102 protein-coding genes, 1 tRNA gene and 1 pseudogene (1 of these 104 running past the window's edge) are annotated in these 113,561 nt (G+C 71.1%); 36 read left to right on the plus strand and 68 right to left on the minus strand.

Going from position 1 to position 113,561, the window contains the following annotated elements:
• Window positions 1-164 precede the first annotated feature (164 nt).
• Window positions 165-1,100, plus strand: a complete 936-nt coding sequence (locus ACH34Q_RS03485) for a GNAT family N-acetyltransferase (protein ID WP_395981242.1) — start codon at window positions 165-167, stop codon at window positions 1,098-1,100.
• A 165-nt stretch (window positions 1,101-1,265) separates the two neighbouring features.
• Here ACH34Q_RS03485 and ACH34Q_RS03490 read toward each other — a convergent pair whose 3' ends face one another.
• The 5 genes from ACH34Q_RS03490 to ACH34Q_RS03510 form a co-directional block, all read right to left on the minus strand.
• Complete coding sequence (locus ACH34Q_RS03490) at window positions 1,266-3,104, minus strand: phosphoenolpyruvate carboxykinase (GTP) (protein WP_395981621.1); 1,839 nt, start codon at window positions 3,102-3,104, stop codon at window positions 1,266-1,268.
• Between the two features lie 171 nt (window positions 3,105-3,275).
• Window positions 3,276-4,346: an ABC transporter ATP-binding protein gene (locus ACH34Q_RS03495; protein WP_395981622.1), complete on the minus strand. Its 1,071-nt coding sequence runs from the start codon at window positions 4,344-4,346 to the stop codon at window positions 3,276-3,278.
• 95 nt (window positions 4,347-4,441) lie between these two features.
• Entirely contained in the window at window positions 4,442-5,284 is an 843-nt protein-coding gene (locus ACH34Q_RS03500) for an ABC transporter permease (protein ID WP_395981243.1), read from the minus strand.
• Window positions 5,285-5,288: 4 nt separating this feature from the next.
• The gene (gene modA / locus ACH34Q_RS03505; protein ID WP_395981623.1) at window positions 5,289-6,056 is read right to left on the minus strand and encodes a molybdate ABC transporter substrate-binding protein; all 768 of its coding nucleotides are present in this window, start codon (window positions 6,054-6,056) and stop codon (window positions 5,289-5,291) included.
• 68 nt (window positions 6,057-6,124) lie between these two features.
• Window positions 6,125-6,535: a molybdopterin-binding protein gene (locus ACH34Q_RS03510; protein WP_395981244.1), complete on the minus strand. Its 411-nt coding sequence runs from the start codon at window positions 6,533-6,535 to the stop codon at window positions 6,125-6,127.
• A gap of 203 nt (window positions 6,536-6,738) precedes the next feature.
• Here ACH34Q_RS03510 and ACH34Q_RS03515 point away from each other — a divergent pair, with 203 nt between their 5' ends.
• Together ACH34Q_RS03515 and ACH34Q_RS03520 are read left to right on the plus strand one after the other, a co-directional pair.
• Window positions 6,739-7,863: an alpha/beta hydrolase gene (locus ACH34Q_RS03515; protein WP_395981245.1), complete on the plus strand. Its 1,125-nt coding sequence runs from the start codon at window positions 6,739-6,741 to the stop codon at window positions 7,861-7,863.
• Window positions 7,864-8,120: 257 nt separating this feature from the next.
• Complete coding sequence (locus ACH34Q_RS03520; protein WP_395981246.1) at window positions 8,121-8,753, plus strand: hypothetical protein; 633 nt, start codon at window positions 8,121-8,123, stop codon at window positions 8,751-8,753.
• A 20-nt stretch (window positions 8,754-8,773) separates the two neighbouring features.
• Here the strand turns inward: ACH34Q_RS03520 and ACH34Q_RS03525 are convergent, their stop codons facing one another.
• The 13 genes from ACH34Q_RS03525 to ACH34Q_RS03585 form a co-directional block, all read right to left on the minus strand.
• Complete coding sequence (locus tag ACH34Q_RS03525) at window positions 8,774-8,977, minus strand: hypothetical protein (protein ID WP_395981247.1); 204 nt, start codon at window positions 8,975-8,977, stop codon at window positions 8,774-8,776.
• A gap of 265 nt (window positions 8,978-9,242) precedes the next feature.
• A complete protein-coding gene (der, locus tag ACH34Q_RS03530) occupies window positions 9,243-10,616 on the minus strand; it encodes a ribosome biogenesis GTPase Der (protein WP_395981248.1) in 1,374 nt (457 codons plus the stop codon).
• 212 nt (window positions 10,617-10,828) lie between these two features.
• Window positions 10,829-11,491, minus strand: coding sequence for a (d)CMP kinase (cmk, locus tag ACH34Q_RS03535; RefSeq protein WP_395981249.1), 663 nt, complete (start codon window positions 11,489-11,491; stop codon window positions 10,829-10,831).
• 193 nt (window positions 11,492-11,684) lie between these two features.
• A complete protein-coding gene (locus ACH34Q_RS03540; RefSeq protein WP_395981250.1) occupies window positions 11,685-12,776 on the minus strand; it encodes a prephenate dehydrogenase in 1,092 nt (363 codons plus the stop codon).
• 157 nt (window positions 12,777-12,933) lie between these two features.
• Window positions 12,934-13,296 carry a chorismate mutase gene (aroH, locus tag ACH34Q_RS03545; RefSeq protein WP_395981251.1) on the minus strand — a complete coding sequence of 121 codons (363 nt, stop codon included), beginning with the start codon at window positions 13,294-13,296 and terminating at the stop codon, window positions 12,934-12,936.
• A gap of 193 nt (window positions 13,297-13,489) precedes the next feature.
• On the minus strand, window positions 13,490-14,239 hold the full coding sequence (locus ACH34Q_RS03550) for a pseudouridine synthase (RefSeq protein WP_395981252.1): 750 nt from the start codon (window positions 14,237-14,239) through the stop codon (window positions 13,490-13,492).
• Entirely contained in the window at window positions 14,236-14,847 is a 612-nt protein-coding gene (gene scpB, locus ACH34Q_RS03555; protein ID WP_395981253.1) for an SMC-Scp complex subunit ScpB, read from the minus strand. Before scpB ends, ACH34Q_RS03550 begins: the two co-directional genes overlap by 4 nt.
• The gene (locus ACH34Q_RS03560) at window positions 14,840-15,694 is read right to left on the minus strand and encodes a segregation and condensation protein A (RefSeq protein ID WP_395981254.1); all 855 of its coding nucleotides are present in this window, start codon (window positions 15,692-15,694) and stop codon (window positions 14,840-14,842) included. Before ACH34Q_RS03560 ends, scpB begins: the two co-directional genes overlap by 8 nt.
• Window positions 15,695-15,882: 188 nt before the next feature.
• The gene (locus tag ACH34Q_RS03565; RefSeq protein ID WP_395981255.1) at window positions 15,883-16,812 is read right to left on the minus strand and encodes a ParA family protein; all 930 of its coding nucleotides are present in this window, start codon (window positions 16,810-16,812) and stop codon (window positions 15,883-15,885) included.
• 189 nt (window positions 16,813-17,001) lie between these two features.
• Window positions 17,002-17,922 carry a site-specific tyrosine recombinase XerD gene (locus ACH34Q_RS03570; protein ID WP_395981256.1) on the minus strand — a complete coding sequence of 307 codons (921 nt, stop codon included), beginning with the start codon at window positions 17,920-17,922 and terminating at the stop codon, window positions 17,002-17,004.
• Between the two features lie 241 nt (window positions 17,923-18,163).
• Entirely contained in the window at window positions 18,164-18,811 is a 648-nt protein-coding gene (locus ACH34Q_RS03575) for an NUDIX domain-containing protein (protein WP_395981257.1), read from the minus strand.
• Window positions 18,808-20,532, minus strand: coding sequence for a CTP synthase (locus tag ACH34Q_RS03580; RefSeq protein WP_395981258.1), 1,725 nt, complete (start codon window positions 20,530-20,532; stop codon window positions 18,808-18,810). Before ACH34Q_RS03580 ends, ACH34Q_RS03575 begins: the two co-directional genes overlap by 4 nt.
• A gap of 317 nt (window positions 20,533-20,849) precedes the next feature.
• Window positions 20,850-22,415 carry a hypothetical protein gene (locus ACH34Q_RS03585; protein ID WP_395981259.1) on the minus strand — a complete coding sequence of 522 codons (1,566 nt, stop codon included), beginning with the start codon at window positions 22,413-22,415 and terminating at the stop codon, window positions 20,850-20,852.
• Between the two features lie 375 nt (window positions 22,416-22,790).
• Between ACH34Q_RS03585 and pip the strand changes: the two genes are divergently transcribed.
• The 9 genes from pip (at window position 22,791) to ehuA (ending at window position 30,889) form a co-directional block, all read left to right on the plus strand.
• Window positions 22,791-23,765 carry a prolyl aminopeptidase gene (pip, locus tag ACH34Q_RS03590; RefSeq protein WP_395981260.1) on the plus strand — a complete coding sequence of 325 codons (975 nt, stop codon included), beginning with the start codon at window positions 22,791-22,793 and terminating at the stop codon, window positions 23,763-23,765.
• A 452-nt stretch (window positions 23,766-24,217) separates the two neighbouring features.
• A complete protein-coding gene (gene ectA, locus ACH34Q_RS03595; protein WP_395981261.1) occupies window positions 24,218-24,790 on the plus strand; it encodes a diaminobutyrate acetyltransferase in 573 nt (190 codons plus the stop codon).
• 94 nt (window positions 24,791-24,884) lie between these two features.
• On the plus strand, window positions 24,885-26,147 hold the full coding sequence (gene ectB, locus ACH34Q_RS03600; RefSeq protein ID WP_395981262.1) for a diaminobutyrate--2-oxoglutarate transaminase: 1,263 nt from the start codon (window positions 24,885-24,887) through the stop codon (window positions 26,145-26,147).
• A gap of 95 nt (window positions 26,148-26,242) precedes the next feature.
• On the plus strand, window positions 26,243-26,638 hold the full coding sequence (locus ACH34Q_RS03605; protein WP_395981263.1) for an ectoine synthase: 396 nt from the start codon (window positions 26,243-26,245) through the stop codon (window positions 26,636-26,638).
• Window positions 26,635-27,543 carry an ectoine hydroxylase gene (thpD, locus tag ACH34Q_RS03610; protein ID WP_395981264.1) on the plus strand — a complete coding sequence of 303 codons (909 nt, stop codon included), beginning with the start codon at window positions 26,635-26,637 and terminating at the stop codon, window positions 27,541-27,543. The genes ACH34Q_RS03605 and thpD overlap by 4 nt, the downstream gene beginning before the upstream one ends.
• Window positions 27,544-27,685: 142 nt before the next feature.
• On the plus strand, window positions 27,686-28,579 hold the full coding sequence (gene ehuB / locus ACH34Q_RS03615) for an ectoine/hydroxyectoine ABC transporter substrate-binding protein EhuB (RefSeq protein ID WP_395981265.1): 894 nt from the start codon (window positions 27,686-27,688) through the stop codon (window positions 28,577-28,579).
• A 3-nt stretch (window positions 28,580-28,582) separates the two neighbouring features.
• Complete coding sequence (ehuC, locus tag ACH34Q_RS03620) at window positions 28,583-29,299, plus strand: ectoine/hydroxyectoine ABC transporter permease subunit EhuC (RefSeq protein ID WP_395981266.1); 717 nt, start codon at window positions 28,583-28,585, stop codon at window positions 29,297-29,299.
• A complete protein-coding gene (ehuD, locus tag ACH34Q_RS03625; RefSeq protein ID WP_395981267.1) occupies window positions 29,296-29,949 on the plus strand; it encodes an ectoine/hydroxyectoine ABC transporter permease subunit EhuD in 654 nt (217 codons plus the stop codon). Before ehuC ends, ehuD begins: the two co-directional genes overlap by 4 nt.
• On the plus strand, window positions 29,936-30,889 hold the full coding sequence (ehuA, locus tag ACH34Q_RS03630) for an ectoine/hydroxyectoine ABC transporter ATP-binding protein EhuA (RefSeq protein WP_395981268.1): 954 nt from the start codon (window positions 29,936-29,938) through the stop codon (window positions 30,887-30,889). Before ehuD ends, ehuA begins: the two co-directional genes overlap by 14 nt.
• A 53-nt stretch (window positions 30,890-30,942) precedes the next feature.
• Here the strand turns inward: ehuA and ACH34Q_RS03635 are convergent, their stop codons facing one another.
• Window positions 30,943-32,307: an MFS transporter gene (locus ACH34Q_RS03635; RefSeq protein WP_395981269.1), complete on the minus strand. Its 1,365-nt coding sequence runs from the start codon at window positions 32,305-32,307 to the stop codon at window positions 30,943-30,945.
• A 154-nt stretch (window positions 32,308-32,461) separates the two neighbouring features.
• On the opposite strand from ACH34Q_RS03635, the gene ACH34Q_RS03640 reads away from it, so the two are divergent.
• The 3 genes from ACH34Q_RS03640 to ACH34Q_RS03650 all read left to right on the plus strand — a co-directional run bounded on the left by ACH34Q_RS03640 (window position 32,462) and on the right by ACH34Q_RS03650 (window position 35,376).
• Entirely contained in the window at window positions 32,462-33,640 is a 1,179-nt protein-coding gene (locus tag ACH34Q_RS03640; RefSeq protein WP_395981270.1) for a thiolase family protein, read from the plus strand.
• Window positions 33,641-33,642: 2 nt separating this feature from the next.
• A complete protein-coding gene (locus tag ACH34Q_RS03645) occupies window positions 33,643-34,125 on the plus strand; it encodes a Zn-ribbon domain-containing OB-fold protein (RefSeq protein WP_395981271.1) in 483 nt (160 codons plus the stop codon).
• Between the two features lie 93 nt (window positions 34,126-34,218).
• On the plus strand, window positions 34,219-35,376 hold the full coding sequence (locus ACH34Q_RS03650) for an NAD(P)H-dependent flavin oxidoreductase (RefSeq protein WP_395981272.1): 1,158 nt from the start codon (window positions 34,219-34,221) through the stop codon (window positions 35,374-35,376).
• A gap of 41 nt (window positions 35,377-35,417) precedes the next feature.
• Here the strand turns inward: ACH34Q_RS03650 and ACH34Q_RS03655 are convergent, their stop codons facing one another.
• Entirely contained in the window at window positions 35,418-36,437 is a 1,020-nt protein-coding gene (locus ACH34Q_RS03655; RefSeq protein ID WP_395981273.1) for an SGNH/GDSL hydrolase family protein, read from the minus strand.
• A gap of 174 nt (window positions 36,438-36,611) precedes the next feature.
• Between ACH34Q_RS03655 and ACH34Q_RS03660 the strand changes: the two genes are divergently transcribed.
• Window positions 36,612-37,190 (plus strand): DUF4126 domain-containing protein, encoded by a 579-nt coding sequence (locus ACH34Q_RS03660; protein WP_395981274.1) that lies wholly within the window; start codon window positions 36,612-36,614, stop codon window positions 37,188-37,190.
• On the opposite strand, the gene ACH34Q_RS03665 is transcribed toward ACH34Q_RS03660, so the two are convergent.
• The 4 genes from ACH34Q_RS03665 to ACH34Q_RS03680 form a co-directional block, all read right to left on the minus strand.
• On the minus strand, window positions 37,168-37,665 hold the full coding sequence (locus ACH34Q_RS03665; RefSeq protein WP_395981275.1) for a GNAT family N-acetyltransferase: 498 nt from the start codon (window positions 37,663-37,665) through the stop codon (window positions 37,168-37,170). The two genes, ACH34Q_RS03660 and ACH34Q_RS03665, sit on opposite strands and share 23 nt — an antisense overlap.
• Before the next feature lie 41 nt (window positions 37,666-37,706).
• Entirely contained in the window at window positions 37,707-38,021 is a 315-nt protein-coding gene (locus ACH34Q_RS03670) for a hypothetical protein (protein ID WP_395981276.1), read from the minus strand.
• A gap of 381 nt (window positions 38,022-38,402) precedes the next feature.
• Window positions 38,403-38,798 carry an ATP-binding protein gene (locus tag ACH34Q_RS03675; protein ID WP_395981277.1) on the minus strand — a complete coding sequence of 132 codons (396 nt, stop codon included), beginning with the start codon at window positions 38,796-38,798 and terminating at the stop codon, window positions 38,403-38,405.
• On the minus strand, window positions 38,795-39,052 hold the full coding sequence (locus tag ACH34Q_RS03680; RefSeq protein ID WP_395981278.1) for a hypothetical protein: 258 nt from the start codon (window positions 39,050-39,052) through the stop codon (window positions 38,795-38,797). The genes ACH34Q_RS03675 and ACH34Q_RS03680 overlap by 4 nt, the downstream gene beginning before the upstream one ends.
• 155 nt (window positions 39,053-39,207) lie before the next feature.
• Between ACH34Q_RS03680 and ACH34Q_RS03685 the strand changes: the two genes are divergently transcribed.
• A complete protein-coding gene (locus ACH34Q_RS03685; RefSeq protein ID WP_395981279.1) occupies window positions 39,208-40,062 on the plus strand; it encodes a helix-turn-helix domain-containing protein in 855 nt (284 codons plus the stop codon).
• Window positions 40,059-40,253 carry a DUF397 domain-containing protein gene (locus ACH34Q_RS03690; RefSeq protein ID WP_395981280.1) on the plus strand — a complete coding sequence of 65 codons (195 nt, stop codon included), beginning with the start codon at window positions 40,059-40,061 and terminating at the stop codon, window positions 40,251-40,253. The genes ACH34Q_RS03685 and ACH34Q_RS03690 overlap by 4 nt, the downstream gene beginning before the upstream one ends.
• On the opposite strand, the gene ACH34Q_RS03695 is transcribed toward ACH34Q_RS03690, so the two are convergent.
• Together ACH34Q_RS03695 and ACH34Q_RS03700 are read right to left on the minus strand one after the other, a co-directional pair.
• Window positions 40,240-41,004, minus strand: coding sequence for a DedA family protein (locus tag ACH34Q_RS03695; protein WP_395981281.1), 765 nt, complete (start codon window positions 41,002-41,004; stop codon window positions 40,240-40,242). The genes ACH34Q_RS03690 and ACH34Q_RS03695 overlap by 14 nt on opposite strands.
• Window positions 41,005-41,204: 200 nt before the next feature.
• The gene (locus ACH34Q_RS03700; protein WP_395981282.1) at window positions 41,205-41,699 is read right to left on the minus strand and encodes a hypothetical protein; all 495 of its coding nucleotides are present in this window, start codon (window positions 41,697-41,699) and stop codon (window positions 41,205-41,207) included.
• 305 nt (window positions 41,700-42,004) lie between these two features.
• Here ACH34Q_RS03700 and ACH34Q_RS03705 point away from each other — a divergent pair, with 305 nt between their 5' ends.
• Window positions 42,005-42,556: a hypothetical protein gene (locus ACH34Q_RS03705; RefSeq protein WP_395981283.1), complete on the plus strand. Its 552-nt coding sequence runs from the start codon at window positions 42,005-42,007 to the stop codon at window positions 42,554-42,556.
• 236 nt (window positions 42,557-42,792) lie between these two features.
• Here the strand turns inward: ACH34Q_RS03705 and ACH34Q_RS03710 are convergent, their stop codons facing one another.
• From ACH34Q_RS03710 to ACH34Q_RS03720, 3 genes are all read right to left on the minus strand, one after another.
• Window positions 42,793-43,509, minus strand: a complete 717-nt coding sequence (locus ACH34Q_RS03710) for a hypothetical protein (RefSeq protein WP_395981284.1) — start codon at window positions 43,507-43,509, stop codon at window positions 42,793-42,795.
• Between the two features lie 172 nt (window positions 43,510-43,681).
• The gene (uvrB, locus tag ACH34Q_RS03715) at window positions 43,682-45,799 is read right to left on the minus strand and encodes an excinuclease ABC subunit UvrB (protein WP_395981285.1); all 2,118 of its coding nucleotides are present in this window, start codon (window positions 45,797-45,799) and stop codon (window positions 43,682-43,684) included.
• A gap of 209 nt (window positions 45,800-46,008) precedes the next feature.
• Window positions 46,009-47,163 (minus strand): sensor histidine kinase, encoded by a 1,155-nt coding sequence (locus ACH34Q_RS03720; RefSeq protein ID WP_395981286.1) that lies wholly within the window; start codon window positions 47,161-47,163, stop codon window positions 46,009-46,011.
• Window positions 47,164-47,301: 138 nt separating this feature from the next.
• Between ACH34Q_RS03720 and ACH34Q_RS03725 the strand changes: the two genes are divergently transcribed.
• From ACH34Q_RS03725 to ACH34Q_RS03735, 3 genes are read left to right on the plus strand one after another with little or no spacing between them, the layout of a single operon-like run.
• Entirely contained in the window at window positions 47,302-48,327 is a 1,026-nt protein-coding gene (locus ACH34Q_RS03725; RefSeq protein WP_395981287.1) for a hypothetical protein, read from the plus strand.
• A complete protein-coding gene (locus tag ACH34Q_RS03730) occupies window positions 48,327-49,145 on the plus strand; it encodes a hypothetical protein (protein ID WP_395981288.1) in 819 nt (272 codons plus the stop codon). Before ACH34Q_RS03725 ends, ACH34Q_RS03730 begins: the two co-directional genes overlap by 1 nt.
• 29 nt (window positions 49,146-49,174) lie before the next feature.
• A complete protein-coding gene (locus tag ACH34Q_RS03735; protein ID WP_395981289.1) occupies window positions 49,175-50,116 on the plus strand; it encodes an inositol monophosphatase family protein in 942 nt (313 codons plus the stop codon).
• Between the two features lie 87 nt (window positions 50,117-50,203).
• Here the strand turns inward: ACH34Q_RS03735 and ACH34Q_RS03740 are convergent, their stop codons facing one another.
• Entirely contained in the window at window positions 50,204-51,415 is a 1,212-nt protein-coding gene (locus ACH34Q_RS03740) for an SLC13 family permease (RefSeq protein ID WP_395981291.1), read from the minus strand.
• A 70-nt stretch (window positions 51,416-51,485) separates the two neighbouring features.
• Here ACH34Q_RS03740 and ACH34Q_RS03745 point away from each other — a divergent pair, with 70 nt between their 5' ends.
• A complete protein-coding gene (locus tag ACH34Q_RS03745; protein ID WP_395981292.1) occupies window positions 51,486-57,419 on the plus strand; it encodes a TIR domain-containing protein in 5,934 nt (1,977 codons plus the stop codon).
• A 74-nt stretch (window positions 57,420-57,493) separates the two neighbouring features.
• Here the strand turns inward: ACH34Q_RS03745 and coaE are convergent, their stop codons facing one another.
• From coaE to polA, 6 genes are all read right to left on the minus strand, one after another.
• On the minus strand, window positions 57,494-58,087 hold the full coding sequence (gene coaE, locus ACH34Q_RS03750) for a dephospho-CoA kinase (protein WP_395981293.1): 594 nt from the start codon (window positions 58,085-58,087) through the stop codon (window positions 57,494-57,496).
• Between the two features lie 74 nt (window positions 58,088-58,161).
• Window positions 58,162-58,653: a GNAT family N-acetyltransferase gene (locus tag ACH34Q_RS03755; protein WP_395981294.1), complete on the minus strand. Its 492-nt coding sequence runs from the start codon at window positions 58,651-58,653 to the stop codon at window positions 58,162-58,164.
• 172 nt (window positions 58,654-58,825) lie between these two features.
• Window positions 58,826-60,778: an endonuclease/exonuclease/phosphatase family protein gene (locus ACH34Q_RS03760; protein WP_395981295.1), complete on the minus strand. Its 1,953-nt coding sequence runs from the start codon at window positions 60,776-60,778 to the stop codon at window positions 58,826-58,828.
• Window positions 60,779-61,124: 346 nt separating this feature from the next.
• A complete protein-coding gene (gene rpsA, locus ACH34Q_RS03765) occupies window positions 61,125-62,609 on the minus strand; it encodes a 30S ribosomal protein S1 (protein WP_395981296.1) in 1,485 nt (494 codons plus the stop codon).
• A 244-nt stretch (window positions 62,610-62,853) separates the two neighbouring features.
• Window positions 62,854-63,972: a polysaccharide deacetylase family protein gene (locus tag ACH34Q_RS03770; RefSeq protein ID WP_395981297.1), complete on the minus strand. Its 1,119-nt coding sequence runs from the start codon at window positions 63,970-63,972 to the stop codon at window positions 62,854-62,856.
• A 513-nt stretch (window positions 63,973-64,485) separates the two neighbouring features.
• Window positions 64,486-67,200, minus strand: coding sequence for a DNA polymerase I (gene polA / locus ACH34Q_RS03775; RefSeq protein ID WP_395981298.1), 2,715 nt, complete (start codon window positions 67,198-67,200; stop codon window positions 64,486-64,488).
• Window positions 67,201-67,244: 44 nt separating this feature from the next.
• Here polA and ACH34Q_RS03780 point away from each other — a divergent pair, with 44 nt between their 5' ends.
• Window positions 67,245-67,703 carry a PaaI family thioesterase gene (locus ACH34Q_RS03780; RefSeq protein WP_395981299.1) on the plus strand — a complete coding sequence of 153 codons (459 nt, stop codon included), beginning with the start codon at window positions 67,245-67,247 and terminating at the stop codon, window positions 67,701-67,703.
• 191 nt (window positions 67,704-67,894) lie between these two features.
• On the plus strand, window positions 67,895-68,461 hold the full coding sequence (locus tag ACH34Q_RS03785; RefSeq protein WP_395981300.1) for a DUF4352 domain-containing protein: 567 nt from the start codon (window positions 67,895-67,897) through the stop codon (window positions 68,459-68,461).
• A 271-nt stretch (window positions 68,462-68,732) separates the two neighbouring features.
• On the opposite strand, the pseudogene ACH34Q_RS03790 reads toward ACH34Q_RS03785, so the two are convergent.
• From ACH34Q_RS03790 to ACH34Q_RS03815, 6 genes and pseudogenes are all read right to left on the minus strand, one after another.
• A pseudogene (locus ACH34Q_RS03790) lies at window positions 68,733-69,434 on the minus strand (ABC transporter ATP-binding protein); the annotation flags it as partial.
• A complete protein-coding gene (locus ACH34Q_RS03795; protein WP_395981624.1) occupies window positions 69,424-70,164 on the minus strand; it encodes an ABC transporter ATP-binding protein in 741 nt (246 codons plus the stop codon). The gene ACH34Q_RS03795 and the pseudogene ACH34Q_RS03790, both read right to left, overlap by 11 nt.
• A gap of 95 nt (window positions 70,165-70,259) precedes the next feature.
• Window positions 70,260-71,459 (minus strand): branched-chain amino acid ABC transporter permease, encoded by a 1,200-nt coding sequence (locus tag ACH34Q_RS03800; protein WP_395981301.1) that lies wholly within the window; start codon window positions 71,457-71,459, stop codon window positions 70,260-70,262.
• The gene (locus ACH34Q_RS03805) at window positions 71,456-72,421 is read right to left on the minus strand and encodes a branched-chain amino acid ABC transporter permease (RefSeq protein WP_395981625.1); all 966 of its coding nucleotides are present in this window, start codon (window positions 72,419-72,421) and stop codon (window positions 71,456-71,458) included. The genes ACH34Q_RS03800 and ACH34Q_RS03805 overlap by 4 nt, the downstream gene beginning before the upstream one ends.
• A 150-nt stretch (window positions 72,422-72,571) precedes the next feature.
• Complete coding sequence (locus ACH34Q_RS03810) at window positions 72,572-73,744, minus strand: branched-chain amino acid ABC transporter substrate-binding protein (RefSeq protein ID WP_395981302.1); 1,173 nt, start codon at window positions 73,742-73,744, stop codon at window positions 72,572-72,574.
• Between the two features lie 339 nt (window positions 73,745-74,083).
• Window positions 74,084-74,674 carry an ANTAR domain-containing response regulator gene (locus tag ACH34Q_RS03815; RefSeq protein WP_395981303.1) on the minus strand — a complete coding sequence of 197 codons (591 nt, stop codon included), beginning with the start codon at window positions 74,672-74,674 and terminating at the stop codon, window positions 74,084-74,086.
• Window positions 74,675-74,790: 116 nt separating this feature from the next.
• Between ACH34Q_RS03815 and ACH34Q_RS03820 the strand changes: the two genes are divergently transcribed.
• Both ACH34Q_RS03820 and ACH34Q_RS03825 read left to right on the plus strand, forming a co-directional pair.
• A tRNA-Leu gene (locus ACH34Q_RS03820) sits at window positions 74,791-74,873 on the plus strand.
• Between the two features lie 50 nt (window positions 74,874-74,923).
• On the plus strand, window positions 74,924-75,538 hold the full coding sequence (locus tag ACH34Q_RS03825; protein WP_395981304.1) for a helix-turn-helix domain-containing protein: 615 nt from the start codon (window positions 74,924-74,926) through the stop codon (window positions 75,536-75,538).
• A 69-nt stretch (window positions 75,539-75,607) separates the two neighbouring features.
• On the opposite strand, the gene ACH34Q_RS03830 is transcribed toward ACH34Q_RS03825, so the two are convergent.
• The 3 genes from ACH34Q_RS03830 to ACH34Q_RS03840 all read right to left on the minus strand — a co-directional run bounded on the left by ACH34Q_RS03830 (window position 75,608) and on the right by ACH34Q_RS03840 (window position 79,518).
• Window positions 75,608-77,008 (minus strand): alanine/glycine:cation symporter family protein, encoded by a 1,401-nt coding sequence (locus ACH34Q_RS03830; protein WP_395981305.1) that lies wholly within the window; start codon window positions 77,006-77,008, stop codon window positions 75,608-75,610.
• Window positions 77,009-77,345: 337 nt separating this feature from the next.
• On the minus strand, window positions 77,346-78,782 hold the full coding sequence (gene pyk, locus ACH34Q_RS03835) for a pyruvate kinase (RefSeq protein WP_395981306.1): 1,437 nt from the start codon (window positions 78,780-78,782) through the stop codon (window positions 77,346-77,348).
• Between the two features lie 181 nt (window positions 78,783-78,963).
• Window positions 78,964-79,518 carry a type 1 glutamine amidotransferase domain-containing protein gene (locus tag ACH34Q_RS03840; RefSeq protein ID WP_395981307.1) on the minus strand — a complete coding sequence of 185 codons (555 nt, stop codon included), beginning with the start codon at window positions 79,516-79,518 and terminating at the stop codon, window positions 78,964-78,966.
• Between the two features lie 161 nt (window positions 79,519-79,679).
• Here ACH34Q_RS03840 and ACH34Q_RS03845 point away from each other — a divergent pair, with 161 nt between their 5' ends.
• Window positions 79,680-80,387 carry a helix-turn-helix domain-containing protein gene (locus ACH34Q_RS03845; protein ID WP_395981308.1) on the plus strand — a complete coding sequence of 236 codons (708 nt, stop codon included), beginning with the start codon at window positions 79,680-79,682 and terminating at the stop codon, window positions 80,385-80,387.
• A 43-nt stretch (window positions 80,388-80,430) separates the two neighbouring features.
• On the opposite strand, the gene ACH34Q_RS03850 is transcribed toward ACH34Q_RS03845, so the two are convergent.
• On the minus strand, window positions 80,431-81,309 hold the full coding sequence (locus tag ACH34Q_RS03850; protein WP_395981309.1) for a hypothetical protein: 879 nt from the start codon (window positions 81,307-81,309) through the stop codon (window positions 80,431-80,433).
• A 128-nt stretch (window positions 81,310-81,437) separates the two neighbouring features.
• Between ACH34Q_RS03850 and ACH34Q_RS03855 the strand changes: the two genes are divergently transcribed.
• On the plus strand, window positions 81,438-82,871 hold the full coding sequence (locus tag ACH34Q_RS03855; RefSeq protein ID WP_395981310.1) for a pyridoxal phosphate-dependent decarboxylase family protein: 1,434 nt from the start codon (window positions 81,438-81,440) through the stop codon (window positions 82,869-82,871).
• Between the two features lie 4 nt (window positions 82,872-82,875).
• Here ACH34Q_RS03855 and ACH34Q_RS03860 read toward each other — a convergent pair whose 3' ends face one another.
• The 20 genes from ACH34Q_RS03860 to ACH34Q_RS03955 all read right to left on the minus strand — a co-directional run bounded on the left by ACH34Q_RS03860 (window position 82,876) and on the right by ACH34Q_RS03955 (window position 104,024).
• Window positions 82,876-83,124: a hypothetical protein gene (locus ACH34Q_RS03860; protein WP_395981311.1), complete on the minus strand. Its 249-nt coding sequence runs from the start codon at window positions 83,122-83,124 to the stop codon at window positions 82,876-82,878.
• A gap of 59 nt (window positions 83,125-83,183) precedes the next feature.
• The gene (locus ACH34Q_RS03865; protein ID WP_395981312.1) at window positions 83,184-83,765 is read right to left on the minus strand and encodes a GNAT family N-acetyltransferase; all 582 of its coding nucleotides are present in this window, start codon (window positions 83,763-83,765) and stop codon (window positions 83,184-83,186) included.
• A gap of 181 nt (window positions 83,766-83,946) precedes the next feature.
• Window positions 83,947-85,410, minus strand: a complete 1,464-nt coding sequence (locus tag ACH34Q_RS03870; RefSeq protein ID WP_395981313.1) for a glutamate synthase subunit beta — start codon at window positions 85,408-85,410, stop codon at window positions 83,947-83,949.
• A gap of 17 nt (window positions 85,411-85,427) precedes the next feature.
• Window positions 85,428-89,984, minus strand: coding sequence for a glutamate synthase large subunit (gltB, locus tag ACH34Q_RS03875; RefSeq protein WP_395981314.1), 4,557 nt, complete (start codon window positions 89,982-89,984; stop codon window positions 85,428-85,430).
• Window positions 89,985-90,246: 262 nt separating this feature from the next.
• Window positions 90,247-91,179, minus strand: a complete 933-nt coding sequence (locus ACH34Q_RS03880; protein WP_395981315.1) for a hypothetical protein — start codon at window positions 91,177-91,179, stop codon at window positions 90,247-90,249.
• A gap of 651 nt (window positions 91,180-91,830) precedes the next feature.
• Window positions 91,831-92,637 (minus strand): hypothetical protein, encoded by an 807-nt coding sequence (locus ACH34Q_RS03885; protein WP_395981316.1) that lies wholly within the window; start codon window positions 92,635-92,637, stop codon window positions 91,831-91,833.
• 71 nt (window positions 92,638-92,708) lie between these two features.
• Complete coding sequence (locus ACH34Q_RS03890) at window positions 92,709-93,407, minus strand: VIT1/CCC1 transporter family protein (RefSeq protein WP_395981317.1); 699 nt, start codon at window positions 93,405-93,407, stop codon at window positions 92,709-92,711.
• Window positions 93,408-93,425: 18 nt separating this feature from the next.
• Window positions 93,426-94,754: a prolipoprotein diacylglyceryl transferase gene (gene lgt, locus ACH34Q_RS03895; RefSeq protein ID WP_395981318.1), complete on the minus strand. Its 1,329-nt coding sequence runs from the start codon at window positions 94,752-94,754 to the stop codon at window positions 93,426-93,428.
• 57 nt (window positions 94,755-94,811) lie between these two features.
• Entirely contained in the window at window positions 94,812-95,546 is a 735-nt protein-coding gene (locus ACH34Q_RS03900) for a DsbA family protein (RefSeq protein WP_395981319.1), read from the minus strand.
• A gap of 157 nt (window positions 95,547-95,703) precedes the next feature.
• Complete coding sequence (locus tag ACH34Q_RS03905; protein ID WP_395981320.1) at window positions 95,704-96,480, minus strand: DsbA family protein; 777 nt, start codon at window positions 96,478-96,480, stop codon at window positions 95,704-95,706.
• Between the two features lie 42 nt (window positions 96,481-96,522).
• A complete protein-coding gene (locus tag ACH34Q_RS03910; RefSeq protein WP_395981321.1) occupies window positions 96,523-97,011 on the minus strand; it encodes a vitamin K epoxide reductase family protein in 489 nt (162 codons plus the stop codon).
• Between the two features lie 183 nt (window positions 97,012-97,194).
• Window positions 97,195-98,010 (minus strand): tryptophan synthase subunit alpha, encoded by an 816-nt coding sequence (gene trpA / locus ACH34Q_RS03915; protein ID WP_395981322.1) that lies wholly within the window; start codon window positions 98,008-98,010, stop codon window positions 97,195-97,197.
• Window positions 98,007-99,212 (minus strand): tryptophan synthase subunit beta, encoded by a 1,206-nt coding sequence (gene trpB, locus ACH34Q_RS03920; protein ID WP_395981323.1) that lies wholly within the window; start codon window positions 99,210-99,212, stop codon window positions 98,007-98,009. The genes trpA and trpB overlap by 4 nt, the downstream gene beginning before the upstream one ends.
• Before the next feature lie 327 nt (window positions 99,213-99,539).
• Window positions 99,540-100,361: an indole-3-glycerol phosphate synthase TrpC gene (gene trpC, locus ACH34Q_RS03925; protein ID WP_395981324.1), complete on the minus strand. Its 822-nt coding sequence runs from the start codon at window positions 100,359-100,361 to the stop codon at window positions 99,540-99,542.
• A 127-nt stretch (window positions 100,362-100,488) separates the two neighbouring features.
• Window positions 100,489-100,860 carry a DUF2752 domain-containing protein gene (locus ACH34Q_RS03930; RefSeq protein WP_395981325.1) on the minus strand — a complete coding sequence of 124 codons (372 nt, stop codon included), beginning with the start codon at window positions 100,858-100,860 and terminating at the stop codon, window positions 100,489-100,491.
• A gap of 106 nt (window positions 100,861-100,966) precedes the next feature.
• Entirely contained in the window at window positions 100,967-101,635 is a 669-nt protein-coding gene (locus tag ACH34Q_RS03935) for a winged helix-turn-helix domain-containing protein (protein ID WP_395981326.1), read from the minus strand.
• Window positions 101,632-102,288, minus strand: coding sequence for a Trp biosynthesis-associated membrane protein (locus ACH34Q_RS03940; protein ID WP_395981327.1), 657 nt, complete (start codon window positions 102,286-102,288; stop codon window positions 101,632-101,634). The genes ACH34Q_RS03935 and ACH34Q_RS03940 overlap by 4 nt, the downstream gene beginning before the upstream one ends.
• On the minus strand, window positions 102,285-102,692 hold the full coding sequence (hisI, locus tag ACH34Q_RS03945; protein ID WP_395981328.1) for a phosphoribosyl-AMP cyclohydrolase: 408 nt from the start codon (window positions 102,690-102,692) through the stop codon (window positions 102,285-102,287). The genes ACH34Q_RS03940 and hisI overlap by 4 nt, the downstream gene beginning before the upstream one ends.
• 134 nt (window positions 102,693-102,826) lie before the next feature.
• Entirely contained in the window at window positions 102,827-103,033 is a 207-nt protein-coding gene (locus ACH34Q_RS03950) for a cold-shock protein (protein ID WP_018657218.1), read from the minus strand.
• A gap of 253 nt (window positions 103,034-103,286) precedes the next feature.
• Window positions 103,287-104,024 carry a TIGR03085 family metal-binding protein gene (locus ACH34Q_RS03955; protein ID WP_395981329.1) on the minus strand — a complete coding sequence of 246 codons (738 nt, stop codon included), beginning with the start codon at window positions 104,022-104,024 and terminating at the stop codon, window positions 103,287-103,289.
• Between the two features lie 128 nt (window positions 104,025-104,152).
• On the opposite strand from ACH34Q_RS03955, the gene ACH34Q_RS03960 reads away from it, so the two are divergent.
• From ACH34Q_RS03960 to ACH34Q_RS03990, 7 genes are all read left to right on the plus strand, one after another.
• Entirely contained in the window at window positions 104,153-106,051 is a 1,899-nt protein-coding gene (locus ACH34Q_RS03960; RefSeq protein WP_395981330.1) for an ABC transporter ATP-binding protein, read from the plus strand.
• Window positions 106,052-106,124: 73 nt separating this feature from the next.
• On the plus strand, window positions 106,125-107,906 hold the full coding sequence (locus ACH34Q_RS03965; protein ID WP_395981331.1) for an ABC transporter ATP-binding protein: 1,782 nt from the start codon (window positions 106,125-106,127) through the stop codon (window positions 107,904-107,906).
• Between the two features lie 105 nt (window positions 107,907-108,011).
• Window positions 108,012-109,298 carry a hypothetical protein gene (locus ACH34Q_RS03970; protein WP_395981332.1) on the plus strand — a complete coding sequence of 429 codons (1,287 nt, stop codon included), beginning with the start codon at window positions 108,012-108,014 and terminating at the stop codon, window positions 109,296-109,298.
• 100 nt (window positions 109,299-109,398) lie between these two features.
• Window positions 109,399-109,830 (plus strand): hypothetical protein, encoded by a 432-nt coding sequence (locus tag ACH34Q_RS03975; protein WP_395981333.1) that lies wholly within the window; start codon window positions 109,399-109,401, stop codon window positions 109,828-109,830.
• Window positions 109,831-109,966: 136 nt separating this feature from the next.
• The gene (locus ACH34Q_RS03980) at window positions 109,967-110,329 is read left to right on the plus strand and encodes a hypothetical protein (RefSeq protein ID WP_395981334.1); all 363 of its coding nucleotides are present in this window, start codon (window positions 109,967-109,969) and stop codon (window positions 110,327-110,329) included.
• Between the two features lie 178 nt (window positions 110,330-110,507).
• A complete protein-coding gene (locus ACH34Q_RS03985; RefSeq protein WP_395981335.1) occupies window positions 110,508-112,226 on the plus strand; it encodes a CocE/NonD family hydrolase in 1,719 nt (572 codons plus the stop codon).
• Between the two features lie 90 nt (window positions 112,227-112,316).
• Window positions 112,317-112,718, plus strand: coding sequence for a PPOX class F420-dependent oxidoreductase (locus ACH34Q_RS03990; RefSeq protein ID WP_395981336.1), 402 nt, complete (start codon window positions 112,317-112,319; stop codon window positions 112,716-112,718).
• 9 nt (window positions 112,719-112,727) lie between these two features.
• Here the strand turns inward: ACH34Q_RS03990 and hisF are convergent, their stop codons facing one another.
• A complete protein-coding gene (hisF, locus tag ACH34Q_RS03995) occupies window positions 112,728-113,504 on the minus strand; it encodes an imidazole glycerol phosphate synthase subunit HisF (protein WP_395981337.1) in 777 nt (258 codons plus the stop codon).
• Window positions 113,501-113,561: the end of a RidA family protein gene (locus ACH34Q_RS04000; RefSeq protein WP_395981338.1), read on the minus strand. Its footprint extends 326 nt past the window's final position; the window shows 61 of its 387 coding nt (coding positions 327-387); the start codon falls outside the window, past its right edge; its stop codon occupies window positions 113,501-113,503. Before ACH34Q_RS04000 ends, hisF begins: the two co-directional genes overlap by 4 nt.

Genomic DNA, 113,561 nt, shown 5'->3' on the forward strand with positions numbered 1-113,561 from the left:
CCTCAAGCAGGGTTGAGGTTACTGTCGGCGGGGGCACGAGTCGGGCTACACGAGTCGGGCGGCACTCGCCAGGCGGCACGAGTCGGGCTACACGAGCCAGGCTGCACGAGTCGGGACCGCCGGAATCGGGGGTGTTTCGGATGAAGATCAATTAACGTCCCCTCATGCGCCTCTACTCCGGAACGTCCGATCTGCGCGCGATGCAGGCCCTCACCCAGCGCCTCGGGCCCCGGGACGCGCGCTGGCATATCGGCGAGCTCGTCTGGTACCGCTACGCGACCCTCCCGCCGGCCGCTCCCGGCCGGGCTCCCGAGGATCTCGACCGCGATCCGTCACTGCCGACCGCCCTGTGGGAACGCGATGGCGAGATCGCCGCGTGGGCGTGGGTGGACCGCCCCGCCGAGCTCAGCCTGCATCACGATCCCGCCTACCCGGAACTGGTGGACGAGATCCTGCGGTGGTTCGACGAGACCGCCCAGGGCGACCGACGTACCGTCACGGTGCTGGACGCCGAGACGGATCTCATCGACGCGCTTCGGCGGCATGGCTACCGGGAGGAGACGGGGACGGGAGACGAGGAGGGGCACCACGACGAGGACCCGTTCTTCATCCATCTGCGCCGTGACCTGGCCGGGCTGCCGGAGCCTGTGGTGCCCGCCGGTTACACGCTGCGTCCCGTACGGGACGAGCGGGACGCGGCGGTCAGGGCGGCGGCGCACCGGGCGGCGTTCTCGCGCCCGGACGCGCCGTCCAAGGTCACCGAGGCGTCCTACGCGCGGATGATGGGCATCTGGCCGTACCGGACGGACCTGGACTGGCTGGTCGAGGCCTCCGACGGTACGCCGGTCGCGTTCTGTCTGGTGTGGCCGGACGAGCACAACCGCGAGGCAGTCCTGGAGCCGGTCGGGACCGATCCCGGCCACCGGCGGCTCGGCTTGGCCAGCGCCGCCATCCTCGGGGCTCTGCACACCGCCCGGGGGCTCGGCATGGAGACGGCGCGGGTCGCGGCCCGGGGAGACGAGGCCTACCCGTCGGCGCGCGCCACGTACCGTTCCCTGGGCTTCCGCCGTACGGGGCGCAACGTCGACTTCGTCCGGTGATCCTTGCCCGGAACGTGTGAGCGGGCCGCGACGACATTGGCGCGGCCCGCTTCAGGTGTTCAGACGTTCTTGCTGCCGTGTGCTCTCCGGCGGGGCTAGCCCGGTCTCAAAGTGGCTCGGCCACCGCGCGAGCGCGTTACCTGGGCCGGGTTTTTAAGAGCACGGCTAGTGGCCCAGGCGGTTCACCAGGGCGTTGTACTCGTCCCACAGCTCCTTGGGCAGGTGGTCGCCGAAGGTGTTGAAGTGCTCGGGCACCAGCGCCGCCTCCTGCTTCCAGACCTCGGTGTCGACCGTGAGCAGGGTCTCCAGGTCGGCGTCGGCGAGCTCCAGGCCGTCGGTGTCCAGGGCGTCCTTGGTCGGCAGGTGGCCGATCGGGGACTTGACGGCGTCGGCCTGCCCGTTGAGGCGCTCCACGATCCACTTGAGCACGCGGCTGTTCTCGCCGAAGCCGGGCCAGATGAACTTGCCGTCGGCGTTCTTGCGGAACCAGTTGACGTAGTAGATCCGGGGCAGCTTCTCGGCCTCGGTCGACTTGCCGATCTTCAGCCAGTGGCCGAAGTAGTCGCCCATGTTGTAGCCGCAGAACGGCAGCATGGCGAACGGGTCGCGGCGCAGCTCGCCGACCTTGCCCTCGGCCGCGGCGGTCTTCTCGGAGGCCACGTTGGCGCCGAGGAACACGCCCTGCTGCCAGTCGAAGGACTCGGTGACCAGCGGCACCGCGCTGGCCCGGCGGCCGCCGAACAGGATCGCCGAGATCGGGACGCCCTTGGGGTCCTCCCACTCGTCGGCGATGATCGGGCACTGGCCGGCCGGCGTGGTGAAGCGGGCGTTCGGGTGCGCGGCGGGGGTCTCGGACTGGGGCGTCCAGTCGTTGCCCTTCCAGTCGGTCAGGTGCGCCGGCGCCTCGTCCGTCAGCCCCTCCCACCACACGTCGCCATCGTCGGTGAGCGCGACGTTGGTGAAGATGCTGTTGCCCCACAGGGTCTTGACCGCGTTGGCGTTGGTGGAGTCACCGGTGCCGGGCGCGACGCCGAAGAACCCGGCCTCGGGGTTGATCGCGTAGAGCCGGCCGTCCTCGCCGAACCGCATCCAGGCGATGTCGTCGCCGATCGTCTCGACCTTCCAGCCGGGAATGGTCGGCTGGAGCATGGCGAGGTTGGTCTTGCCGCAGGCGGACGGGAACGCGGCGGCGACGTAGCGGGTCTCGCCGGTGGGCGGGGTGAGCTTGAGGACGAGCATGTGCTCGGCCATCCAGCCCTCGTCCCGGGCCATCGTGGAGGCGATCCGCAGCGCGTAGCACTTCTTGCCCAGCAGCGCGTTGCCGCCGTAGCCGGACCCGTACGACCAGATCTCGCGGGTCTCGGGGAAGTGCGTGATGTACTTGGTGGAGTTGCACGGCCACGGCACGTCGGCCTGGCCGGGCTCCAGCGGCGCGCCGACCGAGTGCACGGCCTTGACGAACGAGCCGCGCTCCTCGATGAGCCGCAGCGCCCCGGCGCCCATCCGCGTCATGATCTTCATCGAGACGGCGACGTAGGCCGAGTCGGTGATCTCCACGCCGAGCTGGGAGATGTTGCCGCCGAGCGGCCCCATGCAGAACGGCACCACGTACATGGTGCGGCCCTTCATGCACCCCTTGAAGAGCTTGCCGAGGGTCTCGTGCATCTCGGCGGGCGCGGTCCAGTGGTTAGTGGGACCGGCGTCCTCTTCCTTTTCGGAGCAGATGAACGTGCGGTCCTCTACTCGCGCGACGTCGGTGGGGTCGGACGCGGCGTAGAAGCTGTTGGGCCGTTTCTCGGGATTGAGGCGTTTCAGCGTGCCCTGCTCCACGAGGAGGCCGGTGAGGCGCTCCCATTCGGCCTCGGACCCGTCGCACCATTCGATTCGGTCCGGCTGGGTCAGCTCGGCGATCCCGCGCACCCAGTCAATCAGCGCGGTGTGACTGGTGGGGGCCTGGTCGCGGCCTGGGGCCGACGACGCAGTGACCTGGTTGGACACGGGCAACTCCTTCAGCTCTTCGCAGGATCTTTGCATCATGAACAAAAGGCGACGTCTTTGCCATTTGGTCTGGACCAATCGGCACGGCTTTTGGGGCCTGCGCTCCGCTTATGTGACTGACATCACGCCGACATACCTTGATCCGGGCGACCGGCCATGACTCCGGTATGACGAAGTTCACGCCGGGTATACATGAGTTTCGGTTGCCTTGACGGCTAGCCATACCCGGCTTCCTTCGACCAATTCGAGTTCCGCGACGGCGCCGGGGGTCACGTCCGCCGCCGCGGCGAGCGGCGGGCCGTCCAGACGGACCCGGACCCGGTCCCCCTGGCGCTCCACCGCCGCGACCCGGGCCGGCCACAGGTTGCGCGGGCTCCCGTCCGGCCGGGACCGGTAGATCGCCACCGCGGATGGCGCGAAGGCAACGAAAACCTCACCCTCGATGCGATCGATGGTGTCGAGGTGAATGGTGTCCGGGTGAGGAGTGTCCGGGTGAGGGGTGTCCGGGTGAGGGGTGTCCGGGTGAGGGGTGTCCGGGCGTCCGCTGGTGTCGCGGAGGGTGACCGTTCCGGCCGATGCGTGTCCCCGGTAGAGGTTCAGGCCGACCAGGCGCGCCACGTACCCGGTCCTGGGGCGGCGTGCCACTTCGGCGGGTTCGCCCTCCTGGACGACCCGGCCGCCTTCCAGCACCACCAGCCGGTCCGCGAGCACCATGGCGTCCAGGGGGTCGTGCGTGACCACGACGGCGGCGCCCTCGAAGCCGGCCAGATGGCGTCGCAGCGCCGCCCGGATCTCCAGCCGGGTGTGCGCGTCCAAGGCCGAGAGCGGCTCGTCCAGAAGCAGCAGGCCGGGACGTACCGCCAAGGCCCGTGCGAGCGCCACCCGCTGCGCCTGGCCGCCTGAGAGCGCCCTGGGACGGGTGGAGGCGTACTCGGCCAGCCCGACCCGTTCCAGCCATCCGGCCGCCTGGTGGCGGGCCTCGCGCCTGCTCGTCCCCTGGCAGCGCAGCCCGAACGCGACGTTCTCCAGAGCGCTCAGATGCGGGAACAGCAGGTAGTCCTGGAAGACCATGCCGATCCGGCGCCGCTCGGGCGGCAGCGCGTGGACGTCGGCCTCGTCCACCCGGATGTGTCCCGCGCCCGCGACCATCGGCGTCAGGCCGGCCAGCGCGCGCAGCGCGGTGCTCTTGCCCGCGCCGTTGGGTCCGAGCAGGGCCACGACCTCACCGGGCGCCACGGTCATCGCCATGTCCAGCTCGAACGACCCGCGCCGTACGACCAGCCGCGCGTCCAGCCCCTTCACGCCGTGCCCCTTCACGCCCTGCCCCTTCACGCCCTGCCCCTTCACGCGGTGCCTCCGGCGCCCGTCCACCTGTCGCGGAGGGCGACCAGCACCAGGACCGAGACCGCCAGCAGCACCAGGCTGAGCACGATCGCCGCCTGCGGATCGGACTCCAGTGCGAGGTAGACCGCCAGTGGCATGGTCTGCGTCCGGCCCGGGAAGTTGCCCGCGAACGTGATCGTCGCCCCGAACTCCCCCAGCGCCCGCGCCCAGCACAGCACCGCCCCGGCCGCGACGCCGGGCGCCACCAGCGGCAGCGTGACCCGGCGGAACGTGGTCCAGCGCGTGGCACCGAGCGTCGCGGCCGCCTCCTCGTACCGCAGATCGGCGGCCCGCAGGGCGCCCTCCACGCTGATCACCAGGAACGGCATCGCCACGAACGTCTCGGCCAGGACCACCCCGGCGGTCGTGAACGGCAGCGTGATCCCGAACGTGGCGTCCAGCCATTGCCCGACCAGCCCGCGCCGTCCCAGCACCAGCAGCAGCGCCACGCCGCCCACCACCGGCGGCAGCACGAGCGGGACGGTCACCAGCGCCCGCACCAGCCGGGCGCCGCGGAACGGGACGCGCGCCAGCAGCCAGGCCAGCGGCACACCGAACAGCAGGCACAGCACCGTGGCCAAGGTGGCGCTGACCAGCGACAACCGCAACGCTTCCAGCACCTGCGGCTCGGCCAGGCGGGTACCGAGCGTCGACCACGGCGCGCGGATCAGCAGCCCGGCCAGCGGCAGGACGAGGAAGGCCAGAGCCAGCAGCGCCGGCACCATCAAGATCAGGGGCGGCCGGCCGGGCGGGCTCTCGTTCACCGGCCCCTTGGCCCGCGCGCCCGTCAGTACGCGCCGCATGGCCTCACGGGGCCTCGAACCCCGCCCCCGTCAGCGTGGACCGGCCCTGACCGGACCGTACGAGCTGGACGAACTCCCGGGCGAGCGCCTGCTGGGGCGCCTTGTCCAGGACGGCGATCGGGTAGTCGTTGACGGCCTTGGCCGACTCGGGGAAGTCCACGCCCTGGACCTCGGACGCCGCCGATCTCACATCGGTGCGGTAGACCAGGCCCGCGTCGGCCTCCCCCATCCGGACCTTGGTCAGCACGGCCTTGACGTCCTGCTCCTGGGACACGGGACGTACCCGTACACCGGCCGCGTCAAGGGCCTTCCCGGCCGCGGCCCCGCACGGGACCTGCTCGGCGCAGAGCACGACCTTGAGCCCCGGCCGCGCCAGATCCCGCAGGCTCCGTACCCCTGTGGCCGCGCCGGCACCTGAGGAAGGGCCGGATCCGCCGTCCTTGGGCAGGGCGATCACGAGCCGGTTCCTGGCGAAGACCTGCGTCTGCCCGGCCTTCACCGCGCCGGCGTCGGTGGCCTTGTTCATCGTGGTGGTGTCGGCGGTGGCGAACACGTCCGCCGGGGCGCCCTCGACGATCTGCCGGGCCAGCGTGGAGCTACCGCCGAAGCTGAACCGGACCTTCACCCCCGGATGCGAGGCCTCGAAGGACCGACCCAGCGAGGTGAACGTCTCGGTGAGCGACGCCGCGGCGAACACCGTCAGCGTCCTGCCGTCGCTCCCGTCCCCCGACGCCCCGGTGTCGCCGCATCCGGCCAGGACCGCCGGCAGCATCGCGATCAGCCCCGCGGCGACGCCCCTGCGCAGGGAACCGCCCCTCACCCGGCCGTTCACCCCGGCGTTCACTCGGTCAGTTCCACTACGACGTTGGTGGACTTCACCACGGCCTCGGCGACCACCCCGATCTCCAGCCCGAGCTCGTCGGCGGCCTCGCGGCTCATCAGCGAGACCACCCGGAACGGGCCCGCCTGGATTTCGACCTGGGCCATCACCCCGTCGCGCCGGACGTCGGTGACGATGCCGCGCATCCGGTTGCGCGCCGACGAGAACCGGACGCCGTCCTCGGCCGACTGGGCGCCGCCTCCCCGCCGCGCGGTGTCGCGTACGAAGGCGGCCAGGTCGGCGGCCGGAACGATCCGGTGCCCGTGCTCGTCGCGGGACGCCGCCAGCCTGCCGCCGTCCACCCAGCGGCGGACCGTGTCCGGGCTCACCCCGAGCAGGGCGGCCGCCTCACTGATCCTGAACGTCGTCACCGGACCAGCCTAACCTGCCACACTCGTCGCACCTGCCAGGCCATAGGCCTCAGAAGGCCAGAACATGCAAGGGCAGCAAGCCCATCAGGTTGGTGGAAGCGGTATTCGGGGGTCCGCTTTCCGGTTGATCGACCGGGATGTCACCATTCACTTACATGTCAGGCCGGGGGCTGGAACGTGGAGGACTAGTGACTGGAGAACCGGTGACCGGCGGACAAGTGCCTGGAGAGCGGACGGCGAACGACCAGGCACCGGACGGTCGGGCGACCCACGATCAGGCACCGGACGGCCCGGCGACCGGCGCTCCGGCAACGGGGCCTCGGCCGACCACCCTGGTGATCGAGCGGCGCGGAACGGCCAGCCTGCGGTCGCGGGCGATCGCCGCCGGGGTACGCGGGCTCGTCCAACCGTATGTGGGCCGGATGGCACGCCGTCCCATGGATGAGAACGCGCTACGCCGCGCCGCCGCGTTCGACCGGATGGCGGCCCGGCGGCCCGCGCCCAAGGGGACCCGGTGCGAGCCGGTACGGTTCGACGGCTTCGGCGCCGAGTGGGTGCACGGCCGGGGCGTACCGGCCCGGCGCGACAAGGTCATCCTCTACCTGCACGGCGGCGGATGGGTCTCCTGCGGGCTCAACACCCACCGCCCGATGATCTCGTGGTTCAGCGCCGCCGCCGGTGTCCCGGCGCTGTCGGTGGACTACCGGATGATCCCGGACGTGCCGTTCGAGAAGGAGGTCGACGACTGCGTCACGGCCTACCGCTGGCTGCTGGAGGAGCGCGGCGTCCGGCCCGAGAACATCGTCATCATGGGCGACTCGGCGGGCGGCCACCTGACGTTCGCCACCGCGCTGCGCGCCCGCGACGCGGGGCTGCCGCGCCCGGCCGCGCTGGTGGCCATCTCCCCCATGCTCGACATGGACCTCTCCGGCAAGCTCGCCCACGCCAACATGAAGCTGGACCCCTCGGCGCCCGGGCTGCTCCTGGAGGCCCTCATCGAGGGCTTCCTCGGCCATCTGGACCTCGCCGACCCCGCTATCTCCCCCATCCGGGCCGACCTGACCGGCCTGCCTCCGGTCCTGCTCACCGCCGGCTCGACCGAACTGCTGTGCTGCGACTCCGAGATCATGGCCCGCCGGCTGGCCGAGGCCGGGGTACCGGCGACGCTGCAGATCTACGACCGGCAGATCCACGTGTTCCAACTCTTCGGCTCGTTCCTGCCCGAGTCGCGCGCGGCCATCGCGGCGCTGGGCGGATTCGTCCGCGACGCGTACGCGACCGCGGCCGACGCCGCTCGCGAGGCCGGTCCGGAACGCAGAACGGCCTAGCCCGATGCCATGAACCAGTGCCATGAATCCAGCGCCATGAACCCAGTGTCATGACCCCGTGCCGTGACCACTGCCATGGCCCGGCGCTCGGATGCGGAAGTCAGGGTTAGACGGAACTCAGGGGTAGTCGGAACTGAGGGGTAGACGCGGAACTCGCGGGTAAAGGGGCAGCCAAACGCACCACTTGGCCCGGCCAGGAGACCGGTCATACGGCAGGGCAGAGACCGGGCAGAGACCGGGCAGGAGGCAAGAGGGTCATGACTGGGACAATGCGGGTACCGCGCAGCCGTGGCGCCCTCAGCGGGACGCTGCTCGTCCTGCTCGGGTTGTGGGGCGGGCTGCTCCCCTTCGCCGGTCCGTACGCCGACTTCGGCTTCGCTCCGGACGAGCCCTGGGTCTACACCACCGACCGGCTGCAGCTGAGCGTGGCACCGGCAGCCGCCACCGTGCTCGGCGGGCTGATCGTGCTCGCGGTCGCCAACCGCGCGGTCGCGATGGCGGGTGCCTGGCTGGCCGCGCTGGGCGGCGCCTGGTTCGTGGTCGGCGCGCCGGTCGCCACGCTGTGGAACGTACCGGGAGTCGGCGCACCGCTGGGCACCGAGGAGGGACGCCGGCTGGCCGAGCAACTGGCCGGATTCACGGCTCTCGGGGTGATCGTGGTGTTCCTCGCCGCGTTCGCGCTGGGCCGCATGGCCGTGGTCGGTGTACGGGAGGCCGGAATGTACGGCGAGGAACCGGCGCCGGACACGAGCGGCACCACGCAGCCGATCGCGCCTGTCCAGGGGCGGTACGCCCGTTCTCCGGGCGACGGGCGCGGGCCGTTCGAGCCCAAGTCGCCGGACCCCTACGATCAGCGGGTCGCCGGCGAACGGACCGACCCGCGGCCCTAAGGCTCCAGCGGTTCTGGGGTCTAGCGGTTCTTGCCGCGCATGTTGCGGACGGAGCTGTGGGTCTCGTAGCTACCCTTCTCCTCGTCCAGGCGGACGTCGTCGCGGTCGGTGAACATGGCGACGAAGGCGATCAGCAGGCCGACGCCACCGATCCAGACCTCACCCCAGACGAAACTGAGCGCCACGCACCCCAGCGCGACCGTCATCAAAAGCAGCAGCTTCATTGCACCCCTCGACCGTGCGACCACGCCGTGCGACCAGCACACGGAACCAAGTAAGCGATAGATTACAACAGTTCCGTGGACAGCAGCGTGCCGCGGCCAGGTGACACGGCAGGCCGGCACTGCATGGTTACCAACGCTGCATGGTTACCGACCCTGCACGCTTACCGACTCTGCATGGGCACAGACACGGCATGGTTGCTGACACTGCAGGATGACATGGCACGGCCCGCCCGGGGAAGAGCCGGGCGGGCCGGAACGATCGGCGCTATTTGCGCTTACCGCGCTTCTCGCGAATCTTCATCGTGATGTCCAGCGGCGTACCGGGGAACCCGAACTCCTCGCGCAGCCGCCGCTCGATGAACCGCCGGTAGCCCTCCTCCAGGAACCCGGAGGTGAACAGCACGAACCGGGGCGGCCGTACCCCCGCCTGCGTGGCGAACAGGATCCGCGGCTGCTTGCCACCCCTGATCGGGTGCGGATGCGAGTTCACCAGATCGGCGAAGAACTGGTTGAGCTTGGACGTCGGCACCCGCATGCCCCAGCCCTCCAGCGCCGTCTCGATGCCCGGCACCAGCTTCTCCATGTGCCGGCCCGTACGGGCGGAGATGTTCACCCGGGGCGCCCAGCGCGCGTTGTGCAGCTGCCGGTCGATCTCGCGCTCCAGGTAGTGCCGGCGCTCCTCGTCCAGCAGGTCCCACTTGTTGTACGCGATCACCAGCGCGCGGCCCGAGTCGATCACCATCGAGATGATCCGCAGGTCCTGCTCGGCCAGCGGGTCGCTGGTGTCGATCAGCACGACCGCCACCTCGGCCCGCTCCAGCGCCGACTGGGTCCGCAGCGTGGCGTAGAAGTCGGCGCCCTGGTTCTCCCGGTGCCGCCGCCGGATCCCCGCGGTGTCGATGAACCGCCAGGTCTTGCCGCCCAGCTCGATCATCTCGTCCACCGGGTCACGGGTCGTGCCCGCGACCGCGTCCACCACCGCGCGGTTCTCCCCCGCCAGCTGGTTGAGCAGGCTGGACTTGCCGACGTTCGGCCGGCCCAGCAGCGCCACCCGGCGCGGCCCGGCGACCTCGTCGAACGTCTCGGGCGGTGCCTCCTCGGGCAGCGCGTCCAGCACCGCGTCCAGCAGGTCACCGCTGCCGCGCCCGTGCAGGGCGCTGACCGGGTACGGCTCGCCGATGCCCAGGTTCCACAGCATCGCCGCGTCCGCCTCGGCGCCGATGTCGTCGACCTTGTTGGCCACCAGCACGACCGGCTTGCCCGACCGGCGCAGGATCTCCACCACGGCCTCGTCCACGTCGGTCGCGCCCACGGTCGCGTCCACCACGAACATCACCACGTCGGCCAGCTCCACCGCCAGACTGGCCTGCTCGGCGATCGCCGCCGCCAGCCCGGAGGCCTCCGGCAGCCAGCCGCCGGTGTCGACCACCGTGAACCGGCGGCCGCTCCAGTTCGCGTCGTAAGCCACCCGGTCACGGGTCACCCCCGGCACGTCCTCCACCACGGCCTCGCGCCGTCCGATCACCCGGTTGACCAGGGTCGACTTACCGACGTTGGGACGGCCGACCACCGCCACCACCGGCGCCGGCGGCTCGTCCGCCACCGCCTCGGCGGCCGTCTCGATCTCGTACTCGCTCACTGTGCTCCCCGCCTGCCTCCGGAGACGCCATCAGGCGCCGCCGTGCCTGTCCCGACCAGCCGATCCCGCCGAATACCTCGGCCTCGCCGCTCTGGTCGCAAGCTCCCGCCGCTCTCATCAGAGACACGGCGCTGTATATCCCGCCTACCTACGGAGGCGCCTCAAGGCGCCACCTTCCCTCGTCACTCCGGTCGCAAGCGTCGTCCGCGTGCTCAGTCGCGCTCTTTGGCGAGGTGGACGACCGCCTCGATGACCTCGACGAGGCTCAGCCCGGTCGAGTCGATCTCCGCCGCGTCCCCGGCCTTGGCCAGCGGCGACGCCGTACGGGTGGAGTCCAGCCGGTCACGCCGGGCCTGCTCGGCCTGCGTCACCGTCACCGACGCGGCCGGGTCGGCGGTCAGGTCCTTGGCCCGCCGCGCGGCCCGGACCTCCTCGCTGGCGGTGAGGTAGACCTTGACCGGCGCGTCCGGTGCCACGACCGTGCCGATGTCGCGGCCCTCCACCACGATCCCGCCGGTTCCGATGATCTCACGCTGCAGCGCGACCAGGCGCTCGCGGACCGCCGGCACGGAGCTGACCGCGCTGACCGCGTTGGTCACCTCGCGGGTACGGATGGGCTCGGCCACGTCCGTGCCGTCGACCGTGATCGTCGGGCCGTCCGGATCCGTACCGGACTCGATCACCGGCTCGGCCACCCGGGCCGCGACCGCCGCGGCATCGTCCACCGGAACGCCCGCGCGCAGCATCCACCAGGTCATGGCGCGGTACATCGCGCCGGTGTCGAGATAGCGCAGGCCCAGGGCGCGGGCCACACCCTTGGAGGCGCTGGACTTGCCCGACCCGGACGGGCCGTCCATGGCGATGACGAGCGGCACGATGCTCCCTTTCGGTTCACGGTGGGGCCTGGACGGGGGCGGGCATGCGGCTGCGGCCCTTGAAACCGACGCCTTGTCCCCCGTACGGCTCCCAGCGTGCCAGGCTACCGTTCCCCGGGCACCGCCAAAGCCTCTCGGCCGGCGACGGAGCCTCTCAGCCGGGGCCAGGGTCCTCGGCCGGGGACGGGGCCTCTCAGCCGGGGACGGACCAGCCTCGGGCGCGCAACTCCTCGGACAGCCGCTCGGCGGCTCCCGGGCTGACCGAGAGCTCCAGGACGCCCAGCGGACGGCCGGGCGAGTGCTCGATCGTGACGTCCTCGATGTTGACCCCGGCGATACCGGCCGCCTGGAAGATCATCGCCAGCTCGCCGGGACGGTCGGGGATCACGACCTGGACCACGGCATAGGAGGACGGTTCGCCGCCGTGCTTGCCCGGGATCCGGGACCTGCCGGCGTTGCCGCGCAGCAGCAGGTCGGCCACGTGGGTGGCGGCGCCCTCGCTGCCGTCGCGCAGCAGTGAGGCGGCGACGGCCAGATCGGTGGCCACGGCCTCCAGCACGTCGGCGACCGGCGTGGCGTTGGCCGTCAGGATACCGATCCACAGCCGGGGATCGCTGGCGGCGATCCGGGTCACGTCCCGTACGCCCTGGCCGGTCAGCCCGAGCGCCGTCTCGCCGGCGCCGGTCAGCCGGGCCGCGACGGCGGCCGACACCACGTGCGGGCCGTGCGAGACGAGCGCGACCGCCTCGTCGTGCTCGGCCGCGTCCAGCACCACCGGCTCGGCGCCGCAGGCCGTGACCAGCGCGGTGACGACCGCGACCGCCTCGGGCCTGGACTCCGGCGCCGGGCACAGCGCCCACGGCCGTCCCAGGAAAAGATCACCACGGGCCGCCGCGGGACCGGACCGCTCCCGGCCCGCCAGCGGATGGCCCGGTACGAACGAGGTCAGATCGCAGCCCAGCTCGGCGGCCTGCTTGAGCGGCAGCGCCTTGACGCTGGCCACATCGGTGTAGACGGCGGCCAAGCCCCGCTTCTGCGCGTCCAGCAGGGTCACCGCCACGGCCGCGGGCGGCACCGCCAGTACGGCCAGCTCGGCGGGCTCACCGACGGCGCCGTCGGGCAGTGCCTCGCCGGCGCCCAGCTCCACCGCCATCGCCAGCGACGCCGCGTCCCGGTCGGTCAGCAGCACCTCGGTACCGCGCTCGCGCAGGGCCAGGGCGATCGAGGTCCCGATCAGCCCGGTGCCGACCACGATGATGCGTCCTGGAATGCCGTCTTCAGCCACGCCACCAGCGTAGCGGCACCCCGGTGACGGCCCGTCCGTCATCACCGGATCATGAGTGATCGCCGGGTCAGGGTGGTATCGGGACATGCGTGTATCGGGACCACTGCGTGTGTCGGGACCACTGCGCCGTGTCGGTACTACTGCGCGATGTTGGGGGTCACTGCGCGATGTCGAGCCGGAGTGCGGTCGCGCCGCGCAGGTAGACGTGCTGGATCTCGGAACGGGGACGGTCGGTCTCGATGTGCGCCATCAGCCGGATCACCCGGGGCAGCGCGTGCGGCACCGCGATCTCCGACGCGCACAGCAGCGGTACGTCGTGGAAGCCGAGCTTGCGCGCGGCCAGCGCCGGGAACTCGGTGACCAGATCCGGTGTCGCGGTGAACAGCACGCTGATCACGTCGTCGGTGGTGAGCCCGTTCCGGCCCATCACCTCGGCGACCAGTTCGGTGGTCGCCGAAAGGATCTGCTCCCGCTCGTCGGCGTCGACCTGCGTCGCCCCGCGGACCGCGCGTACCGCCACTTTCCCGTCCTTCCTTCAGGCCCGCACAGGCAGGCCGTAGGGCCCACTGTCCTGAGGGCCCACTGTCCTGCAGGTGCACCTGCCCTACAGGCCTACTTGCCGTGCAGGCCTACCGTTCTGCAGACCACTGCTCCACCGGCCCGGCTGCTCACCGGCCCGGCTGCTCTAATAACCGAGCTCGGAAGACCGAGCTCTACAGACCGACGGCCTTGTACAGCTCGCCGATCTCCCTCACGCTCAGCGCGCGCATCCCGCCCGGCTTCAGCGAGGCCAGCTTGATCGGGCCGAACTCTATTCGGGCCAGCTGCTGGACCGGGAATCCGACCTCCTTCAGCAGCCGGCGCACGATGTGCTTGCGGCCCTCGTGCAGGGTGATCTCCACCAGGATCCGGCGGCCCACCTGGTCGAAGATCTTGAACTTGTCGGCCTTGGCCGGACCGTCCTCCAGCTGCACCCCGGCGCGCAGCCGCTTGCTCAGGTCGCGCGGGATCGGGCCGTGGATCTCGGCCAGGTAGGTCTTCTCCACGCCGTAGCTCGGGTGGGTGAGCCGGTGGGACAGCTCCCCGTCGTTGGTGAGCAGGATCAGGCCCTCGGTGTCGGTGTCGAGCCGGCCGACATGGAACAGCCGCTCGGGCACGTCCACGAAGTCGGCCAGCGACTTGCGGCCCCGCTCGTCGGACATGGTGCTCACCACGCCGAGCGGCTTGTTGATCGCGTAGTAGCGCATCTCGGCGCGGGTCTCGACCCGGCGGCCGTCGACGTGGATGACGTCGTTGCGCGGGTCGACCCGCTCGCCGAACCGGAACACGTCCTTGCCGTTCACCCTGACCCGGCCCTCGCCGATCAGTTCCTCGCAGTGCCGCCTGCTGCCGATGCCGGCCTCGGCCAGCACCTTCTGCAGGCGTACGCCCTCGTTGGCCGTGTCGTTCACCTTGTCGTTCACTTGGTGTCCTCGATGATCTCTTCAGGCAGGTCGTCGGGCAGGTAGGGGGCCAGGTCGGGCAGTTCTTCCAGGCCGCGCAGGCCCAGCCGTTCCAGGAAGTACCCGGTCGTGCGGTACAGGTGCGCCTGGGTCTCGGGGTCCTGGCCGGCGTCCTCGATGAGGCCGCGCAGCGTCAGCGTACGGATCACGCCGTCGCTGTTGACGCCCCGGATGGCCGAGACCCTGGCCCGGCTCACCGGCTGGCGGTAGGCCACCACGGCCAGCGTCTCCAGCGCGGCCTGCGTCAGCCGGGCCTGCTGACCGTCGGTGACGAAGCGTTCCACGACCGGGGCGCAGGCGTCCCGGGTGTAGAACCGCCAGCCGCCGGCGACCTCCCTCAGGTCGAACCCCCGGCCCTGCTCGGTGTATTCCGCCGACAGCTCGCGGAGCGTGGCGGTGATCTCGTGGGTGGGCCGTTCCAGCAGCTGGGCCAGCGTGATCTCGGCGACCGGCTCGTCCACGACCAGCACGATCGCCTCGACCGAGGCCCGCAGGTCGGGGAACTCGGCGGGCAGCGCCGGATCGCGAGGCGCGTCCGTGGGCGCGTCCTCGCCGGGTCCTTCAGTCATCGGTCTTGTCCTTCTGCGGCTCAGCCGAGCCCTCGTAGGCGTCGGCGACGTCGATGTCGGCGTCTTCGGTGCCGGTCCAGGTGATGTGCAGTTCGCCCAGCGGCTCCGGCTGCTCGAACGCGACCATCTGCTCGCGGTAGAGCTCCAGCAGCGCCAGGAAGCGCGCCACGATCTCGAACGTGCCCGCGCAGTCGTCGGTGAGCACCTGGAACGTCGTGGCTCCCAGCGCCCGCAGCCGCTCGACCACGATCGCGGCCTGCTCCTTGACGCTGGCCTGCGGCTGGTAGATGTGCTCCACCGAGACCGAGGGCGGCTCCTTGGGCGTGAGGGCCTTGGCGGCCAGCCGGGCGAACTCGGCCGGGCCGAGCCCCAGCAGCACCTCGGGCAGCATGTTGGCGAACCGGGGCTCCATCGGCACCATGCGGGGGAACCGGCGGCTCTGCTCGGCGATCCGCCCGACGAAGACCTGGGCGACCTCCTTGTACGCGCGGTACTGCAGCAGCCGCGCGAACAGCAGGTCACGGGCCTCCAGGAGTGCCAGGTCCTCCTCGTCGTCCACCTCGCCGGACGGCAGCAGCCGGGCCGCCTTGAGATCCAGCAGGGTGGCCGCGACCAGCAGGAAGTGGCTGGCCTGGTCGAGGTCCCACTCCTTGCCGTACGAGCGGATGTGGCCGATGAAGTCGTCGGTCACCTTGTGCAGCGAGACCTCGGTGATGTCCAGCTTGTGCTTGGAGATCAGCCCGAGCAGCAGGTCGAACGGGCCCTCGAAGTTGTCCAGATGGACCTGGAACCCCCGGGCCTGCTCGGCGCCCTCCTCGGCGCCCTGCTCCGGCGACGTCTCGTTCACGTCGCTCACGGTAGCGGAGCCCACCCGGTGTCCCTCTCGTCACGGCACGGCACGTTCACGCCGTCACCATGGTCCCACGGTCCGGAAGCGGACGCGCCATGACGGTCACGCTCCGTTCCGTCCCGGCCCGTGCCGTTCTCAGCTGGAACGGGCCGGCTCCGGGCCGGTCCGGGTGGATCCGGACCGGGTCAGCCCCGCTGCTGCTCCAGCTCGATCTCGCGCCAGCGCCCGAGGACCTCGCGGGCCAGGCCCCGGTAGGCGTTGGCGCCCATGGAGTTGGGGTCGAAGTAGGTGATCGGCTCGCCGGCCACGGTGGCGTCGGGGAAGCGGACGGTGCGGTTGATGACCGTGTGGAAGACCTGGTCGCCGAACGCCTCGACGATGCGGCCGAGCACCTCGCGGGTGTGCAGGGTGCGCGAGTCGTACATCGTGCCGAGGACGCCGTCGATCACCAGGTCGGGGTTGATCCGCCCCTGCACCTTCTCGATGGTCTCCATCAGCAGTGCCACGCCGCGCATCGCGAAGTACTCGCACTCCAGCGGGATCAGCACGCCCGCGCTGGCGGCCAGCGCGTTGACGGTGAGCAGGCCCAGCGACGGCTGGCAGTCGATGAGGATGTAGTCGTAGTGCGGCAGGGCCGACTTCAGCGAGTGCGAGAGGATGTACTCGCGGCCCACCTCGTGGACCAGCTGCACTTCGGCGCCCGACAGGTCGATGTTGCTGGGGAGCAGGTCCATGCCGTCGACACCGGTGTCGATGACGATGTCCTCCCAGTCGGTGTCGGCCTCCAGGAGCATGTTGTGGACCGTCATGTCCAGCTGGCGTGGGTCGCCCTTGCCCAGCCCCACCGACAGGGCACCCTGCGGGTCGAAGTCCACCAGCAGCACCCGGCGGCCGTACTCGGCGAGCGCGGCGCCCAGGTTGATGGTGGTGGTGGTCTTGCCGACGCCGCCCTTCTGGTTACAGATCGACACGATGCGTGCCGGGCCGTGCTCGGCCAGCGGCTCAGGGTCCGGGAACGTCGGAACAGGGCGCTTCGTCGGCCCGAGAGCGCGGCCCGGATCGGTCTCTATGGTGGCGGAGGAAAGGCTCCCCCCAGTGGCCTGTGTGCTCGTCACCAGATCCCTCCCCGGTGGCCCGAAAATGCCATCCAGCACCGGGGACTCTAAGGCTTGACACCACCTGTCACAAGCCGACGCGCGCCCTTGGTGGGATTTGTCTCCGGCCAGGTCCCGGCCGCAGGGGGCCTGCCGGGCCTTCCGTTCGGCCCCGAGCGCGCGGATGAGTCAGCTCCGTGCGCGGGTGAGTCAGCTCCGTGCGCGTGGATGGGAGGTGGCGTAGACCTCGCGCAGTAGCTGCACCGTCACCAGCGTGTAGACCTGCGTGGTCGTGACCGAGGCGTGCCCGAGGAGCTCCTGGACGACCCGTACGTCCGCTCCCCCGTCCAGCAGGTGCGTGGCGAACGAGTGCCGCAGCGTGTGCGGGGAGACGTTGGACAGCCGGGCCCGCTCGGCGGCGGCCCGCAGCACCATCCAGGCGCCCTGGCGGGAGAGCCGCCCCCCGCGCGCGTTGAGGAACAGCGCGGGCCCGCCGCGTCCGGCCCTGCTCAGGGTCGGACGGGCCCGTACGAGGTAGGCCTCGACGGCGCGGCCGGCGTAGTCGCCGACCGGGACGACGCGGGTCTTGCCGCCCTTGCCGGCGATCCGGGCGAAGCCCTCGCCGAGGTCGAGATCGTCGACGTCCAGGCCGACGGCCTCGGAGATCCGCGCGCCCGACCCGTACAGCAGTTCCAGCAGCGCGCGGTCGCGCAGGGCGCGGGCCGCGTCGACGTCGCCGCCGCCCTCGGCCGCCGTGCCGGAGGCGGCCAGCAGCCGCTCGACGTCGTCGATGGAGATGGCCTTGGGCAGCCGCCGGGGCGGCGTCGGGGGCTTGACCTCGCGGGCCGGGTCGATGCTCGACAGCCCTTCGCGCACCGCGAACCGGTGCAGCCCGCGGACGGCGACCACGGCGCGGGCCGCCGAGCCGGCCGACAGCGGCGGATGCTCGGCGTCGCCCTCGCGCAGGCCCGCCAGGAAGCCGCGCACGTCGTCCTCGGTGACCTGGTCGACCGCCGTACGGCCGCTGCCGACCAGGGCGGTCAGGTAGCGGCGCAGGTCGCGGCGGTAGGAGCTGAGGGTGTTGGCGGCCAGGCCCCGCTCGACGGCGAGATGGCCGAGGTAGGTGCGCACCGCCGATCCCAGGGGGGAATCGGGCCACGCCTCGTCGGCACCGGACCGCGCGACGCTCCGGCCGGTCGTGCTCGGTGACAGTTGCGGCACCTCTTCCCGGGCGGGGTGGCCGAGTTAGGACGTGCCCATCATGCACGCTGGCGAGGCCGCATGGGCCGAACCGCGGGGACGAAACCGCGTGAAGGGGCGCCACGGGCGGAACCGCCGGCCCCCGGCCGCCGGCCCCGCCGTCACCCCGCCTTCAGCCTTCGGGGGCCTCCACCGGCCGCAGGTCGCCGTAGCCGCCGGCGCGGGCGGCCTGGGCCGCCAGGATCCCGGTCACCGCGATCATGTTGCGCAGCTCCCCGGCCAGGACCTTGCGGACGGCCTCGTCCAGCGGTACCCACACCACCGGCATGTCGGCCTCCTCGTGCACCCGCTCGAAGTCGATCTGGTCGGCGGGCACCTCGGCCAGGTCGCGGGCCAGGAAGATCCGCACCTGCTCGTCCGACATCCCCGAGGAGGGCAGCACGTCCACCAGGACGTCCCAGCGGCCGGCCCGGTAGCCGGCCTCCTCCAGCAGCTCGCGGGCCGCCAGCTCGTGCAGCGGCTCGCCCGACACGTCGCGCAGCCCGGCGGGCGCCTCCCACAGCATCGCCGCGCAGGCGTGCCGGTACTGGCGCAGCAGCAGGACCCGGTCGTCGGCGTCCACCGCCAGGATCCCGACCGAGCCGGGATGCTCGACCACGTCGCGGTGCACGATCTCGGTGCCGTCGCCGTTCGGCATCCGGACCGAGTCGCGCCGTACGGTGAAGATCCGGCCCGCGAACTCCCGGGTCGCGCCGAGGACCTCCCAGCGCTCGGGAGCGTCGCGGACGTCCGCCGTCCCGATCTCCAGCCGGTCGCTCACGGGGCCGACACCGCGCCGGCGCCGCCGCGCAGCTCGGCGTAGTCCAGCGCCGCCTCGACCAGCCCGGCGAACAGCGGGTGCGGACGGGTCGGGCGGGACAGGAACTCCGGATGCGCCTGGGTGCCCACGAAGAACGGGTGGGCGTCGCGCGGCAGCTCGACGTACTCGACGAGCCGCCCGTCGGGCGACAGGCCGCTGAAGACCAGCCCGGCCTTCTCCAGCTGCTCGCGGTAGGAGTTGTTGACCTCGTAGCGGTGCCGGTGCCGCTCGGAGACCTTGGCCTCCCCGTACAGCTCCCGGACGACCGAGCCCTCGGCCAGGTCGGCCGGGTACAGGCCGAGCCGCATGGTGCCGCCCATGTCGCGCTCGCCCGCGACCACGTCGACCTGGTCGGCCATGGTGGCCACCACCGGGTGCGCGGTCGCCGGGTCGAACTCGGAGCTGCCCGCGTCCGGCAGCCCGCCGTGCGCCCGGGCCGACTCGATCACCATGCACTGCAGGCCCAGGCAGATGCCCAGCAGCGGGACGCGCTCCTGCCGGGAGTGCCGGATCGCGCCGAGCTTGCCCTCGATGCCGCGGACCCCGAAGCCGCCGGGGATCAGTACCCCGTCGACGCCGTCCAGCTCGCGCCGGGCGCCCTCGGGGGTCTCGCAGTCGTCGCTCTTGACCCAGCGGATGTTGACCTTGGCGTCGTTGCCGAACCCGCCGTGCCGCAGCGCCTCGGTGACCGACAGGTACGCGTCGGGCAGGTCGATGTACTTGCCGACCAGCGCGATCGTCACCTCGCGCGCCGGGCGGTGCACCCGGCGCAGCAGCTCGTCCCAGGCGCCCCAGTCGACGTCGCGGAACGGCAGGCCGAGCCGGCGCACCACGTAGGCGTCCAGGCCCTCGGCGTGCAGCACCTTGGGGATGTCGTAGATGCTGGCGGCGTCGACGGCCGAGACCACGGCCTCGCGGTCCACGTCGCACATCAGGCTGATCTTGTTCTTCAGCCCGTCGGTGATCGGCCGGTCCGAGCGGCACACGATCGCGTCGGGCTGGATGCCGATGGACCGCAGCGCGGCCACCGAGTGCTGGGTCGGCTTGGTCTTCAGCTCACCCGAGGGCCCGATGTAGGGCAGCAGCGAGACGTGCAGGAAGAAGCAGTTGTCGCGGCCGATCTCGTGCCGGATCTGCCGGACCGACTCCAGGAACGGCTGCGACTCGATGTCGCCCACCGTCCCGCCGACCTCGGTGATGACGATGTCGACGCCCTCGTCGCCGGTGCCGGCACCCGGTCCGGCGGTCAGGCCCGTCTCGGCGGCCATCCCGCGGATCCGGTCCTTGATCTCGTTGGTGATGTGCGGGATCACCTGGACGGTGTCGCCCAGATACTCGCCGCGCCGCTCCTTGGCGATCACGTTGGAGTAGACCTGGCCGGTGGTGACGTTGGCCGAACCGTGCAGCCGGGTGTCGAGGAACCGTTCGTAGTGGCCGACGTCGAGGTCGGTCTCGGCCCCGTCGTCGGTCACGAAGACCTCGCCGTGCTGGAACGGGTTCATCGTTCCGGGGTCGACGTTGAGATAGGGGTCCAGCTTCTGCATCGTGACGCGGAGGCCGCGCAGGGCCAGTAGCCGGCCCAGGCTGGACGCCGTCAGTCCCTTGCCGAGGCTGGAGGCGACACCGCCGGTGACGAAGAGGTGCTTGGTAGGTCGTGATCTACCCGTGGCTGCCGAAGGCAAGAAAGCGCTCCCGTGGTCGTTGCGAGGCGGACGGTACCGCACTGTCCACGGGCCACCAGAATAACAGGCACGGCGGGATGCACCGTCCGGGTCATGCCCCTCCGGCTCCACCATGCCCCTGGTCAGGGGCCTTTCGCCCGGTCCGATGGCCGAATCGGGCGCCGGAACCGGCTCCGCGCCGCGCTATCGCCCGGATCCGGGAATCCGGCGATCCGGGCGACCGGCGCCGGGCGTACCGGCACCCCCGAGACGAGCCGGGCGAGCCCCGCCCTGGCGCCGGGCGAGCCCGGCCCGGCGGGCCGGGTGGAGGGATCGGATCAGATCCGCGGGGCCGCCGTGGGCATGATGGTGCGCAGTTGGCGGGTGAGCTCGTCGATCAGCGACCGCGCCTGGTCGGCGGCCTGCCGGGCCGCGTCGCGCTCCTGCGACAGCTCGGCGATGGCGGCGCGCTGCTCGGTCACGGCCTGGGCGAGCTGGTCCACCCACTGGTCGCGTTCCTTGAGCTTGTCGGCGATCGCGTCCCGCTCGGCGGCGACCTGCCGCATGGCGGTGACGGCGTTGTCGCGCTCGCGGCCGGCCTGGTCGACCTGGCCGCGCGCCAGCGTGCCCTCGGACTCGGCCCGCGCCTGCGACTGCACGGCGGCCTCGCGGGCGCGTTCGGCGGCCTCGCGGCCCTGGACGGCGCCGTCCCGCTCGCGCTCGGCCTTCTTGGCGGCCTCCAGCGACTGGGCGGCGGTGTCGAGGGCCTGCTCGCGCTCGGACTCGGCGGCCTGCAGGCGGCGCCGGGCGTCGTCGGCCTCCTTGGCGGCGCCGGCCGCGGCGTGCTGGAGGTTCTGGACCTTCATCTCGGCGTCGGTGAGCTTGGCCCGCAGGCCCGACATCTCGCCGTGCGCCGCCTCCAGCGCCCGCGACAGCTCGGAGGCCTGCTCGGCCATCCGGTCGCGCTCGCCCTCGGCGGTACGGCGGCCGGTGACGGCGTCCTCGACGGCCCTCAGGGCGTCGTCGCGGGCCTCGCTCATGGCGTCCCGCTGGGTGATCGCCTGGCGGACCGTCGCCTCGGCCTCGGCCACCCTGCGCTCGGCCTCGGCGGTGCGGCGCTCGGCCTGCTCCACCCCGGCCTGCGCCTGCTCCATCTGGGAGCGGGCCTGCTCGGCCTGCGCGCGCGCCTGGTCGGCCTGGACCCTGGCCTGCTCGGCCTGGCCGCGGGCCTGGTCGGCCTGGGCGCGGCCCTGCTGGGCCTGGTTCCAGGCCGCGGCGGCGTCGCGCTGCGCCGTCTCCTTCTCGGTCTGGAGCGCCGAGATCTGCGTGGCGGCCTCGGCCTGGGCCTCGGCGACGCGGCGTTCGGCCTCGACCGCGCGCCGGTCGGCCTGCTCGGCCTGGCCCCGCGCGCGCTGCACCTCGCCCCAGGCCGCCGCCGCGTCCCGCTGGGCGGACTCCTTCTCGGCCTGGACGGCGGAGATCTGGCCGCTCGCCTCGTTCTGCGCCTCGGCGATCCGGCGTTCGGCCTCGACCGCGCGCCGGTCGGCCTGCTCGGCCTGGCCCCGCGCGCGCTGCACCTCGCCCCAGGCCGCCGCCGCGTCCCGCTGGGCCGATTCCTTCTCGGCCTGGACGGTCGCGACCTGGCTCTGGGCGTCGGTGTGCGCCTCGGTGACCTTGCGCTCGCCCGCGGCCAGCGCGTCCCCGATGAGGTCGGCCATCTGGCGCAGGCGCTCGACGATGTCCCACGGCTGCGCCTCGGGCGGGTCGGGCTCGGTACGGGCCGCGTCGCCGGACCGCTGCCCGGCGGCCTTGATGGGCTGCGCTGCCGCGTCCCGGGCCGCGACGGGCCAGGGCGTGCCGGTGTTCTGGACGGGGCGTGGCCCCGATCCGTTCAGCTCGCTCACGTGTCTCCTCGCCTGGCGGCACGAGGCCGCGTTCGCGGGGCAGTCGTACTGGTGGTGCTCGCCGCACTCCTCGCCCGGCGGCCGATGTCCGCCCGGCGGCTCGTCGCTTCGCTCACCCAAGGCACTCTAGTGCCGACCAGCACGGCGTTTGCCCAGTTTGGGGTTTAGTTTCTTGATCCTCACGGTCTATTCGCACGCATGAATCGTTGAACGGTGCGTTGAACGGTGCGTTGAACGGTGCGCCGAGCGGCCCGTTGACGGGTGCGCCGAGCGGCCTGCCGAGCGGTGCACTGGGCGGCCTGCCGAACGTGCGGGCGCGGTGCGGCGCGCGGCGTGCCCGGCGGTGGCCTCACCCAGGTGGAACAATCTCCGGCCATGGAGTTTCGGACCTTGTATCCGCCGATCGAACCGTACGAATCCGGGCTGCTCGATGTCGGCGCCGGCGACCAGATCTACTGGGAGGTCAGCGGAAACCCGGAGGGCAAGCCCGCGGTCATGCTGCACGGCGGGCCGGGCGGGGGCTGCAGTCCCGACCACCGCCGCCAGTTCGATCCCGAGGCGTACCGGATCGTGCTGTTCGACCAGCGCAACTGCGGCCGCAGCCTGCCGCACGCCGGGGACCCGGAGGTGTCGCTGGAGGCGAACACGACCTGGAACCTGGTGGCCGACATGGAACGGCTGCGCGAGCACCTGGGCATCGAGCGGTGGCTGGTGTTCGGCGGCTCGTGGGGCAGCGCGCTGTCGCTGGCGTACGCGCAGGCCCATCCGGACCGGACGTCGGAGCTGGTGCTGCGCGGCATCTTCATGCTGCGGCCGTTCGAGATCTACTGGTTCTACCAGGAGGGCGCGTCGCTGCTGTTCCCCGATCTGTGGGAGGACTTCCTGGCGCCGATCCCCGAGAACGAGCGCGACGACCTCGTGACGGCGTACGCGGAACGGCTGGACTCGGCCGACCGTGAGGTGCGGATCGCCGCCGCCCGGGCGTGGTCGCAGTGGGAGGGCCGCACGCTCTCGCTGCTGCCGGACCCGGAACGGGCCGACCGGTTCGGCGAGCCCGACTACGCGGTCTCGTTCGCCCGCATCGAGAACCACTACTTCGCCAACGAGGGCTTCTTCGAGGACGAGCAGCTGCTGCGGGACGTGGACCTGATCCGGCACATCCCCGCGGTGATCGTCCAGGGCCGGTACGACGTGTGCACGCCGGCCGCGACGGCGTGGGACCTGCACCGCGCCTGGCCCGAGGCCGACTTCCACATCGTCGGCGACGCGGGGCACGCCTACAGCGAGCCGGGCATCCTGCACCGCCTGATCGAGGCCACCGACCGCTTCGCCCGCCAGGACGGCGCCTGACGGGACGGCGGGGGTCGCCTGACCCGTGGCCCTGACCCGAAACTGACGCGGGCATCCGAAAGGCGAAGGCGGCTCCCGAGGGCCCCATGCGGCGCATGGGGCCCTCGCCATCCCTACGACCTCGGCCAACGCAACGTGACGCCGACCTCACCCGTCACGTTGACGTCAGATTCGTGTGATTCACGTCACAAAAATGAGACAAAGTTTTCGTCATCTCCCCGTAACAAATCACTAGAGTGACCCGCGATGGGCCTCTGCGCGCCCACCCTCGCGGACCCCCCGGTTACCCCTGCGTATCGCTAGGAATGGCACCCGTTGCGGGCACCTCGGGAAGATGAAAATGACCCGGAAAATAACAAGCATATTGTTATACCCGGTATCGAAAACTCTAAACATCCCACAGATAACATTCCGTAGCGATCAGGGCCCGAACTTCGCTAAATTACCTGGACATGGCAGCGCAACCCCTGCAATCGCCCCCTGACCGATCCGGACCGAACCCGGCCATACGGCTGTCGGAACCGCATCTTGAGGATGGGCCGGAGTTGTGGCGGCTCGCACGGGACTCGCGGGTTCTGGACGTGAACTCGCCCTACAGCTACGTCCTCTGGTGCCGCGATTTCGCCGGCACGTCCGTGGTGGCCAGGCCGACCGCTGACCCGGCCACCGGCCCGGCCACCGGCAAGCCGGACCGGCCCTGCGGCTTCATCACCGGCTTCACGCGTCCGACGGCGCCCGACACGCTGTTCGTCTGGCAGGTCGCCGTCGACGACTCGTTCCGCGGCCAGGGCCTGGCCCGGCGCATGCTGGACGATCTCGGCGACCGGCTGGCGGCCCGCGGCGGCGGCTATGTGGAGGCCACGGTCACGCCGGACAACACCGCCTCCACCAGGATGTTCGAATCCTTCGCCCGCAACCGCGGCTGCGAGCTGGCGAGGTCTCCGCTGTTCGGCCGCGAGCACCTCCCCGAGGGCCACGAACCCGAGGTCCTCTTCCGCATCGGCCCCGTGCCGCCCGCGATCTAGTCCGCGGACGGCCCGGCGGCGGCCCCGTGCCGCACGCCCGTGCCCGCTCCCCGACTCAAGCGTCCCGTCCACCCCACCTGCCCGGAGGCAGAAAATGGATGTTTTCCCTCACCTCGAATCTGAAGTCCGCGGCTACTGCAGGGGCTGGCCGACCGTGTTCGACACCGCGCGCGGCAGCCATATGACCGATGAGAACGGCAAGACCTACCTCGACTTCTTCGCCGGCGCGGGAACGCTCAACTACGGGCATAACAACCCGCAGCTGAAACAGCGGCTGATGGACTACCTCGCGGGCGACTCGGTGGTGCACGGACTCGACATGTACACCGTCGCCAAGCGCCAGTTCCTGGAGCGCTTCAACGAGATCGTCCTCGCCCCGCGCGGCATGGACTACAAAATCCAGTTCCCCGGCCCGGCCGGAAACCACTCGGTCGAGGCGGCGCTCAAACTGGCCCGCAAATACACCGGCCGTGAGTCCGTCATCAGTTTCACCAACGCGTTCCACGGCATGACGCTGGGCGCGCTGGCGGTCACCGGCAACTCGATGAAGCGCGACGGCGCCGGCGTACCGCTGGGGCACGGCGTGACGATGCCGTACGACAACTACCTCGACGGCCGCACGCCCGACTTCCTGCTGCTGGAGACGATGCTGGACGACAGCGGCAGCGGCCTCGACAAGCCCGCCGCGGTGATCGTCGAGACCATCCAGGGCGAGGGCGGCATCAACGTGGCCACCGCCGAGTGGATGCGCGGGCTGGCCGACCTGTGCAAGCGGCACGACATCCTGCTGATCGTCGACGACGTGCAGATGGGCTGCGGCCGCACCGGCGCGTTCTTCAGCTTCGAAGAGGCCGGGATCAAGCCCGACATCATCTGCCTGTCCAAGTCGCTGAGCGGGTACGGCCTGCCGTTCGCGATCACGCTGATGAAGCGCGAGTTGGACGTGTGGGAGCCCGGCGAGCACAACGGCACGTTCCGCGGCTTCAACCCCGCCTTCGTCACCGCCACCGCCGCGCTGGAGGACTACTGGACCGGCGACGGCATGGAGAAGCAGACCCTCGCCAAGGGCGAGCAGGTCGAGCTGGCCCTGAACGAGATCGCGCTCGAGCACGCCGGCGCGGTCGAGGGCGTCCGCGGCCGAGGCATGGCCTGGGGACTGGTCATGCGGGACGCCGACCTGGCCCCCCGCGTCTGCGCCGAGGCGTTCGGCCGCGGGCTGCTGATGGAGACCTCCGGCCCGGAGGGCGAGGTGGTCAAGCTGCTGCCGCCGCTCACCACGACCGAGCCCGAACTGTCCCAGGGCCTGGAGATCATCGCCGAGTCGGTCCGCGCCGTGCGCGCGACGGTGGCGGTCTGACCGCGGCTCCGCCGCGCACCGGACACCGCCGTACCCCGGCTCGACGCGGAGACCTCGGCACGAGGTCTCGGCAAAGAGGAAAGGAAACACCAGAAGTGATCGTCCGTTCTCTCAAGGACATCGTCGGAACCGAGCGCGATGTGCAGGCCCCGACGTGGTGCAGCCGCCGCTTCGTGCTGGCCGGCGACAAGGTCGGGTTCTCGCTGCACGACACCGTGCTGTACGCGGGCACGAGCACCAAGATGTGGTACGCCAACCACATCGAGGCCGTGTACTGCATCGAGGGCGAAGGCGAACTCGTCAACGAGGAGACCGGCGAGAAGCACCGCATCGAGCCGGGCGTCATGTACCTGCTCAACGAGCATGAGCACCACATCCTGAACGCCCACACCGACGTACGCACCGTCTGCGTCTTCAACCCCCCCGTCACCGGCCAGGAGGTGCATGACGAGAACGGTGTCTACCCGCTGCTCACCGAGGAGGACGCATGAGCATCATCGAGAGCCATCCGACCATCGACGACTCCTATCCCACTCGAAAGTGCGCTGAGCCGGCCCTGCTCTACCGCCAGGACCCGGTCGTGTACGGCGCCCCGGAGGACGGCCCGGTCGACGCCGCCACGCTCCACTCGTTCGAGACCAACGGGTTCCTCTCGGTGGACGAGCTGCTGCGCCCCGACGAGGTCGAGGACTACCGCGCCGAGCTGCGCCGGCTGTCGGCCGACCCGGCGGTGCGGCGCGACGAGCGCACCATCACCGAGCGCGAGTCCGACGAGGTCCGCTCCATCTTCGAGGTCCACAAGATCAGCGAGGTGTTCGCCGAGCTGGTCCGCGACCCCCGCGTGGTCGGCCGGGCCCGGCAGATTCTCGGCTCCGAGGTTTACGTGCACCAGAGCCGGGTGAATTACAAGCCAGGATTCACCGGCAAGGACTTCTACTGGCACAGCGACTTCGAGACCTGGCACGCGGAGGACGGCATGCCGCGGATGCGCGCGGTGAGCATCTCCATCGCGCTCACCGAGAACTTCGTGCACAACGGCGCCCTCATGATCATGCCGGGATCCCACAAGACGTTCGTGTCGGCCGTCGGCGAGACGCCCGACGACCACTACAAGGACTCGCTCAAGCGGCAGCAGATCGGCACGCCCGATCCCAACAGCCTCTCGATCCTGGCCGACAAGCACGGGATCGAACTGTTCACCGGGCCCGCCGGCTCCGCCACGATGTTCGACTGCAACTGCATGCACGGCTCGAACGGCAACATCACGCCGTTCCCGCGCTCGAACATCTTCATCGTCTTCAACAGCGTCGACAACGCCTGCACCGAACCTTTCTCGGCCGCCGCCCCGAGACCGACGTTCATCGGTGCTCGCGATTTCACCCCCGTGGGCGCCTAGGCGTCTACCCTGCCGTCCTAACCGATTCCATCCGTCCGCCGATCCCGCACCCCGATTCCCCGCATCCCTGATCCATTGGCGCGCGACCGCCGGGGGCCATCCAGGCCCCCGGCGGTCGCGGGCATCACACAGGAGATCAAAGATGACTTCCTCGAGACGCGACTTCCTGCGCACCGCCACCCTGCTCGCCGGGGCGGTCCCGCTGGCCGCGGCCGGCTGCTCGACCACGGACCCCGAGGCCGAGCGGCAGGGCGGCGGCACCCTGGCCAAGGCCAAGCAGGACGGCAAGATCCGGATCGGCTTCGCCAACGAGGCCCCCTACGGCTTCACCGACAAGTCCGGCAAGCTGACCGGCGAGGCCCCGGAGCTCGCGCGAGCGATCTTCAAGGAGCTCGGGATCGCCAACGTCGAGGGCGTCCAGGTCGACTTCGGCGGGCTGATCGGCGGACTCAAGGCCAAGCGGTTCGACGTGATCGCGGCCGGCATGTTCATCAACAAGGAGCGCTGCGCCGAGGTCGCCTTCTCCGACCCCGACTACGTCGCCAAGACCGCGTTCATGGTGCCCAAGGGCAACCCGAAGAAGATCCTCAAGTTCGAGGACGCCACCAAGGCCGAGGCCAACATCGGCGTGCTCACCGGCGCGGTCGAGGGCGGCTACGCCGAGAAGCTCGGCGTGCCCAAGGACCAGATCAAGACCCTCGCCGACCAGCCCGCCGCGTACGAGGCGCTCAAGTCCAAGCGGATCGACGCGATCGCGCTCACCCGCATCTCGCTGGTGGACCTGCTGTCCAAGCACCAGGGCGAGCCGTACGAGGTCACCGAGGCGTTCGTGCCGGTGATCGACGGCAAGGAGCAGTTCGGTGCCGGCGGCTTCGCGTTCCGCAAGGCCGACGCCGACCTGCTCAAGGCGTTCAACGACAAGCTCGCCGAGTTCAAGCAGCAGAACAAGCTGCTCCCGATCATCCAGCCGTTCGGCTTCAGCCAGGCAGAGCTGCCGGGTGCCGGCGACACGGCGGCCAAGTTCTGCGCGGTCTGACCCGTGGGAGACGTCCTCGACAGTTACCAGCTGCTGCTCCGGGGCGCGTGGATCACCGTTCAGCTCACGGTGTACGGGAGCGCGCTGGCCCTGGTGCTCGCGCTGCTGTTCGGCCTGGCCGGCACCTCGCGAAGCCGGGCCGTGCGCGTCCTCAACCGCGTGTACGTGGAGTTCTTCCGCGGCACCGCCACGCTGGTCCTGATGTACTGGTTCTTCTACGCGCTGCCGCTGATCGGGCTCCGCTTCACGCCGATGGCGGCCGCGGTGCTCGCGCTCGGCCTCAACGTGGGCGCGTACGGTGCCGAGGTGGTCCGCGGTTCGATCAACGCGGTGCCCAAGGCCCAGTACGAGGCCACCGTCGCGCTGAACTTCTCGCCGGCGCAGCGGATGCGGCGGGTGCTGCTGCCCCAGGCCGTGGCGCTGATGCTGCCGCCGTTCGGCAACCTGCTCATCGAGCTGATGAAGGGCAGCGCGATCGTCTCGCTGATCACGATCGGCGACCTGACGTTCCGGGCCAAGCAGATCCAGTCCTCCACCGGCGAGACGCTGTGGACCTACGTGGCGATCCTGGTGATCTACTTCGTGATCGCCCAGCTGCTGCAGTTGCTCGTCCGGTACGCCGAGCGGCGGGTGGACCGGATGCTCGGCCGCGGGCCCACCAGGGAGCAGAGCCTTTCCTCGGTGGCGGCTAGTGCGCCCGGCGCGGGGATGGTGTCATGACCTGGGACTGGAGCTACACCGGGGAGATCCTTCCGGATCTGCTCAACGGGTTGCGCGTGACCATCGTGGCAACGGTGCTCGGCTACCTGCTGGCGCTGGTGCTCGGCCTGGTGTGGACGTTGCTGCGCCGCTCCCCCATCACCGTGGTCAGCCAGACCACGCGCTGGGCGGTGGAGTTCATCCGCAGCACGCCGCTGCTGGTGCAGCTGTTCTTCATCTTCTACGTGCTTCCGTCCTTCGGCCTCACGCTCGGCCCGCTCACCGCGGGGATCATCGGGCTGGGGCTGCACTACTCGGCCTACACCGCGGAGGTCTACCGGGCCGGCATCGCCGACGTCCCGCGCGGGCAGTGGGAGGCGACCATCGCCCTCAACCTGCCCAAGCGCCGGACGTGGCAGGGCGTGATCCTGCCGCAGGCCATCCGCAAGGTCGTGCCGACGCTCGGCAACTACCTCATCGCCATGTTCAAGGATTCGCCGCTGCTGCTGGCGATCAACGTCGCGGAGATGCTGGGCGCCGCGTACCAGATCGGCGCGCAGACACTGAAGTTCCTGGAGCCGATCACGGTCGTGGGACTGCTGTTCGTCATCGTCAGCGTCGTGTCCTCGATTCTCGTCCGTCGCCTGGAGAGGCGCTATGCCACCTACTAACGCCAAGCCCGAAGACTCGGCCGAGGACTCGCCCGAGGTTCCGCTGTCCAAGGGGTCGTCCCAGGGATCGGAGCAGCCGCCCGTATCGAAAGGGCAGGCGGTGTCCAAGGGGCCCGGAGGACCGAAGATCGAGACCTCCGCGCTGCCGCTCAAGAAGCAGGACGGCAGCGGCGCGCCCGGGATCAGCTTCGAGAAGGTCGTGAAGCGGTTCGGGAGCAACGTCGTCCTGCGGGAGCTGGACTTCACCGTCGCGCCGGGCGAGCGGGTGACGCTGATCGGGCCCAGCGGGTCGGGCAAGACCACGATCCTGCGGCTGCTGATGACCCTGGAGAAGCTCAACAGCGGGGTGATCCGGGTGGGCGAGCGTCCGCTGTCGCACATGGAGCGCGGCGGGAAGCTCGTCCCGGCCAACGAGAAGCACCTGCACGAGATGCGCAAGAAGATCGGCATGGTGTTCCAGCAGTTCAACCTGTTCCCCAACATGAACGTGCTGCGCAACCTCACCGAGGGGCCCGTACACGTGCTGGGCAGGTCCAAGGACGAGGCCGCCGACAAGGCCCGGGAGCTGCTGGACATGGTCGGCCTGAGCGACAAGGCCGACGCGCATCCCACGCAGCTGTCGGGCGGGCAGCAGCAGCGCGTGGCCATCGCCCGGGCGCTGGCGATGGAGCCCGAGGTCCTGCTGCTGGACGAGGTCACCTCGGCGCTGGACCCCGAACTGGTCGTCGGCGTCCAGGACCTGCTGCGCGACATCGCCCGGCAGGCCGATCTGACGATCCTGTGCGTGACCCACGAGATGCACTTCGCCAAGGACATCTCCGACCGGGTCCTGATGTTCGACCAGGGTCAGATCGTCGAGGAGGGCCCGCCGGACCAGATCTTCGGTGAGCCGTCCGAGCAGCGCACGCGGGACTTCCTGCAGGCGGTGCTGGCCTCCTAGCGCCTCCCGTCGCCGGCCGCCCGCGTCCCCGTCGCCCCGGGGACGCGGGCGGTTCACATCGGACGGGCCGAGTCCCTGTCCCGTCCGGTGTGCCCGTCCCCTCCGGTGTCGCTGTCCCCTCCGGTGTCGCTGTCCCGTCCAGTGCGCCCGTCCTGGCCGGTGCTGTGGGCGCGGGCGTCCAGCCAGGCGATCGGGAGGGCCACGGCGATCCCGGCGGCGGCCACGGCGAACGAGCCGGAGATCCCCAGCAGGCCGGAGACCAGCCCGATCATCACCGCGCCGGCGCCGGTGCCCGCGTCGAAGGCGATGTTCCAGGCGGCGCTGGCCGTACCGTGCCCGTCCGGGCCCGAGCGGTGGAACATCACCACCAGCGTGTCGTTCTGGACCAGGCCGAAGCCGAGCCCGTAGGCCGTGGCGGCGATGACGGCCACGGCCGTGGCCCCAGCCCCCGGCTCGTCCGCCATCGTGGCGGCGACGGCCAGTCCCGCCATCCCGAGCGCCGCCACCGCCAGGCCCGGCGCGGCCATCCGGCCGGCCCCGAAGCGGTCGCTCCAGACCCCGGCGCCCCAGCGACCGGCGATGATCGCCGCCGACAGCGCGAACAGCGCGACCGCCGCGGCACTGGAGTCCTTCAGGGCGAGAGGCAGGAACGAGGCGACGCCTCCCAGCGCGCACGCCGAGGCGAACAGCGCCGTCCAGGGTCCTCCTGACCGGCCCACAGCGCGGGGCACGGCACGGCGCAGGACCCGCACCGCGGTACGGGCGGGCACACGCTCACGCGGTGCGGCGGAACTCCGGGACGGGGCGAGGGCAGGGCTGCGGGACATGCCCAGGACCAGCGGGGCGGCCAGGACGCTGGCGAGCCCGGCCGCGACGAAGACCGGGACGAAGCCGTACCGCTCGGCCGCCCACAGGCCCGCGGGCAGCATCAGTACCTGGGGCAGTCCCACGGCCAGGCCGTACAGGCCCAGGGCACGCCCGCGGCGGTCCGGGGCGATCAGCGCGGCCACCAGCGCCGCGCCCGCGACGGTGACGATGCCGAACCCGGCGCCGCGGACGGCCGAGACGGCCAGCACCCACGGCAGCGCGGCCGACGCCGCGTACCCGAAGGTGGGCACGCCCAGCAGCAGCGCCCCGGCCACCAGCAGGACCCGTGCCCCGAACCGCCGGGTCAGCCGGGACATCCAGAGCTGGACGAACACGGTGACGGCCATGACCGTCCCGGTGGTGGCGCCCGCGCCGCCGTTCCCGGCCCCGCCCTCGACCGACCAGAGCGGCACCAGCGACAACAGGACGGCGTGATTGGAGAACATCCCGAGCGACGCCGCCAGCAGGAGCAGGAAGTCGCGTCCGGCCAGCCCGGTGGTCCCGGCACGGCCGGTCCGGTCCGTATCGAAGGGAATTTCGCGGCAGGTCACCTGATCGTTGGTACCGCACCTCGGGTGTCATGTCCAATGCTCGCGTTGACTCCTGAGTCCGGCCCGGCAGCCGCCCGTCCGGCACGCGCCTTATGAAGCAGAATCGGATTCGGTACGGTGGGGGCCGGAACCGCCGGCGAAGGGACGATCACGCGTGACCGCAAGTACGGCCATGGGCACGGCCATCGTGGGACTCGGCATGACCGAGCTGGGCAAGGTGTACGGGCGCAGCCCGCGCCGGTTCGCGGCGGACGCGGTACGGCTGGCGGTCGCCGACGCCGGGCTCGCGCTCGACGACCTTGACGGGCTGCTGGTGAGCCATGGCCTCGGCGGCTCCCCCGGCATCGAGCTGGCCGACACCCTCGGCCTGCGCGACCTGCGCCTGCTGAGCCAGATGAACTCCTTCGGCGCCACCGCGGGCGCGATGGTCTCGTACGCGGCGATGTCGATCCTCAGCGGCGCGGCCACCACCGTGGCGTGCGTGTTCTCCGACGCCCCGCTCAAGCCCAAGCAGTCCTCGGGCTCGGCGTACCATCGCGACGCCCCCGAGTGGTACGGGTTCGGCGGGATGACCGCGGCCCTCGGGCTGCGCAGCGTCAACGCGTTCTACGCGCTCGCGGCGCAGCGGCACATGACGCGGTACGGGACGACCGGCGAGCAGCTCGGCGCCATCGCCGTCAGCACCCGCGACTGGGCGACCCGCAACCCGCGGGCGCAGCTGCGCGAGCCGATCACGCTCGCCGACCACCAGGCGTCCCGCTGGGTCGCCGAGCCGCTGCACCTGCTCGACTGCTGCCTGGTCTCCAACGGCGCCATCGCGGTCATCCTCACCAGTGCGGACCGGGGCCGCGACCTCGCCCAGCCGCCCGTTCACATGTGGGGCTGGGGACAGGGCCACCCCGGGCACCGCAAGGAGCGGGGCAGCGAGTTCGGCCTCACCACCGGCGCGCTCACCTCCGGGCCGGTGGCGATGAAGATGGCCGGAGTGACGGCCGACGACATCAGCCAGGCCCAGCTGTACGACTGCTACACCTACACGGTGCTGGTGACGCTGGAGGACTACGGCTTCTGCGCCAAGGGCGAGGGAGGCGCGTTCGCCGCGTCCGGTGCCCTCGGCCCCGGCGGCGCGCTGCCCACCAACACCGGCGGCGGGCAGCTGTCGGCGTACTACATGTGGGGCATGACGCCGCTGTCGGAGGCGGTGATCCAGGCCCGCGGCCACGGCGGCGAACGCCAGGCCGGCCGCAACGACGTGATCCTGGTCAGCGGCAACGGCGGCATCCTCGACCACCACTCCACGATGATCGTCAGCCCGCACGCGAAGGGGGCCTGAACGTGGACGCGAGCACGAACACGAGCACGGACGCGAAAACAGGCGCGAGCAGCGACGCGAGCACGGACGCCGGCACGGACGCGCACCTGGAGATCGGCATCCTGCGCCGCGACGGCCGTACCGACCCGTTCTTCGACGGCACCGCCGCGGACCGGCTCGTCATCAGGCGCTGCGAGCCCTGCGGCCGCTGGTACGCCCCCGACCAGTCCTCCTGCCCCGAGTGCGGCGAGGAGGACCTCGACTGGGTTCCGGCCGAAGGCACCGCGACCCTGGTGACGTGGACGGTCACGCGCAGCCGTACCGGAAAGGCCCCCGCCTACCTCGCGCTGGTCGAGCTGGCCGAGGGCCCCTGGCTGCACGCGCGGCTGGACGGCGTCGCCCCCGAAGCCCTGCGGGAGGGCCTCCCCCTGCGGGCCACCTTCGTCCACCCCGCCGAGGGCGAGTCGTACATGCTGTTCAAGTCGCACATGCCCTCCAAGTCGTAGGTGCTTCAAGTCGTAGGTGCCCTTTGGTCGGGCGTGCTTTCAGCAGTCGTAGGTGCTTTCAAGTCGTAGGTGCTTTCAAGGGAGTGTGAAGCGATGCGCACGGATGTCTGCGACATGTTCGGGATCGAGTTCCCGCTGCTGGCGTTCAGCCACTGCCGCGACGTGGTCGCCGCCGTCACCAACGCGGGCGGCATGGGCGTGCTCGGGGCGGTCGCGTACACCCCCGAGCGGCTCGAGGAGGAGCTGCGCTGGATCGACGACCATGTCGGGGGCCGCCCGTACGGCGTGGACGTCCTGGTGCCCGGCAAGATCGACGAGTCGGCCGAGCGGGCCGGCCGCGGCGAGGGCGGCCTCGACACCATGCTCGCCGCGGTCCCGAAGGAGCACTGGGAGTTCCTGCACGGGCTGTTCGCGAAGTACGACGTACCGCCGCCCGACATCACCCGGGCCAAGAAGAGCAACTCCCGTGGCGGTACCCAGGTCACCAAGGAGGGCGCCACCGAGCTGATCGAGGTGTCGCTGTCGCACCCGATCCGGCTGATCGCCAGCGCGCTCGGCACGCCGCCGCCGCTGATGGTCGAGTCGGCCAAGTCCGCCGGCGTCCCGGTCGCCGCCCTGGTCGGTACCTCCGAGCACGCCCGCCGCCAGGTCGCCGCGGGCGTCGACCTGATCGTCGCCCAGGGCGGCGAGGCCGGCGGCCACACCGGCGAGATCTCCACGATGGTCCTGGTCCCCGAGGTCGTCGACACCGTCGCCCCGATCCCGGTACTGGCCGCGGGCGGCATCGCCACCGGCCGCCAGATGGCCGCCGCCCTCGCGCTCGGCGCCGCCGGCGTCTGGTGCGGCTCGGTCTGGCTCACCACCGAGGAGGCCGAGACCTCCGCCGCGGTCAAGGAGAAGATGCTCGCCGCGACGTCCCGCGACACCGTCCGGTCGCGGTCCCGTACCGGCAAGCCCGCCCGCCAGCTCCGCTCCGCCTGGACCGACGAGTGGGACGGCCCCGACAGCCCCGGCGCGCTCGGCATGCCGCTGCAGATGATCGTCGCCCAGGGCGCGATGGCCCAGATCGACAAGATCGCCCAATCCGGCAATCCGGGCGCGCGGCAGCTGGCCAACTACTTCGTCGGCCAGTGCGTCGGCCAGATGAACACCGTCAAGCCCGCCCGCCAGGTCGTGTACGACATGATCGAGGAGTTCGCCGAGGCACTGGACCGCCTCAACACCATCACCGGTGCCGACAGCGTCACCTGATACCGCGGTCGCCGATACCGCCGTCACCGGAACCGACAGCGTTACCGGAACTGATTGAGCGGCCGGCCGGGGCCCTTCTTGATCTGATCGGTGAAGAGCCGGGCGAGCGTCTCGTGGCCCTTGACCGTCGGGTGGAAGCTGCGGGCCTCGGCCGCGAGCGCGGAGACGCTGACCGCCAACCCGTTCATGTACGGGTCGGGGCTGCCCACCTCGTGCCCGGCGAACGTGCTGTAGGCGTCAACGAATTCCAGGCTGCCCGCTCCGCCGGTCGCCGCGACGCGCCGGTCGGCCTCGGCCACGGTCTGCCGGATCACCTCGTTCAGCTCGCGGTGCCGGGCGTTCAGCCACTGCTGGTCGGCCACGCTGATGTTGTCGCCGCCCGCGCCGTCGATCTCCGAGAACGCCCGCGGGTAGCCCATCACGATCACGCGCGCCTTCGGGGCCTTGGCGGTGACCTTGCCGTAGAGGTCGGGCAGCGTCCGGCGCAGCTCGGCCATCCGCGCGGCGACGTCCGGGCCCTGCTCGGAACAGGACCGGCTCCACGGCAGCTTGAGCACGCAGCCGGCCAGGATCTTGGAGAACCCCACGTCGTTGCCGCCCACGCTCATCGTGATCAGGCTGGTGTTCGCGTCGATCCGGGTCAGCTGGGACGGCTCCCCGGACTTCCCGCTCAGCAGCGTGCGCGTGGTGGCGCCCGAGCACGCCCAGAACGCGCTGGACTTGAACGGGAACGCCTTGGCGACCTGGTGGTAGTAGGCCTTGGAGGTGCGCTGGCAGCGGGCCAGCGGGTTCTGGTCGGCCACGGTCGCCTCCGCACCGAGGCCCGACGAGTAGGAGTCGCCGAGCGCCACGTACGTCCCCTGGGCCGCGGCCTCGACCGGGCTGAGCGGCTGCCGCTGGGGCGACCGGGCGGGATCGGCGTGCGCGGCCTTCACCGGCTCGGCGCATCCGGTCCCGAAGATCTCGCACCGTACGGCGGGCAGCGCCACCAGCGGAGCGATCGCGAGGGCCAGCAACCCGACCAGGATCGCTACGGCCCGGCCGCGTTCACCGATGCGCATCCATCCCCTCCCTCGCTCCGTCCCGATGCTTCATGGGGTCGGGCCTCTATGGGGTCCAGACGTCCATCCGGCCCACCAGGTTCCCGCCTTTACATTGTAGATTAATAAGAATCGGCAGCGGGCCGGGCGCCGATCCTGGATCCTGGCAGGGACCACGCTACGGCCGGGAGGACCATGCTCGCGGTACTGACCGGTCTCGGCCTGTCGGCCGCGGCGGGCCTGAACGCCTACATCCCGGTTTTGGTGATCGGCCTGCTCGACCGCCACACCGACGCCGTACGGCTGCCCGCCGAGTTCGGCTGGCTGAGCAACGGCTGGGTGCTGGCCGGGCTCACCCTGCTGCTGGCCGCCGAGATCGTCCTGGACAAGGTCCCGGTCGTCGACAGCGTCAACGACCTGGTGCAGACCGCGATCCGCCCCGCGTCCGGCGGCGCCGTCTTCGCCGCCACCGAATCCGCGTCCCAGCTCGACCGGGAGAACCCCTGGATCGGCTGGACCCTGGGCATCGCCGTCGCCCTCGCGGTCCATCTCACCAAGGCGGCCGTACGGCCCGTGGTCAACGCCGGCACCCTCGGCACCGGCGCCCCCGTGATCAGCACCGCCGAGGACACCTTCTCGCTCGGCATGAGCCTGCTGGCCGTACTGGCCCCGGTGATCGCCCTGCTCGGACTGATCATGCTCGGGTACGTGGCGTACCGCCTCCTGCGGCTGCGCAGGCGCCGCCGGCGCGTCAACCCAGCGGCGCCCACATGACGACCCGCGGCCCCAGATCATGCAGCCCCGCCTTGATCTCGGCCTCCCAGTAACCCCGCAGACCCGGCCCCCAACGTTCCTCGGGCAGCACCTCGAAGCCGTGCTTGAGGTACCAGGGCGCGTTCCACGGCACGTCCTGGAACGTCAGCAGCGACACCCCCGGCGCCCCGGCGGCCGCCGCCCGTTCCAGCACCTTCGTGAGCAGCCGGCCGCCGATCCCCTGCCGTACCTGATCGACATGCACGGCGATCTGCTCCAGATGAACGGCCCCGTCCAGTGGTTCCACGGCCGCGAACCCCACCGGCGGCTCCCCCGCGACCAGGATGTCGCCGCCCTGGTCGATCACGACCTCGATCACGGTCGGGCCGGCCGGGAACACGATGCCCAGCGGCGCGAACATCCCGTCCGCCGACTCCTCGATCGCCACCAGGGACGCGAGATCCACCGGGCGGGCCGTACGGACTTCAAGGCTCATTCCGCGATCGTACGTCCGGCCGGCCCGCCCCATCGATCCCTTTATCCGGGGCTCTGTTCGGGTCCCGTACGGGTCAGCGCCGCACGCATCCCGCCGGCCGCGAGCGCCATGGCCGCCAGCGCGTAGAAGTAGCAGTAGGCCGACAGGCGCCCCTCCCCATCCGCCGTCGCGGCGAACGCGGCCAGCGCCGCGCCCAGGACCAGCGCCCACAAGGCACCGAACGCGCCGCGCCGCCCTGCGATACCGGTCAGCATGAGCACGGCGGCGAGGGCCAGTACGACGAGGCCTGAACGGGAGAGGTAGCCAAGGCAGTCCGCAAGCACCTCCGCCGGCCCGGCCTCGCTCGCCTCGGGCATTCGCACCATGGGCGTCGAATCGCGCGACCCCAAATAAGTCGGCGCAAGCATGATTTGGAGCCGACCCTTAGGAGGCGGTAACGAACTGAGCAGAACCTGCGGAGCCACCGCCAGCGCCAGCGCGGCCAGCCGCCAGCCGACGGCGGGCCGCTCCCACAGCCGCGTCCGAGGCTTGCCTTCGGTCTCCGCCATCAACTCCCCCTTGATCATCGATGGGCCTCAGACAACCGCATCAGCACGACCAAAATCAGGAGAACGCCCCTATTGGCGTTATTCGGGCTCGCGGTATTCGGGGGCACGGCATTCGGGCTCACAGGTTTCGGGGTCACGGCATTCGGACGATGGGTACCGCGCCCAGCTCATCAATGCCGCCGGGAACTGTCACTTGCCGGATCGCCTGTCGAACCGCATCCACACGATCGCGCGTCCCTCCTCGGAGCGCACGCCCCATTCCCTGGCCAGCGCGTCGATGATCCTCATGCCACGCCCACCCTCACCCAGCGATTCCTCGCACAGGCGAGGGCGGGAACCGGCGGCACCGTCATCGGCCACCTCGACGAGCGTCTCGTCACCCACTTCGACGAACACCACGCTGATGCGCTCGGACGAGGTGTGCTCGACACCGTTGGTGAACGCCTCGTTCACACACGCCCGCACATCGTCGAGTGCGGGATGGCCCGCGCCGAGCACGTCCCGTACGAACGCCCGCACTCGGACGGCCGATCGTTCCGTTCCAGGCAGGGTGAGCGCGGCGACGACGGCCCGCGTCCCGCTCATGCCCCGGCCGTCCCCGCGATCCGGAGGGCGGCCTCGTCCAGCCGGGCCGCGTTCAGTTCCACCTGCCGCCACAGCAACAGCCACGCCCGGTCCCGCTCGACGGCGAGCACGGGCTCCCATCGCCGGTCCCCGCAGCGTACGAACAGCACTGGCTCCGTCCCTTGCGGGAACTCCAGCCGGCATCCCAGGGACACCGTCCACAACCGCCATGCCAGCCCAGCCAGGAGCGCGTACCGCATCTCACTCGGCGCCATCAGATCCCCTTCCTTCGGACCATCACGCGCCCAGATTCATCGCGCTCCGCGTTCGGCTCAACACATTCGGCCGTACCGGTGACATCCAGTCATTGGATATCCAGAGTTACTCCGCTCCGCTACCGATCGACTGCATACCGTGACACTCTGATCACATGGCGGAACCACCCCCCTCGACCGCCCGCCTCCGCAAAATCGGCCGCACCCTGCGGCAGATCCGCGAGGACGCGGGCCACACCCTCAAGTACGCGGGCCGACTGATCGAACGCTCGGACTCGTCCCTGAGCCTGATCGAGAAAGGAACACAGCAACTTCGGCTGCGCGACCTCAAGCACATCCTCGACGTGTACGGCGTGGGCCCCGACGTCCACCACGCCCTGATGACTCTGGCGGAGCAGCAACAGCAATCCGGCTGGTGGGAAGACTTCAAGCACACGGTCTCCCCCGCGGCACTCGATCACGCCTCACTCGAAAGCTCGGCCAGCACCATCGACCTGTCCGAGACCTCGCTCATCCCTGGCCTTCTACAAACCGAGGACTACGCGCGCTCAGTCATCCGCGCCGGGTTGATCGGGGATCAGCTCGCCAGAACAGACCGTCTGGTCGCCTACCGAATGGCGCGGCAACAGGCCCTGAAGAGTGGACACCTGCTCCGCCTCAAGGTAACCATCGACGAAGCCGCGCTGCGGCGGATAAGAGGCGGTCGGCAGGTGATGCGTGCCCAACTCGGCAAGATCGTCGAAGAAGCCGATCGCGACAACATCAAGGTGCACGTGTTGCCGTTCGCATGCGAGATCGACCCCAGTTACATCGGTTCCTTCCAGATCATCAGCATCAGCCGACCGGCCATCCTCAGCGTGGTCCTGATGGATCACCTGACCGGCCGCTGGATCCTGGAGGAAAAATCAGACGTCGCCTCGTATCACGAAAAGTTCACCCACGTCGTGAATACGGCGCTTGACGAAACCCGTTCCCGGGCACTGATCCAGGGAATAGCCTCAGAGCTATGAACCAGCCAACGATGTCGAACATCCGCTGGCGTAAGAGCAGCCACAGCGGCAGCCAGTCAGGCGAATGCGTCGAAGCCGCAGCACAGGACGAGACGGTCTTCGTACGGGACTCCAAGAACCCTGATGGCCCTGCTCTCACCCTCACCCCCGGCACGTGGCACTCACTCCTCAGCCACATCAAGGCGAACTGAACCGAGGATTCGGCTGGAGGTCCGATGAACCGTCGCCCTGTGGGCTCTCCGGCTTGGGCGCCTCTTCGCTGACGGCTCCGCTGGGGCTGGGGAGTTCAGGCTCGTCCTGTGAGCGGCCGGGTGGGACGTTCGGTTCGCCCTTGGGTGCGCGGCGCCTTCGCAGCACGGTCCACGCGATCACCAGGACTGCCAAGCCGCCGAGGAGGATCAGGCCTAGCCGGCCCGCCAGGTCTTCGAGACGCGACGCCGATGCCCCGGCGAACGCTCCGATGCCCACGTACACGCCCGCCCACAGCAGCGACCCGGCGAGCGAGGCGGGCAGGAAGCGCGCGTAGCGGAGCCCGGACGCGCCGGCGGCTGCCGGGGCGAGCGTACGCACGACCGGGACGAGGCGCGTGAGGAAGACGGCGGCGGCGCCGTGATGCCGTAGCGCGTCGGTGGCCCGGTCCCAGTGCCGCGTCCCCAGTTTGCGGACGACTCTCGTACGCCCCATGCGCTCCCCGTACCGGCGCCCGAGAAAGTAGCCCACATGGTCGCCGGCCGTTACCCCGAGCCCGACGGCCAGCATCATCAGCACGAAACGGGCGGGGGTCGCCGCCGCGGTTCCCAGCAGGATCACGGCCGTCTCACCGGGAACGATCGACCCTACGCCGAGTCCGGACTCCGCGAACGCCAGCGCCCAGCCGACGAGCAGGAGGGGAACGAGCGGAAGATCCCCAAGAGTCCGGACGTAGTCAACAAACCATTCCAAATGCCACCCCCGCGACATATCGCTCGCCCATGCCCCACTCTACTTCCAAGATCGAAAACTCCGCGCACGGTCACGCGGGCCGGTCGAGGCGCCAGCCCGTTCCCTGTTGACTCGTGGCGTGTTCGCCTACGAAGGGTTCCGAACGGGCGAACACGCCACGAGTCAACCGAGGGCACGGAACGGTGGGTGTTGGCGAACACTCAGGACGCGGTGTCGTTCTCCCGGACCTGGGCCGCGCGGGTGCCTCCGACTACGAGAGGGATGGCAGCCAGCATGTAGAAGAGACAGGAGGTCGTCATGTGGCTGTTTCCTGACCCGGCGGCAGCGAGGGCGGCGATCCCCGCACACAGGACCAGGCCCCAGAGTGCGGCGAGCGTGGTTCGCCGGCCGAGCACGCCGGGGAGCATGAGGGCGGCCGCGAGCGCCAGTGCGAGCACGCCCGAGTTGGAGAGATAGTCGATCCAGTCCCCGGCCACCTCGGAGATCCCGCCCTCACCCGGCCGCCGGTCCGAGAGAAACGCGTCACCGCGGCCGAGACCGGTCCCCAGGACGCCTTGAGCCCTGTCGGGAGGAGGGAATGGCATCGAGATGCGCTGGGTCTGCGGGTACATGGCCAGCGCGAGTGCCGCGAGCCGCCAGCCGACGGCGGGCCGCCCCCACAGCCGCGTTCGAGGATTGCCTTCGGGCTCCGCCATCCGCTCCCCCTTGATCATCAATGGGCCTCAGACAACCGCATCTACAAGATCAAGTTCAGGGGAACGCCCCTATTCACGGCGTTCAGGGGCAGCCCGTTCGAGGGCAGTCCGTTCGGGGTCAGGGCTGGGGTTCGGTCTCCCTGGTGCGGGCTGCAAGCCGGCCGACTGCATCGGGGGCTCGGGTCGGGCCCGCCAGCTCACAACCATCCCGGCCACGGAGGCCGGTCTTCTGGAGAGGTCATGATCGCCGGTCAGGTTAGGCTCTGCTCCAGGCGAGCGGCGGTTCGCGGACGGGGAGTGGGCGGATGTGCAGGTTAGATCGTGCCGCCAAGGAGGACATCGTCGCCTCCTTCCTCACGGAGAATCCCACTGTCGCGACGGCCGGATGTGATCACCCGGCGCTGCGGGGCGCCGCCGAGGTCTCCTGGGACGAGCTGAGCTGCACGGCGGCGATGCCGGCGTTGCTGGGCGGGCTACTGGACGAGTCCGTCGGCGAGGCGGCCCTCGGCGTACTGACCTCGACGCTGATGGACGGGCTCTTCCACGTCGGCAGGGCGACGCCGTTCGCCCTGCCCTTCCTGATCCGGGTCGCCGACGATCTCGCCCCGGCCGTCCGGTACGGGCTGGTGGAATGGCTGATCGTGGTGGCCGGCCTGTGCGAACCGGTCCACGACGAGAACGATCTGCGTGTGCTGGGTGGCTCGTCTGAGAAGGACCGCCCGGAGTGGGCGCAATGCCGGGCCGTGTTCAGGGAACACGCGGCCGTCCTCCGCGATCTGGTGGACGCGACGGGCATGGGCGCAGGCTGGAACGGCGCTGCCGACCTGGAGCCTCTGCTGCAACCGGCGCCGGCCTGAAGCACGTCCAGAAGAGCTTGCCGTCGGGCCGTTGACCGGCCGAGTCACCCACGGGCCGGGTGCGATACGGCGCGGGCACCGTTTGGCCAGGCACGGCGGGGGCGGCACTGCCGAGCCGATCGCGGTCACGGCCGATCGCGGTCACGGCTGGTCGCGGTCACGGCTGGTCGCGGTCACGGCTGGTCGCGGTCACGACGATTGGGGGTCACAGCGACTCGGGGTCACGGCGACTCGGGTCACGGCATTCGGGCGATGTGGACCGTGCCCCAGCTCATCAGGGCGGCCAGGGGGAGCCAGATCGCCGGGATGGCCCAGAGGGGATCTTGGCGGGCCGTGACCACCATTCCGGCGACGAGGCCGGCCATGGCCAGGCCGACGACGAGTCCGACTCCCCATCCCATCCCACTGCTCGGTCCCGGCTCCGATCGCCGCCGCAGCCGCCATCCGCAGAGCACCATCAGAAGCAGCCCGGGCGGTCCCATGACGAGCACGGTCCCCAGTACGGCCTCCGCGAGATCGGTGGGGCTGTCCACGGTGAACTGCTCGGCGTCCTTCGCGGCGATCTTCACTATCTGGCCACGCCAGATGGTGCCCGTCACCCGGTCCCCGTCACGCAGGTTCTCCAGAACCGGCTCGTCGTTGCGGTACTCCGTCTGCCACCCGGTTCCCTCGTCAGGGGTGAGGGTCGCCGTGATGTCGCTGCCCCGTCCCTCGTACAACTGGATCTCCGAGACCGTGAACTCCTGGGTCCACAGGCAATCGGCGGGCGCTTGCGGGGCGGACGCGCAAGGTTCCGCGGTCTTGAACGCCTCCTTCTCGTCCGCCTTCCCCGGCAGGCTGAAGACCAGGAGCAGCACGGCGCCGACCACCAGCGCAGCACTGATCAGCAGCCAGAGGACCGCCGACCAGGTGTTGGCCAGGGGATGCAGAGAGGACGACTTTCCGGACGTCATGCCCTAATCCTGGCAGGCACGTGCCTCCGCCATCACCGCCTTGGGCGCCAAGCGGCAGCTGGGAAGCGGGGGCGGCGGCGTTCATCCCTCTGCCGGCGACGTGCGCGAGCGGTCGCCGCTTCGGGCGATCGTCATCGCTTCGGTGGCCTTGCCCGGCTCCGGTAGCGGCGGGCTACCTGACCCCGGCCTCCTTCATTTCGCGGAGCTCGCGCTTGAGTTCCTTGATCTCGTCGCGGAGGCGCGCGGCGAGTTCGAACTGCAGGTCGGTGGCGGCCTGGTGCATCTGGGCGGTCATCTGCTCGATGAGGCCCTCCAGCTCCTCGCGGGGGCGTTCGCCGACCAGGTCGGCGGCGTGCCGGCCGACCTCGCGGGTACGGGAGGCCAGGCCGGGGACGGGGGCCTTGCCGCGGCTCTGCTGGCGGCCGGCGCCGCCCAGCAGGGTCTCGGTGTCGGCCTCCTCGCGGACGAGGGAGTCGAGGATGTCGGCGATCTTCTTGCGGAGCGCCGTGGGCTCGATGCCGTGTTCCTCGTTGTAGGCGACCTGCTTGGCGCGGCGGCGGTTGGTCTCGTCGATCGCCCGCTCCATCGAGGGGGTGACCTTGTCGGCGTACATGTGGACCTGGCCGGAGACGTTGCGGGCAGCGCGGCCGATGGTCTGGATCAGGGAGGTCTCCGAGCGCAGGAAGCCCTCCTTGTCGGCGTCCAGGATGGCGACCAGGGAGACCTCGGGCAGGTCGAGGCCCTCGCGCAGCAGGTTGATGCCGACCAGGACGTCGTACTCGCCGGCGCGCAGCTCGCGGAGCAGCTCGATCCGGCGCAGGGTGTCGACCTCGCTGTGCAGGTAGCGGACGTTGATGCCGAGCTCGAGCAGGTAGTCGGTGAGGTCCTCGGACATCTTCTTGGTCAGGGTGGTGACCAGGACCCGCTCGTCGCGCTCGGTGCGCAGCCGGATCTCGTGGATGAGGTCGTCGATCTGGCCCTTGGTGGACTTGACCACGATCTCCGGGTCGATCAGGCCGGTGGGGCGGATGACCTGCTCGACGACGTCGCCGCCGACGCGGTTCATCTCGTACGAGCCGGGGGTCGCCGACAGGTAGACGGTCTGCCCGATGCGCTCCAGGAACTCCTCCCACTTCAGCGGGCGGTTGTCCATCGCCGAAGGGAGCCGGAAGCCGTGGTCGACGAGCATCCGCTTGCGGGAGGCGTCGCCCTCGAACATCGCGCCGATCTGCGGGACGGTCTGGTGCGACTCGTCGACGACCAGCAGGAAGTCCTCGGGGAAGTAGTCGAGCAGGGTGTTGGGCGCGGTGCCGGCGCCGCGGCCGTCGATGTGGCGGGAGTAGTTCTCGATGCCGGAGCAGGTGCCGACCTGGCGCATCATCTCGATGTCGTAGGTGGTCCGCATCCGCAGCCGCTGCGCCTCCAGGAGCTTGCCCTGGGTCTCCATCCGGGCGAGGGTCTCCTCCAGCTCGGACTCGATGGCGCCGATCGCGCGCTCCATCCGCTCGGGGCCGGCGACGTAGTGGGAGGCGGGGAAGACGTACAGCTCCTCGTCCTCGCTGAGGACCTCGCCGGTCAGCGGGTGCAGGGTGGCCAGCTTCTCGATCTCGTCGCCGAACATCTCGATCCGGACGGCGAGTTCCTCGTACTGCGGGATGATCTCGATGGTGTCGCCGCGGACCCGGAACGTGCCGCGGCTGAACGCCAGGTCGTTGCGGCTGTACTGGTTGCCGACCAGCTGCCGGAGCAGGTCGTCGCGGTCGACCCGCTGGCCGACCCGGAGCCGGAGCATGCGGTCGACGTACTCCTGCGGGGTGCCCAGGCCGTAGATGCAGGAGACGGAGGCGACCACGACGGTGTCGCGGCGGGTGAGCAGCGAGTTGGTCGCCGAGTGCCGCAGCCGGTCGACCTCGTCGTTGATCGAGGAGTCCTTCTCGATGTAGGTGTCGGTCTGCGGGATGTACGCCTCGGGCTGGTAGTAGTCGTAGTACGAGACGAAGTACTCGACGGCGTTGTGCGGCATCATCTCGCGCAGCTCGTTGGCGAACTGGGCGGCCAGCGTCTTGTTGGGCTGCATCACCAGGACGGGGCGCTGCAGCTTCTCCACCAGCCAGGCGATCGTGGCCGTCTTGCCGGTGCCGGTGGCGCCCAGCAGGACCGAGTCGCGCTCGCCCCGGCCGACCCGCTCGGCCAGCTCGGCGATGGCCGTCGGCTGGTCACCGGAGGGCGTCATCTCCGTGACGACCTCGATCGGTGCCACCGTGCGCTGCAAATCCGTGATCGGCCGCATCCTCGCCTCTCCTCAAAATGACCCGGCCCCTGAACGACCCGCCCTTGAACGACCCGGCCTGAACGACCCGCTTCCCCAACTGTATGCAGGGGGAACGACACTTTCGGACGGTCGTTCATTCCCGCAGGTCAGAGGTCCTATAGATAGGGACCTATAGATGATGGGGCCTATAGATGAAGGAGCTATAGATCACGGAGCCGGCCTGGGGGTCATGACGCCGGCAGCGGGATCCGCGCGCGGACCTCGAAGCCGCCGCCGGCCGGGCCCGCCTCCAGGCTGCCGCCCAGCGCGGTGACCCGCTCGCGCAGCCCCAGCAGGCCGTTGCCGCCGCTCGGCAGGCCGTGCCGGGGGATCTCGCGGGGCGGGGCGTTCCTGATCTCCACCTCGACCGCCTCGCGCGCCAGGCCGAGTTCGATCATGGTGTCGGCGTCGCCGGCGTGCTTGTGCACGTTCGTCAGCGCCTCCTGGACGAGCCGGTACAGCGTGCGGCCCACGGCGGCGGGCATCGGTCGCTCCTCGCCCCGTACGGCCAGCTCCACGGTGAGCCCGGCGGCGCTGGACTGGCCGATCAGGGCGCGGATGTCGGCCAGGGTCGGGGCCGCTTGGGGCAGTGCCTCCTCGCCTTGCCGCAGCACTCCGATGACGTGGCGTAACTCGTCCAGGGCCTGCCGGCCCATGTCGCCGATGACGGTGGCGGTCTCGGCGGCGCGGGCGGGGTCGCGGGCGGCGACGGCCTTGAGGGCTCCGGCGTGGACGACCATGACGCTCACCCGGTTGGCGACGACGTCGTGCATCTCGCGGGCGATCCGGGTGCGTTCCTCACCCCGCGCGCGCTCGGCGAGGAGGTGCTGCTCGCGTTCGAGGCGTTCGGCGCGCTCCTGGAGGGAGGCGAACAGCTGCTTGCGGGCGCCCATGTAGAGGCCCAGCAGTACGGGCGGTGCCGTGAACGCGATTCCGGAGATCGCCTGGATGATGAGCGGCTCGTTGGTGGCGGTCGGTCCCGGGAAGATCAGGAACGCGACGTACCCGGCCACCGCGATGGCGATCACCGTCCGCCGGGACGCGGCGTAGGCGCCGAGCGAGTACAGCATGATCAGGGCGGCGATGCCGCCGGCGCCGGTGGGCGGGCTGAAGACCAGGGCGAACAACGCCAGGCCGACCGGGTGCCGGCGCCGTACGACCAGGGCGAGCGCCAGCACGACGCTGGCCGCCGAGACCTCCCAGGGCGGCAGCCAGAACCGCTGGTACCCGAACAGCAGCCAGACGCCGTCGAACGCGGCCGTTCCGAGCGCCAGCGAGATGTCGAGGGCGCGCGAGCGGCCCGTCGGCCACATCGCCGACCATCGGCCGCCCCGCCCGGTCATGGCAGGAGCCTATAGCGCGGCCAGGGGCGGGGCGCGGGCACCGTCACCGCGTGGTAATCCTTGCCAGGCGGGCGTTCGCGGCGGTGGCCCGTTGCCACGCGGGGTGGTTACCATGACGGCGCGCCGACAAGGACGGGGATGCCGCATCCGATGACCCGCTTCGCCACCTGGCTCGGGAAGAACGCCGACGCCCTCATCGCGCTGATCCTGGCCGTCGTCGTCGCCGTCCTCGGCATCGGCGTCAACCTGCCGAACGAGAGCGAGATCACCAACAGCGCGGTGCTGGCGGTGGTCGGCCTGCTGGCCACCTCCGTGCTGCGCGACCGCGGCCGCAGGGCACCGGTCGAGGCCGAGGTCAGGGATTCGCTGCGGTCGTCCTCGGCCACCCTGGAGGGGCTCGACCGCAAGCTCGACCGGCTGGAGTCGTTCGAGGGCGTGGTGGCCGACACCAAGCGCGCGCTGGACGAGACGACGGTGGTCCGGGTGATCGCCGGCGGGCAGGTCGCGCAGGTGCTGGAGGAGGCCCGCCGCGACACCGACCGGTGGTTCTTCAAGGGCGGCACCGGCACGTACATCCGGGCCCGGACGCTGCCCGAGTGCGTGGCCGTGGCCCGCCGCGAGCGGCGCGCGCTGCTGTTCCGGCTGGAGATCATCGACCCGGCGAACGTGGCGGTCTGCGAGGACTACGCGCGGCACCGGCGGTCGGTCGCCGAGAGTCCCGACGCCACCGGCGAGCCGTGGACGCTGGAGCGCACCCGCAAGGAGGCGTACGCGACGATCCTGGCGGCCTGCTGGCACAAGCAGCGGTTCGGCATGCTCGACATCGACATCGGCCTGTCCCAGACGATGACGACGCTGCGCTACGACCTGGCGGCGTCGCGGGTGGTCGTCACCCGCGACGACCCGCGCGGCGAGGCGCTGGTCGTCGACAGCGGCAAGTTCTACTACGGCTGGGTGAGCGCGGAGCTGCAGATCAGCCTGGACCAGGCCCGCCGCGTCCCGGTGGAGCAGGTCAGGCTGGCGCCGCTGGACGACGAGCCGACGGTCGAGGAGGTGCGCAAGCTCTTCGAGGTGATCGGTGTCGAGCTGGCCGGCGGGTACACCGACCGGGACGTCGTCGAGATCATCCGCAAGGCGCTGCGGCCCAAGGACCCCTACGAGTGATGCGCTATTCCGACATCCAGCACGAGATCGTCGCCGGCACCGCGGCGGCCACGCTGCCGCGCTGGGCGCGGGGCGTGCTCGGCGCCATCGCCGAGGGCCGCACTCCCCTGAGCGCGGTACGGCATCCGCTGGGTTTCCTGTGCATCCCGGTGGAACGCACCGGCGACCTGGGCGTCTGCCTGCACATCTGGTCTCCGGAGGTGGCGCCGGTCCCGGCGACCACGTCCGGGGTGCACTGCCATAGCTGGGAGCTGGTGAGCTTCGTGTTGTACGGCTCGGTGCGCAACACGCGCGCGGACGTGGCCGACGCCCCCGCCTCGGGGCCCGACGGCGCCACCCACCGGGTGTTCGAGGTCGTGAGCCAGGGGGAGATGGACGAGCTGCGGGCCACGGACCGTACCGTCCGCTACGCCGAAGGGGACGCCGGCGTCCATGGCACCGGCGCCGTCTACAGCCTCCCGGCCGGGGTCTTCCACAGCACGGTCATCGAGGGCGGGCCCGACGCCGCCACGGTGGCGCTGGGACGGCAGGAGCGCCCCTGCGGGGACCTGTCGCTAGGTCCCCTGGACTCGGCCTCGCACCGGACGCGCAGGACGCGCTGCGGGCCCGACGAGACGGCCCGGGCGGCGCTGCGCTCGGCCCGCCGGATCGAGGCCGCCCATCCGGTCCTGGGAGAGCCCGGGTCCCCAGGGGCACCGCCTGCCGGGTCCCCAGGGGTACCGCCCGCCGGGACGCCGTCCGCCGAGCCCGAGGGCCGCGCGGGCGACCCCGATCCGCCCGGCCCGTACCGGCGGCCGACCCGTCCCGCGCGGCACTGAGCCCACCGGGTCACGACTGGAGAGCCACGATGACATCACCGACGCCCGCCCCTCCGGTCGATCTCGCCCAGGCCCGCACGGTGGCCGTGGACGCCGCCGAGGCGGCCGGCGCGCTCCTGCGCGCGCGTATGGGCGGGTCCCTGGACGTACAGCTCGACATACGGCTCAAGGATCCGTCCGGTGACGTGGTGACCGAGCTGGACCTGGCGGCGGAGGCCCTGATCCTGGAACGGCTGCGCGCGGCGTTCCCCCGGCACCGGATCATCGCCGAGGAGTCGGGAGTGAGCGGCGGGGACGGGGACGGCGGAAATGAAGACGGCGGGAACGACGGCCTGGTGTGGCTGGTGGACCCGCTCGACGGCACCAACAACGTCGCGATAGGGATGCCGGTGTACGCGGTGGGGCTGGCACTGTGCGCGGGCTCCCTCCCTGTACTGGGCGTCGTGCACGAGCCTGCCAGCGGGCGTACGTGGTCGGCCGTACGGGGCAAGGGCGCGCAAGGCCCCGGAGGGACGCCGTTGCGGCTCGATGGGACGGAGCGTCCCGGCCGTACGGAGAACCCCGTCCTGGCGTGGACGCAAGGCCACCAGGTGGGGCCCTGCGATCCCGTGGGGTTCCCGCTCAAATCCATGCTGGACGCCCGCTGCCGTCGCCTGCTGCAGCTGTGGGCACCGCTGGTGGCGTGGGTGATGCTGGCGCGGGGCGACATCGACGGGATCATCGGCTACCGGCCCGAGATCGTGGACCTGCCCGCCGGGGCGCTGCTGGCGGCCGAGGCGGGCGCGGAGCTGCGCGGGCTGGACGGCTCCCCGTACGAGCCGGGAATCGACCGGTCCCCCGACGAGCTCAGCTTCGTCGCGGCCCGGCCCGCCCTGCTGGACCGGCTCCTGGAGACCACGGCGAACGCCGCCGGTCTTGCCCGCGACGCGGCGGCGGCGGGGCCGAACGGGGAAGTACGCGTCGCCTGGTAGTACCCGCCGGCCGTAGTACCCGCCGGCCGTAGACCCTGTCGGCCGTAGACCCTGCGGGCCGTGGTCCCGGTTAGGTGCCCTGCCGGGTCATCCCGTCAGGAGCAGCGCACCGGTGGCGGCCGCACACCCCAGAACGGCCAGCGCCGTACCCGTGAGGACGAACCGGCGCATCGGAACGGGCACGCCCCTGCGGCGGCACCACTCGAACCACAGGAGCGTGGCAAGCGAACCCCACGGGGTGATGACCGGTCCCACGTTGGTGCCGATGAGAAGTGCGAGCAGCTGGTCGTGGTTCTCGGCGGGCACGACGGCCTCCCCCGCCACATAGGCGGGGAGGTTGTTCAGGGCGTTCGACAGGCCCGCGCCGGAGAAGGCTGCGCGGAAGGCCCCGGCCACCCCGTCGTCCCCGCCGATGAGCCCGCGCATGACCGTGTCCAGCCCGTACCGGCTCAAGGTGGGGACGACCAGGAACAGGCCGGTGACGAACACCAGCAGCTGCCAGGGGATGAGCGCGGGCGTCAGGTGCGCCCGGTCCCGTACGACGAAGGCGGCCACGGCGATGACGGCGGCGACACCGGCGGCGATCGCGATCCCCCAGCCGGTCTCCGCGCCCGCCAGGACGGCGCCGATGAACACCAGGCAGGCCAGTGCCGTCGCTCCGAACAGCGTCCGGTCGCGGATCGGTGTGGGAGCAGGAGGCTCGTAGCGGTCGTCCCCGCGCGCGCTACGCCGCCAGTAGAAGAGCCATAGCAGCGCCATCGTGACGGCCAGGGACGCTAACTGTGGCGCCCACATGCGTTCGGCGAACGCGGGGGTCTCCAGCGCCACCCGGTCCGACGCGAGGAGGTTGGTCAGGTTGGAGACCGGGAGCAGAAGGCTGGCGGTGTTGGCCAGCCACACGGTCGTCATGGCCAGCGGCAAGGCGGCAATGCCGGTACGGGCCGCGAGGGCGAGCATGACGGGGGTGAGCAGCACCGCGGTGGTGTCGAGGTTGAGGAAGACCGTCGTCACCGAGGCGAACGCCACGCAGAGCAGGAACAGGGCGCCGTAGCCGCCCCGTCCGGCGCGGGCCATGCGTTCGGCGATGAGGTCGAAGACCCCCGCCTCCTTGGTCAGCTCGGCCAGCACGACCACGGCGAACAGGAAGATGAGGATCGGCGCGATCCGGCGCAGGCTCGACTCGGCCTCGCCGGCGGGCAGCAGCCCGGTCGCCACGAAGACCAGGCCGAGGGCGAGCAGGCCGATACGGATCCAGTCCAGCACGCTCGCGGCCCGCAACACCTTCACCACGCGCGCCATGATCCCATAGGCACCGCCCGTGCCGCGTGCCGTCCTGTGGCGGGCGGCGGACGCGCGCGATACTGACCGTATGACACCCCCCGGTGACGTCACGCGGCAGGAGCGCCCGACCGACTTCTTCATCAGCTACTCCCCGGCCGACGAGCGCTGGGCGTCGTGGATCGCCTGGCAGCTGGAGGCGGCCGGGCACCGGACGATGATGCAGGCATGGGACTTCGTGCCCGGGACCAATTTCATCGACTTCATGGACCGGGGCCTGTCGGAGGCCAGGGTCGTGGTGGCGGTGCTGTCGCGCCACTACCTGCGCTCGCGGTACGGCCGGTGGGAGTGGATGACGGCACTGCGCGCCGACCCGGACGATCCCGCCAACAAGCTGGTGACGGTACGGATCGAGGAATGCCCCATCGACGGGCTGCTGTCCACCATCACGTACGTGGACCTGGTGGGCATCGACGATCCGGATGAGGCGCGCGGGCTGCTGATGCAGCGGATCGGTCAGGCGCTGGCCGGGCATGCCCGTCCCTTGAACGGGCCCGGCTTCCCTGGAGGCGGCCCAAGTGGGACGGTTCCGGGCCGGCAGTCCTTGCCGGGACGGGTGGAAGAGCCGGGACGGGTGGAGGGGGCCGAGCACTCCCCGTCCAGGCAGATGCCCGAGACCTCTGGGGAGCGGCCCCTGCGGCGTGCCCCCGTGGTGGCGCCCGCGTTCCCGGCGAGGGTGGGCGACAGGGAGGAGCAGCCGCGCGAGCATCTCAGCGTGCTGCACATACCGGGTCCGCGCTTCGGCCGTACGCTCGCGGAGCCGGGCGAGCCCACCACCGCCACGGAGTTGCAGGACCACGTCTACAGCAACGTGACGCGGCTGGCCGACATGGGCGTCCCGCGGCCGGAGCTCCTGGTCGTCACGGGCAACCTCACGCATTCGGGGAGCCGCAAGGAGTTCGCCGAGGCGCTGTCGTTCCTGACGAGCCTGCGCGCCCTGCTCGGGCTGGAGGCCCAGCGCGTGGTGATCGTCCCCGGCACCCACGACGTGACGCGGGCGGCGTGCCAGGCGTACTTCTCCAGCTGCGAGGCCGACGACATCGACCCGCAGCCGCCGTACTGGCCCAAGTGGCGGCACTTCTCGGGGCTGTTCAAGGAGTTCTACCAGGGGCTCGACTCCCTCATCTTCGACAGCGCGCAGCCGTGGACGCTGTTCCCCATCCCGGACCTCAAGGTCGTGGTGGCCGGGCTCAATTCCACGCTGCCGCAGTCGCACCGGCCCGAGGACCGGTACGGGCAGGTCGGGCAGGCGCAGGCGGCCTGGTTCACCGAACGGCTCCGCCACTTCGAGGACGACGGGTGGCTGAGGCTGGCCGCGGTCGAGCACGCCCCCATCGCCGGGGAACCGGGCGCGCTGCGCGATGCCGGACCGGTGGACTCCCTCCTCGGGGGGCACGTCAACGCCTTCTTCCAGGGCACCGAGTCCGAACTGGGCGCGATCCCGCTGACGCAGGCGGGCGTACCCTCCGTACCGTCGCTGGGGCCCGGGCGTCACCAGGTCCTCGTCATCAAGCGGGACGGCCTCGAACGGTGGATTCCCGAGGACGCGGCACGGCGCGGCCCTGAACGGCTCGAGCAGGCATGGGCGTCGGCGGGTGGCACGTTCCCGGCGCCTGCCGACGTCGCCGATCCTGAGCCGCCCGTAGGCCCGATCTTCGAGCTGGAGAACGGCCCCGCTGGAGGTACGCGCGGGCCTGTAGAACCCACACCCGACCCCACGGAACGGCTTCTCGACCGCATTTCCGAAGCGTGCGAGACCCGGTTCGAGAAGGCCAGTATCCGCCGTATCCAAGCGGACCCGCCGCACTTGCTGCTGTCCCACATGGAGGACGGCTTCGTCCGCCAGTACCGCATCGGCGCCCACGTCGGGCAAGTCTCCGAGGCCGATGTGGACGCCTTCGTACGGCATGTGCACGCCGACGGGGCCGACTACGGGTCCGAGCTGGTCTTCCTGGGGCCCGCCCCGCCTCGTTCACTGCGCGAGGACGCGCTGCGCCGTGGCATACGGCTGCGCAGCCTGACCGAGTTCCAGGGGCTGCTGGACCTGTCGGAGTACGTGGCGGGGCAGACATCGCGGCTGGCCTCGGGCGGGCTCTACCCACCGTCCCTCTACGTACCGCAGCGGTATCGCGACCTCGACCGCATCGCCGCACCACGCGCCGAGACGCCCCCGCCGGACGGCGGCGGGGGCGGGAACAGGGACGACGGGTCGGTACACGACCCGGACGTACCCGAGGACCCTGCCGTACGCGATGACGCGGTCGGCGAGATGCTGCGGCTGCTGGCCGCCGACCATGGGCGCTTCCTGCTGCTGCTGGGCGACTTCGGGCGCGGCAAGACGTTCGCGCTACGCGAGCTGGCCCGCCGCATCCCCACCGAACTGCCGCACGTCATCCCGATCCTCATCGAGCTGCGCGCGCTCGACAAGGCGCACTCGGTGGACGGGCTGGTGGCGGCGCACCTGGCCAACCACGGCGAGGAGCTCATCGACCTCAAGGCCTTCCACTACATGCTGCGGCAGGGCCGCATCGTGCTGCTGTTCGACGGGTTCGACGAGCTGGTCACGCGGGTCACCTACGACCGCGCCGCCGACCACCTCGACACGCTGCTGCAGGCGGCGCAGGACAAGGCCAAGATCGTGGTGGCCAGCCGTACCCAGCACTTCAAGTCGCAGGCGCAGGTGCTGACCGCGATGGGAGAGAAGGTCGGCGTCCTCCCCCACCGCCGCGTCCTGGGCCTGGAGGAGTTCACCCAGGCGCAGGTCCGCTCCTACCTCGTCGGCCGATACGACGGGAACGTGGAGGCCGCCGAGGAACGGCTGCGTACGCTCACGGGCATCCAGGAGCTGCTGGGCCTCACCAGCAACCCGCGCATGCTGAGCTTCATCGCCGAGCTTCCCGAGGACCGGCTGCGTGCCGTCGCCCAAGCGCGCGCGACGGTCAGCCCCGCCGACCTCTACCGCGAGATCCTGTCCTCGTGGCTGGCGTACGAGGCCGAACGCGTCCGCCACGCCGGAGGCCCATCCGGGCTGACGACCGACGACATGTGGGAAGCGGTCGGTACCCTCGCGCTGCGGTTGTGGGAGAGCGACGAGCAGTTCCTGCGGCTGGCCGAGCTGGCCGACGTCGCCGGTACCCTGAGCGGCCTCGCGGAGGGGCGGCTGTCCCCGCACCAGGTGACGCACGCGATGGGCGCCGGGAGCCTGCTGGTCCGTACCGAGGAGGGCCTGTTCGGGTTCATCCACGCCTCGGTGATGGAGTGGCTGGTGGCGCGGCACATCGCGCGGGAGTTCGAGGCCGGGCGGGCACCGCACGCCCTGACCCGCCGGGCCCTGTCCCAGCTCACCGTCGACTTCCTGTGCGACCTGGCCGACACCCGCGCCTGCCAGGAGTGGGTGGCCGCGGTGCTGGCCGATCCGGACGCCGACGACATCGCCCGCGCCAACGCCATCAAGATCACCACCCGGCTGCGCACGCCCGCCCGCACCGACCTGCGCGGCGCCCGGCTCCAGGGCGAGGACCTGTCCTACCGCGACCTGCAGGAGGTCGACTTCACCGGCGCCGACCTCACCGACGCGCAGCTGGTGGGCGCCAACCTGTCGCGGGCCGTCCTGCGCGACGCGTCCCTGGCCGGGGCACGGCTGGACGAGGCGCGGCTGACCGGCGCCGACCTGCGCGGCGCCGACCTGTCCCGGGCCCGGCTGGCGCGGGCCGACCTGCGCGACGCCGACGTGGCGGGAAGCCGCTGGACCCGCGCCGCGCTCATCGCCGCCGACCTGCCCGACCGCATCGCCCGCTCCCCCGAGCTGCGCGAGGCCGCCATCGCCCCGGGCCGCCCCATCGACATCCAGCTGGCGCCCGCGGCGGTCGGCGTCCCGTACGGGTTCCACTTCAAGACCAGCCGGCTCCCCCAGCCGCTCGCCTACAGCCCCGGCGGCTCGGTGCTGGCGCTGGGCGGGGAGGACGGCGGCGTCATCATCTGCGACGCGGTCACCGGGACGCCCCTGCGCACACTCCAGGGCCACCGCGACCGCGCGTACGCCGTCGCGTTCGACTCCAGGGGCAACATCCTGGTGACCGGCGCCGCCGACGGTACGGTCCGCATCTGGGACCTGGCCACCGGGCACAGCCTGCACACCCTGACCGTTCACCCCGAAGGGGTCTGGCCCGTCGTCGTCGGGCCGGGCACCGACACGCTCGTCGCGGCAGGCGCCGCGGACGGGACGATCCGGATCTGGGACGCCGCCACCGGCCGCCTACGGCACGAGCTGCCCGGCCACACCGCACCGGTCTACACGGCCGTGTTCGACCCCAGCGCCTCCCTCATGGTCACCGGCGACGCCGGCGGCACACTGCGCGTATGGGACCTGACCACAGGTGAGCTGAGGCGTACCCTCACCGGTCATAGAGGCGCGGTGTTCCGGGCGGTGTTCCACCCGGACGGTGCGCTGCTCGCGGCAGGTGACGAGGCAGGCGTCGTACGGCTGTGGGACACCCGTACGGGCGAGATCCGCGAGGAACTGCTCGGCCACACCGGCCGGGTCTACGCCGTGGCGTTCCATCCCGGCGGCGACCTGATGGTCACCGGCGACACCGACGGTTCCGTACGGCTGTGGGAGCACGCACGGCACAAGCTCACGCTGTCCGGCCACGGCGGTGCCATCTACCAGGCGACGTTCAGCCCCGACGGTGGCCGCCTGGCCACCGCCGACAGCGCCGGTTCGGTCCGGCTGTGGGACCCCGAGACGGGACGGCAGCGGCTGGAGCTGGCCGGGCACCGGGGCGCGGTCTGGCCGTTCGCCTTCCGGCCCGACGGCGCCCAGCTGGCCACCAGCAGCAACGACGGCACCGCCCGCGTCTGGGACGCCGAGACCGGGCAGAGCCGCGTCGTCCTGCGCGGCCACGGCCGCCGGGCCACCGGCGTGGCGTTCAGCCCCGACGGCGGCCTGCTGGCCAACAGCGGCAACGACGGCCTCGTCCGGCTCTGGGAACCGCGCACCGGCCGCCTGGTCCGCGAACTGCGCGGCGTCGCCGACAACCTGACCTCCGCCACGTTCAACCCGGGCGGGGCGCAGCTGGCGACCGCCACCAACGACGGCGGCGTGCACCTGTGGCAGGCGGGCACCGGCACGTTCGAGCGCGAGCTGAACGTGGAGACCGACCACGTCTGGGCCCAGGCGTTCAGTCCCGACGGCGACGTCCTGGCCACCGCCAACGACGACGACAGCGTCCGCCTCTGGTACTGGACCACAGGCCGGGAGACGGTCAACCTGGCCGACCACAGGGGACGGGTCCGTTCCATCGATTTCAACCCCGACGGGACCCTCGTCGCCACCGGATGCGACGACGGCCTCGTCCGGCTCTGGGACACCCGTACCGGCGAGCGCGTCGGCACCCTGTCCGGCCATGCCGACCGCGTCTACCGGGTGGCGTTCGACCGTTCAGGCGACCTGCTCGCCAGCGCGAGCAACGACGGCACCGCCCGCATCTGGGACGTGCGCGCGGGCACCGCCCTGCACGTTCTGGAACGGCATTCCGGCCGCCTGTGGACCTGCGCCTTCAGCCCGGACGGCGGCCTGCTCGCGACGGCCGGCGACGACCTGGTCATCCGGCTGTGGAACCCCCGTACCGGCCGCCACCTGCACACCCTCACCGGGCACACCCGCCGCGTCTGGTCGGTCGAGTTCAGCCCGGACGGCACCCTGCTGGCAAGCGCCGGAGACGACGGCGCCGTCATCCTCTGGGACGTCACCGATCCGACGGGCCAGACCGCCCCGACCCGCCGCGCCACCCTCCTCGGCCTGGCCGAAGGCTGGGCCGCCCTGTCACCCGAGGGCCGCTACAAGAGCGGCGGGAACGCCTCGGGCGAGTTCTGGTACGCGATCGGCATGTGCCGCTTCGAGCCCGGAGAACTCGACGCCTACCTACCCGAAGTACGCCAGATTCCCCTCGACGCCGACTTCTGACCCCTGGCCCACCGAATAAGCGCAGAACGCGTCGTCAGGCACGGATGGCCTAGGCACGGGAGGGCCAGAGTGGATCAGGCTCGGTGGATCAGGGCTTCCCAGAGGGTGTCGACCTGGGCCTTCAGGTCGTCCAGGGAGCCGGAGTTGTCGATCACGTGGTCGGCGATGGCACGGCGGTCCTCCCGGCTGGCCTGGTTCGAGATCCGGGCCCGGGCGTCCTGCTCGGTCATGCCACGCCGCGCGACCAGGCGGTCCAGTTGCGTCTCCAGCGGGGTGTCCACGACCACCACGACGTCGTACGCCTCGGCCAGGCCGTTCTCCGCCAGCAGGGGTACGTCGTGCACCACGACGGCGTCCTCGGCCGCGGCGTCCATCAGCTCCTGCATCCGCGCGCCCACCAGGGGGTGCACGATGGCGTTCAGGGCCGCCAGGCGCTCGCGGTCGGCGAAGACGATCGAGCCGACCTTCTCACGATCCAGCCCGCCATCGGGCAGCAGGACCTCATCACCGAACTCGGCCGCGACCGCGGCCAGGCCAGGGGTCCCCGGCTCGACCACCTCGCGCGCGATCTTGTCGGCGTCGATGATCACGGCGCCGCGCTCCTGGAGCAGCGACGACACCTCGCTCTTGCCCGACCCGATACCGCCGGTAAGTCCCACTTTCAGCACGGGATCCACCCTAGAGGGTCGGCCCGTGGACGATGGGGGCGGGCAGGCAACGATCAGGGCAAGCGGGGCGATCCTCAGCCGGTGGCGGCCGGGACGAGGGCCTTGCGCATGTGGACCAGGGTCAGATGGGCCGCGACCCGTTCCCGGTGCGTCTCGCTGTAGCCGAGCCGCCGGTAAAGGCGCAGGTTGTCCTCGCCCAGGTGCCCGGTGAACAGCACGCACGCGTCGGCGCGCCCGGCCACCTCGCCCTCCAGCGCCTCCATCAGGCGGCGCCCGACGCCGTACCCCTGCATGTCCGGGGCCACCACCAGCCGGCCGATCAGGCAGGTGTGCTCGCTGAACTGGGCCCGTACGGCGCCCACCAGCCGTGCCCCCGCCAGCGCCTTCAGCACCACCGCGTCGCCCGCGAGCAGCTTGCGCATCTGCTCGTACGACTCGACCAGAGGAGGGATGAACGGATCGCCGTAGAGCTGCGCCTCGGCCACGTAGGCCGCGCGCTGCACGGTCAGGATCTCGCCCGCGTCGCCGGGACCGGCCTTCTCGATCATGACCGTGGGTTGGCTCATACGCGAGACCCTAGGCCCGTCTCACACTGACCTCAACCGCCGCGCGAGCGCGTTACCTGTCCGGGGAGGCGATGCCGGAGGCGAGCCTCCCCGGACGGATCGCGAAGCGATGCCGCGCACGCACAAGAACCGGTCAGGTGCGAGCCGCCAGGCGAGCGCCTGAGCCGGGTCTTTAGAAAGACAGCCGGACGGTCACTGCGACGGGGTAGTGATCGGATGCCGGTGTCCGGGGTGCGTCGTAGTCGCCGAACAGCAGGTCGTCGCTGCCGAAGATCCAGTCGACCCGGCGGCCGTCGGCGGTGGTCGGCGTCGGGTCGCCGCTCACCGTGGCGCTGCGCAGCTCGGTGCCCAGGATCTGCGCGATCTCGGTGCTGCCCGGCTCGGCGTTGAAGTCGCCGCCGATGATCGTACGGGGCGCGCCGCCCCATGCCCGCAGCAGCGCCGCGACCTCGCGGGTGCGCTCGGCGGACTCGTCGGCGCCGCCCTCCAGGCGGGTGGACCAGACGTCCATGGTCTGCTCCCCCACCTTCAGCCGCGCCCACACGTACCCGCGGATCTGCGACCAGTCGCCCTTGGGCATCCGGCCCGTGCCCGAACGCAGCACCGGCAGCGAGGTCAGGATCGCGTTGCCGAACTGCCCGTCGGCCGCCGGCCCCCACAGCAGCTTCATTCCGAGCCGCCGCGACAGCCACACGCCCACGTCGGTGGTGCCCGACAGCAGCGAGCCGCGCCCGGCCTCCTGCAGCAGCACCACGTCGGGGCGCTGAGCCTCGATCGTCCTGGCCACGCCCTCGGGGTCGAGCTTGCCCTCCTGGTTGACCGCGTCGTGGATGTTGTAGCTGACCACCCTGATCCGGCCGTCGGCGGGGACCGCCCTGGCCTGTCCGTCCGGCGCGGCCACCGTGAAGACCAGCGTGCCCAGCAGCAGGACGAGCGCCGCGGCCCCGGCGGTCAGCGCCCGCAGCGGCGCCCGGGCCGGCAGCGGGCCGCCCCGGGCCGCGGCGATCGCCGCCAGGCCGCCGAGCAGGATCCCGGCCAGGCCGGGCAGCAGATTGTTCGGGAACGGCATCGGCTCCATCGCGCTGACCTGGTACGACACCAGGAGCAGCCCGGTCAGCAGGCCACCGGTCGCGGCGCCGACGTCGACCCGCCATACCGGTCCGCCCTCGCCCGCCCGGCGCAGCGGTGCCCGGCAGGCCACCGCCAGCAGCCAGGCCGACAGCACCTGCCCGGCGATGATCACCGGCAGCACCTCGACCCCGGAGACCGCGTACGTCCCGGCCACCGCGCCCACGGCGATCCCGAGCAGCGTTCCGCCGAGCACGCAGACGCCGCCGGGGACCGCCCGTACGGCCAGTCCGGAGGCCAGGAACGCCAGCGCCAGCCCCTGCCCGATCACGATCGTCAGGTGCGCGGTGGTCAGCGACTTCCAGCCCGACGAGGCCACGAACGCGGGGCTCGACAGCACCAGCACGTGCAGGACCAGGAACGGCCCGAGCGCGGCGGCCCCGAACGCGTCCCGCCAGGAGACCCCCGGAGCCTGGACCGCACCGGACGCGAACTCGCGCCAGAGGGCTGCGGCGCCCAGGCCCACGAACAGCAGGCAGGCCAGCCAGGGACCGATCCCCGACCGCCACGACGCGTCCCAGGTGGCCAGCGCCATCCGTACCGCGCTGTCGACCGAGATCCCCGCGACCGTGGCGGTGGCGAAGCCGACCCCCGAGAGCCCGCGCGCGGCCTCGTACAGCGCCGCGATCGCGATCATGCCGATGGCGGTGCCGGTCAGCGCCAGCCAGGTCTGCGGGGTCAGGATCTGGACGAGCAGGCGGACGGCCAGCAGCCCGCCCACCCCGGCCAGCAGCAGGCCCCGCGGCCCCGCCACCCGGCGGACCAGCGGGCTCGCGAAACCGGCGAGGAACACCAGCAGGATCACGGCGCCCGCCACCGCGGTACCGGCCTGGTCGGCGAAATGGTCGTACTGCGGCAGCGAGAAGCGCAGGGTCTGCGCGAGCACCGCCACCGTCACCGCGATCAGCGCCAGCCGGGCAGGCCCCTGCGGGACGATCGGGGCTCCGGACGGCTGGGCCGGATCGCCGGTCCTGGTTCCAAGGTCTGAACTGGCCAATTGAACGAATGCTCCCGGGGATGAGCGGAACGAGCGAAACGGGCGGGGGACGGTCCGCGAACGACGGTCCGCGGACACCGCGGGTCGTGCAAACCCTATGATCGCGCGTCCGCGGCCGTGACACGAATCCCGGGAACGTGAGTCGCGTAACGAACGGAGAACCTGGGCCGCCCAAAGCCGAGCGCCAACAGCTGTGCCACCAACGGACATGCACCAAAAAAAGAGACATGGCCGGGACCGGAGGCTCGTTCGAGCCTCTGGTCCCGGCCATGCGCGCTCATCGCGGCCGGCGCCGATGATCCCGCCGGGCGGGCGGGATCATCGGTCCCGGTTCAGCTACCGGGGATCACTGCCCGCCGGACAGCTTCTCCCGCAGCGCGGCCAGTGCCTCGTCGGTCGCCAGCGCGCCGCCAGAGGCCGCGGCCTCTTCCTCGGTCTCGCCGCCACCGGAATAGGACGTCTCGGCCGCGGGGGCGGCCGTGTCGGCCTCCGCCTCGGCCTTGCGGGCCTCCTCGATCTGCTTGCGGTGGGCGTCGAAACGGGTCCTGGCCTCGGCGTACTGCCGCTCCCAGGTCTCGCGCTGGGCGTCGTAGCCCTCGAGCCACTCGCCGGTGTCGGAGTCGAAGCCCTCGGGGTACTTGTAGTTCCCCTGCTCGTCGTACTCCGCCGGCATGCCGTAGAGCGTCGGGTCGAAGTCCTCGTCCTCGATGCCCGCGGCGCTCTCGTTGGCCTGCTTGAGCGACAGGCTGATCCGCCGCCGGTCGAGGTCGATGTCGATGATCTTCACGAAGATCTCGTCGCCGACCTGGACGACCTGCTCGGGGATCTCCACGTGGCGCTCGGCCAGCTCGGAGATGTGGACCAGGCCCTCGATGCCCTCCTCGACCCGGACGAACGCACCGAACGGCACCAGCTTGGTGACCCGGCCGGGAACGACCTGGCCGATCTGGTGGGTCCGGGCGAACTGCTGCCAGGGGTCCTCCTGCGTCGCCTTGAGCGACAGCGAGACCCGCTCGCGCTCCATGTCGACGTCCAGGACCTCGACCGTGACCTCCTGGCCCACCTCGACGACCTCGGAGGGGTGGTCGATGTGCTTCCAGGACAGCTCGGAGACGTGCACCAGCCCGTCCACGCCGCCCAGGTCCACGAATGCGCCGAAGTTGACGATCGAGGAGACCACGCCCTTGCGGACCTGGCCCTTCTGGAGGGTGTTGAGGAAGGTCTGGCGGACCTCGCTCTGGGTCTGCTCCAGCCAGGCACGGCGGGACAGGACCACGTTGTTGCGGTTCTTGTCCAGCTCGATGATCTTGGCTTCGAGCTCGCGCCCGACGTACGGCTGCAGGTCGCGCACCCGGCGCATCTCGACCAGCGACGCCGGCAGGAAGCCGCGCAGCCCGATGTCGAGGATGAGGCCGCCCTTGACGACCTCGATGACCGTGCCGGTGACGATGCCGTCCTCGTCCTTGATCTTCTCGATCGTGCCCCAGGCGCGCTCGTACTGCGCGCGCTTCTTGGACAGGATCAGACGGCCTTCCTTGTCCTCCTTCTGGAGGACGAGGGCCTCGACGTGGTCACCGACGGTGACCACCTCGTTCGGGTCCACGTCGTGCTTGATGGACAGCTCACGCGAGGGGATGACGCCCTCGGTCTTGTAGCCGATGTCGAGGAGGACCTCGTCACGATCGACCTTGACGACAGTTCCTTCAACAATGTCGCCGTCGTTGAAATACTTGATGGTCTCATCGATCGCTGCGAGGAAGGCTTCCTCGGACCCGATGTCATTGACCGCTACCTGCGGGGTGGTCGAGGTTGCCTCGGTGCTGCTCGTCATGTGTCGGCTGGCTCCGGATACGGACATGCGTAGTTGCCTGAACTGCGCGGAGGGCCGTTATCCGCCCTGCCGATTGACCGGAAAAGGAGCGTGGAGTTGAAACCACGGCAGAGAAACCGATGTCGACCTGACCGAGCGCGAGCCTGCTCCGTCCGAAGCCGCGCAAGCCCACAGCGCAGCGATCAGCATATGGGACCATCCGCGTGGGGTCAATCCAGGCCCCCGGCCACCCGCCCGGACGGCCTCAGTAGACCCGCCCCCGGCCGCGCAGATCCTTGGCCAGCCGGTCCTCCTCCGGCCGCGGGAACGTGATCGTCCGCGGGTCCCCGTCGGAGGTGTACCGCGTCGCCGGCTGGGCCTTCAGCTTGTCCAGCCACGCGGTCGAGCAGAATTCCTTGCAATCATTTTCCTTGATCTTGCCCTCGGAGCGCACCCGGGCGATCGCGAACCGGTCGAAGTCCGCGTCGTGCGGGGAGATCGAGGGCCGCCACCCGGCGAGGAAGATCCCCTGGAACCCGTACGCGCCGTCCTTCTTCTCCGCCCACGACTTCTTGTCGGGCGCGGACCCGAAGGGGTAGGCCAGCGTCGCGGTGTGCGTTCCGGTCAGCGAAACGACCTTGCTCTCGATCGCGCCGATCTCCTTCTGCACCTCGCCCTTGGACAGCGTCGACAGGTCCTTGTGGGTCAGCGTGTGGTTGCCCAGCTCGAACCCGTTCTGGAGCAGCCATTTCAGCCCGGCCGACTCCTGCCCGGCCAGCTGGAAGAGCTCCTCGTTCAGGTAGAACGTCGCGGTCGCCCGGAACCCGGGGTACTGCCGCGCCACGTCCTGCAGGATCGCCACCGCCGTGTCGGCCTTGGGCCGCCCCTGCGGATCCAGCGCGAAGTGCCCCGGCGTGCTGTCGTCGAACGTCAGCACCACCGGATGCCGGCCCGCCGGGACGTTGATGTTCCCGGTCACGAACTCCCCGGCCGTGATCGGGACGTACCCCTCCTTGGCCAGCCGGACGAGCTCCTCGCGGAACTCGGTCGTCGACCGGTCCAGGGACAGCTCGGGCTTGGCGATGATCCGGTGGTACATCAGCACCGGGACCTGCCCCAGCTCGTTGGCCTTGGCGGCCGCCGCCGCGGGCGCCGCCGCCTGGACGGTCGCCACCGGCGCCGGCGCGGCCTGCTTGGACGGCCCCGCGCTCGCCGCCGCGGCCGCCGGCTCCCCCGCCGGCCCGCGCGTGCCGGGCTCCCGCTCGCCGGCGCTCGTACGGGCCGTGTCCGACGAATCCCCGCCGCCCGGATCGCCCGGCAGCCACAACCCCAGGGCCACGGCGAAGATCACGACAACGGCGGCGATCTTGTGAAGGAGTGGCACGGATCTTCTCCTCGATCAGCGCGGCGGGGCCACCAGGGCCGGGTTCGGCATCGGGCGCCTCACCCCCAAGCGGACAGCCCTCCACGTACCCGGACATGATCTCGTACAACCCGGTATCCCGCCCACCCGAACCACCCGATGACCATCAAGAATCCACTTGTTGACCAAGCCGCCCCAAACCCCCACTTCCCACCGTGCGGGCCGGTGGTTGACTCGTGGCGAGTTCGGCATTTCAGGGCTGGGTGTAGGCGAACACGCCACGAGTCAACGGGAGACCCGGGGAGGCGACCCGCGAGCGCGCTACCTGCCCGGGGAGGCGACGCCGAAGGCGAGCCTCACCGGGCAGATCGCGGAGCGATGCCGCGCTCGCACAAGGGCCGGTTAGGCGCGAGCCGCCAGGCGAGCGCCGTAGGCCGGGACTTTGGAAACACAGCGCGAAGCGATGCCGCGCTCGCACAAGGCACGGGCACGGCGGCGAGCCGCCAGGCGAGCCGCCGTGAGCCGGGACTTCAGTTAATGAGCCGCGTCCTGCCAGGTGAGGCCGGTGCCCATGCTGACCTCCAGCGGGGCGCGCAGTTCGTAGGCTCCGGCCATCTGCTCGCGGACCAGGGCCGTCAGCTCGTCGTGCTCGCCCGGGGCGACCTCGAAGACCAGCTCGTCGTGGACCTGCAGGAGCATCCGGGAGGTCAGGCCGTGCTCGCGCAGGGCCCGGTCGACGTTGAGGCCGGCGACCTTGACGATGTCGGCGGCCGAGCCCTGGACGGGGGCGTTGAGGGCCATCCGCTCGGCCATCTCGCGGCGCTGGCGGTTGTCGGAGGTGAGGTCGGGCAGGTAGCGGCGGCGGCCGAGGATGGTCTCGGTGTAGCCCTCCTGGCGGGCCCTGGCGACGACGTCCTGCAGGTAGTCGCGGACGCCGCCGAACTGCTGGAAGTACTCCTCCATCAGGGCGCGGGCCTCGTCGGGCGGGATGCGCAGCTGCTGGGAGAGCCCGTAGGCCGACAGCCCGTAGGCCAGGCCGTAGTTCATCGCCTTGATGCGGGCGCGCAGCTCGGCGTCGATCTTGTCGGGCGGCAGGCCGAACACGCGCGAGGCCGTGATGGTGTGGAAGTCGGCCTTGGCGTGGAAGGCCTCCAGCAGCGCCTTGTCCTCGGAGAGGTGGGCCATGATCCGCAGCTCGATCTGGCTGTAATCGGCGGTGAGCAGCGACTCGTAGCCGTCGCCGACGACGAAGGCCTCGCGGATCTGCCGGCCCTCGGCGGTGCGGATCGGGATGTTCTGCAGGTTGGGGTCGGTCGAGGAGAGCCGGCCGGTCGCCGCCACCATCTGGTTGAACGTGGTGTGGATGCGGCCGGAGTCGTCGGCCATCGGGATCAGCGAGGCGACGATGCTCTTGAGCTTGGAGACCTCGCGCCAGCGCAGGATGTATCCCAGCACCGGGTGCTCGTTCTTGATCTGCAGGTTGGTCAGGGCCTCGGAGTCGGTGGTGAAGCCGGTCTTGGTGCGCTTGGTCTTGGGCAGCCCCAGCTCGTCGAACAGCACCTGCTGGACCTGCTTGGGCGAGCCGAGCTTGAACTCGTGCCCGACGGCGTCGTGGGCGAGCTGCTCCTGCTCCTTCTCCTGGCCGCCCAGTGCCGACTCCATCGCGGCCAGCCGCTCGGCGTCGACGGCGATGCCGGCGCGCTCCATCGCGGCCAGCACGCCGACCAGGGGCAGCTCCACCTCGTGCAGAAGCCGGGTGGCACCCCGCTGGTCCAGGTCACGGTCGAGCACGTGCGCCAGCTCGGCGACGGCGCGGGCGCGTACGGCCAGGTCCTCTGCGGCCTCCTGCTCGCCCGAGCCGTCGAGGGTGAGCTGCCCGGAGTCGTCGGCCTCGGCGCGCAGTTCGCGGTGCAGGTAGCGCAGCGCGAGATCGGCCAGGTCGAAGGTGCGCTGGCCGGGCAGCGCGAGGTAGGCGGCCAGCGCGGTGTCGCTGGTGAGGCCGCGCAGCTCCAGGCCGCGGGCGGCCAGGGCCAGCATCGGGCCCTTGGCCTCGTGCAGCGCCTTGGGTCTGGACGGGTCGGCCAGCCAGGCGGCCAGGGCGCGCTCGTCGTCGTCGTTCAGCGCGGCCGGGTCGAGGTGGACGGCCGGGGTGGCCCCGCCCTCGGCGGCCACGGTGGAGGCCAGGGCGATGCCGGTCAGGTCGCCCGTGCCGCGCCCCCAGGAGCCGGTCACGGCGACGCCGGTGCGGTGCGCGGGCCCGGCGTGCTCGTCGAGCCAGGCGCCCAGAGCGCCGGGCTCCAGGCTCTGCACCTCGACCTCGAAGCCCTCGTCGGCCTCGGGCTCGGCGGCCGAGATCGAGGCGTACAGCCGCTCGCGCAGCACCTTGAACTGCAGCGAGTCGAACAGGGTGTGGATCTCGTCGCGGTCCCACTGCCCCATCGACAGCTGCGGCGGCCGCATGTCGAGGCCCATCTCGCAGTCGAGCTTGTTGAGCTGCTGGTTGCGCAGCACCTGGCCCAGGTGCTCGCGCAGGTTCTCGCCGGCCTTGCCCTTGATCTCGTCCACCCGGGCGACCAGCGTGTCCAGGTCGCCGTACTGAGTGATCCACTTGGCGGCGGTCTTGGGGCCGACGCCGGGCACGCCGGGCAGGTTGTCGCTGGTCTCGCCGACCAGCGCGGCCAGCTCGCGGTAGCGCTCGGGCGGCACGCCGTACTTGGCCTGCACCGCCGCCGGGTCCATCCGGGCCAGCTCGGAGACCCCGCGGATCGGGTACAGGATCGTGACGTGCTCGTTCACCAGCTGGAACGCGTCGCGGTCACCGGTCACGATCAGCGTCTGCATGCCGGACTCGGTCGCCTGGACCGACAGCGTGGCGATGATGTCGTCGGCCTCGAAGCCGGCCACCGACAACCGCGGGATCCGCAGCGCGTCCAGCACCTCGAAGATCAGGCTGACCTGGCTGCGGAACTCGTCGGGGGTCTTCTGCCGCCCGGCCTTGTATTCCACGTACTGCTCGTGCCGGAACGTGGGCTCCGAGCGGTCGAAGGCCACCGCGATGTGCGTGGGCTCCTCGTCGCGCAGCACGTTGATGAGCATCGAGGTGAAGCCGTACACCGCGTTGGTGGGCTGGCCGTCGGTCGTCGAGAAGTTCTCCACCGGGAGCGCGAAGAACGCCCGGTAGGCCAGGGAATGCCCATCCAGCAGGAGAAGCCGGTCTCGCTTGTCAGGGGTCGGAGCTGTCGTCGCCACACCAGGACTCTAGTCTGCGCGTACGACAGTTCGAGGGAGGCTCGATGAGCGAGGAGCGGCAGGACCCCGCCGCCGCGGTGCTGGGGGACGTCGCCGGCGAGGTCTACGGCGATCTGGCGCGGACCATGGGGATCGAGTACCTGGAGGCCTCGCCGGAGCGGGTGGTCGGCCGGATGCCGGTCAAGGGCAACACCCAGCCGTACGGGCTGCTGCACGGCGGCGCCTCCTGCGTGCTGGCCGAGTCGCTGGGCTCGGTCGGCTCCGCGCTGCACGCCGGCCGGGACCGGATCGCGGTGGGCATCGAGATCAGTGCCACCCACCACCGGTCGGCGGCCGAGGGCTGGATCACCGGTGTGGCCACCCGGATGCACGGCGGGCGCACGCTCGCCACGTACGACATCGTGCTCACCGATGACCAGGATCGCCGCGTGTGCACCGCCAGGCTCACCTGCATGCTCCGTGACAAGCCCACCGGCGAGGCCACTGGCAAGACCGCGAACTGACAGGAACGTTCCAGGGTTTTGTGGTGTTTTGCACCGGCCCGTTCCGGACTTCCTTTGCGAGGGACGGCGAACGGTCGGTAGCGTGGATCGGAACGCCCGGGATCACCGAGTAGACAACGTGCGTGTCCGGGGAAGGCCAGCACGGCCCCAAAGGTGATCCTGGGCTTTTCCCTGCCCGGTAGCGTTTCGGTATGCGCCGTGCCCTCCCGGTCCTCGCGCTCGCTCTGCTGCTCGTGCCGGTCGCCGTGACCGCGTGCTCCGGCGGCGGCGACGAGCCTGCCGCCACGTACGAACCGCCCGCCGAACGCGCCCGCGACGGCGAACGGGTCGTCCGCGGCAAGACGGCGCGCAGCAGCGACCTGGAGTTCACCGTGCTCGGCTACCAGGACGGCATCCGCGAGATCCTCGGCACCCACGCCGGCATGAAGCCCAAGGGACGGTACGTGCGGATCCGGCTGCTCACGGTCAACCGGGGACGCGACATCCAGGTCTTCGACACCTGGAAGCAGCTGCTCGTCACCACCGGCCTCGCCACCACAGGCGCGACCAGCGGCGAGCGCACCCACGTACCGGACGTGAACGCCACCATGGTCAAGCGGCAGCCCGAACGCCTGTCGGTCGGCGCGGCGATGCGCGCGGAGTTCGACCTCTGGTACGACCTGCCGGACGAGGCGAAGGTACGCGCGCTCAGGCTGGTCGGGTGGCCCAAGGTCGGCGCGGTCTCCGACCCGCCCCCCGCCGAGATCAAGCTGCCCTGAGCAACCGGGCTGCACGTGTCCACCGGGCCGTACGTGTCCACCGGGCCGTACGTGTCCACCGGGCCGTACGACGTCTCCGCCCCCGGCCAGTGGACCTGGACGGGGGCGGAGACGTCGTAGCGGTGAGCGGTTACAGGGACTTGCCGCTCCCGGAGCCGGAGGCATCGTCCTCCGGCTCATCGGCCGGTGCGGCATCGGCGGATACGGCGTCTGCCTTCGGCACCGCGGCATCCTTCGACACCGCGGCGCCCGCGGGCGCCGCGTCGCCGAGGTCGCCGCCGAGGTAGGCCGCGCGCACCTGCGGGTCGTCCAGCAGCTCCGAGGCGGGCGCCGTCTTGACCACCCGTCCCGTCTCCAGCACGTACGCCCGGTCCGCGATCTGCAGCGCCTGCTGGGCGTTCTGCTCGACCAGCAGCACCGTGGTGCCGCGCCGGTTGATCTCCTGGATGATCGTGAAGATCTGCTGCACCAGCATCGGCGCGAGGCCCATCGACGGCTCGTCCAGCAGCAGCACCTTGGGCTTGGCCATCAGCGCCCGCCCGATCGCGAGCATCTGCTGCTCGCCGCCGGACATCGTGCCGCCCGCCTGCTGCTTGCGCTCGGCCAGCCGCGGGAACAGCTCGTAGGCCTCCTTGAGCTCCGGCGAGGAGTCCCCCTTGCGGGCGTAGGCGCCCATCAGGAGGTTCTCCTCGACCGTCATGCCGGGGAAGATCCGGCGCCCCTCCGGGGCCTGCCCGATCCCCGCCATGACCCGCTTGTGCCCGGGCATCTTGCTGATGTCCTGGCCGTCGAAGACGATGGAGCCCGAGGACAGCGGCCGCAGCCCCGAGATCGTGCCCAGCGTCGTGGTCTTGCCCGCTCCGTTGGCGCCGATCAGCGTGACGATCTCGCCCTCGCCGACCTCGGCCGAGATCCCCTTGAGGGCCGCGATCTTGCCGTAGTGGACGTGGATGTCCTTGATCTCAAGAAGCATCGGCGGGAGCCCCCAGGTACGCCTCGATGACCCGCGGGTCGTTCTGGATGTCCGCGGGCCGGCCCTCGGCGATCTTCTGCCCGAAGTCCAGCACCGCGATCCGGTCGCTGATCCCCATCACCAGGCTCATGTCGTGCTCGATCAGCAGCACGGTACGGCCCGAGTCGCGGATCCTGCGGATCAGATCCTGCAGCGACAGCTTCTCCGCCGGGTTCATCCCGGCGGCCGGCTCGTCCAGCAGCAGCAGCTTGGGATCGGTGGCCAGCGCGCGGGCGATCTCCAGCCGCCGCTGGTCGCCGTACGGCAGGTTCTTCGCCGCCTCGTCCAGCCGGTGCGGGATGCCCACGAACTCCAGCAGCTCCCGCGCCTTGCGGCGGCCGTCGCGCTCCTCGCGCCGGTGCCAGGGCAGCCCGAGGCCCGCCCCGACGAATCCCGTACGGTGATGCGCGTCCGCCCCCACCATGACGTTCTCCAGCGCCGTCATGTTGTGGAACAGGCGCACGTTCTGGAACGTACGGGCGACACCGAGCTTGGTGACCGCGAACCGCTTCTGGCCGTCGATGCGCTTGCCGTTGAAGAGGATCTGCCCCTCCGTCGGCCGGTAGACCCCGGTGGTCACGTTGAACACCGTGGTCTTGCCCGCGCCGTTCGGGCCGATCAGCGCGAAGATCTCGCCCTTCCCGATCGTCAGCTCGACCTGGTTGAGCGCGACCACGCCACCGAAGCGCATCGTGGCCTTCCGCAGCTCCAGTACCGGCTCGGGCACCGGGACGGAGTCCACGGCCCCGTCCGCGTTCGCCTTCGATACCGGCTTCTCGTCGCCGCTCACTTGCTCACCTCCGTGGCCGAATCGCCATCGGCCCGACCGGACGCACCGGGACCGGCCGTACCTGGACCGGCCACCTCCGCGCCCAAACTGCCCATACCCCCGGTGCCTTCGGCCAGTTCGGCCTTGCGCTGCCGGGACGGCCACAGGCCCTCGGGACGGAACACCATCATCGCCACCAGCGCGGCGCCGAACAGCAGCATCCGGTAGTCGTCCGACAGCCGCAGCCGTTCCGGCAGCCAGGCGACGACGAACGCGCCGAGCATCACTCCGGGCATGTTGCCCGAACCGCCCAGCACCACCGACGCCAGGATCAGCGCCGACAGCAGGAACACGAAGTTCTCCGGGTTGATCGACGTCTGCTTGGTCGCGAACACCACGCCGCCGCTGCCGCCGATCGCCGCGCCGATCGCGAACGCGGCCAGCTTGAACCGGAACGTCGGCACGCCCATCAACTCGGCCGCGTCCTCGTCCTCGCGGATCGCCGCCCACGACCGGCCGACCCGGCTGTGCTCCAGCCGCTTGACGAAGATGATCGTCACCACGATGAAGAAGACCAGCAGGTAGTAGTACGGGCGCGAATCCAGGAACTCGTACTTCAGCGGCTGTACGCCGAAGATCTCGAAGTCCGACAGGTCCGGCGGCCGCGGAATGCCCTGGATCCCGCGGGGGCCGTTGACGAAGTCGCTGTTGTTGGCGGTCTTCTTGACGATCTCACCGAAGCCGAGCGTCACGATCGCCAGGTAGTCGCCGCGCAGCCGCAGCGTCGGCCCGCCCAGGACGACCCCGGACAGCGCCGACAGCAGGATGGCCAGGACCAGGATCTCCCAGAAGCTCCACCCGTACCTGACGCCGAAGATGCCGATGGTGTAGCCGCCGACGGCGTAGAAGGCCACGTAGCCGAGGTCGAGCAGGCCGGCCATGCCGACCACCACGTTGAGTCCGAGCGCCAGCAGGATGTAGATCCCGATCTGGTCGCTCAGCATGGCCCCCCAGTCGGCGCCCGGCGCCATGAAGGAGCCGATCGCCTCGCTCGGCAGCAGCAGCGCGCCGATGATCAGGAGGATGTAGACCGACCAGCGCGCGTACCCGGGCGCCACGGCCCATCGGTCGCGGACCGTGTCCAGGCCGCCGCTCAGACCGCTCCGGCCGTTCTTGAGGTTGTTCCGGCCGTTCTTGAGGTTCTTTGTCATGTTCATGCGCGCGCCTGCTGAAGGGACTCACCGAGGATGCCGGTGGGACGGAACATGAGGACCAGGATCAGGACGGTGAACGCCACGACGTCGCGCCATTCCGAGCCGAAGATGCTGGATCCGTACATCTCGAACAAGCCCAGCGCGAACCCGCCGACCAGCGCACCGCGGATGTTGCCGATCCCGCCGAGCACCGCCGCCGTGAACGCCTTGATCCCGAGCAGGAAGCCGGCGAAGTACCAGGCCTGCTCGAAGCGCACGAAGTACAGCGCGGCGGCGACGCCCGCCATCGCGCCGCCGACCAGGAACGTCGCCGACACCACCCGGTCGATGTTGACACCCATCAGCACCGCGGCCTGCGGATCCTGCGCCGTCGCACGGATGCCGCGGCCGAGCCTGGTGCGGTTCACGAACTGGTCGAGCGCGATCATCATCAGCACCGCGCCCAGGAACACGATCAGCTTGTCGTTGCTGATCACGATCGGGCCGATGTCGATGACGTTCGTGCGCTCCACGAAGTGCTCGTTCACCGGCAGCTTGCCCTCGGCCTCGGTCTTGCCGAAGACCCGCGGGACGATCACGGTGGCGAAGAGCTGCTGCAGGAAGATGGAGGCGCCGATCGCGGAGATCAGCGCCGCCAGCCGGGACGCGCCCTTCTTCCGCAGCGGCCGGTAGGCCACCACCTCCAGCAGCATCGCGCTGCCACCGGAGACCAGGCCCGCCACCAGCGCCATGAGCGCCACCAGGCCGACCAGGGCCATGCCGCCGACGCCGGAGACGCCCAGCAGTTGCACGGTGCCGAGCGCGGCGAAGGTTCCGACCATCCAGATCTCGGCATGGGCGAAGTTGATGAGCCGGAGCACGCCGTAGACCATCGTGTACCCGAGTGCCACCAGGGCGTAGATCGCCCCTAGCGACAGGCCGTCGATGGTGTACAGCCAGAAAGTATCAGTGAAATTGTCGAACACTCTGGTGAAGTCGTCGAACACCTTTGGTCGCCTTTGTGAAAAAGTGGTCGCCTTTGTGAACGGAGCGGGAGCGCGCACGGCGCTCCCGCTCCCGCGCCTGCGGGCGCCACTCAGAGGGGCGCGATGGAAAGCGGGCGTGTCCGGACCGCCCTACTCGACCTTGGCGTCCTTGGTGTTGCCGAGCAGCGGCATCTTGTTGCCCTCGACCTCGTACATGTAGATGTCCTGCGAGGCCAGTTCGCCCTTGGCGTCGAACTTGATCGGCTTGCCGACACCCTCGAAGCTCACCGTCGACAGGAACTGGTTGATCTTCTCGGGCTCGGTGTTGCCGGCCTTGATGGCCTCGATGAACGAGCTGGCCGCGTCGAAGCCCTCACCCGAGTAGATCGCGACCGGCGTGGTGAACTTCGCCTGGTAGTCCGTCGCGAACTTCTTGGCCTTGGCGTTGCTGGTACCGGCCTCGTCGATCAGGCAGCCGCAGCTGAGCATGGCGCCCTGGGCGTTCTCCTGGCCCGCGCCCTCGATCAGCCCGGTGGCCAGTGAGCCGTCGCCCGACATCAGGCGGGCCTTGACGCCGCCCTCGCGCAGCTGCTTGAACAGCCGGCCGGCCACCGCGTAGTAGCCGCCGAAGTAGACGACGTCGGGGTTGAACTGCTTGATCTTGTTGACCGTCGAGGAGTAGTCGGTCGCCTTGTCGTCGACCGGGTCGGTCTGGACCTCGCCGCCCTTCTCCTTGACGACCTTGGCGATGCTGTCGGCCAGGCCCTTGCCGTAATCCTGGTTGTCGTGGATCGTGGCGACCTTCTTGGCCTTGAGCTGGTTGGTGATGAAGTCGCCGGCACCGGCGCTCTGCACCGCGTCGTCGGCCACCACCCGGTGCCAGAACTTCCAGCCCTTCTCGCCCAGCGTGATCTGCGTCGCCGACGGCGACACGCTCGGGATCTTGCCCTCTTCGAGGATCGGGCCGGTGCTCTGCGACTCACCGGAGAAGGCCGGGCCGATCAGGCCGACGATCTTGTCCTGCTTGATGGCGCCCTGGACCAGGGTGGTCGCCTGCTCCGGCTTGCCCTGGCTGTCGTACTCCTTGAACTTGATCTTGACCTTGGGGTTGGTCGCGTTGTACTGCTCGATCGCCAGCTGCGCGCCGTTCCTCGGCGGGATCACCAGGCCCGAGTTCTCACCGGTCAGGTCACCCATGAACCCGATCGTGACCTCGTTGCCACCACCAGAGCCGTCGCCGCCGTCGCCGCACGCGGCGAGGCCGAACGTCAGCATCGCGCTCACCGCCACCGCGCCGGTGACTCTCAACATGTTGCGCCGCAAGGTGCCCAACCTTTCCATCCGGATCCGGGAGGGGATCGGGTACGAGTCATGCCCCGACACCGATACCTCTTGGGAGGAATCGGTCAGTCAGGGAGCAGGTCAGTCGTACACCGATCGGCCACCCCAGAGCAGGACCCCCGGGCAGAAGGGTTACTCGTTCGTTACGGCTCCGTGCTCATCGAACCACGTCCCGGCCAGCGACGATCACGCAGCGTCACGATCGCCGACGGACGGGTGAGAACAGGGCCCCGAGACGCCGGTGACGTCCGAAAGCACGGACACCGGAAGTACGGAGCCGGAAGCACGGAGCCGGGAACGGCGAATGCGGCGGCGGGCGGGTCAGCCGTCGGAGGCCGCGCCGTCCTTACCGGGCTCGCCCAGCGCCCCGGCGACCACGGCGTCGGCCACGGCGCGCATGGTGAGCCGCCGGTCCATCGAGGTCTTCTGGATCCAGCGGAACGCCTCCGGCTCGGTCCAGCCGTTGGCCTCCTGCAGCAGCCCCTTGGCGCGATCCACCACCTTGCGGGTCTCCAGCCGGTCCTGCAGGTTGCCGACCTCGGCCTCCAGCGCGCGCAGCTCGGTGTAGCGGCTGACCGCCATCTCGATCGCGGGCGCGAGGTCGGTCTTGGTGAACGGCTTGACCAGGTAGGCCATCGCCCCGGCGTCGGTGGCCCGCTGCACCAGCTCGCGCTGCGAGAACGCGGTGAGGATGACCACCGGTGCGATCCGTTCCGCGGAGATCCGCTCGGCCGCCGAGATGCCGTCCAGCACGGGCATCTTGACGTCCAGGATCACCAGATCCGGGCGGTGCTCGACGGCCAGCCGCACGGCCGTCTCGCCGTCGCCGGCCTCGCCGACGACGTCGTAGCCGTCCTCCTGCAGCATCTCCTTCAGGTCCAGGCGGATCAGGGCTTCATCTTCTGCGATCACAACTCGCCGAGCGCTATCCGTCACGCGCACGAGACTACCGGGACGCTGTACCCTGGTCCCCGGTGGCCCCGAGGACCGCCACCAATCCGGACATCTAGCTCGATGTCAGGATGAATGCCGGGATGGTGGAATGGTAGACACGAATCCCTCAAAAGGATTTGTCCGAAAGGGCGTGCGGGTTCGAATCCCGCTCCCGGTACCGAAGGTAATCGCGCCTGAACTGTCAGTGGTCGCCCCGACCATGGCGTCATGCAGGACACCAACCCACGGCGCCATGCGTTACGGCTGCTCACCTCAGGCTTCACCCTCGCCGAGGTGCACCGGCAAACCGGAATCCCTCTCTCCACGCTGAGCCGCTGGCGGCTCACAACCGGAGAGACGCGATTCCGTGACCTCGCCACATGTCCACGCTGCCACGGCCGCGATCTCGACCCGTCGTCCTATTCCTACCTCCTCGGCCTCTACCTGGGAGACGGGCACATCGTCAAGACATCGGGCGACAAAGGCGTCCACCGCCTGGAGACCCAGCATGGGCCAGGCAGGAACCACACGCGCAAGATCGAATTGGTGGCCTGGCAACAGAAGGTCGTGGACGGGTTCACCGAGGAATTCATTCGCGGGCTGCTCCACTCCGACGGGTGCCGGAGTACGAACCGCGTACGGCGTCCGGGCAAGGAGGGTGATCGCTGGTACGAGTACCCGCGCTATTTCTTCAGCAACGTGTCGACGGACATCCAGCGGCTCTTCACAGACGCGCTGGACCGCATCGGCATCCCATGGACCCAGGCGAACAAGAAGAACATCTCGGTCGCCCGCAAGGAGGGCGTGGCACGGCTGGACGAGTTCGTGGGGCCGAAGCACTGAGGCCGGCGCCGTGGAGCCGAAGCCGCCGCGCCGCCCGGATGACGGACGGCGCGACGGCGATGGGCTCCGCTACTCCTTCGTGGTCCTGACGCGCTCGTCCTCGACCGGCCGGTTCCGGAAGTACTCGCGGGTCTCGCGGTAGACCAGCGGCGACAGGATCAGCAGGCCGATCAGGTTGGGCAGCGCCATCAGGCCGTTCATGACGTCGGAGAAGGTCCACACCGTGGTGAGCGTGGTGGTGGCGCCGACGTAGGCGACCAGGATGAAGATCAGGCGGTACGGCAGCACCGCCCTTCGCCCGAACAGGTACTCCATGCAGCGCTCGCCGTAGTAGGACCAGCCGAGCAGGGTGGAGAACGCGAAGAAGATCACGCTCACCGTGACGATGACGCTGCCCCATTCGCCGGGCAGCCCCGCGTCGAACGCGCGGCCGGTGAAGGTGGCCGCCTCGTCCTTGCCGCCCTCCTTCCACACGCCGGTGACGACGATGGTCAGCGCGGTGAAGCTGACGACGATCAGGGTGTCGATGAAGGTCTGCGTCATCGAGACCAGGGCCTGGCGGACCGGGTGGGTGGTCTTGGCGGCGGCGGCCGCGATGCCGCCGGTGCCCAGGCCGGACTCGTTGGAGAAGATGCCGCGCGCCACGCCGTACTGGATGGCAGCGGCGACCCCGGCACCGGCGAAACCGCCGGTGGCGGCGGTGCCGGTGAAGGCGTCGGCGAAGATCAGGCCGATCGCGGCGGGCACCTCGCCGATGTTGAGGGCCAGCACGGCGGCCGCGCCGAGGATGTACAGGACGATCATCATCGGGACGAAGGCGCTGGTGACGCGGCCGATGCTCTTGATGCCGCCGAGGATCACCACGGCGGTCAGCACGGTGATGATCACGCCGGTGATCGCGGGGTCCAGGCCCCACTCGTCCTTGACGTTGGCGGCGACGGCGTTGGCCTGCGTCATGTTGCCGATGCCGAACGCGGCGAAGGCTCCGGCGATGGCGAAGAACCCGCCGAGGAAGATGCCCAGCGGACCCTTGATGCCCCTGCGGAGGTAGTGCATCGGGCCGCCGCTCTGCTCGCCGGCGGCGTCGGTGCGGCGGAACCGTACACCGAGGAAGGCCTCGCTGTACTTGGTGGCCATGCCGACCATGCCGGTGAACCACATCCACACGACCGCGCCGGGACCGCCCAGGGCGATCGCGGTGGCGACACCCGCGATGTTACCGACGCCGACGGTGGCGGCCAGGGCCGTGGCGAGGGCCTGGTAGTGGGAGATGTCACCGGCCACGTCGGCCTTGTCGGCGTCCGAGCGCTTGATGAACGCCAGCCAGAAGGCCAGCCGGAAGCGGCGGACCTGGATCCCGCGCAGCAGGACGGTCAGGTACAGGCCGGTGAGCAGGAGCAGGGGGATCAGCAGCCAGGGGCCCCAGATGAAGCCACTGGCATCGGTCAGGAAATCGTCAACGGGTTTCATAACACCACCGGTCAGGTAGCAGCAGGAGCGACCCCCGGACCGTAGACAAGTACGAGGCTTTTGACCACCCTCTGCGACCAGCCGTTACGAGATCGTCTTTGCCGCTTTCTCACCCCTTGACCCGCGGCGTGCGCGCCATGGCCGAGTCGGGGTGTCCCGGCTCCGGGCGCCAGGGCGCCGTCCAGGGTGTCCGTAGCGTCGCCGGATCGAGACCGCGCAGTGACGTGGCGCACCCTGCGGCGCACCCGCGGCAGGGTGCCGGCGGGTGCGTACGCCGGGTGCGTACGACGGGCCCGGAGTCCGTCAGGAGGAGGCGGCCGTCAAGGGGAGGCGGCCGTCAGGGGGAGGTGGCCGTGGCGATGGCGTCGCCGATGCGGTGGACGCGCAGCGCGTTGGTGGAGCCAGGGGTGCCGGGGGGCGAGCCGGCCACGATGACGACGCGGTCGCCCTTCTGGCAGCGGCCGGACTCCAGCAGGCCCTGCTCGACCTGGTTGACCATCTCGTCGGTGTGGTTCGCGAACGGGACGATGTGCGTCTCCACGCCCCAGACGTGGGCGAGCCGGCCCCGGACGGCGGGGACCGAGGTGAACGCGAGCAGCGGGATCGGCGAGCGGTAGCGGGACAGCCGGCGCGCGGTCTCGCCGGACATGGTGAACGCGACGAGGGCCTCGGCCTCGATGATGGCGCCGACCTCCGCGGCGGCGCGGGCGATGGCGCCGCCGATGGTCTCGGGCATGCGGTCGAGGGTGTGGGTGGCGTGCAGCGCGGCCTTCTCGGCGGTGGAGACGATCCGCCCCATCGTCCGGACCGACTCGATGGGGTACTGGCCGACGCTGGTCTCGCCGGAGAGCATCACCGCGTCGGCGCCCTCGAAGACGGCGTTGGCGACGTCGGAGGTCTCGGCGCGGGTGGGACGCGGCGCGGAGATCATCGATTCCAGCATCTGGGTGGCGACGATGACCGGGCGGGCCTTCTCGCGGCACAGCTCGATGGCGCGCTTCTGGACGATCGGCACCTCTTCGAGCGGGAGCTCGACGCCGAGGTCGCCGCGGGCGACCATGATGCCGTCGAAGGCGGCGACGATCTCGGGCAGCAGATCGACGGCCTGCGGCTTCTCGATCTTGCCGATCAGGGGGACGCGGACGCCCTCCTCCTCCATGATCCGGTAGCAGATCTCGGCGTCCTCGGGGGTACGGACGAAGGACAGGGCGACCATGTCCACGCCCAGGCGCAGCGCCCAGCGCAGGTCGGTCTCGTCCTTGCCGGTGAGGGCGGGCACGCTGACCGGCACGCCGGGCAGGTTGAGGCCCTTGTTGTCGGAGACCATGCCGCCGACCTCGACGGTGGTGCGCACCCGGGGCCCGTCGACCTCGGTCACCCGCAGCGCGACCCGGCCGTCGTCGATCAGGACCGCGTCGCCGGGGCCGACGTCGCCCGGCAGGCCGGCGTAGGTGGTGGACACCTCCTTGCGGGTGCCCGTGACGTCCTCGGTGGTGATGGTGAACTCGTCGCCGAGGGTGAGCCGGACGGGCCCGTCCGGGAACCGGCCGATTCGGATCTTGGGTCCCTGCAGGTCGGCCAGGATGCCGACGCCGCGGCCGGTGGCCGTGGAGGCGGCCCGGATCCGGTGGTAGACCTCCTCGTGGACGGCATGCTCGCCATGGCTCATATTGAGCCGGGCGACGTCCACGCCGGCCTCGACGAGGGCGTGGATCTGCTCGGCGGAGGAGCAGGCGGGGCCGATGGTACTGACGATCTTCGCTCGACGGGTCACATGCACAACGCTACTTAGTTACCAGCCAGTACGGATATTCATGCAGGATACGGTCGCCGGAGATTCATCCACTGGTCTAGCTCAAGGGTCTAGACCAGTGGCCCCGTGGTGAGGATCGGGGTGAGGGCTCGCGGTAAGGCACGCGATGGGTCCCCGTGGTCACGATCCGCGGTGGGCGCGGTCAGCCGGCGAGCTTCTGGACGGCCGTCCGGCAGAACGCCTTGAGGTCGTCCGGCTTGCGGCTGGTGACCAGGACGTTGGGTCCACCTTCGCAGGTCACGACCTCCTCGTCGACCCAGTCGGCGCCGGCGTTACGCAGATCGGTCCGCAGGCTTGGCCACGAGGTGACCCTGCGGCCGCGGACGACATCGGCCTCGATCATGGTCCAGGGCGCGTGGCAGATGGCCGCGACGGGCTTGCCCGCGTCGAAGAACCCCTTGACGAACGCGACCGCCTTGGGCTGGGTCCGCAGGAAGTCGGGGTTGGCCACGCCGCCAGGCAGCACCAGGCCGTCGAACTCCCCCTGGTCGGAGACGTCCACGGTGGTGTCCACGTCGAAGTGGTCGGCCTTGTCGAGGTGGTTGAACCCCTGGATCCGGCCGGACTGGGTGGAGACCAGGCGCGGGCTGCCGCCCGCCTGCTCCACGGCCTGCCAGGGCTCGGTCAGCTCGACCTGCTCGGTCCCTTCGGGCGCGGCCAGGAAGGCGATGGTCTTACCCTGCAGTTCGGTGCCCATGTGCTCGGTGACCTCCTCGTCAGTGGTGAACGAACGATGCGTGTGGGACTGCCCACCCGAACGGCCTGCCCACCAGAACGGGCGGTATGCAGGCAGCGTGCTATCTAGGCAGGGTGCTCTGCACGAAGGGTGGTATGCAGGAAGGGTGGTATGCAGGAAGGGTGGAGGTCACGAGCTACCGCGAGTCCCCGGCGCCGCCGGGACTGGGCTTCGCCTGCCTGTGGAGCCATGAGCAGTCGGGCAGCGCGCGGGCACCGCACGTCCAGCAGGTGGTCCCGGACGGGTGCATCGACCTGATCTGGTGGAAAGACCGCGCCGAGCTCATGGTGGCGGGCCCGGACACCGGCCCTTCGCCCCCCGGCAGGCTCGAGCCGGGTGAACGGCTCGTCGCCGTACGGTTCCGTCCCGGTACGGCGCCGCCCGCCCTCGGGGTGCCCGCCGATGCCATCAGGGACGTGCGGGTCCCTTTGCGGGAGTTGTGGGGAACGGAGGCCGACCGGCTGGCCGAGGCCATGGCGGCCTCCAGCGACCCGCACACGCCCCTGGTCGATGCCGTCCGGGCCCGGACCTCGGCGGCGCCCGATCCGCTCGTACCGGCGCTGGTGGCGGCCCTGGAGAGCCATCCGGTACGGGAGGTCGCCGGCACCCTGGGGCTGAGCGAGCGGCAGCTGCGCAGGCGTGCTCACGCCGCGTTCGGCTACGGGCCCAAGACACTGCAGCGTGTGCTGCGTTTCCAGCGCGCGCTGAGGCTCGCGCGGGCCGGGGAGCCGCTGGCGGACGTCGCGTACGCCGTGGGCTATGCCGATCAAGCCCATATGGCCAATGAGGTACGGGACCTGGCCGGCACGCCTATCCGCGCGCTGCTCTGAGCCCCCCGAGCCTCATGACACGCGCCTCATGACACGCCGGGCCTCATGATTCGAGTCTTCCGTAGGCGCGGAGCGTCCTGAGGCGTTCGACCGTGATGTATCCGCGCCATTCGGGCTCGACGATGGGCGTCCAGAAGGGGAAGTTCACCGTCCAGCCCCCATCGTCCAGACGGGTGTCCACGAGGGCGTCGAGGTGGGCGTCCAGGACGGTGGCGTCGAAGAGCCGGTGGGCGATCCCGCCGGGCGACGGCGCGAAATCGAGCGGTGAGTGGTGCGTGCCCTCCGCGTACGGGTCGAGGGCGACGTTGGCCAGGAGAGCGTCCCGGATCCGGTCGAACACGGCCTCGGCGCGCTTCCGGTCAGGGACATGGTCCAGGAACGCCAGGATCGCCAGCGTGTCGTACGGGCCCGGCTCGTTCCCCTCCTCCTCCAGGTAGCCCCAGCAGAAGTCGGTCGCGGGACCAAGCCACGGGTGGTCGGCGCCCATCAGGTGCAGCAGCCCGGCAAGGGACGCGGTGGGGTTGATGTTGGCGGGCGGGTCGTCGGGCGTCTGCCACCAGGGGGCGCGCGGGGCGTCCCGTACGGTCGGCAGCACGAACGGCACTCCCCCGCCCGGACGGGTGATTGACGCCAGGAAGTCTCCGATCCGCCGCACGGCCGGGTCGTCGTCCGCCCCCACCTCGTGCAGGGTCTCCAGGGCGTGCTGGGCGGGGACCGGCTGGCTGGCCTCGCCCCTCAGATCGGGCTCGAACGCGTGGCCGTAGCCGCCGTCGGGGTTCTCGTACGGGCGCAGCGCGGCCAGGACGGCCTCAGGCGTGCCACCGCGGAAATGGAAGGCGAACCGGCGGCGGTCGATGAGCCGGGCGTTGAGCCGCAGGAACTCCTCGGCCGTGTCCAGGTCCTTGGCCTGCAAGGTCTTCATATCGCCGACCCTAGGCCGCCGCCGCCGGGCGGTATTGCAGGAAACGGCCACGGCAATGGACGCGGCCCACGGACACGGCCCAGGGCCGAGCCTGTACGAACCATGATCGGCTTTGCTTCACTGGCGGTATGAGCGATCCCCTGCACGAGGCGGGCCGGGCCGCGGCGGCCCTCGAACCGGTGTCCCGCGCGGCGGGCCCGTACCTGCGCGGTCTCGCGGAGCGGCCCGTACACGACCGGTCCCGCGACGCTCTGATCGACGAGCTGGACGGCCCGCTGCCGGCCGAGGGAGAGGGCGCGACGGCCGCGGTCGAGCGCCTGCTGCGCGTCGGCACGGAGGCGGCGACGCACTCGTCCGGGCCCCGGTTCTTCCATTTCGTGGTGGGCGGCTCCACCCCGGCGGCCATGGCCGGGGACTGGACGGCCTCGCTGCTCGACCAGGCCGCCGGGCTGTGGCTGACCTCGCCGCTGGCCGCGCGCGTGGAGACGATCGTGCTGCGCTGGCTCAAGGAGCTGTTCGGGCTGCCCGCCTCGTACGGGGGCGTCCTCACTCCCAGCGCCACGCTCGCGCACGTGACGGGCCTGGCCTGCGCCCGGCACTGGTGGGCGGACCGGCACGGCGTGGACGTCGCCTCACAGGGACTCGCCGGGCTCCCCCGGATGCCCGTGCTCACCAGCGGGCTCGTCCACGTCAGCACCCGCAAGGCCCTGCAGATCCTCGGCTGTGGCCGCGACACGCTGCGGACGTTCGAGCGCGACGACCGGGGCCGCGTCGACCTGCCCGCCGTGGAGGCCGCGCTCGTCGCCCTGGAAGGGCGGCCCGCGGTCATCGTGGCCAACCTGGGCGAGGTCAACACCGGCGACTCGGACCCGATCGCCGACCTCGCGGACCTGGCCGAACGGTACGGGGCGTGGCTGCACGTCGACGGCGCGTTCGGCCTGTTCGCCGCCTTGTCCCCCCGTACGGCGCACCTGGCGCGCGGCGTCGAACGGGCCGATTCGGTCACCGCCGATGGGCACAAGTGGCTGAACGTCCCGTACGAGAGCGGTTTCTCCTTCGTACGAGACCCGGCCATGCTGAGCCGCACGTTCGGGTCATGGGGCGCCGCCTTCCTCCCGGACGCGGGCGCAGGGCAGGTCAACTACAACTCGATGGGCCCGGAGTCGTCGCGGCGGGCCCGCGCGTTCCCGATCTGGGCGACGCTGCGCGCGTACGGGCGCGACGGCCACCGCGAGATGGTCGAACGGCACCTGGATGTCGCGGCCCATCTGGGCGAGCTCGTCGAGCAGGCCCCGGACCTGGAACTGCTGGCCCCCGTACAGCTGTGCATCACGTGCTTCCGCTACCGCCCGCCCGGCGTACCCGAGGAGCTGCTGGACGACCTGAACGCGCGCCTGGGCGCGGCGCTGCTGGCCGACGGGCGCGTGTACGCGGGCACCTCCACCTACCGGGGCATGACCGTGTTCCGTCCTGCGGCGCTCAACTGGCGCACGACGGACGCGGACGTGGAGGCGCTGGTGGAGGTGCTCCGCGAGCTGGGAGACCGGCTCGCGGGCCCGTAGGCCGTCACACGGCTCGGACGGCCCCACGCCCGCAGCTCACGACCGGCTCCCGGACATCCGTCCCTTGGACATACAGCCCCTGGACGGCCTGCCCTTGGACAGCCTGCCCTTGGACAGCCTGCCCTTGGACATACAGAGCGCAGTGCGCGGGGGCCAGGGGGCTGGAGACCGGGCCGGCCGCCGCCGCTCCGAACACGCCCGCGACGGCCGCCGCCAGGACGGCCGGAACGATGATCCGCGCCAGGACGAACATGCCCACCACCGTGAAGTCACTCTGGGGATCCGATTGACTTCACAATGTAGCCGAAGGCTTCAGCGGGCTCCCGGCCAGGGGCCCGGCGGCGAGTGCTCGACGGCCGCGGTCTCGACCTTGGTGTCGTACACCCGGAACCCGCGCGCCTGGTAGTTGGCCAGCGCGGCGGGACCGTCGTTGGAGCAGGTGTGCAGCCAGACGCGGCTGGTCGGCTGCCGGCCCGGCCAGCGGTCGGCCAGATCCCAGGCGCGCTCGGCGGCCACCGACAGCAGGCGGCCGCCGAGGCCGCGGCCGTGGAATCCCGGCAGCAGGCCGAAGTGGACGATCTCGACCTCGCCGTCGGCCTGCGGGTCCAGCTCGGCGTAGCCCGCCGGCGTCCCGCGGACGTAGGCGACCCACATCTCGACGCCGGGGCGGTCGAGCCAGTTGCGCCACTGGTCGTACGTCCAGCCCAGGCGGTCGAGCCAGTACCAGTCGCCCCCGACCGCCGTGTAGAGGAAGCGGCCCAGCTCGGGCCCGGCCTCCTCCGCCCGGACGATCTCCACGGCCGGGTCGGCCGGGCGGGGCTCGCGCGGGCACAGCTCGGCCCGGTCGCGCTGTTCCAGATACCAGGTGGTCACATCGACATGTCTGATCGGCACGCGGTCCCTCACACAGCGAAGCCGCCGCGCCCCCGGCGCCCGGAAAAGGGCGCGCGGGGACGCGGCGGGGTGATCGGATCGAGCCTGGCCGGTCCCGTCCGCCCCAGTCGGCGGACGGCGACGGCGAGGACGGACGGGCCGGCTCGCTCAGTGGTCGTGCTGAGCGGTCAGGCTCGGGTCGTCAGGCTATAGGACGCGCCGTCGGCGGGATCGGGTAGGGCAGCGCCGTGTCCCCGGCCAGGAACTTGTCGACGCCGTGCGCGGCCGCGCGGCCCTCGGCGATCGCCCAGACGATCAGCGACTGGCCGCGGCCCATGTCGCCGGCCGCGAAGACGCCCTCGACCGAGGTGGCGTAGTCGCCGTCGCGGACGACGTTGCCGCGCTGGTCCAGCTCGACGCCGAGCTGGTCCAGCAGCCCTTCCCGCTGCGGGCCGAGGAAGCCCATCGCCAGGGTGACCAGCTCGGCCGGGATCTCCCGCTCCGAGCCCTCGATCGCCTTGAACCCGGTCTCGGGCCCGCCGACCTCCACCAGCCGCAGCGCCCGGACGTTGCCGTCCGCGTCGCCGGCGAACTCGGTGGTCGACACCGCGTACACCCGGTCGCCGCCCAGGTCGGCGAGCTCCTCGTGGGCGCTCTCCATCTTGAACAGCATCGGGTACGTGGGCCACGGCTGGGAGTCCGGCCGCGCCTGCGGCGGCATCGGCATGATCTCCAGCTGGGTGACCGACGCGGCCCCCTGCCGGATCGCGGTACCGACGCAGTCGGCGCCGGTGTCACCGCCGCCGATCACCACCACGTGCCTGCCCTCGGCGGAGATCGGCGACCGCTCGAAGTCGCCCTCCTGGACCCGGTTGGCCGGGGGCAGGTACTCCATCGCCTGGTAGATGCCCTTGAGCTCGCGCCCGGGCACCGGCAGGTCGCGCCACACGGTGGCGCCCCCGGCCAGCACGACGGCGTCGTACTTCTCCCGCAGCTCGCCGCCGGTCAGGTCGGCGCCGACGTTGACCGAGGTCTTGAAGTCGGTGCCCTCGGCGCGCATCTGCCCGATCCGCCGGTCGATGTGCCGCTTCTCCATCTTGAACTCGGGGATGCCGTACCGCAGCAGGCCGCCGATCCGGTCGGCCCGCTCGTACACCCGCACGTCGTGCCCGGCGCGGGTCAGCTGCTGCGCGGCGGCCAGCCCGGCGGGGCCGGAGCCGACGACCGCGACCCGCTTGCCGGTACGGACCGACGGCGGCTTCGGGCCGACCCAGCCCTCGTCCCAGGCGCGGTCGATGATCTCGACCTCGACCCGCTTGATCGCCACCGGGTCCTGGTTGATGCCCAGCACGCACGCGCTCTCGCACGGCGCCGGGCACAGCCGGCCGGTGAACTCCGGGAAGTTGTTGGTGGCGTGCAGGCGCTCGATCGCCTCCTGCCAGTCCTTGCGGTAGACCAGGTCGTTCCACTCGGGGATGAGGTTGCCGAGCGGGCAGCCCTGGTGGCAGAACGGGATGCCGCAGTCCATGCAGCGGCTCGCCTGCTTCTCCAGCCTGTCCTCGCCGAAGCTCTCGTACACCTCCGTCCAGCTCTTGATCCGCACGTCGACCGGGCGGCGCTTCGGGAGCTCTCGCTGTACGGTCAGGAAACCCTTCGGGTCCGCCATCTCTCGGAGTCCCCCTCTCAGCTCTGCGCGGCGGCCATGACGGCCTCGTCGACGTCCCGGCCCTCGGCCTCGGCCTTGGCCATGGCCTCCAGGACGCGGCGGTAGTCCCGCGGCATGATCTTGGTGAAGCGCGTGGCCGCGCTCTCCCAGTCGGCCAGCAGCTTGCCGGCGACCGTGGAACCGGTCTCGGCCAGGTGCCGTTCCACCAGGGTACGGACGTACTCGGCGTCCTCCCCGGTGATCGGTTCCAGGTCGACCATCCCGGGATTGACCCGTTCGGCGACCAGGTCGAGCACGTAGGCGATGCCGCCGGACATGCCGGCCGCCAGGTTGCGGCCGGTCCGGCCGAGGATCACCGCGCGGCCCCCGGTCATGTACTCGCAGGCGTGGTCGCCGACGCCCTCGACGACGGCGGTGGCCCCGGAGTTGCGGACGCAGAACCGCTCCCCCACGACGCCGCGCGCGAACAGCTCGCCCGAGGTGGCGCCGTACAGGATGACGTTGCCGCCGATGATCTGCTCCTCGGCAGCGAACACCGCGTCCGGCTGCGGCCGCACCGTGATGCGCCCGCCCGACAGACCCTTGCCCACGTAGTCGTTGGCGTCGCCGGTCAGCCGCAGCGTGATCCCGCGCGGCACGAACGCGCCGAACGAGTTGCCCGCCGAGCCGGTGAAGGTGACGTCGATGGTGTCGTCGGGCAGCCCCTCGCCACCCCACTTCTTGGTCACCTCGTGGCCCAGCATCGTGCCGACCGTGCGGTTGACGTTGCGGATCGGCAGGTCCAGGGTGACCTTGTCGCCGAACGCGATGGCGCCCTCGGCCAGCTGCATCAGCGTGTTGTCGAGCGCCTTCTCCAGTCCGTGGTCCTGGACGGTGGTGCGCCGCAGGGACGCGCCCTCGCGCAGCTCCGGCCGGTGCAGGATCGGGCTCAGGTCCAGGCCCTCGGCCTTCCAGTGGTCGACCGCGCGGCGGGTGTCGATCATCTCGACATGCCCGATCGCCTCGTCCAGCGTCCGGAACCCCAGCGCGGCCAGGTACTCGCGGACCTCCTCGGCGATGAACTCGAAGAAGTTGACCACGTGCTCGGCCTTGCCGTTGAACCGCTGCCGCAGCACCGGGTTCTGGGTGGCCACGCCCACCGGGCAGGTGTCCAGATGGCAGACCCGCATCATCACGCAGCCCGCCACGACGAGGGGCGCGGTCGCGAAACCGTACTCCTCGGCGCCCAGCAGCGCCGCGATGATCACGTCGCGGCCGGTCTTCATCTGCCCGTCGGTCTGCACGACGATCCGGTCGCGCAGCCCGTTCAGCAGCAGCGTCTGCTGGGTCTCGGCCAGGCCGAGCTCCCAGGGCGCGCCGGCGTGCTTGAGCGAGGTGAGCGGCGAGGCGCCGGTGCCGCCGTCATGCCCGGAGATCAGCACCACGTCGGCGTGCGCCTTGGACACGCCCGCCGCGACCGTACCGACCCCGACCTCGGCGACCAGCTTGACGTGCACGCGCGCCGCCGGGTTGGAGTTCTTCAGGTCGTGGATCAGCTGCGCCAGGTCCTCGATCGAGTAGATGTCGTGGTGCGGCGGCGGCGAGATCAGGCCCACCCCGGGCGTGGAGTGCCGGGTCTTGGCGATCCACGGGTAGACCTTGTGGCCGGGCAGCTGCCCGCCCTCGCCGGGCTTGGCGCCCTGCGCCATCTTGATCTGGATGTCGTCGGCGTTGGACAGGTACTCGGAGGTGACCCCGAACCGGCCGGAGGCCACCTGCTTGATCGCGCTGCGCCGCAGGTCGCCGTTGGCGTCGGCGGTGAACCGGCGCGGGTCCTCGCCGCCCTCGCCGGTGTTGGACTTGCCGCCCAGCCGGTTCATCGCGATCGCGAGCGTCTCGTGCGCCTCGGCCGAGATGGAGCCGTACGACATCGCGCCGGTGGAGAACCGCTTGACGATCTCCGTGGCCGCCTCGACTTCGGCGAGGGGCACCGCCGGGCGGTCGCCCTCCTTCAGGCCGAACAGCCCGCGCAGCGTCATCAGCGCCTCGGCCTGCGAGTCCACCGAGGAGGTGTACTCCTTGAAGATCTCGTACTTGCGGGTCCGGGTGGCGTGCTGGAGCTTGAACACCGTCTCGGGGTTGAACAGGTGCTTCTCACCCTCGCGCCGCCACTGGTACTCGCCGCCGATCTCCAGCGTGCGGTGCGCGGCGTCGTTCCCGCCCGCCGGGTAGGCGCGGCGGTGCCGCTCGGCGACCTCGCGGGCCAGCACCCCGAAGCCGACGCCGCCCAGCCGGGACGTGGTCCCGGTGAAGCAGCGGTCGATGACGTCGGCGCCCAGGCCGATCGCCTCGAAGATCTGCGCGCCGGTGTAGGAGGCGACGGTGGAGACGCCCATCTTGGACATCACCTTCAGCACGCCCTTGCCGTACGCCTTGATCAGGTTGCGTACCCCGGTGGCCGCGTCCAGGCCCTCGATGGCGCCGGTGGCGATCAGGTCCTCGATGGTCTCCACGGCCAGGTACGGGTTGATCGCGGACGCGCCGTACCCGATGAGCAGCGCCATGTGGTGGCACTCGCGGGCCTCGGCCGTCTCGATCACCAGGCCGACCTGGGTGCGGGTCTTCTCCCTGATCAGGTGGTGGTGCACCGCGCCGGTGAGCAGCAGCGACGGGATCGCCGCGCGGGACGGGTCCGAGCCGCGGTCCGACAGCACGATGATCCGGGCGCCGGCCGCGATCGCGTCCGACACCTCGGCGCAGATCTCCTCGAGCCGGTGCTCCAGCGACTCGCCGCCGCCGGTGACGTCGTACAGGCCGTGCACGACATGGGCCCGCAGGTGCGGCAGGTCGCCCTCGTCGTCGATATGGATGATCTTGGACAGCTCGTCGTTGTCCAGGATCGGGGTCGGCAGCACCAGCCGCCGGCAGGATTCGGGGCCCGGCTCCAGCAGGTTGCCCTCGGGACCGAGGGTGGACTGCAGGGAGGTGACCAGCTCCTCGCGGATCGCGTCCAGCGGCGGGTTCGTGACCTGCGCGAACAGCTGCTTGAAGTAGTCGAACAGCAGCCGCGGCCGCTCCGACAGCACCGCGATCGGGGTGTCGGTGCCCATCGACCCGATCGGCTCCGCGCCGGTCCTGGCCATCGGGGTCATGATGATCCGCTGCTCTTCGAGCGTGTACCCGAACGTCTGCTGCCGCTTGACCAGCGTCTCGTGCGTCGGGATCTCGCGGTCGCGGTGCGGCAGCTCCTCGAACCGGACCAGGCCCTCGTGCAGCCACTCCCCGTACGGGTGCGCGGCGGCCAGCTCGGCCTTGACCTCGTCGTCCTCGACGATCCGGCCGGCCTCGGTGTCGACCAGGAAGATCTTCCCGGGCTGCAGCCGGCCCTTGCGGACCACCTTGTCGGACGGGATGTCCAGTACGCCGGCCTCGCTGGCCAGCACGACGAAGCCGTCGTCGGTCACCCAGTACCGGCCGGGCCGCAGCCCGTTGCGGTCCAGCACGGCGCCGACGACCGTACCGTCGGTGAACGTGACGCTCGCGGGGCCGTCCCAGGCCTCCATCAGCGTCGAGTGGAACTCGTAGAAGGCCCGGCGGGCCGGGTCCATCTCGGTGTGGTTCTCCCACGCCTCGGGGATCATCATCAGCACCGCGTGCGGCAGCGACCGGCCGCCCAGGTGCAGCAGCTCCAGGCACTCGTCGAACGAGGCGGTGTCGCTGGCCTCGATGTCGATCACCGGGTAGATCCGGGACAGGTCGCCGGGCAGCAGGTCCGTCTTCAGCAGCGCCTCGCGGGCGCGCATCCAGTTCCGGTTGCCCTTGACCGTGTTGATCTCACCGTTGTGCGCGATGAACCGGTACGGGTGCGCCAGCTCCCAGGCCGGGAACGTGTTGGTCGAGAACCGCGAGTGCACCAGCGCGATCGCGCTGGTGAAGCGGCGGTCCGACAGGTCGGGGAAGAACGGCTCCAGCTGGGGGGTGGTGAGCATCCCCTTGTAGACCATGGTGCGGCTGGACAGGCTCGGGAAGTAGACCCGGACGTCCTGCTCGGCGCGCTCGCGCATGCAGAACACGGCCCGGTCGAGCTCGAGCCCGCTCTTGCCCGCGTGCGGGCCGCCGTCGGCGGGGGCGATGAACAGCTGCGCGAAGTGCGGCATGGCCTTGCGCGCCGCCGGACCCGTGAAGTCGGGGTCGTACGGCAGCTCGCGCCAGCCGAGGACCGCCAGGCCCTCTTCCTCGCACAGCTTGGCGATGTGGTCGACGGCGGCGGACCGCTCGTCGCCGTCCGCCGGCAGGAAACCGATGCCCGCCGCGTACCCGCCGGCCTCGGGCAGGGGGAAACCGCAGACCTCGCGGAAGAACGCGTCCGGGATCTGGACGAGGATGCCGACCCCGTCGCCGTCGTCCGGCTCGGCGCCCACGGCACCGCGGTGGTCCAGGTTCCTCAGGACGGTCAGGGCGTTCTGAACGATGTCGTGGCTCTTACGTCCGTGCAGGTCGGCGACCATGCCGACACCGCACGCGTCATGCTCGTTGGCCCGGTCGTACAGCCCCTGGTTAGGGGGCGTTCCGGGTCCGAGGGCAGCAGCAGCCATCAACCCTCCCGTCGTCGTCATGTCACTGCTTCGATGTCAGTGCAGTCCGGGACGACGTTGGCCCTGCTGCGGTGTGAAGACATTACCTCACTGCCGGGATCATGCCCGAGACGACCGGATCGCGAAACTTCCTCGCGTCGATCACTTCCACGGGGATCCCTGACTGGTTCAGACCAGGATAGCGGCCGGTTTTTTGCGCAAATCGTGCTGACCTCGGTGACCATCCGTGATCATCCTCACGGCACCGCTGAGGTTTGAACGGTCAGGACGCCCGCGCGGCCCGGCCGAGCGGCCCCGGAGCCTTCCCGCCCTCGATCAGCAGGGACAGCAGCGCCTCGTCTTGGACATCGCCCTTGCCGTCCAGCCGCTGGGCCCAGGCCACCACCGCGTAATGCCCCACGGCCAGCCCGCGCGCCATCGAGAACCCCTGCCCGAACCGGTCCAGCGGCTCCCCCGCCGGCAGCGGCCGTACGAACCCGCCCCCGGACTCGAGCCTGCCCACCAGCCGGTCGGCGTTCTCCTTGCCCGCCAGGTTGAACACCGCGACGGTCAGCGCGTGATCCCCATCGGCGTAAACGCCCCGTACGGCCTGCGTGCAGGACCCCCGCCGCAGCTCGTCCCCCACGCCCGAGCCCCAGACCGCCGCGGCGCAGTCACCGTCGAGCCGCTTGCCCTTCAGGGAGAGTTCCGCGCCGGCGTCCGGTACCGCCAGCTTCTCGTCGGGGAACGCCTCCCCCGCCGTCAGCGGCGCCGGATCGGCCGACCGCTGCTCGATCTTCGCGTACGCGCCGGTCGACGCGGAGCTGGAGTACGACGACGGCGACAGCCCGCTCTCGGCCACCGGCCCCATGGCCGCTCCGGCCGCCTTGCCCGCCGGCGGCTTCTCGCCACCGCCCATGACGAGTACGGCCAGCAGCACCACGACGATGACCAGCCCCAGTCCCCCGGCGAGGAAGAAGTAGATCCGCGCCGATCGTCCCTGCTTCCGCTGGTACGTTCCATCCCGCCGCCCCGCCGAACGGCCGCGCGCCGCCCCCCGGCCAGAGCCGCCGTCCTGCATGTCGGCCGGGCCCTGCGGACCCGGACCACCGTCGCGCTTGGCCGGGGCACGACCACGCCGGCCCCGTCCACCGTCCCCCCGCGCCGTACGCCGGGAGCCGCCATCGGACGGGCCCGCAGCACGAGCCGGGGGCATGCCCTCCGGGCTCTGCCCGCGTCGCGCGCCACCCCTGCCACGGCCGTTCGAGCCGCCATCCGGCAGATCCGCAGCGCGAGGCGGAGGCATTCCCTCAGAGCGCCGCATGCGCCGTCCGTCGCTCCTGCCAGGGCGTTCCGAGCCACTGTCCGGCGGGCCAGGGGCACGGGCCGGCGGGGCCGCGCCCTCCTGGCCCCGCCCGCGTCGCATGCCACCCCTGCCACGGCCGTTCGAGCCGCTGTCCGACGGGTCCGTGATGCGGGGCGGAGGCATGCCCTCCGGGCCTGGGCCGCGCCGTCCGTCGCCCCTGCCGGAGCGGTTCCGGGTGCGATCGGGCGCGGCCGCGGCGCGGGGCGGGGGGATCATGCCGTCCGGATCCGGGCCGCGTCTGCGGTCTCCCTGGGCCGGCCGCCTCTGGGCGGGCTCGTCGGCCGGGCGCGCTTCGGGAGAGCGCGCTTCGGGAGAGCGCGGGCGGGGCACTCGTCCGCGGGGGCCCGGCTCCTGCTCGGCGGGGCGCCTGCGGGGTGCCGGGCGGCCCGGCTGGGGGCGCGGCCTGCGGGCAGGGCGGCCCCGGTCGTCCTGTGGGCCGCGTCGGCGGGGTTCGTTCCGGTCCACGATGGCGCGGCTAACGGCCGCTCGTCGGGGCGGGGGTCAACGCTGCGCTCCGTCGGCCAGCTCCGCGCGGCCCCAGACGAAGTCGGCGGGCTTCTCGACGGCCAGGCTCACGTCGATCATCTCGTTGAGCGAGCCGGGCTGGACACCGCCGGCGCGCTGGACCCAGGTGATGATCACGTAGTGGCCGTACGCCTGGGCGTACGCGGCGCTGAAGCCCTTGGCGAACGCGGGGCTGCCGGGCGCGGTGAGCGGCAGCACGAAGCCGGCGCCGGTCCGCGGGTCCAGGGTGCGCACGATCTGCTCGGCGCCCTGCTGGTTCGCCATGTTGATCGCGCTGAACTGGCCGACGTACTTCTTGTCCTGGCTGACGTAGGCGCCGCGCACGATCTGCGAGCACTGGTACTTCGCCAGCTCGGCCTGCAGGCGCGTGCCCCAGGCGGCGGTCTTGCAGTCGTTCGAGACCTGGGACGCGGCGAGGGCCAGGGAGTACTTCTGGAACGAGACGTTCTTGACGTCCGCCGGGAACGCCTCGCCCTGCGTGATCGGCCGCTGGTCGGCGCTGCGCTGCGCGAGCTTGGCCATGTCCTTGTCGGCCATCTGGGGCGTGTACGCGACCGGCGAGATTCTGGCGCCGTTACCCGGCGCGGAGGCCGCCTTCTCCTCGTCGCCCAGGACGAAGAACGCGACGGCGCCGGCCACGGCCACGACCGCCACCACGATCGCCGCGATGATCAGCGGCAGCCGCGACCTGGGTGCCTTGGCGCGGTGGCCGGAATCGTCCGCCGGCCAGAAGTCCGGACCGCCGTCCTTGGGGGATGGGTCTGTGCCACGAGCCTCGATCACAGTCCGGGAGCTTAGCGTTCCGGATGGTCTTCGCGCGCCCAAAAGGCCCATTCGCCCCGATTGAACCGGCGTCACAGCCCGTTGGCGCCGATCAGCGCGCCGACCCCGTAGGTGATCGCCGCGGCGGCCGCGCCGAAGCCCAGCTGGCGCAGCCCGCTGAACCACCATTTCCTGGCGGTCACCCGCGCCACCAACGCGCCGGCGAGGAACAGCCCGAGCGCGGCGATCACCGCGGCCGGCCACAGCGAGCCGGCCCCGAACAGGTAGGGCAGCACCGGCAGCACGGCTCCGGCCGCGAACGACAGGAACGAGGAACCCGCCGCCAGCAGTGGCGAGGGCAGCTCGCCGGGCGCGACGCCGAGCTCCTCCCTGGCGTGCACCTCCAGCGCGTCCTCAGGGTCGCGCGACATCTGCCGCGCGACCTCGGCGGCCAGATCGGGCTCGACCCCGCGGCCCTCGAAGACCTCGGTCAGCTCCCGCAGCTCGGCTCCGGGATGGCGGGCCAGCTCGAGCCGTTCCACCTCGATCTCGGCCTCGGCCAGCTCGGACTGCGAGGCGACCGAGATGTACTCCCCGGCGGCCATCGAGAACGCGCCCGCCGCCAGGCCGGCCAGACCGGCCAGCAGCACGACCTCCTGCGGTGCCCGGCCACCCGCCACACCGGCGATCAGCGCGAAGTTGGAGACCAGCCCGTCCATCGCGCCGAACACCGCGGGCCGCAGCCAGCCGCCGGTGACGTCACGGTGCTGGTGGTGGTTCTCCGCCGTCACAGCGGCCCCCTCGCCCGGCTACTTGCGGTCCTTGACGGGCTCTCCCTTGTCCGCCTCGGCGGCCCCGCCGGTGTCACTGTCACTGCCGGTGTCACTACCAGTGTCACCGCCGGTGTCATTGTCGCCGGTCGCGGGATCGGCGTCGGCCTCGGGGTCCGTGGCCGGCTCCTGGTCCTGGTCCGCCTCGTCCTTCGGCTCCGGCTTCTCCTCGGGCTCCGCGCTCTCGTCCCCGGACTTCTCGTCCCCGGACGTTTCGCTCGCCTCGGGCTTCTCGGCCTCCGCGGGGTTCTCGGCCTCTGCGGACTTCTCGGCCTCGGGCTTCTCGGCCTCTGCGGGCTTCTCGCCCTGGGACTCGTCGCCGGTGGAGCCCTTGTCGCCCGGCTCCTCGGCGGCGGCTTCCGGGTCCTTCTCCGGGGCCTCGGTCGCGGGCTCGGCTTCGGCCGTGGGTGCCGACTCCTCGCCGGCCTCCTGCGGTACGGGGTCTCCGCCGGGCTCGGCGGGGGGCGGGGTGCCGACGCTTTCGGGGCCGGTCTTCGTACGGGCCCAGTAGATGTAGCCGACGGCACCGATGAAGACGATCAGGGACGTCCAGGCGTTGAGGCGCATGCCGAGGATCTGATGGGCGTCGTCGATGCGCAGCAGTTCGATCCAGAACCGGCCGGCGGTGTAGCCCGCGATGTAGAGCGCGAACGCGCGGCCGTGGGTGAGCTTCCAGCGGCGGTCGGCCCAGATGACCAGGATCGCCACGCCGATGCACCACAGCGACTCGTACAGGAACGTGGGGTGGTACGTGGCGATGTCGGCGAACTGGGGGTCGGGGGTGCCGTCCTCGAGCCGCGGCCGGTGCGCCTGGTCGATCTCCAGGCCCCAGAACGCGTCCAGCGGGCGCCCGTACAGTTCCTGGTTCCAGTAGTTGCCCCAGCGGCCGATGCCCTGGGCGAGCGCGATGCCCGGGGCGACCGCGTCGCCGAGCGCGGCCACCGAGATGCCCCGCCGGCGGCAGCCGATCAGGGCGCCGACACCGCCCAGCAGGACCGCGCCCCAGATACCGAGGCCGCCCTCCCAGATCTTCAGCGCGTCCACCGGGTCACGGCCGGCGCCGAAGTAGCGCTGGTAGTCGGTGATCACGTGGTAGAGCCGGCCGCCGACCAGCCCGAACGGGACGGCCCAGACGGCGATGTCGATGATCACACCGGGGGTACCGCCCTTGGCGGCCCAGCGCCGTTCGCCCAGCCAGACCGCGACGACGATGCCGATGATGATCATCAGGGCATAGGCGCGGATCGGGACGAAACCCAGGTGCCAGACGCCCTGGGATGGACTGGGAATGAAGGCCACCGGCTGCATGGGCGATGACGTTACCGCCTTTGGCGGGGCCCGTGGTCCGCGCGGCCAAGATCAGCGCTAGCCGCGGGCGGCGGTGTGGATCGCGCGCTCCAGCCGCGCCGGCTCGAGCAGGTGGGTCCGCAGGTCGAGCCGCGTTCCGTTCAGGAAGGCCGTGGGGACCTCGCGGACGCCGCGGGCCTCGACCGCGTCCCGGGTCAGCCGGTCGAGCCGGGCGTTCTGCAGGCCGCCGGACACGCAGTCCGCGAACGCCGCGTCCCTGATGCCGGCGTACCGGGCGAGGGCGATCAGGTCGGCCTCGGTGAAGGCGCCGGTGCCCTCCATCGGCCCGCGGGTGAAGAGGGCGTCGTGGTACGCGAGCCAGTGGCCCGCGGGGGCGCAGAGGGAGGCGTTGGCGGCGCGGCGGCTCTGCGAGTCCGCGGGCTCGCCCTGCGGCAGCACGATCGGGCGGTAGACGACGCGGACGCGGTTCTGGGACGCCAGCCGCTTGATCGTGGCCGCGGCGGTGTCCTGGAGTTCCGCGCAGGAGGGGCAACGGTAGTCGGTGAAGATCTCCAGCACGGGCGACCGCACGTCGCCCGCGACCGCGACCGCGCCGTCCTCGGTCCGCCACACGGTCGAGACGGGCGCGTCGTACGAGCCCACCGTGACGGCCGCGCCGGTATCGGAGGGCCCGCGCAGCGCGGTGAAGCCGGCCAGGGTGACGCTGAACACGGCGACGGCGCCGAGGACCGCGAGGAGGCGGTGCCCCGCCTCCCCGGCCGGATGCCGGCGCTCCCACCGCGACGTGCTCATCGCCCTCCCGTTGCGTGCCCGCACGAACGAGGCTAACGAAACCGGTGGGGCACGGGAGAAAGGCGGCGGTGAAGACTCCGTCAAGTCGAGCGCCGCGAACCCGTTGCCGGGGTTCGCGGCGCTCGCGGTGGCCGCGGCGTTCCGCGGCCCGATGGCCCTACTTCTTGTTCTTGGCGGCCTCGGTGACGGCCTTGCGTAGCGAGTCGGGGTCGCCGATCTCGTTCTCCAGCTTGCGGCCGTCCAGGAAGACGCTCGGGGTACCGGTGACCTTCCGGGTCTCCAGCGCGTACTTGGTCATCTGCTCGACCTGCGGCTTCTTCTGCTGGTCGGTGACGCACTTCTCGAAGCCGGGGTCGGTCACCCCGACGTCCTTGCCCCAGGCGACCAGGTCCTTGGGCGCGAAGCCCTCCGAGCCCTCGGCCGGCTGGAACTTGAACAGCGCGTCGTGGTACGACAACCACTTGTCGGCCGGGACGCACAGGGCGGCGGCCGCCGAGCGCATCGAGTTGCCCTTGATCGGGTCGCGCTGCTCGCCGAACAGGTGGAACGGCCGGTAGACGACCTTGACCTTGCCCTCGGCCGCCAGCTCCTTGATCGTCTTGCCGGTGGCTTCCTCGAACTGCTTGCAGGCCGGGCACTGGAAGTCCTCGAAGACCTCCAGCAGCGGTGCGGTGACGCCCGCCTTGGCCATCTCGATCGACCCGTCGGCCGCCCGGGACACCGGCGCCTGGGGACCGGTGTAGGCGGTGGCCTGCTGGTCCCGCTTGCCGCGCTGGTCCAGGACGATCACGGTGACCACCACGACCAGTGCCACCGCGACCACCGCGCCGACGACGATGCCCAGCAGCCGCCGTTGCTTCGCGCGCGCCTCCTGGCGCTTGCGCTCGGCGGCGAGCCGCTCCCTGGCGGATCGCTCTCGTGCGGCCTTGCTCATGTGGAACTCCTATGGGGACGCCGCGCGGACGGATCGACCTCTCTAGTCGACATCGCCGATCCGCCGGAACTCATCGAACAGGACAAGGACGAACAGCAGGATAGTGATGACATGCACCCCGGTGCACCACAGGCAGATCTTGTGCAGGATGGCCAGCTCCGCCGTGACCAGGTAGACCACGAACAGCAGACCCACGCACACGCTCACCAGCCGGCCCCAGCGGAACACCGGGTGCTCCGAGCGCAGCACGGGCGGCGTGATCAGGGCCGCGAAGCCCACGAAGAACGCCAGTCCGAGCAGGGGCAGTGGAATGCCCAGCAGCTCGGAGTACTTGCTGGTGGTGACCGAGTGGCAGTCCACCGTCCCGGTGCTGGAGCAGACCAGCGCGCCCTCCTGGTAGTGCGCCACCGTCAGGTACACGGAGACGCCCAGACCGGCCAGCGTGAGCACCCACGCCGTGATGAGGAACCATCGCGGGCGGGCGGGCGGCGCGGGGGTCGTCTCGTCCCGCGCCTCGGCGTGCTGCACCATCGCTGATCCTTCCGTGCGCGCACATCACCGGGAAGCCGTCCAGGGGTGCCGGTGCGGAGGCACCGCCCCCGGCGGGCCCCACCCTAAGGGACGCCGTATAAGTTCCGCGTTCGGAACACGGCGGTCCCGCCATCCCGCCGGGCGGCACGTACCGATCACCGGGCCGCCGGGCGGGCGGAACGGTCAGCCGGCCGGGTGCCGGACCCCGGTGGCCAGCTCGGTCGTCAGGACGCGCAGGTCCTTCAGGCCGGTGGGCAGGTCGGGGGCGTCCAGCAGGCGGCGGACGAACGCCGAGCCGACGATGACGCCGTCGGCGAAGGCCGCGACCTCGGCGGCCTGGGCCCCGTTGCTCACGCCCAGCCCGAGCCCCACCGGGACGGTGGCCCCGTGGCGTTCCATGACCGTACGGGTGCGTTCGACCAGGCGGGGCGCACCGGTGTCGACCGCGCCGCGCGCACCGGTCACGCCCATCAGCGAGGCGGCGTAGACGAATCCCTTGCAGGCACGGGTGATCGTGTCGATCCGCTCGTCGGTGGAGCTGAGCGCGACCAGGAAGACCCGGTCGAGGTCGTGCGCGTCGGAGGCCTCCAGCCAGGGGCCGGCCTCCTCGGGGGTGAGGTCGGGCGTGATCAGGCCCGCGCCGCCGGCCGACTTCAGGTCGCGGGCGAACGCGTCGACGCCGTACCGGTCGATCGGGTTCCAGTAGGTCATGACGAGGGTGGGCACGCCGGTGGCGGCCACCGCCTCGACCGTACGGAGAACGTCGGCGACGCGGATGCCGCCCAGCAGGGCCTGGTGGACGGCGTCCTGGATGACGGGGCCGTCCATCATCGGATCGGTGTAGGGCAGGCCGAGCTCGATGACGTCGCAGCCGGCGTCCACCATGACCTTGGCGGCCTCGATGGCGCCCTCGTAGCTGGGGAAGCCGGCGGGCAGGTAGCCGACGAGGGCCGAGCGCCCCTCGGCCCTGGCCTTGTCGTAGGCGCTCCTGGCGGTCACGTGGCCTCGCTCTCGGGTTCCGGCATCAGCCCGAAGAACTCGGCGGCCGTGTGCATGTCCTTGTCGCCGCGGCCGGACAGGCAGACCAGGATGAGCCCGTCCGGGCCCAGCTCCCGCCCCACCTTGAGCGCGCCGGCCAGGGCGTGCGCCGACTCGATGGCCGGGATGATGCCCTCCGTGCGGCACAGCAGCGCGAAGGCCTCCATGGCCTCGGCGTCGGTGATCGGCCGGTACTCGGCGCGGCCGGTGTCGTGCAGCCAGGAGTGCTCGGGGCCGACCCCGGGATAGTCGAGCCCGGCCGAGATCGAGTGCGACTCGATCGTCTGGCCGTCCTCATCCTGCAGCAGGTAGGTGCGCATGCCGTGGATCACGCCGACCCGGCCGGCCGAGATCGTGGCGGCGTGCCGGCCGGTCTCGATGCCGTCGCCGGCGGCCTCGAAGCCGCACAGCCGGACGGCCGCGTCGCCGATGAACGCGTGGAACGCGCCGATGGAGTTGGAGCCGCCGCCGACGCAGGCCACGACCGCGTCCGGCAGCCGGCCGGCCAGCTCGAGCACCTGGGCGCGGGCCTCGACGCCGATGATCCGCTGCAGCTCGCGGACGATCATCGGGAACGGGTGCGGGCCCATGGTGGAGCCGACGCAGTAGTGGGTCCGCTCGACCGTGGCGACCCAGTCGCGGAACGCCTCGTTGCAGGCGTCCTTGAGGGTCCGGCTGCCGGTCCCGACCGGGACGACCTCGGCGCCGAGCATCCGCATCCGGGCGACGTTGAGGGCCTGCCGCTCGGTGTCGACCTCGCCCATGAAGACCGTGCACTCCAGGCCGAGCAGCGCGGCCGCGGTGGCGGTGGCGACGCCGTGCTGGCCCGCCCCGGTCTCGGCGATCACGCGGGTCTTGCCCATCCGGCGGGCCAGCAGGGCCTGGCCGAGCACATTGTTGATCTTGTGCGAGCCGGTGTGGTTGAGGTCCTCGCGCTTGAGCAGGATCCGGGCGCCGCCCGCCCGCTCGCCGAAGCGCTTGGCCTCGGTCAGCAGGCTCGGCCGGCCGGCGTAGTCCTTGAGCAGTCCGTCCAACTCGGCGGTGAAGACCGGGTCGCGCCGGGCCTCCTCGAACGCGCGCTCGAGCTCGTCCAGCGCCGCCATCAGGGCCTCGGGGGCGAACCGCCCGCCGTAGAGGCCGAAATGCCCGGAGGCGTCGGGCACGGTCCGCGGTGCCCCCGTGCTCGGAGAACCCGTGCTTGAAGAACTCGTGCCTGTGGAATCCGTACCAGGGGTACCGGTGTCGGTGGTCATCAGAGATCTGTCCTGTCGTGCGGCCGGTGGGTCGATTCGTTCAGTGAGACGTCGAATCGGCCCGCCATCGTTCGCGCAGTGACATCGCTCGTCCCATGGAGGGGCCGGCCCCTTCCGATGACTCCATCCGCATGCCCGTACCCTACTCGTTCTCCGTGGTCGCCCCGGCTGGGCGCGCACGCCCGCCGGGCTCTGGCCCGCCGCTCTGTTCAGCCATTCGGCCATTCAGCCGCTCGGTCAGCCGCTCTGGCGCAGGGCCGGATGGGCGCCGGCGGCCACCAGGTCGGCGACGGCGGCGCGCGGGTCCTTGCCGATCACCAGGCTCTCGCCGACCAGGACGGCGTCGGCGCCGCTGGAGGCGTAGGCCAGCAGGTCGTGCGGGCCGCGCACGCCGGACTCGGCGATCCGCAGGATGTTCTTGGGGACCAGCGGCGCCACCCGGGCGAAGACGTCCCGGTCGACCTTGAGGGTGCGCAGGTCGCGGGCGTTGACGCCGATGACCTTGGCGCCCGCCTCGACGGCGCGGGCCACCTCCTCCTCGGTGTGCACCTCGACCAGCGGGAGCAGGCCGATCGACTCGGCCCGCTCGACCAGCGAGACCAGCGCGTCCTGCTCCAGCGCGGCGACGATCAGCAGCGCCATGTCGGCGCCGTGGGCGCGCGCCTCCCACAGCTGGTAGGAGCTGACGATGAAGTCCTTGCGCAGCACCGCGATGTCGACGTTGGCGCGCACCTCGGCGAGGTCCTCGAGGCTGCCGCCGAAGCGGCGGCGCTCGGTCAGCACGCTGATCACCTTGGCGCCGCCGGCCTCGTAGTCGCGGGCCAGCGCCGCCGGGTCGGCGATCGCGGCCAGCGCGCCCTTGGACGGGCTGCTGCGCTTCACCTCGGCGATGACCGAGACGCCGGGGCCGCGCAGGGCGCCCAGGGCGTCGCGCGGGGCCGGGGCGGCCGCCGCCTTGCGCTTGAGGTCGTCGAGCGGCACCTCACGCTGCCGGTCGGCGAGATCGGCCCTGACGCCTTCGATGATCTCGTCGAGCACGCTGCCGGTCTGCCCGCTCACGCTGTAGGCCCCCTCGGTCCGGTCGTTCCGTGGCCCGATCGTAGCCGCACCCGCCGACAGCCTCGCGACCCGCCCCTGCGGCCCGCGCCGCCGGCCCGCCCCGCGGTCGCGGGGGCGGCCCGTACCGCTAGGGCGCGAGCACCTCGGCAAATGGCAGATTTCGCGCAATCCAGTACAAACCCAGGATTCCCAGGAAGGCGTAGAGCACCAGGGGCCTGAGCAGGACGGACTTCATCGGTACGCCGCGCGCCGCGCTGACCGCCCACCGTGCCCAGAGGTAGGCGAACAGCGGCAGGAGCACCAGGACCAAGGGATTCATCGAGAACGCCTGGGCCACGTCCCCGTGCAGGAGCGAATTGGCCATGCGGAGACCGCCGCAGCCGGGGCAGTACATGTTCGTCAGGAACAGGGACGGGCAGACCGGATAGTGGCCGGGCTCGTGCGGGTTCACGAACGCGACCACGATCGCCGCCACGGACCCGCCGGCCAGCACGCTCATGGGCGCCAGCAGTGCGTGTCCACGCTTGGGGGCACGTCCGCCCGGCCGGGAAGCGGCAGGCGGGCCCTGTACGGGTGCGTCCGTCACGGTCTCAGCCTAGAACGCATCAGGCGTCCAGGACGTATCCGACGCCTCGTACGGTCCGGATGGGGCTGCCCTCGCCGAGCTTGGCCCGCAGCTGGGCGATGTGCACGTCGACCGTACGGCTGCCCGCGCCGGCTCCCGGTCCCCAGGCGGCGTCCAGGAGCTGCTCGCGGGTGAACACGCGCCCAGGGTTCCCCATGAGGAACGCCAGCAGGTCGAACTCGGTGACGGTGAGGGCGATGGGACGCTCTCCGATCACGACCGCACGGGCGCGCGGCTCCAGCGTCACGGGACCGGCCCTCAGCTCTCCCGGAAGGGCGCCCGGGCCGGCACCGCGCAGGGCCTCGCCCACGGCCCCCACGAGCACGCGGGGACTGAACGGCCGGGTCACCCAGTGCTCGCCCAGTGCGCGTTCCACCGCCGGGTCGAGCGGCCCGGCCACGGCCACGACCGGGGCGGCCCCCGCGGCCTCGGCCACGCGCCGGAACAGATCGGCGGGCAGCGCGGCGGTGGACAGGTCCAGGACGACCACATCCGGCCGCAGCCGGGCGGTCTCCGAGGGGGCACGGGCGGGATCGGGCTCGATCCTCACCTCGTACCCCTCCCGGACGAGATAGCGGCGCTGCAACTCCGCAACGGCGTCCTCGTGCTCGACCACCAGGACGAGGCCGCCACCGCCCTCGGCCGTCATGCGCGGCGTTCTTCGGCCGCCGTGGGGTCCTCGCCTCGATCGAGCGACTTCCAGAGCGCGGAGGGGTCGTCGTCCTGAGAACCGGCACCAGAGCCGGTCGCAGTACCGGCCGCCGCCGCGGCGGTCTTCGGCCGGTCGGTGCCCTTGCCCTCGGCCGACGGGCCGGTGTTCCGCTCGTAGCGTGCCGACATCCCGGGCCAGCGCGCGCCGCGCAGCAGCGTGACCAGCCCGGCGCCCACCAGCAGCACGCCTCCCGCCAGGGAGACGATCCACCAGGGAGCGACATCGACCGCGAGGTTGCCCTCCAGGCGCAGCAGGGCGCTCTTGTCGCCCGCCGCCGCCAGCACGTCCGAGCGCTGGACGGCCGCGACCGAGGCATAGCCGATGGCCACCCCGAACAGCGCCAGGAGCACCCCCACGCCCGCCCGCACACGGCCGCGGGTGGCGAACAGCGCCGCCAGCCCGGCCAGCGCGGCCCAGCCAAAAGCGCCCGAGGTGGTGCTCAGGTCGCGTCCGGTCAGGTCCTGGGCGAACGGGGTGATGGCGTCGCGGGCGCTGACGGTCGCCCACGCGCGGCCGGCGGCCAGCAGCGCGAGCCCGGCGCCGGCGGCGCACAGCAGCGCGGCCAGGCCGCGCTCACGGCTCGCGGTCACGAGCCCTCAGACCCCTTTTCGCCCGGCCCCTCCTGGGGCCGCTCGCCGATCACGGGGTCGAGCGCGTCCGCGTCCCAGCAGGTGCGGTCGCCGGTGTGGCAGGCGGCGCCGACCTGGTCGACCTTCACCAGGATCGCGTCGCCGTCGCAGTCCAGCGCGACCGACTTGACCCACTGCTGGTGGCCGGAGCTCTCGCCCTTCACCCAGTACTCCTGCCGGCTGCGCGACCAGTAGGTGCAGCGGCCGGTGGTCAGGGTGCGGTGCAGGGCCTCGTCGTTCATCCAGGCCAGCATGAGCACCTCACCGGTGTCGTACTGCTGGGCGATGGCCGGGACGAGGCCGTCCTCGGTGCGCTTGAGGCGGTCGGCGATCTTGGGGTCCAGATTGGACGCGGGTACGGACATGGCATCCATTGTGCCCGCTCCGTCTTCATGGGACTGCCGGGGACACGTGCCGCTCGCCGTGGCCTCGGACACGGCAAGGCCCGCACCCCGGAGAGGGGTACGGGCCTTGCTGCACGACTAGGGTGTAACTGGTGTTACAGGGGGACGACCTGGTCGGCCTGCGGTCCCCGGTTACCCTGCGTCACCTCGAACTGGACGCGCTGGTTCTCGTCCAGTGTGCGGTACCCGGAGGACTGAATCGCCGAGTAGTGCACGAACACGTCCGGTCCTCCGCCGTCCACGGCGATGAAACCGAAGCCCTTCTCGGCGTTGAACCACTTCACGGTGCCCTGCTGGGGCATGTCTTTCTCCTTGCGGCAAAACATGGGCCCACACCTCGCGAGCCCGGTGCGGTCACTGCGGAACGCTCTCGCCCCCCGGTACGGTCCCGGAAAAGCCAAAACGCCCGCTGCCATCAGTCCGCGGGCGTCTGGACAAACGATCGAGAACCACGACTGCAACCGACGGCACCACCGTATCACCGGTTCCCCGTAAAGCGGAGGAGCCGCAACCCACGCGATTCACCTCTCGGCGAACCCCGTCGTTACCGCCCTGTTAAAGGCCTCGACCCGACTCGGTGAGGGCCTTGACAGACTCCCGCGAACCGGTGATGCGGACCTGTGCGACTTCGGTACGGCCGAGCGCCCACAGCAGCAGTTCTCCGACCGTGCCGTGCACCCGTACACCGCCGGAGGCCGTACTGGCGTGCGCCGCCCGCCCCGTACCACTGGGGCCCCGCGACGAAACCGATCCGGAACGGGTATTACGGACAGCCCTTGAAGGGCGTTCTCCCGAGACCCGCGCGCTTCTTCCATCGGGCCGGATCAAGGTGACCTCAACCGGCACTTTTCTTAGGGCAAAGCGGGCAATTCTTATGCGCCGCCACAGAAGGTCCTCCAGGGCCGGGGTCAGTGACCTGGGGACGCTGTCGGGTTGCGCCCGGCGGACATCCTCATGATGCACAAAGAACTCGACGCCGTTGGCCCTTTCGTCCATGCCGGGAAGCGCGTACAGGGACCACTTCGGCGGCCCCTGCCGAATCCGGTCCACCAGCCTCTCGAACGGAACGTTCCGGACGGTACGGCGGCGTACACGCTCGGTGTGGAAGGCCAGCGGGCGCAGCACTATTCCCGGCAGCGTGTCCGGCCGCCGTTCCCTGACCACGAGATGGGCGGCCAGGTCGGCGGCCGTCCAGCCCTCGCACTCGGTACGCGCGTCCGGGCCGGCGGCCAGCAGGGCGTCGCACAGCAGGGCGCGCTCCTCCCGGACCGGGCTCAAGGGCTGCGGGTTCATCCGGCGATGGTAGGCCGCGCCCGGCGCTCCGGGAATAAGCGACCCCCGCGGATGGTAGGCATGTGCAGGCCCGCAACCCCGGCGTACCGGGGCAAACCCTGGGCATCGCCGAACGAGGAGGAGTGGCCGTGCCAGCTGGGGCGCCGCGCGTCGATCCGCACATACTCAGAGAAGGGCTGCGGGTCCTGGGGGTCGCGATCCGGGCCGAGCCCCGGGTGTTCGCCGTCTCGGTGATCGCCAGCGGCCTCTTCGCGGCGATGACCGTCGGGACCGCCCAGGTGCTGGGCTGGGTGACCGAGGACGTGATGCTGCCGGCGTTCCGTTCGGGGGACACGACCGCGGGCGCGCTCGCCGGCGCCGCCGCGGCGATCCTGGGCGTGGCGTTCTTCAAGGCCCTGGGCGTGGCCGGCCGCCGGTTCTACGCGGGGCTCATGCAGTACCGCATGCAGGCGCGCTACCGGCGCGCGGTCACCCGCCAGTACCTGCGCCTCCCGCTGGCCTGGCACCACCGCCACCCCACCGGGCAGCTGCTGTCGAACGCCAACGCCGACGTCGAGGCGACCTGGGCGCCGATCGCGCCGCTGCCGATGGCGGTCGGCGTGGTGTTCATGCTGCTGATCGCGGCGGTGTCCATCGTGCTGACCGATGTCACGGTGGCGATCGTCGGGTTCCTGGTGTTCCCCGCGATCGCGCTGCTCAACATCGTGTACCAGCGCAAGCTCGCCCCGGTCGCCACCCGCGCCCAGCAGCTGCGCGCCGAGGTCAGCGAGGTGGCGCACGAGAGCTTCGAGGGCGGCCTGGTGATCAAGACGCTCGGCCGCGAGCAGTCCGAGACCGACCGCTTCGCCGCCGCCACGCACGCGCTGCGCGACGCCAACATCGCGGTGGGACGGGTGCGCGGGCTGTTCGACCCGATCCTGGAGGCGCTGCCCAGCCTCGGCGTGCTGGCCGTGCTCCTGGTGGGCTCCATGCAGCTCCAGGCCGGTGCCATGACGGCGGGCGACCTGGTGAACGTGGCCTACCTGTTCACGCTGCTGGCGTGGCCGATCAGGGCGCTCGGCTGGGTCCTGGCGGAGGTACCGCGCAGCGTGGTGGGCTGGCGGCGCGTACGGAGCGTCCTGGACGCCGGGGGCTCCATGCCGTACGGCGAGGGCACTCCGGAAGGCGCCAAGGCCGCCGGCCTGGAAGTGCGCGAGGTCCGCTTCGCCTACGAGACGGTCGCGACCGAGACGGCCGAGGCCACGGTCTCCCCCGTCCTGCACGACGTGAGCTTCTCGACCGCTCCCGGCAGTACGGTCGCGATCGTGGGCCCGACCGGCTCGGGCAAGTCCACGCTCACCTCCCTGCTGGTACGGCTGGTCGACCCGGCCGACGGCTCGGTGCTGCTGGACGGCCTGGACGTACGGGACTTCAAGCGGGGCGGCATGGCCGCCACCGCCGCGCTCGTTCCGCAGCAGACGTTCCTCTTCGACGACGACGTGCGGGGCAACGTGGTCCTCGGCCTGGACGTACCGGACGAGCGCGTATGGGAGGCCCTGCGGCTGGCCCAGGCGGACGGTTTCGTGGCCGCACTGGGCGACGGCCTGGACACCAAGGTGGGCGAACGCGGCGCGACCCTCTCGGGTGGCCAGCGGCAACGCCTTGCGTTGGCACGCGCCCTGGTGCGCAGGCCGCGCCTCCTGGTGCTGGACGACGCGACGTCCAGCGTCGACCCGCAGGTCGAGGCCCGGATCCTGCAGGGCATCCGCGACAGCCAAGCGACCGGTGAGGGCGCCGCCACGGTCGTCGTGGTCGCCTACCGCAAGGCCACGATCTCCCTGGCGGACGAGGTCGTCTACATGGAGCACGGCCGCGTCCTGGATCGCGGCCCCCACAACGAGTTGCTGAAGCGTTCCGAGGGCTACCGCAACCTCGTCAACGCCTACGAGCGTGCCGAGGCCGAGAAGGACGCCCTGGAGCTGGAAGCGCTGAGCGCGGCCGACGATGAGCGGCCGGGCAGTGACGAAGAAGAGGATGCGCTGACATGACGGAGCGAAGCGAGGACATGTCAGCGGTCTTGGCCGGGGGGTGTGGGGGGTCGTCCCTCCACGAGGAGGACGTGTGACCACGCTCAATGAGGTGGCCGTTGGCGAGGGCGCCATCAGTACGCTCCGCCGCGGCCTGCGGCTGAGCCCGGAGTTCAAGGTCGGGCTGGCCGGAACGCTGCTGCTCGCCCTGGTGGCGACCGCGGGCCGGATAGTGGTTCCGATCGCCGTTCAGCAGACCATAGACAAGGGCATCGGGGCCACGGGCTCGGCCGACATCGGTTTCATCCGGAACGCGGTGCTGCTGTGCGCCGTGGCCGTGGGGATAACGGCGATCAGCGCGTACGCGATGAACGTCCGGCTCTACAAGACCACCGAGACGGGCCTGGCCACGCTGCGGGTCAAGGCGTTCCGGCATGTGCACGACCTGTCGATGCTCACCCAGAGCGGGGAGCGGCGCGGCGCGCTGGTGTCGCGGGTGACCGGGGACGTGGACCAGATCAGCCAGTTCATGCAGTGGGGCGGCCTGATGATGGTCGTCTCGCTGGGGCAGCTGGTGGTGGCCAGCGTGCTGATGGCGGTCTACTCCTGGCAGCTGACGCTGCTGGTCTGGCTGACGTTCCTGCCGCTGGCGCTGGCGCTGCGCTGGTTCCAGCGGCTGGTCTCCGCCGCGTACATGAAGGTGCGCGAGCGGATGGGCGATCTGCTGGCGGCGGTGAGCGAGTCGGTGGTGGGCGCCGCCGTGATCCGCGCGTACGGGTCGGAGGACCGCACCGCGCGGCGGGTGGACGAGACCGTGGACGCGACCAGGCGTGCGCAGACCAAGGCGCAGGGCCTGGTGGCGCTCACGTTCCCCTCCAGCGAGCTGGCGGCGGCCACGGCCACGGCCGGCGTGGTGGTGGTCGGGACGCTGCTGGGCATCGGCGGCCACCTGTCGGCCGGGAAGCTGATCGCCTTCCTCTTCCTGGTCACGCTGTTCGTCAGCCCCATGCAGACGGCGACCGAGGTCCTGAACGAGGCCCAGAACGCCATCGCCGGCTGGCGGCGGGTCCTGGGCGTCCTGGACACCGATCCCGACGTGGCCGACCCGGGAGACAAGGGCGAGGTGCTGCCGCGCGGCCCGATCGAGGTCCGGTTCGAGGACGTGGGGTTCGCCTACCCGGGCGGGCCGCCCGTACTGCACGAGGTGAACGCGGCCATCGCGCCGCGCAGCAGGGTCGCCGTGGTGGGCGAGACCGGGTCGGGCAAGACGACGTTCGCCAAGCTGCTCACCCGCCTGATGGACCCGGCCTCGGGCCAGGTCCTCGTGGACGGGGTACCGCTGAAGGACGTGCGGTTCTCCTCGCTGCGGGAGCGGATCGTGATGGTGCCGCAGGACGGGTTCCTGTTCGACGCCTCGCTCGCCGACAACATCCGGTACGGCAGGCTGGACGCCACCGACGAGGACCTCGCCCTGGCCCTGACCGAGCTGGGGCTGGCCGACTGGCTGGACGGGCTGCCCAGGGGCCTGGAGACGCCGGTGGGCCAGCGCGGCGAGTCGATGTCGGCCGGCGAGCGCCAGCTTGTCGCGCTGGCCCGGGCCTACATCGCCGACCCGGACCTGCTCGTCCTGGACGAGGCGACCTCGGCGGTCGACCCGGCCACCGAGGTCCGGATCCAGCGGGCCCTGGAGGGGCTGACCCGGGGCCGTACCGCGATCTCGATCGCGCACCGGCTGTCGACGGCGGAGTCGGCCGACGAGGTGATCGTCTTCGACGCGGGCCGGATCGTCCAGCGCGGCGCGCACGCCGACCTGGTGGCCGAGCCGGGGGTCTACGCCGACCTGCACGCCTCCTGGATCGCCCAGCGCGCCCTGTGATCCGGGGAGGTTCCGGGTGATTTCAGGAGGATCCGCGAGGTCCGATCGCACGGGACCGAGCTAAAGGACTTGCCCGATATCTGGTCTGGTGCGCATTCTGCTGTGGTGAACAACGAGGTCGTGATGCAAACAGCGAGCACCCTGCACGGGCAGCTCCAGCGTGGTCTGGGCCGGGCGGCGCGGCGCGCCGCCGACAAGCCGGGGGCGGGCGAGTACGTCTACGACTGCATACGCCGCGATCCGCGCTGGGACGCGCAGTGCGAGTCGCGCGGCCTCTACTACGCCCGCCTGATGGTGGATTTGGAGCTACCGGTCGGCCCGGTCGCCGAGCACCTGTTCGACCCCGCCGACCAGAGTGAGGGCGACGACTGGCGGGTCCAGCTGGCCCTGGACGTGCTCACCGAGCTGGTGCGGCTGAGCCGGCGGGAGGCGGCGATCCCGCTCCGGCGGTACGCCGAGGAGGGCATGCACTGGTACGACGCGCTGGAGGCCCTGGCGGGGCTCGGCGACCCGGTGCTGGCCGGCGGCCTGGACTCGCTGGTCGCCGCCCGCTGCGACGAGCCCACGCTCGACGGCCTGGTCTCCGGGTACGCGGGCCCGCGCACCGCGGTGATCGAGAGCTGGGCCGCCCGGCAGCCGCGCATCGCGGCCGCTCTCGCCCGGTCACGGGAGGCTGGTCTTGCCCGTTCACGGGAAAATGGCCGGCCCCGGCGGCCCGGCGGCGGCGGGCCGGCGGCCCGTACCGAACGGACCGACGACGAGCTGCTCGGCCTGGCCCGGCGGCGCGACGACGGCGCGGTCGCGGCCATTTTCGAGCTGGGCCGGCGGCGCGCCCCCGGGTTGCTCGACCTGGCGGAGGAGCTGCTTCCCCAGCGTCCCAGCAGATGGGGCGGGGCCGTCTGCCGCGCGCTGCGCGAGTACGGTCCCGAGGCGCTCCCCCGCGCGCGTGCGTGGGCGGCGGCGGGCGGCCGCTGTACGGACATGGGCCTGGACATCCTGGCCCGCCACGGCACCCGCCAGGACATCCCCCTGTTGATGAACGAGCTGCACGCCGCTCTCGACCGCCGCGACTGGGGCGATGCCGCCGGCCCCATCGAGGGCCTCGGCAGGCTCCGCGCGGGCGAGGCCGTCCCGCTGCTGAAAACCGCTTGGACCGAGTCGACCTACGCCTATCTGCGACCACGTGTGCTGACCGCGCTGACCCGTACCGCTCCCCACACCGCCGAGTCCTACACCGTCGAGGGACTGTGGGACTGCGAGGAAGGCGTCCGGCAGGTCGCCGCCCAGACCGCCCCGATCACCGCGGAGACGCGCATCCGGCTGCAGCGCCTGGACCACGACATCGCCGAGGAGCCCGCCGTCCGGGCCGTCGCCGCGAGCCGCCTGATGTAGGCCCGTCCCGTACGGACTGAACCTTCGCCCCACTGAACCTTCGCCCCCGGGCATGCGTACCTCCCGTCGAATCGCGCATCTCTTCGCGGGAGGACAGCCCATGGGCTCCCTGTTCCACACCCCGGTCACGTTCCACGCCCCGGTCAAGACCGTGCTGCTGTGCGGTGCCGCCCTCGTACTCCCGCTGGCGGTCGGCTGCTCCGGCGGCGCGGGCGGGCACGGCGAGCACGGCGGCGGCCCGGTCGCCAAGGTCGCCACCATCGAGCAGCTGGCGCAGCAGACCGGCTGCACGCTGATCGGCAGCCGCAAGTCCGCCGAGTTCAAGCAGGGCCAGTGCAAGACCGACAAGGGCCGGTACGTGCTGGTGAGCTTCACCACCGACAAGGGCCGGGACTCCTGGCTCACCGAGGCCAAACCCTGGGGCGGCTCGTACCTGGTCGGGCCGAAGTGGGTCGCCGTCGCCACCCCGCCGATCCTGGAGTCGCTGCGCACCAAGGTCGGCGGCAAGATCATCAACGGCGACCACCACTGAGTCGGCCACCGCGGCCACCACTGGGGCGGCGCCACCTCCGCGGGGAGGACATCACCGCCGGGTACTACTTTTCGGTCCCCGGGGTTCCCTCCACGGGAGGGGGGCGGAATGCGGGCCGCCGTCTACACTCACAGCCATGATCTCCCTGCGACGGAAACTGGCCGTACTCCCCCTCATCCTGCTTCCGCTGGGGGCGGCCGCCGCCTGCAGCAGCGAAGGCGCCGAGACCAACTGCACGCTCAACTCCTGCACCGTGACGTTCGACCGCGGCGTCGACGCCAGCGCCTCCATCCTCGGCGTGAAGGCCGAGCTGGTGAGCGTGCAGGGACAGAACGTCACGATGAAGATCGCCGGGCAGCAGATCACCGTGCCGGTGGGCGAGGGCGAGCAGGCCGACGGCTTCACCGTCTCGGTCCAGTCCGTCACCAAGGACAACGTCGTCGTCAAGATCTCCAACGGCGAGGGCGGCGGTGGCGAGGGCGGCGGCGAAGGCGGCTGACGCCAGGCCGGCGGCCCGCTGACGGACGGCTCCCGTACGCCAGGACGACCGCGATAAAAGGGTGTCGCGGAACGCGCGAACGGCTACGTTACTAGGTAGTAGTCCGCGATCCCGCCGACGACACCCGCCCTCGGCGGGGTCGTACGGCGAAGCGGAGACACGGCCGAGTGGAGGCTCCATGCCCCTCAGGGACCGTTTGCCGTCCGCCCCGCTGCAGATGCCGCGCGCCCGCCCGCTGCGGCGCTTCCATGTCGAGCGCGACCTGCCGGTCAGCATGCACGACGGCGTGACGCTGCTCGCCGACCGGTACGTTCCGGCCGGTGTGCGACGGCCGCCGCCCACGATCCTGGTACGGACGCCGTACGGGCGGCGCGGGCCGGCCGCCGTCCTCAACGGCCTGCCGTTCGTGCCGTTCGGCTTCCAGCTGGTCGTGCAGAGCGCGCGCGGGACGTTCGGCTCGGAGGGCGAGTTCGATCCTCTCGGCAGCGAGCACGACGACGGGCTGGCCACGGTCGAGTGGCTGCGCAACCAGCCGTGGTTCGACGGGTCGTTCGGTACGTACGGCGCCAGCTACCTCGGATACTCGGCCTGGGCCCTGGCGGCCGAGGCCGGTCCCGAGCTCAAGGCGATGGCCCTGCAGATCACGGCCTCCTCGTTCCGGGACGCGGCGTACGTCGGCGGCTCGTTCGCCCTGGAGTCCACACTGACCTGGACCGACCTCACCCACCGGCAGCAGCAGCCGCTCGGCATGCTCACCGCGCCGCTGATGTCGCGGCGCCGCGCGATCCGCGCGGCCCGTACCGGACGGCCCCTGTCGGAGCTGGACGTGCTCACCGGCGGCGCCCCCATGCGCTTCTACCAGGACCTGCTCGCCGCCCACCACGACCCGGGCTCGGCCTACTGGCTCAAGCGCGACTTCAGCGGGACGGTCGGCCAGGTCTCCGCACCCGTGTCCCTGCTCGGCGGCTGGTACGACGTGTTCCTGCCGTGGGAGATCAGGGACTACCTCGCGCTCCGGGCAGCCGGGCACCGCCCGTACCTGACCATCGGCCCGTGGTGGCACGCCGACGCCCGGCACAGCCTGGTGGCGTTCCGCGAGTCACTGGCGTGGTTCCGCGCGCACCTGCGCGGCGACCCCTCCGGACTGCGGGCCGACCCTGTGCGGGTGTACGTGACGGGCGCCCGCGAGTGGCGCGACTACCAGGACTGGCCACCGCCCGGCATGCGGCAGGACCGCTGGCACCTGCACGCGGGGGGCGGCCTTGGCGAGGACGGCCCGCAGGACACCCTCCCCAGCAGGTACCGTTTCGAGCCCAAGCGCCCCACGCCCGCCCTGGGCGGCCCCACCCTTCTGGGCAGTTCCAAGCCCGTGGACAACAGGCCCTTGGAAAAGCGCCCGGACGTCCTGGTCTTCTCATCGCCCGTACTGAAGAAGGACCTGGACGTCATCGGCCCGGTGGTCGCGGACCTCTTCGTACGGTCGGACCGCGAGCACACCGACTTCATCGTCCGGCTGTGCGATGTGGCACCCGACGGTACGTCCCGCAACGTCTGCGAGGGCGGCCTGCGCCTCGACCCCGACCGTCCCGTCGCCGACAAGCCCGTCGGCACCGAGGGCGTGCGGCGGGTGGCGATCGACCTGTGGCCCACCGGGCACCGGTTCCGGCGCGGCCACCGCGTCCGGGTGCACGTGACCAGCGGCGCGTACCCGAAGGTGGCCGCCAACCCGGGCACCGGAGAGCCGCTCGCCACCGCCCGCACGTCCGTACCGGCCGCGCAGGAGGTCTTCCACGACCCCGACCACCCGTCGGCGATCCTGCTCCCGGTCGTGGAGCGCTCCCCCGAGGTATCGATGCCCGACCCCGGCGAGGAGCAGGCCTGGGACATCCCGGCCTGAAGTCGATCGAGCGGCTTGATCTCGACCGGGCGGTCCGGCCTCGACCGGGCGGCTTGACCTCAACCGAGGTTGATGTCGCAACCTGAAGGCATGATCTTCACCGAGACCGAACGCGCGTACCTGTCCACCCAGCGCCTGGGCCGGCTGGCCACCGTCGGCCCCAAGGGCGACCCGCAGAACAACCCCGTCGGCTACGCCATCAACGACGAGCTCGGCACCATCGACATCCACGGCTACGACCTGGGCGCCACCCGCAAGTTCCGCAACGTCCAGGGCAACGGCCAGGTCTCCCTGGTCATCGACGACCTGAAGTCGGTCCAGCCCTGGCAGGTCCGCGGCATCGAGATCAGGGGCCGCGCCGAGGCCCTGACCGGCCAGCCGAAGGCGACCGACTACACCAGCCCCGAGGTGATCCGCATCCACCCGCACACGGTGTTCGCCTGGGGCCTGGACGGCAGCGGACACGGCATGACCAAGCGGACCGCCGGCTGAGCCGCCCGTTCAGCGGACGGAGGTACCGGTGGCGCGCAGGGCGTCCTTCACCTCGGAGATCTTCAGCTCGCCGAAGTGGAAGACGCTGGCCGCCAGCACCGCGTCCGCGCCCGCCTCGACCGCCGGAGGGAAGTGCTCCAGGGCGCCCGCGCCGCCGCTGGCGATCACCGGCACCGAGACGGCCTCCCGGACCAGCCGGAGCATCTCCAGGTCGAACCCGGCCTTGGTGCCGTCGGCGTCCATGGAGTTGAGCAGGATCTCCCCCACGCCCAGCTCCGCACCGCGCCGCGCCCACTCGATCGCGTCGATCCCGGTGCCCTTGCGGCCCCCGTGGGTGGTGACCTCGAAGCCCGACTCCGTACCCGCCGCACGCCGCGCGTCCACCGACAGCACCACGCACTGCGACCCGTACCGGTGCGCCGCCTCCCGCAGGAACTCCGGCCGGGAGATCGCCGCGGTGTTGATCGAGACCTTGTCCGCGCCCGCGCGCAGCAACCGGTCGACGTCCTCGACGGTACGGACGCCGCCGCCGACCGTGAGCGGGATGAACACCTGCTCGGCCGTCCGGCGCACCACGTCGTAGGTCGTGGAACGGTCACCGCTGGACGCCGTGATGTCCAGGAACGTCAGCTCGTCGGCACCCTCGGCGTCGTACCGGCGCGCCAGCTCGACCGGATCGCCCGCGTCCCGCAGGTTCTGGAAGTTGACCCCCTTGACCACGCGCCCGGCGTCCACATCCAGACACGGGATCACCCGTACCGCAACGCCCGTCCATCCAATACTCATGAGTCCCCCCGGTACGCCTCGACCTCGACCTCGACCAGCATCCGCGAGTCGATCAGC

This window comes from Actinomadura sp. 9N407, assembly GCF_044326315.1.
GTDB lineage: Bacteria > Actinomycetota > Actinomycetes > Streptosporangiales > Streptosporangiaceae > Spirillospora.

What these genes read in the sequence shown, in the direction of transcription:
- ACH34Q_RS03485 (WP_395981242.1), top strand. Translation starts at nt 165, where the DNA reads ATGCGCCTCTACTCCGGAACGTCCGATCTGCGCGCGATGCAGGCCCTC.
- ACH34Q_RS03495 (WP_395981622.1), bottom strand. Translation starts at nt 4,346, where the DNA reads ATGGCGATGACCGTGGCGCCCGGTGAGGTCGTGGCCCTGCTCGGACCC.
- ACH34Q_RS03500 (WP_395981243.1), bottom strand. Translation starts at nt 5,284, where the DNA reads ATGCGGCGCGTACTGACGGGCGCGCGGGCCAAGGGGCCGGTGAACGAG.
- modA (WP_395981623.1), bottom strand. Translation starts at nt 6,056, where the DNA reads ATGCTGCCGGCGGTCCTGGCCGGATGCGGCGACACCGGGGCGTCGGGG.
- ACH34Q_RS03520 (WP_395981246.1), top strand. Translation starts at nt 8,121, where the DNA reads ATGACTGGGACAATGCGGGTACCGCGCAGCCGTGGCGCCCTCAGCGGG.
- ACH34Q_RS03525 (WP_395981247.1), bottom strand. Translation starts at nt 8,977, where the DNA reads ATGAAGCTGCTGCTTTTGATGACGGTCGCGCTGGGGTGCGTGGCGCTC.
- scpB (WP_395981253.1), bottom strand. Translation starts at nt 14,847, where the DNA reads ATGACTGAAGGACCCGGCGAGGACGCGCCCACGGACGCGCCTCGCGAT.
- pip (WP_395981260.1), top strand. Translation starts at nt 22,791, where the DNA reads ATGGAGTTTCGGACCTTGTATCCGCCGATCGAACCGTACGAATCCGGG.
- ectA (WP_395981261.1), top strand. Translation starts at nt 24,218, where the DNA reads ATGGCAGCGCAACCCCTGCAATCGCCCCCTGACCGATCCGGACCGAAC.
- ectB (WP_395981262.1), top strand. Translation starts at nt 24,885, where the DNA reads ATGGATGTTTTCCCTCACCTCGAATCTGAAGTCCGCGGCTACTGCAGG.
- thpD (WP_395981264.1), top strand. Translation starts at nt 26,635, where the DNA reads ATGAGCATCATCGAGAGCCATCCGACCATCGACGACTCCTATCCCACT.
- ehuB (WP_395981265.1), top strand. Translation starts at nt 27,686, where the DNA reads ATGACTTCCTCGAGACGCGACTTCCTGCGCACCGCCACCCTGCTCGCC.
- ehuD (WP_395981267.1), top strand. Translation starts at nt 29,296, where the DNA reads ATGACCTGGGACTGGAGCTACACCGGGGAGATCCTTCCGGATCTGCTC.
- ehuA (WP_395981268.1), top strand. Translation starts at nt 29,936, where the DNA reads ATGCCACCTACTAACGCCAAGCCCGAAGACTCGGCCGAGGACTCGCCC.
- ACH34Q_RS03650 (WP_395981272.1), top strand. Translation starts at nt 34,219, where the DNA reads ATGCGCACGGATGTCTGCGACATGTTCGGGATCGAGTTCCCGCTGCTG.
- ACH34Q_RS03655 (WP_395981273.1), bottom strand. Translation starts at nt 36,437, where the DNA reads ATGCGCATCGGTGAACGCGGCCGGGCCGTAGCGATCCTGGTCGGGTTG.
- ACH34Q_RS03660 (WP_395981274.1), top strand. Translation starts at nt 36,612, where the DNA reads ATGCTCGCGGTACTGACCGGTCTCGGCCTGTCGGCCGCGGCGGGCCTG.
- ACH34Q_RS03665 (WP_395981275.1), bottom strand. Translation starts at nt 37,665, where the DNA reads ATGAGCCTTGAAGTCCGTACGGCCCGCCCGGTGGATCTCGCGTCCCTG.
- ACH34Q_RS03670 (WP_395981276.1), bottom strand. Translation starts at nt 38,021, where the DNA reads ATGCCCGAGGCGAGCGAGGCCGGGCCGGCGGAGGTGCTTGCGGACTGC.
- ACH34Q_RS03675 (WP_395981277.1), bottom strand. Translation starts at nt 38,798, where the DNA reads ATGAGCGGGACGCGGGCCGTCGTCGCCGCGCTCACCCTGCCTGGAACG.
- ACH34Q_RS03680 (WP_395981278.1), bottom strand. Translation starts at nt 39,052, where the DNA reads ATGGCGCCGAGTGAGATGCGGTACGCGCTCCTGGCTGGGCTGGCATGG.
- ACH34Q_RS03685 (WP_395981279.1), top strand. Translation starts at nt 39,208, where the DNA reads ATGGCGGAACCACCCCCCTCGACCGCCCGCCTCCGCAAAATCGGCCGC.
- ACH34Q_RS03690 (WP_395981280.1), top strand. Translation starts at nt 40,059, where the DNA reads ATGAACCAGCCAACGATGTCGAACATCCGCTGGCGTAAGAGCAGCCAC.
- ACH34Q_RS03700 (WP_395981282.1), bottom strand. Translation starts at nt 41,699, where the DNA reads ATGGCGGAGCCCGAAGGCAATCCTCGAACGCGGCTGTGGGGGCGGCCC.
- ACH34Q_RS03705 (WP_395981283.1), top strand. Translation starts at nt 42,005, where the DNA reads ATGTGCAGGTTAGATCGTGCCGCCAAGGAGGACATCGTCGCCTCCTTC.
- ACH34Q_RS03710 (WP_395981284.1), bottom strand. Translation starts at nt 43,509, where the DNA reads ATGACGTCCGGAAAGTCGTCCTCTCTGCATCCCCTGGCCAACACCTGG.
- uvrB (WP_395981285.1), bottom strand. Translation starts at nt 45,799, where the DNA reads ATGCGGCCGATCACGGATTTGCAGCGCACGGTGGCACCGATCGAGGTC.
- ACH34Q_RS03720 (WP_395981286.1), bottom strand. Translation starts at nt 47,163, where the DNA reads ATGACCGGGCGGGGCGGCCGATGGTCGGCGATGTGGCCGACGGGCCGC.
- ACH34Q_RS03725 (WP_395981287.1), top strand. Translation starts at nt 47,302, where the DNA reads ATGCCGCATCCGATGACCCGCTTCGCCACCTGGCTCGGGAAGAACGCC.
- ACH34Q_RS03730 (WP_395981288.1), top strand. Translation starts at nt 48,327, where the DNA reads ATGCGCTATTCCGACATCCAGCACGAGATCGTCGCCGGCACCGCGGCG.
- ACH34Q_RS03735 (WP_395981289.1), top strand. Translation starts at nt 49,175, where the DNA reads ATGACATCACCGACGCCCGCCCCTCCGGTCGATCTCGCCCAGGCCCGC.
- ACH34Q_RS03740 (WP_395981291.1), bottom strand. Translation starts at nt 51,415, where the DNA reads ATGGCGCGCGTGGTGAAGGTGTTGCGGGCCGCGAGCGTGCTGGACTGG.
- ACH34Q_RS03745 (WP_395981292.1), top strand. Translation starts at nt 51,486, where the DNA reads ATGACACCCCCCGGTGACGTCACGCGGCAGGAGCGCCCGACCGACTTC.
- ACH34Q_RS03755 (WP_395981294.1), bottom strand. Translation starts at nt 58,653, where the DNA reads ATGAGCCAACCCACGGTCATGATCGAGAAGGCCGGTCCCGGCGACGCG.
- rpsA (WP_395981296.1), bottom strand. Translation starts at nt 62,609, where the DNA reads ATGACGAGCAGCACCGAGGCAACCTCGACCACCCCGCAGGTAGCGGTC.
- ACH34Q_RS03780 (WP_395981299.1), top strand. Translation starts at nt 67,245, where the DNA reads ATGAGCGAGGAGCGGCAGGACCCCGCCGCCGCGGTGCTGGGGGACGTC.
- ACH34Q_RS03785 (WP_395981300.1), top strand. Translation starts at nt 67,895, where the DNA reads ATGCGCCGTGCCCTCCCGGTCCTCGCGCTCGCTCTGCTGCTCGTGCCG.
- ACH34Q_RS03795 (WP_395981624.1), bottom strand. Translation starts at nt 70,164, where the DNA reads ATGCGCTTCGGTGGCGTGGTCGCGCTCAACCAGGTCGAGCTGACGATC.
- ACH34Q_RS03800 (WP_395981301.1), bottom strand. Translation starts at nt 71,459, where the DNA reads ATGAACATGACAAAGAACCTCAAGAACGGCCGGAACAACCTCAAGAAC.
- ACH34Q_RS03825 (WP_395981304.1), top strand. Translation starts at nt 74,924, where the DNA reads ATGCAGGACACCAACCCACGGCGCCATGCGTTACGGCTGCTCACCTCA.
- ACH34Q_RS03830 (WP_395981305.1), bottom strand. Translation starts at nt 77,008, where the DNA reads ATGAAACCCGTTGACGATTTCCTGACCGATGCCAGTGGCTTCATCTGG.
- ACH34Q_RS03840 (WP_395981307.1), bottom strand. Translation starts at nt 79,518, where the DNA reads ATGGGCACCGAACTGCAGGGTAAGACCATCGCCTTCCTGGCCGCGCCC.
- ACH34Q_RS03850 (WP_395981309.1), bottom strand. Translation starts at nt 81,309, where the DNA reads ATGAAGACCTTGCAGGCCAAGGACCTGGACACGGCCGAGGAGTTCCTG.
- ACH34Q_RS03855 (WP_395981310.1), top strand. Translation starts at nt 81,438, where the DNA reads ATGAGCGATCCCCTGCACGAGGCGGGCCGGGCCGCGGCGGCCCTCGAA.
- ACH34Q_RS03860 (WP_395981311.1), bottom strand. Translation starts at nt 83,124, where the DNA reads ATGTTCGTCCTGGCGCGGATCATCGTTCCGGCCGTCCTGGCGGCGGCC.
- ACH34Q_RS03870 (WP_395981313.1), bottom strand. Translation starts at nt 85,410, where the DNA reads ATGGCGGACCCGAAGGGTTTCCTGACCGTACAGCGAGAGCTCCCGAAG.
- gltB (WP_395981314.1), bottom strand. Translation starts at nt 89,984, where the DNA reads ATGGCTGCTGCTGCCCTCGGACCCGGAACGCCCCCTAACCAGGGGCTG.
- ACH34Q_RS03880 (WP_395981315.1), bottom strand. Translation starts at nt 91,179, where the DNA reads ATGCCCCCGGCTCGTGCTGCGGGCCCGTCCGATGGCGGCTCCCGGCGT.
- lgt (WP_395981318.1), bottom strand. Translation starts at nt 94,754, where the DNA reads ATGCAGCCGGTGGCCTTCATTCCCAGTCCATCCCAGGGCGTCTGGCAC.
- ACH34Q_RS03900 (WP_395981319.1), bottom strand. Translation starts at nt 95,546, where the DNA reads ATGAGCACGTCGCGGTGGGAGCGCCGGCATCCGGCCGGGGAGGCGGGG.
- ACH34Q_RS03905 (WP_395981320.1), bottom strand. Translation starts at nt 96,480, where the DNA reads ATGAGCAAGGCCGCACGAGAGCGATCCGCCAGGGAGCGGCTCGCCGCC.
- ACH34Q_RS03910 (WP_395981321.1), bottom strand. Translation starts at nt 97,011, where the DNA reads ATGGTGCAGCACGCCGAGGCGCGGGACGAGACGACCCCCGCGCCGCCC.
- ACH34Q_RS03930 (WP_395981325.1), bottom strand. Translation starts at nt 100,860, where the DNA reads ATGAGCGTGCTGGCCGGCGGGTCCGTGGCGGCGATCGTGGTCGCGTTC.
- ACH34Q_RS03935 (WP_395981326.1), bottom strand. Translation starts at nt 101,635, where the DNA reads ATGACGGCCGAGGGCGGTGGCGGCCTCGTCCTGGTGGTCGAGCACGAG.
- hisI (WP_395981328.1), bottom strand. Translation starts at nt 102,692, where the DNA reads ATGTCCGTACCCGCGTCCAATCTGGACCCCAAGATCGCCGACCGCCTC.
- ACH34Q_RS03950 (WP_018657218.1), bottom strand. Translation starts at nt 103,033, where the DNA reads ATGCCCCAGCAGGGCACCGTGAAGTGGTTCAACGCCGAGAAGGGCTTC.
- ACH34Q_RS03955 (WP_395981329.1), bottom strand. Translation starts at nt 104,024, where the DNA reads ATGAACCCGCAGCCCTTGAGCCCGGTCCGGGAGGAGCGCGCCCTGCTG.
- ACH34Q_RS03975 (WP_395981333.1), top strand. Translation starts at nt 109,399, where the DNA reads ATGGGCTCCCTGTTCCACACCCCGGTCACGTTCCACGCCCCGGTCAAG.
- ACH34Q_RS03980 (WP_395981334.1), top strand. Translation starts at nt 109,967, where the DNA reads ATGATCTCCCTGCGACGGAAACTGGCCGTACTCCCCCTCATCCTGCTT.
- ACH34Q_RS03985 (WP_395981335.1), top strand. Translation starts at nt 110,508, where the DNA reads ATGCCCCTCAGGGACCGTTTGCCGTCCGCCCCGCTGCAGATGCCGCGC.
- ACH34Q_RS03990 (WP_395981336.1), top strand. Translation starts at nt 112,317, where the DNA reads ATGATCTTCACCGAGACCGAACGCGCGTACCTGTCCACCCAGCGCCTG.
- hisF (WP_395981337.1), bottom strand. Translation starts at nt 113,504, where the DNA reads ATGAGTATTGGATGGACGGGCGTTGCGGTACGGGTGATCCCGTGTCTG.